Origin of the sequence: Mammaliicoccus sp. H-M34 (assembly GCF_022386495.1) — a bacterium.
Taxonomy (GTDB): domain Bacteria; phylum Bacillota; class Bacilli; order Staphylococcales; family Staphylococcaceae; genus Mammaliicoccus; species Mammaliicoccus fleurettii.
Genome location: NZ_JAJNIK010000005.1, coordinates 57,672 through 157,489, shown reverse-complemented (window position 1 = coordinate 157,489; position 99,818 = coordinate 57,672). Strand labels below are relative to the sequence as shown.

At 32.2% G+C, this 99,818-nt stretch carries 96 protein-coding genes, 1 tRNA gene, 1 other RNA gene, 2 riboswitches and 1 other annotated feature (1 of these 101 only partly in view); of the genes, 38 read left to right on the top strand and 60 right to left on the bottom strand.

What is annotated here, in order from left to right; genetic code table 11:
• Positions 1–273 precede the first annotated feature (273 nt).
• The 9 genes from LQ608_RS08585 to treP form a co-directional block, all read right to left on the bottom strand.
• Positions 274–1,122, bottom strand: a complete 849-nt coding sequence (locus tag LQ608_RS08585; protein WP_239751294.1) for a patatin-like phospholipase family protein — start codon at positions 1,120–1,122, stop codon at positions 274–276.
• An 80-nt stretch (positions 1,123–1,202) separates the two neighbouring features.
• Positions 1,203–1,799 (bottom strand): recombination mediator RecR, encoded by a 597-nt coding sequence (recR, locus tag LQ608_RS08580; protein ID WP_078357248.1) that lies wholly within the window; start codon positions 1,797–1,799, stop codon positions 1,203–1,205.
• A 2-nt stretch (positions 1,800–1,801) separates the two neighbouring features.
• Positions 1,802–2,122: a YbaB/EbfC family nucleoid-associated protein gene (locus tag LQ608_RS08575; RefSeq protein WP_078357097.1), complete on the bottom strand. Its 321-nt coding sequence runs from the start codon at positions 2,120–2,122 to the stop codon at positions 1,802–1,804.
• A gap of 91 nt (positions 2,123–2,213) precedes the next feature.
• Positions 2,214–3,905 (bottom strand): DNA polymerase III subunit gamma/tau, encoded by a 1,692-nt coding sequence (gene dnaX / locus LQ608_RS08570; protein WP_239751292.1) that lies wholly within the window; start codon positions 3,903–3,905, stop codon positions 2,214–2,216.
• 73 nt (positions 3,906–3,978) lie between these two features.
• The gene (locus LQ608_RS08565; RefSeq protein ID WP_239751289.1) at positions 3,979–4,512 is read right to left on the bottom strand and encodes a GNAT family N-acetyltransferase; all 534 of its coding nucleotides are present in this window, start codon (positions 4,510–4,512) and stop codon (positions 3,979–3,981) included.
• A 91-nt stretch (positions 4,513–4,603) separates the two neighbouring features.
• Positions 4,604–4,872, bottom strand: an RNA gene (ffs, locus tag LQ608_RS08560) — signal recognition particle sRNA large type.
• A gap of 52 nt (positions 4,873–4,924) precedes the next feature.
• Positions 4,925–5,656, bottom strand: a complete 732-nt coding sequence (gene treR, locus LQ608_RS08555) for a trehalose operon repressor (protein ID WP_078357100.1) — start codon at positions 5,654–5,656, stop codon at positions 4,925–4,927.
• Between the two features lie 30 nt (positions 5,657–5,686).
• Entirely contained in the window at positions 5,687–7,330 is a 1,644-nt protein-coding gene (gene treC, locus LQ608_RS08550; protein ID WP_239734742.1) for an alpha,alpha-phosphotrehalase, read from the bottom strand.
• 22 nt (positions 7,331–7,352) lie between these two features.
• Entirely contained in the window at positions 7,353–8,789 is a 1,437-nt protein-coding gene (gene treP / locus LQ608_RS08545) for a PTS system trehalose-specific EIIBC component (RefSeq protein WP_239751287.1), read from the bottom strand.
• Positions 8,790–8,909: 120 nt separating this feature from the next.
• On the opposite strand from treP, the gene LQ608_RS08540 reads away from it, so the two are divergent.
• Positions 8,910–9,656, top strand: coding sequence for a serine hydrolase (locus LQ608_RS08540; RefSeq protein ID WP_239751284.1), 747 nt, complete (start codon positions 8,910–8,912; stop codon positions 9,654–9,656).
• On the opposite strand, the gene LQ608_RS08535 is transcribed toward LQ608_RS08540, so the two are convergent.
• The 6 genes from LQ608_RS08535 to gltB form a co-directional block, all read right to left on the bottom strand.
• A complete protein-coding gene (locus LQ608_RS08535; RefSeq protein WP_239751283.1) occupies positions 9,645–10,553 on the bottom strand; it encodes a C40 family peptidase in 909 nt (302 codons plus the stop codon). The two genes, LQ608_RS08540 and LQ608_RS08535, sit on opposite strands and share 12 nt — an antisense overlap.
• On the bottom strand, positions 10,550–11,650 hold the full coding sequence (locus tag LQ608_RS08530) for a dipeptide epimerase (RefSeq protein WP_239751280.1): 1,101 nt from the start codon (positions 11,648–11,650) through the stop codon (positions 10,550–10,552). Before LQ608_RS08530 ends, LQ608_RS08535 begins: the two co-directional genes overlap by 4 nt.
• Before the next feature lie 12 nt (positions 11,651–11,662).
• Positions 11,663–12,586 carry a S66 peptidase family protein gene (locus tag LQ608_RS08525; RefSeq protein ID WP_239751279.1) on the bottom strand — a complete coding sequence of 308 codons (924 nt, stop codon included), beginning with the start codon at positions 12,584–12,586 and terminating at the stop codon, positions 11,663–11,665.
• 132 nt (positions 12,587–12,718) lie between these two features.
• Positions 12,719–12,811 (bottom strand) — tRNA-Ser (locus LQ608_RS08520).
• A 60-nt stretch (positions 12,812–12,871) separates the two neighbouring features.
• Entirely contained in the window at positions 12,872–14,329 is a 1,458-nt protein-coding gene (locus LQ608_RS08515; RefSeq protein WP_239751277.1) for a glutamate synthase subunit beta, read from the bottom strand.
• Positions 14,330–14,344: 15 nt separating this feature from the next.
• Positions 14,345–18,838: a glutamate synthase large subunit gene (gene gltB / locus LQ608_RS08510; RefSeq protein WP_239751276.1), complete on the bottom strand. Its 4,494-nt coding sequence runs from the start codon at positions 18,836–18,838 to the stop codon at positions 14,345–14,347.
• Positions 18,839–18,979: 141 nt separating this feature from the next.
• Here gltB and gltC point away from each other — a divergent pair, with 141 nt between their 5' ends.
• From gltC to LQ608_RS08490, 4 genes are all read left to right on the top strand, one after another.
• The gene (gene gltC, locus LQ608_RS08505; protein WP_239751272.1) at positions 18,980–19,867 is read left to right on the top strand and encodes a glutamate biosynthesis transcriptional regulator GltC; all 888 of its coding nucleotides are present in this window, start codon (positions 18,980–18,982) and stop codon (positions 19,865–19,867) included.
• A gap of 17 nt (positions 19,868–19,884) precedes the next feature.
• Positions 19,885–20,496, top strand: a complete 612-nt coding sequence (locus LQ608_RS08500; protein ID WP_239751270.1) for a DNA-3-methyladenine glycosylase — start codon at positions 19,885–19,887, stop codon at positions 20,494–20,496.
• Between the two features lie 61 nt (positions 20,497–20,557).
• Entirely contained in the window at positions 20,558–21,676 is a 1,119-nt protein-coding gene (locus LQ608_RS08495; protein WP_239751268.1) for a YibE/F family protein, read from the top strand.
• Complete coding sequence (locus tag LQ608_RS08490; protein ID WP_239751266.1) at positions 21,673–22,428, top strand: YibE/F family protein; 756 nt, start codon at positions 21,673–21,675, stop codon at positions 22,426–22,428. The genes LQ608_RS08495 and LQ608_RS08490 overlap by 4 nt, the downstream gene beginning before the upstream one ends.
• A 65-nt stretch (positions 22,429–22,493) precedes the next feature.
• Here the strand turns inward: LQ608_RS08490 and LQ608_RS08485 are convergent, their stop codons facing one another.
• A complete protein-coding gene (locus LQ608_RS08485; protein ID WP_239751264.1) occupies positions 22,494–23,423 on the bottom strand; it encodes a VOC family protein in 930 nt (309 codons plus the stop codon).
• Between the two features lie 122 nt (positions 23,424–23,545).
• A complete protein-coding gene (locus LQ608_RS08480) occupies positions 23,546–24,304 on the bottom strand; it encodes a nucleotidyltransferase domain-containing protein (protein WP_239751262.1) in 759 nt (252 codons plus the stop codon).
• Positions 24,305–24,434: 130 nt separating this feature from the next.
• Between LQ608_RS08480 and LQ608_RS08475 the strand changes: the two genes are divergently transcribed.
• Positions 24,435–25,598 (top strand): MFS transporter, encoded by a 1,164-nt coding sequence (locus LQ608_RS08475; protein ID WP_239751261.1) that lies wholly within the window; start codon positions 24,435–24,437, stop codon positions 25,596–25,598.
• A gap of 56 nt (positions 25,599–25,654) precedes the next feature.
• On the opposite strand, the gene LQ608_RS08470 is transcribed toward LQ608_RS08475, so the two are convergent.
• Positions 25,655–26,725 carry an NAD/NADP-dependent octopine/nopaline dehydrogenase family protein gene (locus tag LQ608_RS08470; protein WP_078357115.1) on the bottom strand — a complete coding sequence of 357 codons (1,071 nt, stop codon included), beginning with the start codon at positions 26,723–26,725 and terminating at the stop codon, positions 25,655–25,657.
• 159 nt (positions 26,726–26,884) lie between these two features.
• Positions 26,885–28,087: an ornithine--oxo-acid transaminase gene (gene rocD / locus LQ608_RS08465; protein WP_239751260.1), complete on the bottom strand. Its 1,203-nt coding sequence runs from the start codon at positions 28,085–28,087 to the stop codon at positions 26,885–26,887.
• Positions 28,088–28,331: 244 nt separating this feature from the next.
• On the opposite strand from rocD, the gene LQ608_RS08460 reads away from it, so the two are divergent.
• On the top strand, positions 28,332–28,784 hold the full coding sequence (locus LQ608_RS08460; protein ID WP_239751259.1) for a GNAT family N-acetyltransferase: 453 nt from the start codon (positions 28,332–28,334) through the stop codon (positions 28,782–28,784).
• 17 nt (positions 28,785–28,801) lie between these two features.
• Here the strand turns inward: LQ608_RS08460 and LQ608_RS08455 are convergent, their stop codons facing one another.
• On the bottom strand, positions 28,802–29,116 hold the full coding sequence (locus tag LQ608_RS08455) for a DMT family transporter (protein ID WP_239751258.1): 315 nt from the start codon (positions 29,114–29,116) through the stop codon (positions 28,802–28,804).
• Between the two features lies 1 nt (position 29,117).
• A complete protein-coding gene (locus tag LQ608_RS08450) occupies positions 29,118–29,441 on the bottom strand; it encodes a DMT family transporter (protein ID WP_239751256.1) in 324 nt (107 codons plus the stop codon).
• A gap of 47 nt (positions 29,442–29,488) precedes the next feature.
• A riboswitch (guanidine-I (ykkC/yxkD leader) is annotated at positions 29,489–29,588 on the bottom strand.
• A gap of 138 nt (positions 29,589–29,726) precedes the next feature.
• Here LQ608_RS08450 and LQ608_RS08445 point away from each other — a divergent pair.
• Together LQ608_RS08445 and LQ608_RS08440 are read left to right on the top strand one after the other, a co-directional pair.
• Complete coding sequence (locus tag LQ608_RS08445) at positions 29,727–30,059, top strand: helix-turn-helix domain-containing protein (protein WP_239751255.1); 333 nt, start codon at positions 29,727–29,729, stop codon at positions 30,057–30,059.
• Between the two features lie 39 nt (positions 30,060–30,098).
• On the top strand, positions 30,099–30,578 hold the full coding sequence (locus LQ608_RS08440; RefSeq protein ID WP_239751253.1) for an SRPBCC family protein: 480 nt from the start codon (positions 30,099–30,101) through the stop codon (positions 30,576–30,578).
• Between the two features lie 168 nt (positions 30,579–30,746).
• On the opposite strand, the gene LQ608_RS08435 is transcribed toward LQ608_RS08440, so the two are convergent.
• The 3 genes from LQ608_RS08435 to LQ608_RS08425 all read right to left on the bottom strand — a co-directional run bounded on the left by LQ608_RS08435 (position 30,747) and on the right by LQ608_RS08425 (position 32,543).
• Positions 30,747–31,112: a hypothetical protein gene (locus LQ608_RS08435; RefSeq protein WP_239751250.1), complete on the bottom strand. Its 366-nt coding sequence runs from the start codon at positions 31,110–31,112 to the stop codon at positions 30,747–30,749.
• A gap of 11 nt (positions 31,113–31,123) precedes the next feature.
• Positions 31,124–31,489 (bottom strand): hypothetical protein, encoded by a 366-nt coding sequence (locus LQ608_RS08430; RefSeq protein ID WP_239751247.1) that lies wholly within the window; start codon positions 31,487–31,489, stop codon positions 31,124–31,126.
• Between the two features lie 76 nt (positions 31,490–31,565).
• Positions 31,566–32,543 carry a VOC family protein gene (locus tag LQ608_RS08425; protein ID WP_239751245.1) on the bottom strand — a complete coding sequence of 326 codons (978 nt, stop codon included), beginning with the start codon at positions 32,541–32,543 and terminating at the stop codon, positions 31,566–31,568.
• Positions 32,544–32,579: 36 nt separating this feature from the next.
• Between LQ608_RS08425 and LQ608_RS08420 the strand changes: the two genes are divergently transcribed.
• The 3 genes from LQ608_RS08420 (at position 32,580) to LQ608_RS08410 (ending at position 33,647) form a co-directional block, all read left to right on the top strand.
• Entirely contained in the window at positions 32,580–33,161 is a 582-nt protein-coding gene (locus tag LQ608_RS08420) for an alpha/beta hydrolase (protein ID WP_239751243.1), read from the top strand.
• Positions 33,162–33,278: 117 nt separating this feature from the next.
• Entirely contained in the window at positions 33,279–33,371 is a 93-nt protein-coding gene (locus LQ608_RS08415) for a type I toxin-antitoxin system Fst family toxin (protein ID WP_107509432.1), read from the top strand.
• 180 nt (positions 33,372–33,551) lie between these two features.
• Positions 33,552–33,647, top strand: a complete 96-nt coding sequence (locus LQ608_RS08410) for a type I toxin-antitoxin system Fst family toxin (protein WP_239751241.1) — start codon at positions 33,552–33,554, stop codon at positions 33,645–33,647.
• Positions 33,648–33,851: 204 nt separating this feature from the next.
• Here LQ608_RS08410 and LQ608_RS08405 read toward each other — a convergent pair whose 3' ends face one another.
• The 14 genes from LQ608_RS08405 to xpt all read right to left on the bottom strand — a co-directional run bounded on the left by LQ608_RS08405 (position 33,852) and on the right by xpt (position 47,248).
• A complete protein-coding gene (locus tag LQ608_RS08405; protein WP_239751239.1) occupies positions 33,852–34,481 on the bottom strand; it encodes a LysE family translocator in 630 nt (209 codons plus the stop codon).
• A 62-nt stretch (positions 34,482–34,543) separates the two neighbouring features.
• Complete coding sequence (locus LQ608_RS08400) at positions 34,544–35,149, bottom strand: FMN-binding negative transcriptional regulator (RefSeq protein ID WP_239751237.1); 606 nt, start codon at positions 35,147–35,149, stop codon at positions 34,544–34,546.
• Between the two features lie 12 nt (positions 35,150–35,161).
• Positions 35,162–35,668: a GNAT family N-acetyltransferase gene (locus tag LQ608_RS08395; protein WP_239751236.1), complete on the bottom strand. Its 507-nt coding sequence runs from the start codon at positions 35,666–35,668 to the stop codon at positions 35,162–35,164.
• A 14-nt stretch (positions 35,669–35,682) separates the two neighbouring features.
• Entirely contained in the window at positions 35,683–36,135 is a 453-nt protein-coding gene (locus LQ608_RS08390) for a MarR family winged helix-turn-helix transcriptional regulator (RefSeq protein ID WP_078357129.1), read from the bottom strand.
• 252 nt (positions 36,136–36,387) lie between these two features.
• Positions 36,388–37,026: an HD domain-containing protein gene (locus tag LQ608_RS08385; RefSeq protein WP_203154183.1), complete on the bottom strand. Its 639-nt coding sequence runs from the start codon at positions 37,024–37,026 to the stop codon at positions 36,388–36,390.
• A gap of 485 nt (positions 37,027–37,511) precedes the next feature.
• Complete coding sequence (locus tag LQ608_RS08380) at positions 37,512–37,877, bottom strand: hypothetical protein (protein WP_078357132.1); 366 nt, start codon at positions 37,875–37,877, stop codon at positions 37,512–37,514.
• Positions 37,878–37,879: 2 nt separating this feature from the next.
• Positions 37,880–38,419: an acyl-CoA thioesterase gene (locus tag LQ608_RS08375; protein WP_078357133.1), complete on the bottom strand. Its 540-nt coding sequence runs from the start codon at positions 38,417–38,419 to the stop codon at positions 37,880–37,882.
• A gap of 112 nt (positions 38,420–38,531) precedes the next feature.
• Complete coding sequence (locus LQ608_RS08370; RefSeq protein ID WP_239734756.1) at positions 38,532–39,419, bottom strand: LysR family transcriptional regulator; 888 nt, start codon at positions 39,417–39,419, stop codon at positions 38,532–38,534.
• Positions 39,420–39,770: 351 nt separating this feature from the next.
• Entirely contained in the window at positions 39,771–40,103 is a 333-nt protein-coding gene (locus LQ608_RS08365) for a hypothetical protein (RefSeq protein ID WP_119634667.1), read from the bottom strand.
• Positions 40,104–40,486: 383 nt separating this feature from the next.
• Positions 40,487–41,173, bottom strand: a complete 687-nt coding sequence (locus tag LQ608_RS08360; RefSeq protein WP_239751234.1) for a hypothetical protein — start codon at positions 41,171–41,173, stop codon at positions 40,487–40,489.
• Positions 41,174–42,334: 1,161 nt separating this feature from the next.
• Positions 42,335–43,879: a glutamine-hydrolyzing GMP synthase gene (gene guaA / locus LQ608_RS08355; RefSeq protein WP_078357137.1), complete on the bottom strand. Its 1,545-nt coding sequence runs from the start codon at positions 43,877–43,879 to the stop codon at positions 42,335–42,337.
• Between the two features lie 19 nt (positions 43,880–43,898).
• Entirely contained in the window at positions 43,899–45,368 is a 1,470-nt protein-coding gene (guaB, locus tag LQ608_RS08350; RefSeq protein ID WP_239751233.1) for an IMP dehydrogenase, read from the bottom strand.
• 34 nt (positions 45,369–45,402) lie between these two features.
• Positions 45,403–46,671 carry a nucleobase:cation symporter-2 family protein gene (locus LQ608_RS08345; RefSeq protein ID WP_239751231.1) on the bottom strand — a complete coding sequence of 423 codons (1,269 nt, stop codon included), beginning with the start codon at positions 46,669–46,671 and terminating at the stop codon, positions 45,403–45,405.
• 1 nt (position 46,672) lies between these two features.
• Complete coding sequence (xpt, locus tag LQ608_RS08340; protein WP_239751229.1) at positions 46,673–47,248, bottom strand: xanthine phosphoribosyltransferase; 576 nt, start codon at positions 47,246–47,248, stop codon at positions 46,673–46,675.
• A gap of 108 nt (positions 47,249–47,356) precedes the next feature.
• A riboswitch (purine riboswitch) is annotated at positions 47,357–47,459 on the bottom strand.
• Positions 47,460–47,712: 253 nt separating this feature from the next.
• On the opposite strand from xpt, the gene LQ608_RS08335 reads away from it, so the two are divergent.
• Together LQ608_RS08335 and LQ608_RS08330 are read left to right on the top strand one after the other, a co-directional pair.
• A complete protein-coding gene (locus LQ608_RS08335; RefSeq protein ID WP_239751227.1) occupies positions 47,713–49,485 on the top strand; it encodes a DUF2382 domain-containing protein in 1,773 nt (590 codons plus the stop codon).
• 134 nt (positions 49,486–49,619) lie between these two features.
• Positions 49,620–50,276, top strand: coding sequence for a GNAT family N-acetyltransferase (locus LQ608_RS08330; protein WP_239751225.1), 657 nt, complete (start codon positions 49,620–49,622; stop codon positions 50,274–50,276).
• Between the two features lie 438 nt (positions 50,277–50,714).
• Here LQ608_RS08330 and LQ608_RS08325 read toward each other — a convergent pair whose 3' ends face one another.
• Entirely contained in the window at positions 50,715–51,752 is a 1,038-nt protein-coding gene (locus LQ608_RS08325; RefSeq protein WP_239751223.1) for an NAD(P)H-dependent flavin oxidoreductase, read from the bottom strand.
• 101 nt (positions 51,753–51,853) lie between these two features.
• Here LQ608_RS08325 and LQ608_RS08320 point away from each other — a divergent pair, with 101 nt between their 5' ends.
• The 6 genes from LQ608_RS08320 (at position 51,854) to LQ608_RS08295 (ending at position 58,130) form a co-directional block, all read left to right on the top strand.
• Positions 51,854–52,513: a nitroreductase family protein gene (locus LQ608_RS08320; RefSeq protein ID WP_078357144.1), complete on the top strand. Its 660-nt coding sequence runs from the start codon at positions 51,854–51,856 to the stop codon at positions 52,511–52,513.
• Between the two features lie 197 nt (positions 52,514–52,710).
• Entirely contained in the window at positions 52,711–54,051 is a 1,341-nt protein-coding gene (locus LQ608_RS08315; protein WP_107509086.1) for a sodium-dependent transporter, read from the top strand.
• Between the two features lie 276 nt (positions 54,052–54,327).
• Positions 54,328–55,278 carry a hypothetical protein gene (locus LQ608_RS08310; RefSeq protein WP_239751221.1) on the top strand — a complete coding sequence of 317 codons (951 nt, stop codon included), beginning with the start codon at positions 54,328–54,330 and terminating at the stop codon, positions 55,276–55,278.
• Between the two features lie 159 nt (positions 55,279–55,437).
• Positions 55,438–56,259, top strand: coding sequence for a prolyl oligopeptidase family serine peptidase (locus LQ608_RS08305; RefSeq protein WP_239751217.1), 822 nt, complete (start codon positions 55,438–55,440; stop codon positions 56,257–56,259).
• A gap of 149 nt (positions 56,260–56,408) precedes the next feature.
• Positions 56,409–57,311 carry a type I pantothenate kinase gene (gene coaA, locus LQ608_RS08300; protein WP_239751216.1) on the top strand — a complete coding sequence of 301 codons (903 nt, stop codon included), beginning with the start codon at positions 56,409–56,411 and terminating at the stop codon, positions 57,309–57,311.
• Between the two features lie 24 nt (positions 57,312–57,335).
• A complete protein-coding gene (locus LQ608_RS08295) occupies positions 57,336–58,130 on the top strand; it encodes a hypothetical protein (protein ID WP_239751213.1) in 795 nt (264 codons plus the stop codon).
• Positions 58,131–58,311: 181 nt separating this feature from the next.
• Here LQ608_RS08295 and LQ608_RS08290 read toward each other — a convergent pair whose 3' ends face one another.
• The 9 genes from LQ608_RS08290 to LQ608_RS08250 all read right to left on the bottom strand — a co-directional run bounded on the left by LQ608_RS08290 (position 58,312) and on the right by LQ608_RS08250 (position 65,404).
• Positions 58,312–59,142 carry a DUF2785 domain-containing protein gene (locus tag LQ608_RS08290; RefSeq protein ID WP_239751211.1) on the bottom strand — a complete coding sequence of 277 codons (831 nt, stop codon included), beginning with the start codon at positions 59,140–59,142 and terminating at the stop codon, positions 58,312–58,314.
• An 876-nt stretch (positions 59,143–60,018) separates the two neighbouring features.
• Positions 60,019–60,309 carry a hypothetical protein gene (locus tag LQ608_RS08285; protein ID WP_239751209.1) on the bottom strand — a complete coding sequence of 97 codons (291 nt, stop codon included), beginning with the start codon at positions 60,307–60,309 and terminating at the stop codon, positions 60,019–60,021.
• A 157-nt stretch (positions 60,310–60,466) separates the two neighbouring features.
• Positions 60,467–60,709: a 30S ribosomal protein S18 gene (gene rpsR / locus LQ608_RS08280; protein WP_078357163.1), complete on the bottom strand. Its 243-nt coding sequence runs from the start codon at positions 60,707–60,709 to the stop codon at positions 60,467–60,469.
• A gap of 57 nt (positions 60,710–60,766) precedes the next feature.
• Complete coding sequence (gene ssb / locus LQ608_RS08275; protein ID WP_078357164.1) at positions 60,767–61,297, bottom strand: single-stranded DNA-binding protein; 531 nt, start codon at positions 61,295–61,297, stop codon at positions 60,767–60,769.
• A 29-nt stretch (positions 61,298–61,326) separates the two neighbouring features.
• Positions 61,327–61,620, bottom strand: a complete 294-nt coding sequence (gene rpsF, locus LQ608_RS08270) for a 30S ribosomal protein S6 (protein ID WP_078357165.1) — start codon at positions 61,618–61,620, stop codon at positions 61,327–61,329.
• A gap of 726 nt (positions 61,621–62,346) precedes the next feature.
• A complete protein-coding gene (ychF, locus tag LQ608_RS08265; protein ID WP_239751207.1) occupies positions 62,347–63,447 on the bottom strand; it encodes a redox-regulated ATPase YchF in 1,101 nt (366 codons plus the stop codon).
• A gap of 3 nt (positions 63,448–63,450) precedes the next feature.
• Positions 63,451–63,648 carry a DUF951 domain-containing protein gene (locus tag LQ608_RS08260; RefSeq protein WP_078357167.1) on the bottom strand — a complete coding sequence of 66 codons (198 nt, stop codon included), beginning with the start codon at positions 63,646–63,648 and terminating at the stop codon, positions 63,451–63,453.
• A 23-nt stretch (positions 63,649–63,671) separates the two neighbouring features.
• Positions 63,672–64,556, bottom strand: a complete 885-nt coding sequence (locus tag LQ608_RS08255; protein WP_239751205.1) for a mechanosensitive ion channel family protein — start codon at positions 64,554–64,556, stop codon at positions 63,672–63,674.
• A gap of 11 nt (positions 64,557–64,567) precedes the next feature.
• Positions 64,568–65,404, bottom strand: a complete 837-nt coding sequence (locus LQ608_RS08250; protein ID WP_239751204.1) for a ParB/RepB/Spo0J family partition protein — start codon at positions 65,402–65,404, stop codon at positions 64,568–64,570.
• A 182-nt stretch (positions 65,405–65,586) separates the two neighbouring features.
• Positions 65,587–65,899 (top strand) — a binding site (T-box leader).
• 71 nt (positions 65,900–65,970) lie between these two features.
• Here LQ608_RS08250 and LQ608_RS08245 point away from each other — a divergent pair.
• From LQ608_RS08245 to metE, 4 genes are read left to right on the top strand one after another with little or no spacing between them, the layout of a single operon-like run.
• Positions 65,971–67,077: an aminotransferase class I/II-fold pyridoxal phosphate-dependent enzyme gene (locus LQ608_RS08245; RefSeq protein ID WP_239751200.1), complete on the top strand. Its 1,107-nt coding sequence runs from the start codon at positions 65,971–65,973 to the stop codon at positions 67,075–67,077.
• Positions 67,074–68,246, top strand: a complete 1,173-nt coding sequence (gene metC, locus LQ608_RS08240; protein ID WP_107509097.1) for a cystathionine beta-lyase MetC — start codon at positions 67,074–67,076, stop codon at positions 68,244–68,246. The genes LQ608_RS08245 and metC overlap by 4 nt, the downstream gene beginning before the upstream one ends.
• Positions 68,203–70,041, top strand: coding sequence for a bifunctional homocysteine S-methyltransferase/methylenetetrahydrofolate reductase (locus LQ608_RS08235; RefSeq protein WP_239751198.1), 1,839 nt, complete (start codon positions 68,203–68,205; stop codon positions 70,039–70,041). Before metC ends, LQ608_RS08235 begins: the two co-directional genes overlap by 44 nt.
• On the top strand, positions 70,035–72,284 hold the full coding sequence (metE, locus tag LQ608_RS08230; RefSeq protein ID WP_239751308.1) for a 5-methyltetrahydropteroyltriglutamate--homocysteine S-methyltransferase: 2,250 nt from the start codon (positions 70,035–70,037) through the stop codon (positions 72,282–72,284). Before LQ608_RS08235 ends, metE begins: the two co-directional genes overlap by 7 nt.
• A 167-nt stretch (positions 72,285–72,451) precedes the next feature.
• Here the strand turns inward: metE and LQ608_RS08225 are convergent, their stop codons facing one another.
• The 11 genes from LQ608_RS08225 to rpmH form a co-directional block, all read right to left on the bottom strand.
• Positions 72,452–73,906: a carbon starvation CstA family protein gene (locus LQ608_RS08225; RefSeq protein WP_239751196.1), complete on the bottom strand. Its 1,455-nt coding sequence runs from the start codon at positions 73,904–73,906 to the stop codon at positions 72,452–72,454.
• A gap of 120 nt (positions 73,907–74,026) precedes the next feature.
• The gene (locus LQ608_RS08220) at positions 74,027–74,434 is read right to left on the bottom strand and encodes a hypothetical protein (protein WP_239751195.1); all 408 of its coding nucleotides are present in this window, start codon (positions 74,432–74,434) and stop codon (positions 74,027–74,029) included.
• Positions 74,434–75,597, bottom strand: a complete 1,164-nt coding sequence (locus LQ608_RS08215; protein ID WP_239751193.1) for an ABC transporter permease — start codon at positions 75,595–75,597, stop codon at positions 74,434–74,436. The genes LQ608_RS08220 and LQ608_RS08215 overlap by 1 nt, the downstream gene beginning before the upstream one ends.
• Positions 75,584–76,276, bottom strand: a complete 693-nt coding sequence (locus LQ608_RS08210) for an ABC transporter ATP-binding protein (protein WP_239751191.1) — start codon at positions 76,274–76,276, stop codon at positions 75,584–75,586. The genes LQ608_RS08215 and LQ608_RS08210 overlap by 14 nt, the downstream gene beginning before the upstream one ends.
• A 240-nt stretch (positions 76,277–76,516) precedes the next feature.
• On the bottom strand, positions 76,517–77,356 hold the full coding sequence (noc, locus tag LQ608_RS08205) for a nucleoid occlusion protein (protein WP_078357178.1): 840 nt from the start codon (positions 77,354–77,356) through the stop codon (positions 76,517–76,519).
• 40 nt (positions 77,357–77,396) lie between these two features.
• Entirely contained in the window at positions 77,397–78,113 is a 717-nt protein-coding gene (gene rsmG / locus LQ608_RS08200; RefSeq protein WP_239751190.1) for a 16S rRNA (guanine(527)-N(7))-methyltransferase RsmG, read from the bottom strand.
• Complete coding sequence (mnmG, locus tag LQ608_RS08195; protein ID WP_239751188.1) at positions 78,114–79,988, bottom strand: tRNA uridine-5-carboxymethylaminomethyl(34) synthesis enzyme MnmG; 1,875 nt, start codon at positions 79,986–79,988, stop codon at positions 78,114–78,116.
• A gap of 15 nt (positions 79,989–80,003) precedes the next feature.
• A complete protein-coding gene (mnmE, locus tag LQ608_RS08190) occupies positions 80,004–81,383 on the bottom strand; it encodes a tRNA uridine-5-carboxymethylaminomethyl(34) synthesis GTPase MnmE (RefSeq protein WP_239751186.1) in 1,380 nt (459 codons plus the stop codon).
• 113 nt (positions 81,384–81,496) lie between these two features.
• Positions 81,497–82,309, bottom strand: a complete 813-nt coding sequence (jag, locus tag LQ608_RS08185) for an RNA-binding cell elongation regulator Jag/EloR (protein ID WP_239751185.1) — start codon at positions 82,307–82,309, stop codon at positions 81,497–81,499.
• 29 nt (positions 82,310–82,338) lie between these two features.
• Entirely contained in the window at positions 82,339–82,683 is a 345-nt protein-coding gene (gene rnpA, locus LQ608_RS08180) for a ribonuclease P protein component (protein ID WP_078357183.1), read from the bottom strand.
• A 97-nt stretch (positions 82,684–82,780) separates the two neighbouring features.
• Entirely contained in the window at positions 82,781–82,918 is a 138-nt protein-coding gene (gene rpmH, locus LQ608_RS08175) for a 50S ribosomal protein L34 (RefSeq protein ID WP_016999186.1), read from the bottom strand.
• Between the two features lie 558 nt (positions 82,919–83,476).
• Here rpmH and dnaA point away from each other — a divergent pair.
• The 11 genes from dnaA to gyrA all read left to right on the top strand — a co-directional run bounded on the left by dnaA (position 83,477) and on the right by gyrA (position 96,027).
• Positions 83,477–84,817, top strand: coding sequence for a chromosomal replication initiator protein DnaA (gene dnaA, locus LQ608_RS08170; protein WP_078357184.1), 1,341 nt, complete (start codon positions 83,477–83,479; stop codon positions 84,815–84,817).
• Positions 84,818–84,983: 166 nt separating this feature from the next.
• Positions 84,984–86,117, top strand: a complete 1,134-nt coding sequence (gene dnaN / locus LQ608_RS08165) for a DNA polymerase III subunit beta (protein ID WP_078357185.1) — start codon at positions 84,984–84,986, stop codon at positions 86,115–86,117.
• 123 nt (positions 86,118–86,240) lie between these two features.
• Positions 86,241–86,480 carry a helix-turn-helix transcriptional regulator gene (locus LQ608_RS08160; protein ID WP_078357186.1) on the top strand — a complete coding sequence of 80 codons (240 nt, stop codon included), beginning with the start codon at positions 86,241–86,243 and terminating at the stop codon, positions 86,478–86,480.
• Positions 86,481–86,485: 5 nt separating this feature from the next.
• Positions 86,486–87,385, top strand: coding sequence for an ABC transporter ATP-binding protein (locus LQ608_RS08155; protein ID WP_239751183.1), 900 nt, complete (start codon positions 86,486–86,488; stop codon positions 87,383–87,385).
• Positions 87,378–88,622: an ABC transporter permease gene (locus tag LQ608_RS08150; protein WP_239751182.1), complete on the top strand. Its 1,245-nt coding sequence runs from the start codon at positions 87,378–87,380 to the stop codon at positions 88,620–88,622. Before LQ608_RS08155 ends, LQ608_RS08150 begins: the two co-directional genes overlap by 8 nt.
• A 126-nt stretch (positions 88,623–88,748) precedes the next feature.
• Entirely contained in the window at positions 88,749–89,480 is a 732-nt protein-coding gene (locus LQ608_RS08145) for a DsbA family protein (RefSeq protein ID WP_107509107.1), read from the top strand.
• A gap of 15 nt (positions 89,481–89,495) precedes the next feature.
• A complete protein-coding gene (locus LQ608_RS08140; RefSeq protein WP_275583059.1) occupies positions 89,496–89,909 on the top strand; it encodes a disulfide oxidoreductase in 414 nt (137 codons plus the stop codon).
• 192 nt (positions 89,910–90,101) lie between these two features.
• On the top strand, positions 90,102–90,332 hold the full coding sequence (gene yaaA, locus LQ608_RS08135; RefSeq protein ID WP_239701244.1) for a S4 domain-containing protein YaaA: 231 nt from the start codon (positions 90,102–90,104) through the stop codon (positions 90,330–90,332).
• 3 nt (positions 90,333–90,335) lie between these two features.
• On the top strand, positions 90,336–91,451 hold the full coding sequence (recF, locus tag LQ608_RS08130; protein WP_239751181.1) for a DNA replication/repair protein RecF: 1,116 nt from the start codon (positions 90,336–90,338) through the stop codon (positions 91,449–91,451).
• A gap of 22 nt (positions 91,452–91,473) precedes the next feature.
• Positions 91,474–93,396 carry a DNA topoisomerase (ATP-hydrolyzing) subunit B gene (gene gyrB, locus LQ608_RS08125; RefSeq protein ID WP_078357193.1) on the top strand — a complete coding sequence of 641 codons (1,923 nt, stop codon included), beginning with the start codon at positions 91,474–91,476 and terminating at the stop codon, positions 93,394–93,396.
• A 33-nt stretch (positions 93,397–93,429) separates the two neighbouring features.
• Positions 93,430–96,027 (top strand): DNA gyrase subunit A, encoded by a 2,598-nt coding sequence (gene gyrA / locus LQ608_RS08120; protein ID WP_239751178.1) that lies wholly within the window; start codon positions 93,430–93,432, stop codon positions 96,025–96,027.
• Between the two features lie 82 nt (positions 96,028–96,109).
• Here gyrA and LQ608_RS08115 read toward each other — a convergent pair whose 3' ends face one another.
• The gene (locus LQ608_RS08115) at positions 96,110–96,919 is read right to left on the bottom strand and encodes an NAD(P)H-hydrate dehydratase (protein ID WP_078357195.1); all 810 of its coding nucleotides are present in this window, start codon (positions 96,917–96,919) and stop codon (positions 96,110–96,112) included.
• 222 nt (positions 96,920–97,141) lie between these two features.
• Here LQ608_RS08115 and hutP point away from each other — a divergent pair, with 222 nt between their 5' ends.
• The 3 genes from hutP to LQ608_RS08100 all read left to right on the top strand — a co-directional run.
• Complete coding sequence (hutP, locus tag LQ608_RS08110) at positions 97,142–97,579, top strand: hut operon transcriptional regulator HutP (RefSeq protein WP_078357196.1); 438 nt, start codon at positions 97,142–97,144, stop codon at positions 97,577–97,579.
• 93 nt (positions 97,580–97,672) lie between these two features.
• Positions 97,673–99,157, top strand: a complete 1,485-nt coding sequence (gene hutH, locus LQ608_RS08105; protein WP_239751176.1) for a histidine ammonia-lyase — start codon at positions 97,673–97,675, stop codon at positions 99,155–99,157.
• Between the two features lie 24 nt (positions 99,158–99,181).
• Positions 99,182–99,818 carry the 5' end (the start) of a YjiH family protein gene (locus LQ608_RS08100; RefSeq protein ID WP_239751174.1) on the top strand. It continues 677 nt past the right edge of the window, so the window shows 637 of its 1,314 coding nt (coding positions 1–637); it begins with the start codon at positions 99,182–99,184; its stop codon lies beyond the right edge, outside the window.

The following is a 99,818-nucleotide window of genomic DNA, read 5'->3' as shown; positions in this document are numbered from 1 at the left end:
TTGGTTAAGCCAATCACTCTTTGAAGTACTATAAGTACTCAATTATTGGAATTAACGTTGACATATTGTCATTCAGTTTTCAATGTTCATTTCGTCTCACAAGAATCTATTATACACGCATCTAAATTCGAAGTCAACAACTTTTTAAAATTAATTTTCAAAGTGTTTTGATGTGTTATTTATCTCTCGCTCACAAGATATAACTATACACGCTAAATCTAGTGAACTCAAGCATAAAAATTACACCAAAACAACCATTGTTCTCAAATATGATTATTTCTCAACATATTCTTTTAAATTATCGTATATTCTTTCAGCATCTTTGTAGCCTTGTTTATATAAAGCGTCTAATTTCTTAGGATTTTTCTCAATTCTATCTACTGATAACGAATCTGAAGGTCTTATTACGAATAAATTCCCTTTTTCTTCTTCCTCTTCTATCCATTCTAATGTCTTATTGTAATGTTTATACCTAATGGCCATGAGATGATTCACTTTAGGATATGCTCTCAATCTAAAAACTCTAGAAAATCTACTTTGTTTTTTACGATAGCCTTTAGGTCTTGTAAGAATAAGAACGTTTTTCTTATAACCTTCCTCAATCGTTTTATTCAAAGGTATAGGATTTACAACTCCTCCATCTAATAAAGTATGTCCTTTGTATTGAACAGGATTTGCCATCATAGGTAATGAACTCGTTGCCTGTAATGCAGTTAAAATAGAATCTTTAGTTTCTTTCTTATCAAAATATACAGCTTCTCCTGTTTCACAGTCAGTTGTTACAATAACAAATTCTTCTTCAGCTTGATCAAACTTTTCAAAATCAAAGGGTTCTAAATAAGTAGGTATATAGTGATACACAAAATCCATTCCAAATAATTCTTTTCTCTTTACATAGTTGGAAAGAGAAATATATCGTTTATCCTTTATATACTTTGCTGTCACACGATGGTTACGTCTATATTGTCTAGATAAGTAACTTGCTGCCATTGAAGCTCCTGCTGAAACACCGATATTATATTCAAAATATAAATCTTTTTTAATAAAGAAGTCTAATACACCTGCTGTATACATACTTCTCATTCCGCCACCTTCTAATATTAACGCTGTGTCCTTTATCATATCTACACTCTTTTCTATACCTTTAGTTAAATGAAAGCAACCTGCTACATATTACATGTGAGCAGGTTGCATGTTTATTATTAAATTTCTGTTCTTCCAGTTATAGCTTTAGACAGTGTAACCTCATCAGCATATTCTAAATCGCCACCTACTGGCAATCCATGTGCAAGTCTAGTTGTTTTAATGCCGATTGGCTTAACAAGTCTAGATATATACATTGCTGTTGATTCACCTTCTATATTTGGATTCGTTGCTAATATAATTTCGGTAACTTCATCACTCTTTAGTCGTTCTAATAATGAAGGAATATTAATATCTTCTGGACCAATACCTTCCATTGGAGATATAGCTCCGTGCAATACATGATATAAACCTTTATACTCGCGCATCTTTTCCATTGCTATAACATCTTTAGAATCTTGGACAACACACACAACAGTACGATCTCTTTGCTTATCTTGGCAAATATGACAAGGTGATACATCTGTAATGTGTCCACAAGTTTCACAATAAGTTAGTTCTCGCTTTACATCTACAAGAGATTTAGCAAAAAGAACAACATCGTCTTCTTTCATATCTAATACATGAAAAGCTAATCGTTGAGCTGTCTTGGGACCTATCCCAGGCAACTTCATAAAGCTATCAATTAATTTAGATATTGGTTCTGGATAAAACATCATTACATCATTCCAGGAATGTTAAGACCTTTTGTATGTTTACCTAAACGATCTGCAGTTACATCGTCTGCTTTAGATAAAGCATCATTTGTTGCAGCTAATACTAAATCTTGTAGCATTTCTATATCTTCAGGATCTACAACGTCTTCTTTAATGATTACGTCTAAAATTTCTTTATGTCCAGAAACAACAACTGTAACCATTCCGCCACCAGCTGTTCCTTCAATTTTTTCTTCTTTTAGCTTTTCTTGTTCCTCAGCCATTTTCTTTTGCATTTTTTGCATTTGTTTCATCATTTGTTGCATATTTCCGCCACCGCGCATAATTTCGTCCTCCTAATATCTATTTTGTTCGTTATAGAAAATTAATTTTTGTCATATTTATTATACATACCTTTGGAGATGATGTCATGTATTACTCATCAGTAACACGTACTGTGTCCTCACCGAATAGTTCTTGTGCTTTTTTAACGACATCCGCTTCTTTAGTCTTTTCTTCCTTAACAGTATCATCTTGAGCAGGATTAGCTTTTTTAGATTGAATGTATTGTTGTCTAACTTGTAACCACTGTGAATTTGGTACGCCAACTACTTTGACAGTTTTATCTACTATTTCACAGACAATCGCTTCTATATGATTTCTTTTTTCATCATTTTTGTTAACTATCTCGCAATGTATATCTTCATCAAACTTTACCAGTACATGATCTTCACTAGCGGCGACAGGTTCCGAGTTCAACAATAAACTAACTAATGCTCTTTGTTCTTTCTCTTTAACCGATTCGATAACCGCTTGCCATTTTTCTTTTAGTAAATTCAAATCATCACGATTAGCATGATCAAGAACACGCTCTATTTGTCTAATTGAGAAGACATGTTTAGATTGCTTTCTACCTATGTTCTGTTTATTTTCAATTGGTTTCGCCTTTTGACTACCACCATTCTGAGAAAGTTGATGAACGTGTTCCTCAAGTTGTTTGATTTTATTCATTACTTCACTTGATGCTACTTGATTACTTTGACCATCTGTTGATGGTTGTTCTTTGTTATTACTTGTAATCAATTCTGTTAACTTAACAATGAGTATTTCTATATGAACATTTTGGTTAATTGCAAAACGCATTGAAACTAATGTGTCGTTAATGCAATCAATCATCTTGTACATTGTATTTAAATCAATATGATGAAGTGCATGTTGCTCGTCATCTTGATCAGTCGTTTTGGCTACAATTGCATCTCTAATGAAATAAATCATATCATTAACAAGTCTATTCACTTCTTTACCAGCAGCGATAAACTCATGATATCTCGTGAAAGCCTGTTTAATATCTTTAGCTACAATGTCGCTGAATAACGCGTTTAATGCTGCTTTATCTACACTACCTGTTACATTTAAAGCATGTTCAAGTGACAAATGTCCATCTCCAAATGCAATTGCTTGATCCATAATACTTAGTGCATCACGCATACCGCCTTCTGACACTTGTGCAATAAATGATAAAGCATCTTGTTCATAAGTAATATCTTGTTCGTCTGCAACAAATGCCAATCTACTTTCTATCTCTCCAGAATGAATCGCTTTAAAATCAAACCTTTGACATCTCGAAATAATTGTTGGTGGTATTTTGTGAGGCTCTGTCGTAGCAAGAATAAATATAGCATGACTTGGTGGTTCTTCAAGTGTCTTTAGAAGCGCATTAAAGGCACCAGTTGTTAACATATGCACTTCATCTATAATATACACTTTGAATTTAGATTCACTTGGTGCATATTTTACTTTATCTCTAATATTTCTAATTTCATCTACACCATTATTACTTGCAGCATCTATTTCAATTACATCTGAATTGGTTCCTTGTGTAATACCTTTACAAATTGCGCATTCATTACAAGGTTCACCATTTGTATTTTCTGTACAATTAATTGCTTTAGCAAAAATTTTAGCAATACTCGTTTTACCAGTTCCGCGTGGGCCATTAAATAAGTAAGCATGTGATTGCTTTTCTTTTTGGATTGCATTTCTTAATGTTTTTGTGACATGTTTTTGACCTACAACATCTGAAAATGACTGCGGCCTATACATTCTATACAAAGCTTGGTAGTTCAAAATGGCACCTCCAAAGTTTAATACGATATACCTTATATTATATCACGAATCGATACTGACTTCTTATTATAAATTACTGAAAATATTCAGGATAATGAACAGTACCTCTTATTTCTTTAGTTGGGTGGTCCCATAAATATTTGAACATGAAGTTCTCATCTGGCACTTCAAACGGAGCATAAATCTCAAAGTCCGAAGCAATATGATAGCCTAGCTTACGATAATATTCAGAATGACCGAGTACTACAACACCTATATAACCATTTTCATATGCTCTATATTCTAACGCCTCTATTAAAGCTTTGCCTATACCTTTATTTTGGTATTGTGGCAAAACTGAAACAGGTGCCAATGCTAATACAGTATTACTTTGTTCATCAGAATTTATTGTTACCTCTGACATCATTGCATGCCCTAATATTTTCCCTGACTCCGTTTTTGCTACTACTTCAAGTTCAGCGTTATAAGTTAGTGATTTTCGAATTTTTCCGATTAACTCAAATTCTTTTCCGTTTGATTGCGCTTCTGTTAAAAAAGATTGTTTCACAACTTCTTTAGCAAGTTCATATTCCGATTCCACAATAGTACCAATTAGTAATTGCGTCATGTATGATAATATCCTCCTGATATAAGAAAAAGGGCGACCGCGGTCACCCTTTTTGAATTTATATTTAATTTGATAATTTAAAATTTAAATACCGTGCACCTTTGCTTTGAACAAACATCACAAGCGTAACCTCAGTCGTTAGCTAAACCTCGGCAACCCTACGGCACATACAATGATCCACTTAATGCTGCTTCCTTCCGGACCTGACATGATTCATGGGTTTGTATTGCATAGGACCGACGTCTTCAGACACCACGTGCTGAGGGCAGACCTCACAATAATATGTCCGCAGCAAAGGAATTCAGTCCTGCATAAGCGGATTTCAAGTACAGGGAACCGCTACCTCCCCACTTAGCACGGCAATTTATATAGTACAACAAAACCTTTACTTTTGGCAAGAGAAAACTATTCTTTATATTCGAGTTTGATTAATCACTCTTCGAGAAAAATCTACAAATTTAAATTCCGTTGCAATATGTCTAGATATATTATACTGAAATCGTTCTGCATTATTAAGGTGTACAATCCCTCTAACTGTTGCTGTAAAAGGTGGATCTAAATGACCAAAATAAGCGATCTCTTTATCCGACATTCTCTCAAAAGTAATAGATTTATTTGAATAACTGATTTCCACATTCATTTCATTTTCTATATAACGATAAATTGATTGTGAAGCTACTTCTTTCGTTAGTTTAGGAATCACACTACATATAAAGTAATCTTCATCCATAATATGCACGTTGTTGTTCTTCTTTCTTGTTCTAATAACATGCCAAAGTTTATCCTGATCATTTAGTTCAAGAGCATGTTTTACAATTGGTACTTCTTCTGCACGTATTACTTCGAGAAGTTCGACTTCAGTTTCATAGTCTAAACCTAATCTTTGATTAATTTCTTGAAAACTTATCATTTCCGAAATTGGAAATTGAATGATGTCTTCATATATTACAACTGAACCTTTACCTCGTAATTTTTGTATATAGCCCTTTTCTTGTAATAAATTTAAAGCTTTCCTTACAGTTTCTCTAGAAGTTGAATATATTTTTGTTAATTCATTTTCTGAAGGTAGTTGCTGTAAATGAGCATATTCACCATTTATAATTTTTTCACAGATAGATTGGTAGATTTTCATATACTTGTTCATTGGGTTCACCTCTATACCTTCAAAAATTCCTTAACTTCCACTTACTTTAACTACAAATGCGTCATATGGTTGTAATGTGTTACCTTTTAAATCGTTATTTGCAATCATAATCTCGCCTTCTAAATCGATATCTGTTGGGATATCTACTTCTCGGTTAGAGTAATTTGCTATAACTATCCATACTTCATCATTCAAACGTCTTTTATATACAAATAAATCTGAATGCTCCATATAAAGTGGCTCTATTTCTCCATAAGTTATAATATCATGTTCATGGCGTATTTTGATTAATTTTTGATACGTGTAAAAGATTGAAGATTTATCTTCCAGCGCCGCTTCTACATTAATGTGTTTATAATTATTCGGAATACCAATCCATGGTGTTCCAGTTGTAAATCCAGCATTTTCTTGTTTATTCCACTGAATTGGCGTTCTAGAATTATCTCTAGACTTTTGTCCAATCACTTTCATAATCATTTCCTCATCTATGCCATTACTTTTTAAAAGTTTGTAAGCATTGAGAGACTCAACATCTCTATATTGATTAATGTCTGTAAACTTAGGATCCGTCATGCCAATTTCTTCACCTTGATATATATATGGTGTTCCTTGTAACATATGCAAAGATATTGCGAGCATTTTTCCAGATTTAACTCTATCTTCTTCTGTTGTATCATTTCCAAACCTTGTCACAACTCTTGGTTGATCATGGTTACACCAGAATATCGCATTCCATCCATTACCTTTAGCGATATTTACTTGCCAATCCATTAAAATACGTTTCAGTTCAAGAAAATCAAATTTCATGTCTGACCACTTTTCACCATTCTTATAATCTACTTTTAAATGATGAAAATTAAACACACTGCTTAATTCGTGTCGTTCAGGATTCGTATATTGAATACAATTATCAATTGTAGTTGAAGACATTTCACCAACCGTCATAATATCTTTATCACCAAAAGTCTGTTTATTCAGCTCTTGTAAATATTCGTGAACTTTTGGTCCATCAGTATAAAATTCTTTTCCAATTGCTTCTGAATTTTCGAATGCACCTTTAGATATTAAATTAATAACATCAAATCTAAATCCATCTATACCAAAATCAATCCAATAATTGATCATTTCGTATATTTCAGATTTAAGTTTGTCATTCTCCCAGTTTAAATCTGCTTGAGACACATCGAATAGTCTTAAATAATAACTTTCTGTTTGTTCATCATAAGTCCATGCATTGCCACCGAATTTTGATTCCCAATTCGTTGGCGGCTCGTCTTTCGTTCCTTCTTTCCAAATATAATAATCTCGATACGGATTATCTTTAGATTTACGAGACTCTACAAACCAATGATGAGCTGTAGATGTATGATTAATAACGATATCTAACATGATTTTAATACCTAGACTATGCGCTTCACTAAGTAACTCTTCAACATCTTCTTTAGTGCCAAAATCTGGATTAATTTGATAATAATCACTAATATCATAACCATTATCATTCATTGGTGATTCATAAATTGGTGTTAACCAAACATAATCAACACCTAAAGTTTGTAAATAAGGTAACTTTTCAATTATTCCTCTTAAATCACCTTGTCCATTTCCAGTCGTATCATTGAAAGATTTTGGATACACTTGATAAACGACAGACTTTTTCCAATCTGAAACTGCCATATTGGTAAACTCCTTTTATAAATTATTCTTTCACCATTTCTTTCGCTTTTTCATTTGCAAAGTTTGAAAGCACAACCGTTAGTATAGCTGGTAATACCATAGCTATCAATGTAGCAATACCGAACACTGCCCAATATTCTCTTTGAATTGAGATGATTGCAGGTACACCACCTACACCTACACTACCTAACACTTTATTAGCTCCAATAAATGCACCTAATAAACTTGAAGAAATAATTGCTGCAAAGAATGGATATTTAAGTGGTAAGTTGACACCAAACATCGCCGGTTCAGTTACACCTAGAAATGCTGAAATACCTGAAGTAACTGCTAAACCTTGTTCTTTACCCATTTTACGTTGTTTATATACTATCCAAGCTCCAAACGCTGCTGAACCTTGACAAATATTTGAAATGGCAACGATTGGCCATAAATATGTTCCTCCGAGTGGACTTCCCATCAGTTGGAAATCTACTGCTAAGAACATATGATGTAAACCAGTAATAACGAGTGGCGCATAGAACAATCCGTACACTGCTCCACCTAACCATCCTGCACTTTCAAAGATTGCTTTAATAGCATCTGTAATAAGTGTACCTAAACCTAAAGCTAATGGCCCAATTACAATAAATGCTAAGAAACCAGTGACTAATAGCGCTACAGGACCAACGACTAACATCTTGATTGAATCATGAACACGTTTTGTAAGGAATTTCTCTATCACTGACAATACCCAAGTTGCAAATAATATTGGTAATACTTGTCCTTGGTAATTCAACTGCTTAATTTCTAAACCGAATATATGCCATACAGGTATTTCACTTGATTTACCGCCACCCAAATCATATTGAGAAGCAAGTTGTGGATGTAACAAGATTAAACCTAATACTAAACCTAAAATCGGACTACCTCCAAATACACGCATAGCCGACCAACCAATTAAAGCTGGCAAGAAGATAAATGCGGTACTTGCGATAACATTAATGATGTTCGCAAAATCTGCTAACCATAGATATTGCTCAATGAGCGGTTTAGGACCAAATAAATCCTTTGCTGTTAACACATTATTTAAACCTAATAGTAAACCAGCTGTTACGATTGCTGGCAAGATAGGAATAAACACGTCACCTAATAATTTAATTAAACGTTGGAAAGGATTCATTTTTTGTTCTGACGCTTTCTTTACATCATCTTTCGAACTTTCTTCAACCCCTGTTTCTTCTTGAAAAACTTTATACGCCTCGTCAACAGTTCCCGGTCCAATTACAATTTGAAATTGGTTATTCGCTGAAAAAGACCCTTTCACTAAATCAATTTCGTCTAACGCTTCCTTGTTAACCTTACTTTCATCATTTAATACTAATCGTAAGCGTGTAACACAATGCGTTGCTGCGTTAACATTGTCCTGTCCACCTATAGCATCAATGATCTGTCTTATATCTTCTCTTTTCACAGCCATTGAACTCACTCCCCCTATATTTATTTAACTGAATTATAACTTGTATATACAAGCATGTAAAGGCTTACAATTAATATTATATTTATAATGTAGTATGATTGGATAAAGGAGGTTTTGTATATGTCTTTTTTAACAGATGAATTCATAGACCACGATGGGCTTTCACTAGAGTTCGCTAATGAAAGTTCTACGATTTTTACCAACCATCATCAAGAAGAAATATTTGAGTCCGCAAGTATAATCAAACTACCAATCATGATTTATATTTTTAATCATGCAACTAAAGAGGAACGACAAGAACAAATACAACTATCTAATATTGTTGGTGGGAGTGGTGTATTACAAAATATGAACACTCAGAATGTAAGCATAAATGACTTAATTTATTTAATGATTGTTGTGTCTGATAATACAGCTACAAACACTTTAATCAATCATTTTGGTTTACATCATATTAATTTATTTATAAATGAAACACTTCATTGCGAAAATACTGAACTAAATCGTTTTATGATGGATGAAAATGCGATTGCTGAAGGTATACAAAATATTACGACAGCTAATGACATGATTAAAATACTTCGCTATATTACGCAACACGATGACAAACAAGAAATGATGGACATTATGTACCACCAACATTTGAATGATAAAGTTTCTATTTATAAATCTTTCTATGAAGAATCACTTTCTTTTTATTCTAAAACAGGTGAATACGGGAACGTCGTAAACGATGTAGGTATTATCCAACATGAAGGTACACTCTATTATTATTGTTTTTTATCAAACACAAACAAACCCAAAAAGGCGATCGATTTCTCTCACCAATTCGGGTCATATATCATCCAATCTATTTTAAAAATCTAATAATCTTGCTGCTTTTACTAATATTTTTTGATAATAGCTTCCAGTTAATTTAACTATTTCAATACTTTTCGGTGTATGAGGCGCGTGAATCATCATATCATCACCCATGTATATACCAACGTGTGATAAGAAGCCCTTATCTTCTGGTTTACTAAAGAAAAGAAGGTCACCAGGTTCAAAAGCTTTCTGTTCAATAGAAACATCTTCCATTGCTTCATACTGTTCATCTGCATCTCGAGGTATATGGAAATTCTGACTTTTATACATTTGGTAGCAAAGTCCTGAACAATCATATCCATAACTAGACATGCCCCCCCATAAATATGGCAAGTCTAAAAAGAGTCTGGCATTTTCAATTACACCTTGCATTGTTCCTTTCAGAAAAGTGCCTTGCTCATCGCTTAAAATAATATCTTTTGAATGTATTAAACCTGTCCCTTCAGGGGTATCTACTTCAATATATTCATCATTATTATTTGTCACTGGCAACACCGTATTAAATGAAAGAATTTGTTTTGTTGTAAAATCTAAATTAAACAAAGTTGTTTTCGGTACTTTAACGCGTGCTTTTTGATGTGATTGATAATCCTTCATTTCACTTAGTTGGCTAGTTGGAATATTGCCAGGGTAGCCTTTTTTATGTTGTTTTGAAGCCTGCTCTGTACATATCACATAACTCCAGCCATCTTGTTCATCTATAACTTCAACCATTTCACCATACAATATTTGTGTATCTATTCTGCTGTCTTCTGTAAACGATAGCTTCTCTTTTAGACTGAGTTCTAGTAGCCATCTTTGAATATTAGCTGGGTACATTATGCCATCTCTATCAATATCTCTAGCTTTATCTGCACTTCTCCATATTGTCCCTACATTAACTCTGCAGTATTTTTTCATGAACTCACCTTCTTATATAAAGATTTTCTATCTATTCCTAAACCAAATCCTTCTGACGGTGACACTTTAGCTCCTTCATATACAATACCGCCTTCAATTTCTCTTTCAACTACCATTAAAGGCGCATCAAAATCAACTCGATTTACTTGTTTAGCAGCTAAACTAAAATGCAAAGCTGCAGTTACAGAAACATGCGTCTCCATCATACATCCAACCATACAATGTATATCTGCATTTTGTGCTATATCATGAATTTTTAGTGCTTCGTGTATGCCACCAGTCTTCATCAATTTAATATTCCACAAATTATTAGCACCTACTTCTACTAATCTTCGTGCATCATATGTACTAAACAAGCTTTCATCTACCATTAAAGGTATATTAAATGATTGTGTTAATTTACCAAGAAGTTCATATTCATAGCGGCCAACCGGTTGTTCAATACTTTCAATTTCTAAATCTGCTTCATCAAAATGTTTTAGTGCATATCGCGCACCTTGTTCATCCCAAGCTTGATTAGCATCAGCACTCAATATGACATTGTTAGGCAGAGAAGTTCTCAAAGCCTTCAGTCTATTCAAATCAGTTTCAACATTGTCTTTCCCTACTTTTATCTTCAAGTGATTAAAACCTTCTTCGACATATCTCAAACCGTCTTCAACCATTTCATTTGCTTCATTCAGACTAACTGTATAGCATGTTTCTAAATCTTTATTTCCTGGGTTATGATCCAAATACTTATATAAAGGTAATTCAGCTTCTTGAGCTAATAAATCATAAAGTGCAATATCAATTGCTGCTTTAGCACTTGTATTACCAACAATTATTTGTTGTATTTCATCTAACAAATCTTTCGTTAACTGTCTATTTATTAAAAGGGGTTTAAACACTTCTTCAATTGCCGCTTCAATTCCACCTTTTGTGTCACCTGTAATCACATATGTAGGTACAGCTTCCCCAACCCCTACTATATCTTCGTAATTTGTCTCTATAAAAACGTATATACTTTCTATTACTTCAACTGTTCTTAGAGCTGTTTTGAATGGTTTCTTTAAAGACGTCCCGTATCTATAATATTTTATATCTGTAATAAACATAATACTGCCCCTTTATTCTATATTTACACCTGATTCTATTTTTAATAATTTTTGATCCACGTCTAAAATTGCTTTCGTTCCAAATGGTATAGCGAAATGAGGTGTACAATGTCCAATATTCAAATCATATACTGCAGGTTTACCTAAACGCGTTATAAAAAAGTCCAAAACTTCATTCATTGTTAACGATTTTTTAGGATTTTTAGGTTCACTATCGGTAAATGGGCCAATTATAAACCCTATAGCATCGTCTAACTTTCCAGCCGACTTCAATTGTTGAAGAAAGCCATCAATTTTATACGGTTCTTCACCAATATCTTCTATAAATAAAATTTTCCCTTTTGTATCAATTTCATACGAAGTGCCTAAACCAGAAACTAATAACGATAAACAACCTCCAACAATATCACCTTCAACTCGTCCAGGTACGAGTGTATTAAATGTTAATTGATTAGTTGGATATGTTATATCTTTACCATCAAATAACTGTTCAAAACTCTTAATAGATGTCTCATTAAAAGTATCTCCAATATCAGAAGCAATCATTGGCCCTTGATATGTAGTCAAACCTGTTTGTTGTCTAATAGCATTATGCAAACAAGTTATATCACTGTATCCCCAAATAATTTTTGGATATTTCTTAACAAGCTCGTAATCAATTTGCTCCACAATTCTAGGTGTGCCGTATCCTCCACAAGCACAAATGATGCCCTTAACTTCATCATCTTTTAGCATGTCATGTAAACTTTGTAATCTTTCTTCATCTGTACCTGCTAAATGGCCATAAATGTGTTCAATATTATTCGCTAACTTAAATTTAACTTGGTACCTCTCTTCTAAACGTTTCAAGCCATTCTTTAAATGTTCTTGGTTCGGTGGACTCGCTAACGCTACAACACCTAACATATCTCCCCGTTTTAAACCCTTCGCCTTCATTCAGTCACGACCTTTATCAGAATATTCTTATATTATAGCAAAGTTGTAAAACATTTGTACAAAACAAAAAGCACTACCTACTAATGTAGGTAGTGCTTTTCTATATAATAGTCTTGGTTAATTTAAAAATAATGGCGGAGGAAGAGGGATTCGAACCCCCGCGAGCCGTTAAGCCCCTGTCGGTTTTCAAGACCGATCCCTTCAGCCGGACTTGGGTATTCCTCCAAATAAGACAATACTTATCTTATAACATGCCATCACTCATGTCAACAAAAACCGCAAAAATTAAATTGTAATTTTTTTCTTTAAGGCTTTATCTACAGATTTTGCGACTGCTCGACCTTCTTTTATTGCCCAAACTACTAAACTTTGACCTTTTCTTGCATCACCAGCGACAAATATTTTATCTTGATTCGTTCTAAAATCTTTTTCATTTGCGACTATTTTATTACGCTTTGTATTTAAATTAAATGAATGTGGTACTAAATGCTCAGTTCCTTCAAAACCTATTGATAATAATACTAAATCTGCTGGCCAATGACGTTCAGTTCCTTCTACAATAACCATACCATCTTCCGTTTCTTCTAATACTTGTGTATAAAGGCCACGGATATTATCATTCTCATCGACATCATAACGCATCGTTTGAATACCATAAGCTCTTGGTTCAAATCCAAATTTTTCACGGTACTCTTTATGAGCGTAGTCTAATTTGAATATTGGCATTGGTAATGGCCAAGACGTATTTTGCTCCATTTTGTCAGTCAATCTTACATATTTATTAAATTGAACTACTGATTTACAATCATCTCTTAATGCTGTTGCTACACAGTCTGCACCAGTATCACCCGCACCTATTACAATCACATTTTTACCTTTTGCTGTTATTGTCGGTTCTTCAATTTCTCCCATTTGTAATTGCGTTTGTTCTGTTAAATATTCCATTGCAAAATGAATACCAAAACTCATGCGTCCTTCTAATGGTAAATCTCGTCCTTTTTGTGAACCGGTGCAAACTACAATCGCATCATATTGTGCATCTAGTTCTTCTTTCGTGATGTCTTTCCCCACATTAACATCTGTCTTAAAGACGATACCTGCTTCTTCCATTAATTTAACACGACGCTCAATCACTTCTTTATCCAACTTCATACTTGGTATACCGTACATAAGCAAACCACCAGGACGATGATTTCGCTCATATACCGTCACATTATAACCTAATAAATTTAATTCTTCTGCTGCAGTTAAGCCTGCTGGACCACTGCCTATAATCGCAACTTTCTCTTCAAGACGTTGTTCTGGAAACTTAGGTTTAACAAGTCCCATATCATATGCTTCATCAATAATTGTGCGTTCAATTCCTTTAATGGCTACTGAATCATTATTAATAGCTAAGACACATGACGATTCACATGGTGCTGGACAGACACGACCAGTAAATTCGGGGAAGTTATTCGTTTCAGATAATCTTTCATATGCTTCTTTATAATCTTTTCGATAAACTAAGTCATTCCATTCAGGTATATAGTTACCGATTGGACAACCTATTGTATCTCTACCGAATGATGAGCCTGTCTGACAAAATGGTGTGCCGCAGTCCATACAACGGGCACCTTGTGTTGCAGCATCTTCTGTTGTAAAGCGTTGTTGGAATGGTTCATATCCATTTATTCTATCTTTTAATGACAACTCATCAAGTTGTTGCTTAGGATACTTCATAAAACCTTTAAATTCACCCATAATATGCCCTCCTTCTTAATATACAGAAGCCAGTTCTTCTTCATCACCTATAGATTTTCGATCATCAAAGAATGCATTTAAAAGTGCGTCTTCTTCGTTTTCTAATTTGTGTTGTGAAATCTTCTGCATCATGAGTTTATAGTCTTTAGGAATCACTTTTACTACTTTTTCAACAATTGTGTCGAATGATGCTAACACTGCTTTTGCTTTTTTACTATTTGTATATTTAACATGCTCTTCTAACATATGTTTTAAATTAGCTATTTCATCTACGTCTTTTAAAGTTTCAAATTCAAGTGTATCCAACGCGTTTCTTTTCTTGAATGCTTCAACATCTGTAGGCATTGCATAACACACGCCACCACTCATACCTTGACCAAAGTTACGTCCAACATCCCCTAGGATAACTACGCGTCCTCCAGTCATATATTCTAATCCGTGATCTCCAACACCTTCGACAACAACTTTTACACCACTGTTTCTAACACAGAAACGTTCTCCTGCTCGTCCGTTTATATAAGAAGTACCACTCGTTGCACCATAGAAACAAACATTACCAACAATGATATTATCTTCTCTATCTTCGTTCGGTGCTTTCAAGATTAATTTACCTCCAGATAAACCTTTACCAAAGTAGTCGTTTGCATCACCAGTATGATGTAAAGTCATACCTTTAGGTGTGAATGCGCCATAGCTTTGTCCAGCATGTTTAAATGTCTTAACATGTATCGTATCTTCTGGTAAGCCTGGTTCGCCGTGTACTTCTGTGATATAACTACCTGTGATAACACCAACATCTCGTTCTGTATTACGCACATTATAGCTTCCTACAAATTTTTCGCCGTGATCAATTGACGCTTTTGCATCTTGATATAACTTAGTTAAATCAAATCCTTCATCAAGATAATGATTTTGATTAGTTGAACGATATCTTTCACCTTCGTTTACGAACAACAATGTTTCTAAATCTAATTCTTTTGCTTTCGGATGAGCATAGTATCTCTTAGAAACTTCTAGTAAATCTGTTCTACCAACAAGATCATCCATTGTTTTTAATCCTAAAGAAGCAAGAATCTCTCTTATTTCCTCGGCAATAAAGTACATAAAGTTCACGATGTGATCCGCTTTACCCGTAAATAATTTACGTAAATCACCATTTTGAGTCGCTATACCTACTGGACATGTATCTTTATGACAAACTCTCATCATAATACACCCAAGAACAACTAATGGTGCACTTGCAAAAGCAAATTCTTCAGCACCTAGTGCACACGCTAAAGCTACGTCACGACCTGTCATTAATTTACCATCCGTTTCAAGCGTTACACGTGAGCGAAGCCCATTTAACATAAGGGTTTGATGCGTTTCTGATAAACCGATTTCCCACGGTAAACCAGCATGCTGAATACTCGTCTTAGGAGAAGCTCCAGTACCACCATCGTAGCCGCTTATAACAATTTTATCGGCATGCGCTTTTGCAACACCTGCTGCAATAGTACCAACGCCTGATTTTGAAACGAGTTTGACGCTAATATCTGATTTTCTATTAGCATTCTTCAAATCATGAATTAATTGCGCTAAGTCTTCAATAGAATAAATATCGTGATGCGGAGGTGGCGAGATTAAACCAACACCAGGTGTCGAGCCTCGAACTTCAGCTACCCATGGATAGACTTTTGTTCCAGGTAACTGGCCACCTTCACCAGGTTTTGCACCTTGTGCCACTTTAATTTGAATTTCTTTTGCGTGTTGTAAGTAATCACTCGTCACACCGAATCGACCGGAAGCTACTTGTTTGATTGCACTCATGTAGTTTGTTCCGTCTGGTTTAACAATAAAGCGTTCAGGGTTTTCTCCACCTTCTCCACTATTACTTCGTCCGCCAATTCTATTCATCGCTTCTGCTAAAGTTTGATGCGCTTCTTGAGAAATTGAACCGAAACTCATTGCACCTGTTTTGAATCTTGTAACAATTTGATCTGCTGACTCTACTTCTTTCAAATCAATTGCTTTTTCAGGTTTAAAATCAAGTAAATTTCTTAAATGACTCATGCGTTCATTATCAGCCGCTTCTGAATATTCTTTGAACATTTCAAAGTTATTTTCTCTACAAGCGTGTTGTAATAAATGAATTGTTTTCGGGTTAAATGCATGATGCTCTCCTTGCTGTCTCCATTGGAAAGTACTACCCGTATTTAAATGCTTAATGCGTTCTGATTGTCTTGCTTTATTTTCTTTATCAATCGTTTCTATAGATATACCAGACAATTTAGACGGTGTACCTGTGAAATATTGATTGATTACATCTTTACCTAAACCAATTGCTTCAAATATTTGAGCACCTTGGTAACTCTGCACAGTTGAAATACCCATCTTAGCCATAACTTTGATAACACCTGCAGATAACGTTTGACTATACGTATCGATATTCTGCTCAATCGTACCTTCAAGACGGCCCGCAGCAGTTAAATCTTCTATCGTATAATGTGCTAAATAAGGCACAACAGCGTTTGCTCCATAACCGATTAAAGTTGCTAAATGATGCACTTCTCTACATTCACCAGAGTATGCGACAATGCTTGTATCAAGACGTTGTCCGGTTCTTATCAAATATTGATGAATATGGCTCACTGCTAATAGCATTGGCATTGCAAATGATACCTCTTCATCTTCAACAGATTCATCTTCTAAAACAATAATTTCAGCGCCATCTTTTACAGCTTTGGAAACACTTTTGCCTAAGTCATCAAGCGCTTCTTTAAGCGATCCTGTATAAGTTGTCGGAATAACTGCTACACCAAAATTGCTTTCTTGAATTTTTTCAAGTTGTGCTTTTGACAATACTGGGTGGTTCAATTGAATTCTCTTTGTATTATCTTTACGTGGTTCTAACAAGTTACCTTCTTTTCCTAAATACACCAATTCACTTGTTACAATCTTTTCTCTATATGAATCAATAGGTGGATTCGTAACTTGCGCAAAATGTTGTTTAAAATAATTAAACAATGATTCAGGTCTTGTACTTAATACTGCAACAGGCGTATCAAATCCCATGGCTCCAATTGGGTCTTTTTTCTCGTTAACAAGCTCAGACATGTATTTGTTGATCTCTTCTTTTGTATATCCGAAACGACGTTGTAATTGGAATAATTTCTCCTGTTCTACATGTGAAGGTACAGCAACAATGTCATTTACATCTAATTCTTTATGACTAATCCATTCGTCATAAGGATATTCACTTGCGATACGTTGTTTTAACTCGTCATTTTCAATTACTTTATTCTCTTTAAAGTCTACTAGTAAGAGTTTCCCTGGATTCAATTGCCCTTTGTAGACAACATGCTCTTCATCTACATCAATTACGCCTACTTCAGATGAAAATATAATTTCATTAGTATCTGTGATCGTATAACGTCCAGGTCTCAATCCATTACGATCTGTTAAAGCACCTAATTTATCACCATCACAGAAGCTAATCATAGTTGGTCCATCCCATGGCTCCATCAAATAACTGTAATACTCGTAGAATGCTCTAATTTTCGGATCTTGCGTATCATTGTATAACCAAGGTTCAGGTATCAATAGCATTGCTGCTTGTTCTGGAGGAATACTTAAACTCAAGAACTCTAAAGCGTTATCGACTATAGCCGAGTCACTTCCTGATTCATCTAATACCGTACCAATTTTATCTTTGACATCCCCAAAAATAGTCTCAATTAATCTATCTTGACGAGCACGCATCCAATTAACATTACCTTTAATCGTGTTAATCTCACCATTATGCATTAATAATCTATTAGGATGTGCTCTCTTCCAACTCGGAAATGTATTTGTACTAAATCTAGAATGGACTGAACCAAATTTCGAAACATAAGATTCATCTAATAAATCAGTATATAAACCTTTAATTTGATCTGAACGCAACCAACCTTTATAAACAATTGTTCTTCTAGATAAACTTGCAAAATATAAATCTAAATCTTGTTCATCACCATATCGTTCAATCTGCTTACGTGCAATAAATAAAGAACGATCAAAGTGTTCGCTCGTTTTGTTTTCAACAAATACTTGTTGAATAAATGGCATTGTCTCCGCAACATGTTCTGCTAATACGGAAGAGTCTACCGGCACATCTCTATAAGTAATAATTTTTAATCCTTCTGCTTCAAAAAAAGCATTGAATTTCGCTTCGTGTTCACTACCTGCTATTTTCTTATCAGTGAAAAACATACCAACTGCATAATTTTCTTCTTCAGGTAAATTTAATTTTAATTTTTGTTTAAAATAGAGGTGAGGGACTTCAGTCATAATACCAGCACCATCGCCAGTAATACCATCTGCTCCAACTCCACCTCTATGATCTAACCTACATAGCATTTCAATTGATTTTAATACAATATCATGTGACCTTTTGTTGTCCATATTGGCGTAAAAACCAATTCCACAAGCATCATGCTCGTCCATTGAATCATATAGGCCAAGTTGTCTTCTATCTTTCTTAAATGACATACGACATCACCTCAACAGTAAATTTCAGAATCTTCAATAATTTATAGTTTATATCATACTTTATAAAGACTCATCTTAACAATATATAAAATAGATGAAATATATCTAAAAATTAGATAAAATAAAAGCGAGGTGTTAAAGATGGAGATAAAACAATTAATTTACTTTAGAGAAGTTGCAATCAGAGAGCATATTTCAGAAGCTGCATTAGAATTAGAAATCGCACAATCTGCTGTGAGTAGACAAATTGCTAATTTAGAAAAAGAACTTAACACAACGTTATTTTTAAGAGAAGGTAGAAATGTTAAACTAACAGACAGTGGCGAACTCCTTCTTTCACAAGCGAATCAAATTTTAAGTTTGATTGACGAAACGAAAGAGCTTTTCATACATCAAGAACAAACGGACAAACGTTCTATTAAACTCGCTTATACAGAAAGTTATGTTTCGCAAGCATTACCAGCGATCATTAAATCTTATGAACGCGACTTCAATTTAGAAATTAGACCAATGATGATGACACCTACTGAAATTGAAGAAGCCTTACTTTCACATCAAATAGATGTCGCATTATGTGAATTAACACCGAAACTATTAAACAATAAAAACACCATTAAACATACATTATTCGAAGAAACATACAATCTATATGTGCACAACAACAACGATTTATCTATGAATCCTAAACCGCCATTATCACAATTAAGCAATCAATACATTTATCATTTCAACACATTGCCCGACCAAATAGCACAATTAATACGTAAGCATGCATCACAGAAAGCATATCCAATTTCGAATTTCGCATTATTACGACAAACATTACTATCTGAAAAAGGTGTGCTTATCATTCCTGACTATTTAAGTAATGGAATAGAGAATGAACATCTCACTAAGATTGCTTTAACACATACAGAATTAAAAAGAACAATCAACGTTGTATATTTAGAGAACAATCAAAATAACCAATTAAAAACTTTCATAGAACACACACGTTCATTATTACAAAGACAAGCAATTTATCATTAAGGAGGCATAATCTTAAAATGGACTTTATCAATAGATCAACAGAAGAAATTGCTACTGACTTACTTGGCGTCAGAATTATCCATGAAACTAAAGATACCACTTATACAGGTTACATTGTTGAAACAGAAGCATATATTGGTAAACACGACCAAGCTGCACACTCTTTTAACGGAAAGCGTACTAAAAGTGTACAATCACTTTATCGTGAAGGCGGCACAATTTATGCCCACTCCATGCATAAACAACTGCTCATTAACTTCGTGACACAAGTTGAAGGAGAACCTCAAGGTGTCTTAATAAGAGCTATTGAACCTGAATACGGAATTGAACAAATGGAAATCAATCGTAATGGTAGAACAAGTATTGAATTAACAAATGGTCCCGGAAAGTTCACACAAGCTATGAATATTTCTAAATCATTAGATGGTACTAAACTTAATGCTGGATGTCTTAAAATAGACACTACTAATCGTAAATTCCCTAAAAGTGTCGACCTATCTGCTAGAATCGGTGTGCCAAATAAAGGGGAATGGACAGATAAACCTTTACGATTTACAGTAGCTGGACATCCATATATATCAAAAGCAAGAAAGCGTGATTCTATACCTTGCAAAGACACATGGAAATAATTAATGTATTAATATAGAAGAAAGTATATTCAAATCAAATGAAAAACGATGGTGTAATTACATGAATTTACAACTCAAATCACAATTTAAAAAGCCATTTAACATAACAATTGTTGTCTTCATACTATTAATAATTGGTGCTTATATATTCACACAAAACAATGCACATTTTTATAAGACACCTGTTGGACAAATTACGAACATTACAAACAAGACTGCTGAACAGACTATTGATCAAAACAAAAATAAAGATACGCTACATAAAGAAAAAATTCATTTAAAAATCATGAATGGGAAACATAAAGGAGATAAAATTGAAATCTCCCATAAATACACAAATTCTTTAACTGATTCTGAAAAATATCATAAAAAAGACCAAGTTCTACTATCTTATAAAGGTAAAGAAGATACGGCAATTATTAAAGGGTTAAAAAGAGATGGATCTGTAACACTCATGACTGGTTTGTTTCTATTAACATTACTATTAGTCGGTAGAAAATCTGGTTTATATTCGATTATTTCACTTGTCATCAACGTTACCGTACTATTATTTATGATCGATTATTTTATGAAACATAATAACCATCACTTCTTTATATTGATGACCATAACCGTTATCTTTTCAACGGTCGTTTCATTATTGCTTGTTAGTGGACTTAAACGAAGAACTTTCGTTGCAATCATTTCAACGCTATTCGGCACATTCTTAAGTATTGGAATAGCCCAATTAATAATGATGTTAACAAATAGTGATGGCATTAAATATGAAACGATGAGCTTTTTGACGATACAACCGACACAAATCTTTCTAGCATCGGTATTAATCGGTTCACTTGGTGCTGTAATGGATGTTGCGATTACTTTAACGAGTTCTTTATATGAAATTAAAAAGCAACATCCTAACATCCCCCTTAAACAATTAAGGCAGTCTGGCATCAATATTGGCAAAGATATTATGGGTACAATGACGAACATATTATTCTTTGCCTACTTATCAGGAAGTATCCCAATGGTTATTCTCTATTTCAAAAATAGCAACACGATAACTTATACTCTCTCCATGAACTGGTCCTTAGAAATAACGAGAGCACTCATGGGTGGTATAGGTATTGTTATCACGATACCTATAACAATATTTGTTGCGATGTTATTTTTACAGAGAGAGGAGGCTAACCGATGACAACATTCATCTTAGCTATCATCTTACTTCTACTTATGATTATAGTAGGTGGGAAAACAGGATTCCGATCATTTATAACATTGTTTTTAAACTTAATTACGTTATTTATCGCTTTACTATTAATCATTTATAAAGTACCAATATTCATCGTGTTATTTATTTTCTGCTTAGTTATAGCATGTATTAATTTATTTTATATCAATGAATATAATACAAAGACGATAGCAGCTTTCTTTGCAACAATACTATCTACACTTATATTAATAGGATTAATCTATTTCATTGTTGATATTTCAATGTTGCAAGGATTTACAGAAGAAGAACAAGACGAAACTTATATATTCTCAATGAACGTTGGGATAAACTATGCACAACTTATGGTATTCACAATAGTATTAGCTGTAATAGCCGCAGTTATTGATTTAACCATATCCATTAGTTCACCCATGTATGAACTGTATGATGCACATCCTAAAATTTCACATGATCAACTATTTAGGTCAGGATTAACAATTGGCAGAGATATCCTTTCAACAACAACTAATACAATTTATTTTGCATTTATCGGCGGACAAATTACATTATTTTTCTGGTTTGGTAAATTGAATTACACATTCGGTGAAATCATCAACGCTAAAATATTTGCAGCAGAAATCATCACAATACTGTTAGGTGGAATAGCTGTCAGTATCGCGATACCTATAACATCATTTATTACCGTGCAATTAATAAAGAGACTACAAAGACAGTAATCAGGATTTATAGTAATAAAAAAACTGTCACCAAAATTCAAAATTTGGTGACAGTTTTTCTATTTTTAAATAGGATCTAAATTACCTTCAATTTCTGCTCTTCTTGGTTCAAGGAAAACTGGTAAGTCTAATTGTTGGCCTAGTTGTTCAACGTCATTATAAGGCAAGCCTGGTCCTTCTGTAGCAAATTCAATTAATATATGTGAATGTCTATAATATAAACTCTTAAAGAAGTCTCTATCTACAATTCCAGAATGCACAACTTCTTTTTCATCTAACAATTCTTTCACTTTATTTAATTCATCTTCATCAGCTACTGATAAAGCGAGGTGATGGACACTACCTTTACCAGGTCTTTCTCTCTTACCTTTTTCTTCTTTTAATACGATATCACTATATAAGCCATCTAAATCAATCGAATATAATAATTCACTTTCAGAATCTACTAATTCAAAATTTAAATCATTTTCCAAAAAGTTCTTCATTTCAGAAACGTCTTCAATTTTAAATTCAACAGGTCCCATGCCCATAATTTGATGTTCTTTCGGTACATCCGTATATCTATTATTTTGCCAAGCTTTTGGAACTTTGCGATCATCATTAGGTAATAATACCATTTCCAAACCTTCATGATCTCTAAAATGTAATGCCATCATACCGTTATATATACCGATAACATCATGATCAACACCTAACTCTTCAAAACGACTCTTCCAATAACTCAAACTTTCTTCATTTGGAACTAACAGGCCAATTCTTGAAATTGAATTTGTACCTTTATACGTTTGACCCATAGGTTTAATTTCAAAAAATGTTAAAGAAGTACCAGGTGTTCCAACCTCATCACCATAGAACAAATGATACATCGAAGGATCATCTTGATTCACTGACTTTAAATACATACGCAAACCTAATTTATTCACATAAAAATCTTTATTTAACTTAGCATCTTTCGTTAACATTGAAATATGATGATGACCTAAAATTTCTACCATAGCAGTACCTCCTATATATTTAACTACATTATACCCGCTAAAGAATAATCATTACAAAAATTAAACTCACAGACGACAATATAGACACCAGTCATAGTGACTTCTCTATGACTGGTGTCTTGTTATGCATATTTTTTATATAAATATTCGAATATTTTTTCGAAACCTTCTATCCAATATTCCTCTACAATATCTTTAATCTCCATTTTGTATAACTTCATAAATTCTGAAACAGCTTCTCGATGATTTTTTGAATTATTCAAGTCATTTATAGCATTCAATTTATTATATATTTCAATTGGAAGATGATGAGCAGCTTTTTTTCCTAATAATGATTTTTGAGGATAGTGTTTGTATAACAACACTTTAATTGCATGATTCATCGCATTATCAATCATTTGAGTCGTCCATAAATTCTGACCTCTATTCACTATGTGATCGTATTGAAATATAAACCAACAACTGTCTAGTGCAGAATCTTGAAACATTTCCTTCGTTAAAATCAAATCTTGTTTAACATAGTTTTCAAGTATTTTTTTAGAATCATACAGCACTTTTATATCGTCTGTTAGGGGATATTTATTTTCATGCACTATGTAGCAATCAACATGTAACATGTTTTCATATACACCTACTATTTGTGGGCATATTATTTCTACAAGCTCTTTGTAAAGTAACTTTTGGTATTGTTCAAGAGAATCAATGATGTCACTATACACATCTTCAACATATACCTCTTTTTCTAGCATTACATATAAATCTAAATCTGAGTATGCATCATTTTCTCCCCTTGCAATTGAACCTTTTAAAAATATTGCCACTACTCCTTCTATATTTTTCATTTTTGGTAATATATTATCCACAGCAACTTCATATCTCATTATCTACACCTAATTTCCTTAAAATTCAGATTATTTCAATATAACATAATTGCAATTGAATATTAAGTGCATATTTTTCGAAATATTAAATTTTTAGCGTTATGATAAAGTTCATGAGGAGAGATAAGATATGACGAGTGAACAGAAGAAGCGATCTATTTCATTATTATTAGCAGGGTTTATTATTTTTTCTAGCCTATATGTTACACAGCCTATATTTAACGGTCTTAGTCACTATTTCAATGTTCCGTTATCTGATGTTAGTTTAACATTGTCTGTTTCTACGTTTATGCTTGGACTCGGTTTAATAATCGCACCAATGCTCAATAACATTGAAAAGAAACGTATGATGTCTATTTCTGTTTTATTAGTAAGCTTACTATCTATAGCTAGTGTATTCATTACAAACTTCTATTTGTTCCTCGTAATTCGTGGTCTTATGGGTCTAGCCTTAAGCGGTGTTCCTTCAATTGCTATGGCGTACATAGCGGATGAAGTACATAAAGATCGTGTGCGCAAAGTCATGGGATTATATGTAGCTGGTACGACTTTTGGTGGTATGTCAGGTCGTGTTGTAGTGGGCATTTTAACAGACTTAGTGAATTGGCAAATTGCCATTGCGTCACTTAGTATAATCAATTTAATTCTTGCGATATTAATGGTGATATTACTACCCGCTTCAACTGTCCAAACGCCAAATTGGGTGTCACCTAAGCAACATTTAATAAAATACAGTCAATTATTAAGAGAACCTGCAGTTTTAAAAGCAATGTCGTTAGCATTTTTATTAATGGGTACTTTCGTAACAGTATACAGCTATATTACCGTTCGCTTTGAAAGAGCCCCTTTTTCATTAAGTGAATCTACCATTGCATTTATATTCATTCTATATTTAATTGGTACATATAGCTCGATCAACTTTGGAAAACTCAGCACTAAACTTGGTATAAAAAAAGCATATAGATTAGCGATAACTATTATGATTATAGGAATAGCACTCACTTTTATCACGTACTTACCTATAGATATTATTGGATTAGCAGCTATGACATTTGGCTTCTTCGGCGCACATTCTATACAAAGTAGTTATATCGCGACACTTACAGACTCCAGTAAATCACATGCATCAACATTATATTTATTAGGCTATTATGTTGGATCTAGCTTATTGACCATACTTGGTGGACATATTTTCGTGAAATTTGACTGGTTAGGTATTGGTTTATTATCACTCGTGCTCACACTAACAGCAGTTGTCATTAGTAAATCATTATTTAAGAATGTCGTTAATTAATAGTCGTATGAAAGTAATAAATTAAGCCTGGGAAAGAGCTCCCAGGCTTAATTGTGCTATTCTAGTCCTAATTTTTCTAATCCTAATTCTTCTACTGTTAGCCCTTCTGTGAAGAAATCTCTTTCTAAAATGGTTGATGCTATTACAATGATGGCATCTATATTTGGTGTTGGTACACCTATTACTTTACCTAGACTTGACCAAAGTACTAAACCAAATGCAATGTCCTCTGTTAAATATCTATTCTCTACTTCGTTTGGACCATTAATTTGTGAAAATACTGGACTTGTATTGAATAATTTATTAAGTGGTTTTTCTTCATCATCTTTTGATAAGTAGCCTCGTTCTATACGAGCGCCTTTTGCTGTATTTAACTCGAACCCTAACTTTCTACCTAATGAAAGTCTTTCTAATTCTACAGCATGTAATAGTTTAACTGTATGTGGTGTGATACCTTCTTTATATAATGAGAAACTATCTGCATAATCTATTCTCCCTACGTTTAAAAGTGTCGGTCCAGGATGTACTTCTGGATTACCATTTTCTAAGTTAGTCTTCCATAGACTTTCTTCTTTAACGACGTAAGGATAGATTTTTTTAATAAGCTTAAAGCTTTCTGTTAAATAGCTTTTATCATATGTTGAATAGTGTACCTTCTTAACATTAAGTGATAAGTTTACTTCTGCTTTATCGTAATCGACTCGTGTCCCATAAGTTAATGTATTCAACTCTGCAAATTTTGGCATCACATCAATATGTTTATGTTCCAAAACATTGATGAATCGTATAGAACCCATTGCTGCAGCTATATTAAATAGAATAAGCTGTTTTTCTGTTATAAATGGCGCCATCGTTTTAGCGTAGTGTTCGATGAATGATGAAGGGATGATCATTTGAATAACTTCTGCATCTTTCAATACATATTCCATATCATCACTGACATCTGTGAATTTTACGAAGTTCTTTTCACCTTCATTATTAAAATCAAACCCTCCTCTTTCAATTGCTTTATCGAATTTATGGATAGATTGATTTCGGCAATATAATTTCACCTCATGTCCTTTTGAAATCATATCTAAAGCAGCTGTAACTGCACCATTACCAGACCCTACTATTGCTATTTTCATGTTATCCTTCCCTTCTTTAAATGATGTAATTTGCCTTTGATTTATATATACCCAGGAAATTTTAACATAAAAGAAGCGTTCATCGTAGCACCTCAGAAAAAATGATTAGAGGCTAAGACAATTCATTTGTCCTAGCCTCTAATTACAATTGATATTTAGTTAATTTGTTTGTTTCGCTTTTTCTTCTATTGTTTGAGTGATCACACTAATAATTGTATTGATATCATCTTCCTCAATTACAAGAGGTGGCGCTAAACGTATAATGTTACCTTGAGTTTCTTTACACAAAACGCCTTGCTCATTGATACTTGATACAATAGATTGTGCATTCTCATTTAATTCAATACCGATAAACAACCCACGTCCTCTCACTTCTTTTATAATTGAACTGTCTATATTTTGTAATCCGCTTAATAATTTTTTGCCTAGTTGTTCTGAACGTTCTGGCAGAGATTCATCTATAAGTACATCTAAAGATGCAATCGATACCGCACATGCTAATGGATTACCTCCAAACGTCGAACCATGTGTTCCTGGTGTAAGTACTTGCATAACATCATCGTTAGCTACAACAGCAGAAATAGGATATAATCCACCACCTAAAGCTTTACCTAATAAATACATATCTGGCTCTACTTCTTCCCATTCCATTGCAAACATTTTACCGGTTCTACCTAATCCAACTTGAATTTCATCTGCAATGAGTAATACATTGTGTTGTTCACATAATGCTTTAACATCTTTAATGAAATTTTTAGGTGGTATATTTACGCCACCTTCACCTTGAATGGGCTCCAAAATGATTGCAGTTGTTTGAGGAGTAATGAGTGACTCTATTTGTTCTACATTTCCAAATTCACTGTAATTAATATTACCTGCTAATACACCAAATCCTTTTTTATAACTTTCATTTGATGACAGAGATAATGAACCAATCGTTCTACCATGGAAATTGCCTTCCATTGCTATAATCTCTGCATCATCTGCGTTAATACCTTTAACATCTTGTCCCCATTTTGTAGCGACTTTAATTGCTGTTTCTACTGCTTCAGTACCGGTATTCATCGGTAAAACTTTATTTTTGTTCGCTAATTTACAAATTTTCTCTTCCCAAACACCTAAATTATCACTATACAATGCTCTAGAAGTCATCGTAATTTTTTGGCTTTGATCAAGAAATGCTTGTATGATTTTAGGATGACTATGACCTTGGTTAAGTACAGAAAAACCAGATACGCAATCTATATATGTATTTCCATCAGAGTCTTTAACGTGTGCACCTTGTCCTTCAGTCAAAACAATATTTAAAGGACTATAATTATTCGGGCTATACTTTTCTGTTAGTTCAATAAACTGATTCATTTAGTACCCACCTTTTATAATAAATATACTTAAATTCGTATTAATATTCATTATCATACATTTATTTTGTATATAAGTCAAAATAAAAAGAGAAGATTTTCACTTCTCTTTTAAGGAATTTATTCAGATGATAGTCTTATAGCCATTACTAAAATTTGCTTTTACCATGGCAATTAAACATAATATATTAATATAAACCGTTCAAAAAATAATTGTCACGATTTCAAAGTAAAGGAGCAATATTATGATTATTAGACAAGCGACAATTTCTGATTTAAATCAATTAGTAGAATTAAGAAAAGCTCAATTAATAGATGAAGGATCCAATCCAACACCTAATATTGATCACGATTTAGAACGCTTTTTTACTGATGCATTAACTGATAAATCTCTATATCAATTACTTGGAGTTGAAAACGACACAATCATCGCTAGTGGAGCAATTGTTTATTATCCATTCCCTCCGTCATTTACTAATCCATCTGGCGAAAGAGCTTATGTTACAAATATTTATACTCATCCTGATTATAGAGGTCGTGGTATTGCACAAACAATCATTAAAACACTCATTAAAAATGTAGAATCTAGAAACATTAAGAAAGTTTTCTTAGCTGCTTCAACATTAGGCAAACCCGTCTATAAAAAACTTGGATTTGAAGAAGCACCTGAATGGATGGAAATCAATTATGATTTATAAAAAAGATTAAGCCTAATTTAACTAATTAATTTTAACCCTATTGTACTTGCTAATATAAGACCAATAAAAAACATTCTCTTTAAATCTTTAGATTCACCATAATAAACAATTCCTAATAAAGCTCCACCCACTGCTCCAATACCTGTCCATACTGCATAACTCGTACTCATCGGTATTGTATGCATTGCTATTGATAAACAAACAAAACTCAATGAGAAGAATAATACTAATCCTAATAAAGATGAAATATTATTACGTTTTGCATATATATTTATAAATAAGACACCTAGCATTTCAAAAAGTCCTGCCATTACTAACACTATCCATGCCATTTTATGCTACCTCCTCATCATTTGTTACAAGTTTCAATCCAACCACACCAATAATTAATGTCACTATTAATATCACTTTACCTAGAACTAAAGGTTCACCAAAGAATGCGAAATCTGCAATTGTAACGCCTGTTGCACCTAGTCCTACATAAACTGCATAAGAAGTCCCAACAGGTAATTGTTTAGACGCATTAATTAACAAATAAAAACTTACTACAATTGCTATAACCGTTAAACACCATTCAAACGCATTAGTAGCATGTGTAAGACCAACTACCCAACCTACTTCAAAAAGTGCGCCAACCATAATTTTTAACCAATTCATTATTACTTCCTCCTTAAATAAAAAAGCCTAGGAAACTTATTAAATAAGTCTCCCAGGCTTTTATCCTTCCGTGTCACAAGTACATACTCGTGGCTTTCTCTCGGTCCAGGCTAACATTACTGTTACGGAACCCTAGAAAGCTTTTATTAGATTAATTCGAATTATAGCAAATACATAATTTTAGGTCAACAAAGTATAATTCGTATCACTTAATTACAAATCACAACTTAAATCATATATAATAGAATTAATATATTATGAGCTAAAGCAATTGAGGTGAATGCATTGAATCAAACAGGATATCGTATCAAACAAAGAAGAGAAGAACTTGGATTTAGCACGTATAAATTAGCCAAACTTATGAATGTAAATCAATCAACTATTTCCAGATATGAAACCGGGCAAACGGCCAAATTGACACCAACAGTAGTTGAAAAATTAGCTATCGCACTCTCTACTACACCAGCATATATTATGGGATGGGTAAACGTTCCAGAAGCGTATGAAGACGAAGAAGATTCTCAAATAATAAATGAATCCATTCAACTCCTAAGAGCATTAAACAAAAAGAAAAAAAGAGAAGTTTATGAGTACATTCAAGAAATTTCCAAACAATAGAGGATTCTATACTCTATAAATTTTAAGGAGGCAATACGTATGAACGTAAACTATCAAACAGACGAAACACATGCTCATCAAACAATAACAACTGATATCCATTCACATAAATCACATATCTTCAAACTATTAGGTACAACCACAGGAATACAACAATGGTTTCCAGAACTGTCATTTGAAGAAGAAAAAGAAGGCAGTCGTTTAGCTTTCGATTTAGGAAACAATCAATATGAGTATTTTGATATTACGAACTACGAATCAGACAGCCGCATAGCATATAATTGGGATCAAGGACATGTAGACTTCACACTAGAAGAAAACGGAGACACTACAACTCTAACATTCAAAGAATCATTACCTTACACATTTCAAACCATAGCCAATGACTTTACAGGATGGTATTTCCAAATACAAAGCGTTAAAAAATTAGCAGAAACAGGACAACCACTATCAAAATCAGACTTTGATTTCGAATCAAAAACTAAAGAAATTGAACGTTCATTAAAAATTGACGAATAATGAGCTAAAAGTAGTTTACCGAAATGAATAATAAAACCCAATGAAGTTTTAGGGACATAATTCTGAGAAATGTCCGTAAGAGGTGCTGTTAGGGACATAATTACGAGTAATGTCCGTAAGAGCAACTAAAAAGAAGCTGACAGTCCTTAGCTGTCAGCTTCTTTAACATTAAAGTGATTCCAATAAACTAATATATTTTTTCTTTTGTTTATTGGGAACGTAAAATTCATATTTCCCTTTTTTATACCGAAATTCGTATTTAGATATTTGCATCTTATCCTGTAATGTTTCGATGTCAACTTGCTTTTCTTCTAATAAATCAGTAATTCTTTGGTTATAAAAATCTTTTCGAATTCTTAAGTTCATCATAATAAAATGAAATATAAACAATGGTACAACTGCAATTTCTAAATACATACCCTTTGCAATTAAATAATATAAGATGCAAATAATAAATATCCCTATAATTTCTAAAATATATCTTGTTGGATTATATTGATAATTTTCTATTAATGCTCTTCTTAAAGTTCTCATTTTACATCCTTCTAATTATTATAATTTTCAAGAATTTTTAAATATTTTTTCTTTCTAGATGACGAAACAAAAAACTCATAAGTATTTTCATTTTCAGTTACTTCATATTTTGTTAAACCAGTTATTTCGTATAATTTTTCTTTAGAGATATTTTTCTTACGAATATGGCTATTTAACTTTTCATTTAATACTTCCCTTGTAACAAATACATTAAAGTGAATAAAATTTAATAAGACCATCACAACACCAAATAAAATTATTTGTACGATATCAGACTTTAAAATTAATAATGCTATCCAAACTATTAGACAAGGTATTATGAATGAAAATATAAATTGCTTTGGTCTTAACTTTATATTTTCTGTAATTGTGTTCATTAACATCACCTCGTAACAAAATATTAGTTTATATTATTAATTATACAGACTAAAATTATTATTTTTCAACACTCTATTATAGCCCCGTACTCCCTTTTTGTAATTGTCTTTCGATAAATGTTCGTTTCGATTCTAAGTGTTCTGGTAAGTATAGCGGGATGTCTTGAAATTGCTTTTCTTCAAATGTTATTGCTTCCATATTGAGCTTTAATGTCGCTACTTCGAATAAGAGCTGATTAGGGTCTTGATAATATATGGATTTAAAGAAGCCCCTATTTTTTATAGGTGAGTGTATCATATTTAGTTTATCTAATGATACTGCGATATCATCTAATGTACTTTCCGCTTCTGCTGATATTGCTACGTGATGTATAGCTCCAAATCCTTGTTCTTCTAATGGATTAAATGTGTCGTAAATCAAATGTACTTCATGGTACATTTCACGATTGTTGTTATGCAGTATATTTACAGTCAAACCTGTATCAAAGAATGCTGTTTGACCATATGTCTTCCAATTGAATAAGTCTTGGAAGTGTTGTTTACTTGCTTCTGGATATCTCACTCTAGCGTGCACGGAATCTAAGGCTAATATTTGATGTTCAAAGGGCACAACACTATTTTCATCTCGGTTGAATAAGCTAATGTCTTCATGATCAGCTATTACGATTAAGCCAAGTGGTGTTTGATCTGGTCCTTCAAATCGAATTAGACTGCGGTCAGTATAACTTTCAATACCGTAGTGACAAACTTCAAACTGATCAAATCGCTGTTCCCAATATTGTAATGACTCTACTGATGGTACTTTAAATAACAATCGATCAAATGCATTTGCTCCGAATTGATTATCTTTACCTTCTTTCATTTCAAACAATGTCACTTCAGTTCCAGGTCGACCATATTTATCTGCAAAGAAAATATGATACATTTCATAGTTCTCTTGATTAACAGTCTTCATTAGTAAATTCAGACCTAGTATATTACGGTAGAAGTTAAATGATTGTTCTGCATCGTGATTAATAATAGATACATGGTGTATAATTGAATCATGATTCATTAACAACAGCCCTTTCAAATTTATGGAGGAGATAGAATGGAATATTTCTTACAAGAAAACCCAAACTCTGATACTTTAATTGTACTTTTTCATGGTACCGGAGGCAATCAATACCAACTTCTACCGTTTTCAGGTGCGTTATTCCCTGAAGCTAACATATTAAGTCTGCAAGGCAATGTTGGAGAAGGAACAGAAAGACGATTTTTCGCACCATTAAATCATAATACTTTAGATCGAAATGATTTTAGCAAACATACTGAAGACTTTGTAGACTTTTGGCATTCATTTATTAAAGAACATAACTATCAACATATTATATTCTTTGGTTATTCAAATGGTGCAAATTTCATCATTGGTCTACTTGAACAAGGCATTACAAATATTGACCGTGTCTTATTACTTCATCCATCTAATTTAGAATATAAAATCACTGAAAGATATGAACATACATCTATTATCATAACAAGTGGTTCAAACGATTATTTAACTGTACCAGGTAAAATTAAAGCACTAGCCGATGAACTTAGACCATTATTTAAAGAAGTTCAATTTGAGCTTTTAGACGGTGGCCACGAATTAGATGAACCAGAAATCGAAAAATTAAAAACAATCCTTTAGTCATTATTGATTTATAAAATGACCAAATTTATCTTATCAAAAGTGCATTTACAGATGATATAATAATGAAGTCGCCTTATCTTCCGGCGGTATTTTCGACGGAAGGAGGTGTAGCCAGTGGAACTACTTTTTGTTAGTATAATTGCACCTGTTGTTTCAGGATGCATAATTGCGGGTTTTACGTTTTGGCTAAACAGCCGCAATAAATAATAAGGCGACATAGCCCATCAAAAAGAACCCCCAACCTATTCCAGTAGGTTGGGGGTTCGGTGTTCCAATGGAACTACTTTTTGTTAAACATATTATAACATCATAGTTTAGAAAAATGCAAAAAGGATCACCTAGTTAAATTTGTTTAACATATTAGCACAATTTATTCAGTGTATGCTTATGTTCGAAACTCTTGTTCACATTATGACCACAGTCATCGATGATTGTATTGTCACTCTATTTGCGCATTGGCTACGCAATCGAGATGATAAGTAAAATAGACGACTAGCCAACACAAAAAATCCCCTCACTACTCGCAATAGCGAGGGGATTAATGCATATATGCACGAAACTCTTGTTAAAGAGATTATAACATCATAGTCTAGAGGAATACAAAGTAAATACTATAATAATCGTCCAGCTTTATTTAAGTGTGTCATTACAATTAATTATATCCAGTTCGGTTAATATAATTAAATTTTAATTTTTATTCGTAGTCAATAAGCTCAAACCTAATATGATAAAGATTGTCCCTGTAATTTTATTTAATATAATTTCAACAATTAAATTTTCTCTTAATTTTTCAGTTACTTTACTAGAAAATAATGATATACATAAGCCCCACAATGTACTAATAAGCACAAAGATTAGTCCTAAAATAAGAAATGGCAATGGTCCATAGATATTATCAGTAGAAATAAATTGTGGTATAAAAGAGATGTAAAACAGAGCAACTTTAGGATTTGTAACATTTGTAATTACACCTTGTGAGAACAATTTTTTTGGTGATATATAAGCCATGTTAAAAGTGTTGAACCTGGATTCTTTTTTTATTATCATTTGTACGCCTAAAAATAATAAATAAAATGCGCCCACAATCTTAACAATAGTAAATATTAAAACAGAGGTTTTTAATAAAGTTGATAAACCTATGGCAGCTAAAATTGTATGCACTACTGTTCCAGAAGAAATACCCAACACAGAATAAACGCCTGCGACTTTACCTTGAGATATACTTCTACTTAAAATGTAGAATGTATCAATTCCAGGTGTTAAACATATAACGACCGCAGTAATCAAAAATAATTGAAAAGAAATAATATCAAACATTCAATCCCACCTTCTGCTCAAACTTTTATAAAATATTGATTTTCACTTTAAAACTTATACTGTTATTCTCGATTCATTATCTTTGCTATTGCAATATCTAAATGGTCCCCAGATTCTTTAAGTTTACTTATTATATTATTTTTGTCTTGTTCGGTACGTGTTTGACTTAATTTATATGCAGCTTGTATTTCCTTAACTTCAATTTCAAATCCTATAATTCCATTGATTTGTTTAAGCGTGTTTTCAGACATATTGTCCCAAGTAGCTCCGTTGTCTCTATGTCCTTCATATTTATTTAACAAATAGGTTAAATCTTCAATAAGTTCGCTTTCACTTAAAAGTCTACTATCCCCATATACATGAACACTTTGATAATTCCATGTTGGGACATCTTCTTTTTCATACCAAGTAGACGAAATATATGCATGAGGTCCTTGAAATATAATTAAAACATTTGATGCTTTATTTAATAATCTCCATTGATCGTTATTCTTAGCTAAATGACCAGTAACATATATCTCTCCGTTTTTTTCATGAATATTAATTGGTACATGCGTCGCTATAGGTTTATCCCCATCGTTTGTTATGATCGTTACAAATTGATGTTCTAGCATAAATGATTTGATTTCTTGAATATCATTTTCTTTATAATGTTTTGGAATATACATAGTAAAGCCCCCTTATAAATGTTTAATCATGATATAGTCTATTTGTTTTTCATTCCCCATATAAAAAGCATGTTCATCTATTTTTTGAAATTTAAATTTTTCATAGAATGCAATAGCATTATAGTTCTTCTCCCATACACCTAGCCAAATATGATCGCATGATAATTCTTTAGCTACCTCAATTGATTTATCATATAGTTGCTTACCTAATCCAAGTTTTTGAAATTGGTTTAGAACATAAATACGTTCAATTTCTAAATTATTTCCTTCAATAAATTCCGTTTGAGCGTCTTGAATATTTAATTTTAAGTATCCTGCTAACGAATTTTGATAAAATATAAAATAAAAAAATGAATTTGAATTTTGAAATTCTTTTATTAATCTTTCTTTAGTGAAAGTGTGTAGTAAATAATTGTCAATGTTCTCTTTTTTATTTTGTTCTCTAAATGTTTCATCAAATGTTTGGTATGATATACTTTGCAATTGTTCTAAATCTTCTATGACACATTTTCTTATCATTTTTTCACCATCCTTTAATATTGTCTTTTGTTACCTTTTTTAACACTTAACCAATCCTCAGATATATTGTTTTTCACTCGGTCTAAAGCTCTCGTTAGATCATTAATTTCTTCTTCAGTAAAACCTTTTAATGCTACTGAATTAGAGTGATTGTTTTCCCTTATTATAAACGGATAAAGTTCTTCACCTTTTTTAGTCGGGAATAACATTTTACTCTTTTTACTTTGATGGTGATTTTTTTTGAAAATTAATTCATTTTTTTCAAGTTTATTTATTGCTCTTGATGCTGTAGTGCGGTCAATTCTCAACATTTCAGCCAATTTTTCTTGTATGATACCTGGATTTTCACAGATTCTGACTAAATATACAAATTGCCCTTTTGTAAGACTGATTTCTTTGAATTCTATGTTGCTTATAGAGTCTAATGATCTAGAAATAATACCTATATCTCTTAATATGTCTTTCATTATCTGACCCCTTTTATTTTTGTTGCAAATGCAACTATTTTATTTAATAATGTAACATATATTAATTATATTTCAAGGATCTATTACTTATAAATTAAGTTGTAATGACTAAGAGTGAAGTAAAATAAATTCTAAAATACTTTGGGACACAAATCCCTTTATCAAAAAAATCACCCAATCTGGAAGATTGAGTGATTTTTTGTTTATGATTTTTAGTACAAAGCAATTAATAAGTAAATAAATAATAAATTATTAGCTATCCCATTTTGAACGTAATATACATGAACAGAAGTTATTTTGTGGGTATTCTGGTTCAAAATACTTTATAACGTCTGATTTGATATTGCCAAATGTCGTTTCTGGTTTATGTTTGAAACCATCGTAAAATGCTTGTATTACGTCATGTTTAAAATTGCCTCTAGGGAATTTTGTAGCGACTGCTTTACGTAATTGATCAGAATATTGATTCCAATTATCGCCCATAACATCCATACCAACACCATGATAAAGTAGAGCAACATTATTTTCCTTATGCTCTGCAATACCTAAAGTCGTGTGTAAAGCTATAGAATCCCATGCTAATTGCAAATCACTTTTATCATAATTATAATTTTGTAAAAATTGTCTAACAGCATTTGCTCCATCAACTTCAAATCTTAAATCATCGCTGCCATAAGTTTCAGTTAAGCCTAAATCGTGAAATAGCGCTGTGATATAGAGCAATTCTTTATCGTATTTTAGTTGATCTTGGATTCCTTTTGTTTCTCCAAATAAATAAACTCTATTAGAGTGATTCCAAATTAATTCATTTCCATATTCTCTTACAATCTCTTGTGCATCTTGAATAATTTTACTATCTGGGACTTTAATTTCATCTAAACTTTTAATCAATTAAAAAACCCCCTTCTCAAATTATAATACATTTAATATATTCCTCTTAATTTAAAAAGTAAACTTATTTGAGAAGGAGTCAAAGTTGAGATTTTTTACCATAAAAAATACATTGGATTATCACACTCAAATTTTAGCGATACCTTTTCAGGTGGGTAAGTTCGCTTTTGGATATTTCAAATAAACTCATATCAATAAATAACATAGATAAATTAAACATCAGTATAATCTTTAATTTTAAAGTCAGAAAATGTTGAATCATAATCTAAGACATATTTAGATTTGATGCTTTTGCCATCATTGTCTTTCTTTTTCAATCTGATTTACAGTATCTGAACTACTCTTAATATAGCTATGTTTTTCTCTACTTTATTAATGTTTTCCCTCTTATAATTCATAGGTTATAGCCCAGGAAATATTGACCTCTTTATAAATTAAATGAACTTTTTACAATATGACGATATTATAAAAAGCTCCAGGTTTTATTATTTTATAATTGTGTTCTCAAAGACAAGTCTAGGTTTAGCACCTAATATTAATAAGAATATTTGAGCGTATTTTACATCTTGATGATGTTTAAAGATATTCATCAAAATATCAATATTTTCATCTTCAGTAATTTTTTTTACTTCGTCAGTATAAATTTGTAATACTGAATCTTTAATAAACGGTGGTCGTGATTCAATTTTATCAATACCATTTATCAATTCACCTAAATATTGATAGTGGATTTGTAATTGTCTCGTTAAACTGACAACATGCTCTAAGTTTTCAAAGAATCGAGGATAGTTTTTTTCTAATGATACAATGTCATTTTGAACTTTATAAATTTCATTTGTACTTGCAAACATAATTAGTAACTCCCTTCTTTAATTCTTTCCCAAGGTTTTTCTAAACCTATTATTTTTGTTAATTCTTGGCTATGCTCTCTTCTTTGTCTTCTCATGTTTGCACGTTTACTTCCTGATTCAAATAAAAATAATTCTTCTTTCGTTTCTGGTACTATAGCTGGAACTCTTATAGGTCTCTTATCACCATCTAATGCTACGAATGTTAAAAATGCAGTTGCCGCAATTTTTCTTTCTCCTGTTAACATATCTTCAGCTATAACTTTACAGAAAATTTCCATCGATTTATTCCCTGTGTATGACACGAATGACTCAATACAAACTGAATCTGTTTGTCTAATTGGTACTAAGAAATCAATAGAATCCGTAGAAGCTGTTACGCATTCTTTTACTCTTGCATGTCTTCTAGCTGATAACGTTGCATTGTTATCTAACTTTTTCATTAATACGCCTCCGAACAACGTATTATAATTATTCAAATCATTGACTAGTACTTGATCTGTACTGACTACTCTGCTCTCGTTGGGGTGTTTAAAATGTATCATATATATTTCCTTCCTTGTATCTCGTATAACTACATCTTAATCCCCTAAATACATTTATAAAAATCGTTAATTTTTATATAAACTATAAAAATAATCTATGTAAACGCATTACTCATTCATTTAAAAGTAATCTGTCTTGTAAAAATTCAAGCAATTTCTTTGTAATATGGTTTTGATAACCTTCTTTTTTCCAAATAATCGCCAATTCCCAACCGATATTCAAGTTGCTAATGCTGACACTTTTCAAGTCTTCATTCAGCAAATCTGTAATACTAGAAGGTAAAATACAAATACCTAAATCAGATAAGATCATCTGCTCAATAAAAGTCCACTGCGTACTCTCAGATATAATATTCGGAATAAAGCCCGACATTCTACAGCATTGCTTAATACGATCATTTAAATAATAATCAGAATTAAAAAGAATGAAACTCTCATTTGAAAGTTCACTAAGATCCACAGACTTTTGATCGGCTATATAATGATTTTTATTAACTACAACTTTCAACTCTTCACTGAAAAAGAAGAACGAATTAAACAAATTATTATCAGTAGGAAGCACAGTAATACCTATGTCTAAATCATCCCTTAAAATCTCATCCTCGATTCTTTTACTACCATCTTCCAAAATATGAAACGTCACATTAGGATATAATTGATGGAATTCAGAAATCAGCTTAGTAAACTTATTCACATTCATAATCGTAGGAATACCAATTCTCACATGACCTTCTTCAATTTCTAATAAATTATTCAATTCAACAGGAATATTCTCATACATCTTCAAGAAATCCTTACAAATTTTATAAAAGACTTTTCCAGCATCCGTTAATACGATTTGTCTCTTAGAACGATCAAACAACGCAACATTTAATTCCTCTTCTAATAACTTAATTGAATTACTAATAGTAGGTTGTGTAATGTATAAATTCTCTGAGGCTTTCGTCATACTCTTGAACTTTGCAACTTCTATAAAATATTGCATTTGTTTTATCTCCACGATAAATCCCCCAATAATTATTAATCTTCTTTACATTATTACACAAAACGAGGCTGAGACAAATTTATGTCTCAACCTCGTTTTTGTAATCAAACCAGCTTATATAGTTATCCTTATCAGCAATTTTGTTGAAATCTGCTTTTAACACATCTCTTATCAGCAATTTTACAGGAAACTGCTTTTAACATTACTCTTATCAGCAATTTTGTTGAAATCTGCTTTTAACACATCTCTTATCAGCAATTTTGTTGAAATCTGCTTTTAACACTACCCTTATCAGCAATTTTACTGAAATCTGCTTTTAACACATCTCTTATCAGCACTTCAAAATTATTTGAAGTATATAATTCATTAATATATATCTTTTTGTTTTATAATCCGTGTATGATTTTCATCTACAACCTCTATATCGTAGTAGGCTCTAATAGTTAATTCTAAATTATTCCATCTTTTTTCTTCTTTTGTTTTTCCTATATTAGATATTTTTGTCATGACCCAACTTACAATAGACGTAGAACCATAGGAGAATGCATCTACAATATTTTTATATCCTTTTAAATGTTCCGATTGTGCCATCTCAATTATTCTTTTATTAATTGGAGAAACTACAATAATTTCCTCCATATCATCTTTTATAACACTTTCTAATTCGTCTATGTTCTTAATTCCGGATACTTTATTCAATAGAATGCGCCTCCTTTAATATACTTTTGTGCAAATTTATTTTTATATACTCAATCAAATAAATCATTATCATATAATAAGTTTATATAACATTTCCATTTTTTTCAATATTATCAAACACAAAAACAACCCTCTAACTATAGCAGCTAGAGGGTTGTCTTAATTTTATATATTATTCCCACTCGATCATGAATTATTTTTTTATATAATTCACACTTTCCCAAAACATTTATTTAATAGCATTTATTAGAGGGTATTCAGTCTAATTCGTTTCAGACGCTTGCCCTTTTTATCATTTACTTTCCCTTTTTTTGCCCTTTAAATAATCATTCGATACAGATACTACTTTTTGGGTACTAACTCATATTATATTGCCTTGTTATTTATCTTATAACCTTTTTTTCTTCTTCATCAAACATCGGAAATAATATGCTCTTACATTTTTGAACAGAATATTTAATATTATTTATATCTTTATTTATATCTGATTTATATTGTTCTAACAAATCTACCTGTTTAGTCTTAATTACTTTAGCATTTATTCCATACCATTTTGTCATTCCATCTTCCTCGATAACTGGATCCACTATCAAATTCACTCCTTCATGAGTGAAAATATGTCTGTCATTTACTGTGAATTTATTTATAGTATTTATGTTGGGCAATTCCAATTCGTTATGCTTATCTTTTTTGATTGTATTCTTGTAAAAATTAGTATAATCCCATGCCTTCTGTCCTTCAAATTTTATCTCCTCGTTATGGTAAAGATATATTTTCACAATTAATTTATTCATTATGTCATCAAGAGTCGAAAGTAATCTTATACAATAATTCACATGATAAGTAGTGTCCAATAATATTTTAAATGTCTCTTCTTTTGATAATTTATATTCATTGAAGCTATTATCAAAATATTCATAAGCTTTTATAGCATGAAACAAATTACCGTCGAACAAATTTATTATATTGTATAGCTCATAGAGTGTTTCATTATTTCTTTTTATCATTTCCTCTGCCATGAAATTAAATGAATACAAAAATTGCTCATCTGATTCTTTATAAGTCCCCATAAATACCCCTCTTTTCAATTTTTCTTGAATTATATACTAAAGAATCATATTTATCTATATTCATTTATATACCTAATAATCAACACACATTCATTGTTATAATTTATTTAAAAAATATAAATCCACATATTTATTGATGAAATACTAATGCTTGGTTTTATTTATTCTATTTTCAGTTTGGTTATCAATCATCGTTATCACTTTCTTTTGCAAAAAGTAAGCCCTGTACTTAATTGTACAAGGCTTCTTTTTTATGCTTTGAATAAATAACTTTTTTCTTTCCTTACTTCCTCCAGCGCCTCATCAAGATTAATGACTTCGCCTGTCTCTATATTGATTTGGAAGCGGTCTTTATCCAACACTTTGAATATATCATCTAGATCGTGCATATCACGTGAAACGTTCTTTATCAAAAAAGGGAATAAAATCACTAGTACTGGAACTACTAAAGGGTAAGAAATTGACTACTATTACAAGTGCTACAACACGTATAGGAGAAGATGTTATACTTGATATATTGATATTATAAACAATAAGAAAGATGCACCTGATAGCTTTCAAAACGCAGTAAAAATTAATTAATTTATTGGAGCTTTTTTATGTATAAAAAAACAAATCTATTCATCGTATTTCTCATTTTATTATTATCTATAATAACGACGTTCTTGGATCAAAAGACATCTTTTTTTAATAATTTAACGTCTTTGCTATTTTTACAGTTTGTTTTCTCTATTTTAGTAAATATATTTTTACTAAAATACATCTTTGACATTGAAGTTATTAGGCGATTATTAGATAAAATAAATATTCTTTTCCAGTACTTTATTTATATAATACTTTTATTTCTGGCTATGTTTTTGATAATTTCTTTTGATTTCACAGATGTTAATTTATTAGGGTTAATATTTAGCTTATTATTTATGTTTGTATTTAGCTTTTTAACACAATTATTAATTTCCGAAACAATATCTAAATTATATATTAGAAACAATACTTCTGTTTACTTTAGCGCACTGGCAATGTTTATATTATTTATACTTCTAATCATTCCAAATTACATTCAATGATTTCATTGTTATTATAAACATTTGCATTATAAGAACCTAAACACAAAAAAACCCTCTAACTATAGCAGCTAGAGGGTTGTCTTAATTTTATATATTATTCCCACTCAATTGTACTTGGGGGCTTAGATGTAATGTCATAGACTACTCTATTTACGTGATCTACTTCATTTACGATACGGCTTGATACTTTTTGTAAGACTTCCCAATCGATTCTTGCAAAGTCACTTGTCATGCCGTCTATTGATGTTACTGCGCGTACGCCGACTGTGTAGTCATATGTACGATAGTCTCCCATAACACCTACTGAACGGATGTCAGGTAATACTGTGAAGTATTGCCATATATCTCTTTCTAGACCTTCTTCACGTACAACTTCTCTAAGAATTGCATCAGATTCTCTCACGATTTCTAATTTATCTTCTGTGATTTCACCTAACACACGGATACCTAATCCTGGACCTGGGAATGGTTGACGCCATACAAGGTGTTCTGGTATTCCTAATTCTATTCCTAGTGCACGTACTTCGTCTTTAAATAATGTATTAATTGGTTCGATTAATTGGAACTGCATATCTTCTGGTAATCCACCTACGTTATGGTGTGATTTAATTGTTTGTGCAGTTTTTGTTCCTGATTCGATAATATCTGTATATAATGTTCCTTGAGCTAGGAAGTCTACACCTTCTAACTTAGATGCTTCGTCATCAAATACATATACGAATTCATTACCAATGATTTTACGTTTTTTCTCTGGATCTGATACACCTGTTAATTTATTCATAAAGCGCTCTTTAGCATCTACTCTGATGATATTCATATTAAATCCTTCACCAAAGTTTTCCATTACCATGTCGCCTTCTCCTTTTCTAAGAAGTCCATGGTCTACGAAAATACATGTTAATTGATCACCAATTGCTTTATGAAGTAATACTGCTACGACTGATGAATCAACTCCACCACTCATCGCACACAATACTTTACGATCTCCAACTTGTTTTCTAATTTTTTCTACTTCGATATCAACAAAGTTTTCCATCGACCAGTTACCTGTACATTCACATACACGACGAATAAAGTTTCTTAATAAGTCGTTACCAAATTCAGTATGACGTACTTCTGGATGGAATTGTACACCGTATAATTTTCTTGATTTATCTTCAATTGCTGCATTTTGACAACTTGGGCTATCTGCAATGATTTCAAAGTTCTCAGGTATATCAATAACTTTATCACTGTGACTCATCCAAACTGTTTGACTGTTAGGTAAACTAAAGAATAAATCATCATCTGATTTAACGTTTAACGTTGCTTTACCGTATTCACGTTCATTCGCTCTTTCTACAGATCCACCTAATAATTTTGTCATTAACTGCATACCATAACAAATACCTAATACTGGGATGCCAAGCTCAAAAATTTCAGGATTAACTGTAAATGATCCTTCTTCATAAACTGAATTAGGTCCACCTGAAAGGATAATACCTTTAGGATTCATTTTTTTAATTTCTTCGATTGAGATTTCATGGTCGTGTAATTCACTATAGACGCCCATCTCTCTTATACGACGCGTAATCAATTGATTATATTGACTACCAAAGTCCAATACAAGAATTAACTCTTGTTCAAAAGCCATTTCCATAATTGTTGTTCTCCTTTAATTAAAATGAGTAGTTTGGTGCTTCTTTAGTAATTTGAACATCATGCGGATGTGATTCTTTAAGTCCTGCGCCAGTCATTCTAATAAACTGAGCATCTTCTCTTAATGCTTCTAAATTAGCTGAACCTGTATAACCCATACCACTCTTAATACCGCCAGTTAATTGATAGATTGTATCTTGTAGAGGTCCTTTAAAGTCGATTCTACCTTCAATACCTTCTGGAACGAATTTTTTAGCTGTAGTGTCTTCTTGGAAGTAACGGTCTTTTGAACCTTGTTCCATTGCACCTAGTGAGCCCATACCACGATATACTTTGTATTGACGTCCTTGGAAGATTTCAGTTTGTCCAGGGCTTTCTTCTGTACCAGCAAGTAAACTACCTAACATTACAGCGTTACCACCAGCTGCTAATGCTTTAGCGATGTCTCCTGAGAACTTGATACCACCATCAGCAATAATTGCTTTACCATGTTTACGAGCTTCAGTTGCACAATCGTAAATAGCAGTAATTTGAGGTACACCAACACCAGCAACAACACGCGTTGTACAAATTGAACCAGGTCCAATACCAACTTTAACTACATCTGCTCCTGCTTCAAATAATGCTCTTGTACCTTCTTGTGTTGCAACATTACCTGCGATGATTGTTACGTCTGGATATGATTGACTAATTTCTTTAACTACATTTAATACACCTTTAGAATGACCATGAGCAGTATCTATAACAAGTGCATCTGCACCCGCTTCTACTAATTTTTGAGCACGGATTGGCGTATCTTTTGCAATACCTAATGCAGCGGCAACAAGAAGACGTCCTTCTTTATCTTTCGCAGCATATGGGAATTCAATTACTTTTTCAATATCTTTAATCGTAATTAAGCCTTTAAGCTTACCTTCGTTAGATACTAATGGAAGTTTTTCAATTTTATATTTTTGTAAAATTTCTTCAGCTTCATCTAAAGTTGTTCCAACTGGAGATGTCACTAAATCTTCTTTAGTCATAACATCTGAAATTTTGATGGAGAAGTTCTCGATAAATCTTAAATCACGGTTCGTAATAATACCTACAAGTTCCATATCTTCTTCGTTATTAACAATAGGTACACCAGAAATACGATATTTACTCATTAATGCTTCTGCTGCATATACTTGTTCGTCAGGTGTTAAGAAGAATGGGTTTGTAATAACACCATTTTCAGAACGTTTAACTTTTTGCACTTCGTCTGCTTGATGTTCTATAGACATGTTTTTATGAATAACACCTAAGCCACCTTGTCTAGCCATAGCAATCGCCATTTTAGCTTCAGTAACTGTATCCATTCCAGCTGAGATAATAGGAATATTCAACTGAATATTCTTAGACAATGAAACGCTTAAGTCTACATCACTCGGTAATACTTCTGATTTTGCTGGTACTAATAATACGTCATCGAACGTTAAACCTTCTTTTTGAAATTTGTTTTCCCACATGAATAGAACCTCCACTTATTTATTTTCATATTTATTATTTCACATTTTCAATGTTTTGTTGATTGTTTAATCCATTAAAACACAAATTCAATATAATAGCTGAGAAAGTACCAAGTACTATACCGTTTTGAGTTAACCATGCATATTGTTCTCCAAATGTTTCAAGCGCTTGTGGTACAGCAGTAATTCCGGCACCTATTCCTACAGATACAGCAATTACGAGTAAATTGTTTTGTTTGTTAAAGTCTATGCCTCCAAGCATTTTAACGCCGTAAGCCATAACCATTCCAAACATCGCAATCATTGCGCCACCTAATACAGGGAAAGGAATCATACTTGCTAAAGCACCAAGCTTTGGTATCGATCCACATACAATTAAAAGTGCAACCATCATATACATGATCTGATTCTTTTTAGCTCCCGATAATGATACGAGTCCGACATTTTGAGAGTAAGCTGTATATGGAAATGCATTAAATATTGCTCCAATCATAATAGCAATTCCTTCAGCTCTATAACCTTTTGATAAACCTTTTCTAGTGATTGGTTGCTTCGTAATTTCACTCAGTGCGTGATACACACCTGTTGATTCAATAAGACTCACAATTGCTACAATTACAAAAACAATCGTAGTGCCAAATTCGAATTCAAAGCCACTAAATCTAAATGGTCTTGGTAACTCTAACCAATTTGATGTTTTTAAACTTGATGTATCTAATAATCCATAAAATGAAGCAACTATCGTACCAATCAGTAAACCTAATAGTATGGCAATAGATTTTATAAACCCTTTTGATAATCGTTGTATAATTAAAATAATGACTAGTGTGAAAACACCTAGGAATATATTTTTAGCATCTCCATAATTTTTCTCACCTTCTCCTCCAGCTAAATAGTTCATAGCTACTGGCATTAAAGTGATACCGATTATTGTCACTACACTACCTGTAACAACTGGTGGAAATAATTTTACTAAATATGAGAAAAATGGAGAAATTAAGACAACAATAATACCCGATAAGAATATTGAACCATACAAGACACCAATACCATGTGTATTACCAACTAGAATCATTGGTGCAACAGCAGTAAATGTGCATCCCAAGACTACCGGTAGTCCAATACCTATTCCTTTATAAACTTGTAAAAATGTTGCCACACCACACATAAAGATATCAATAGAAACTAAATATGCAACTTCTTCTGGTGTGAACTTAAGAGCAGAACCTACAATAATAGGTACCATTATGGCACCGGCATACATAGCGAGTAAATGTTGAATACTTAATATAAAATTTTTCATTTTATTCGCCTACCAACTTGACTTCATTTCCTAATAAAGAAGCAACTTGGCAAAGTGATAACACTTCTAATCCTTCAGATTCTAATTTTTCTCTACCTGGTTGGAAACTTTTTTCAATAACAATTCCTATTCCTGATGTTGTAGCATTAGCAGCTTTTACTAAACGATGTAAACCTAATGATGCTTCACCGTTCGCTAAAAAGTCATCGATAATTAATACGTGATCATCTTCATTTAAAAATTGTTTCGAAATAACCACTGTACTTGTTGTATTTTTTGTAAATGAGTGGATATCTGTGTGATAAAACTCAGACGTCATTGTAGATGGTTTTGCTTTTTTAGCAAATAAACACGGAACATCTAAATGTAAAGAAGCCATAATTGCTGGTGCGATACCAGAAGCCTCAATAGTAAGTACTTTCGTAATTTTCTTATCTTTAAAGTGTTCAGTAATGACTTGACCAACTTCGTACATTAACTTTGCATCAATTTGGTGATTTAAAAATGAATCAACTTTAAGAATCTTCTCGTCGATTACCACACCGTCTTCTTTAACTCTATCTTGTAGTGTCCTCACACTACTCGCCTCCTCATTTAGATTAAAAAAAACACACCTTAATCCTAAAAAATAGGTAAGATGAGTAAAAAATAATATAAAACCACACCATTTTAGATAGTCTGATTCCAATGTTATTCATTTACTCATAGTCGTGTCATTTAAGGCAACACGGTAGAAACTTCTAAAGCCATATCCTTCAGATTATATGAGTTTTTAGTAATAAATTATTCATTGATAATAACAAAGTATCAGTATTTTTACAATAGGCAAAACCTTATAATCACGCGATTTAAACAGTATTTAAATAAACTGAATTGTTTAAATAATTAGAAAGTTGGTTTATTTTTGTTTGATTCCTTTCTACAAGGGTATTTGAGAATTATATTGTATTTATATAAACAATATTTATTAAGTTTTAAGCGCAAGAGAATAATCACTATTTATCAGATTTTTACACATTACAAATTTATGGAGGTTTTAGTATGGGTAAAATAGAAAAGTTTAATAACGAAAGTGATTTATTGCAACGTATTGATGAATTAAAGCAAGAAGGCGCAGGAGAAAGTGATTTACAAGTTATCTCTGAAGATAAATTAGAAGATAACTCTTTAGATTACACAGATGTTAAAGTTAAAAGCTCAAGAGGATCATTTAGTGATAAGATTACGGCATTATTCTCTGGTGAAAGTTCTGAAGAAAGAGTTTTATCAAGTGTACATGTTCCAGAAGAGCGATTAGATGAGTACAAAGCAGATTTAAATAACGGCAAGATCTTGTTATATATTGATAATGATAATTTAGATGATAGTAAAAACTATGATTCAGAACACCCTAAAGGTTCTCAATCAGGAAATGAACATTATGACAATACAAAACCATTTTCAAATGAAGGTAATGAAGAAAGTGGCGTTTCTAAAGGAACAGCTGCTGGTGCAGGCGTAGGAGCAGGTGCTGCTGGTGCTGCTGCAGCTAGTTCATCTAAGAATGATAATGATACTTCTCATGATCAAAACGAATTTGGCAACGCTGATAAAGAAAATGAGTTTAACCGTAGTGACGACGTTTCTAATAATGATGTTTCTCGTAATTCAAATGAAGACAATGATACAAATGGCGTTTCTAAAGGAACAGTTGCCGGTGCAGGATTAGGAGCTGGTGCTGCTGGTGCTGCTGCAGCTAGTTCATCTAAGAACGATAATGACACTTCTCAAAATCAAAACGAATTTGGCAATGCTGAAAGAGAAAATGAATTTAACCGAAATGACGACGTTTCTAATAATGATTTAACTCATAATACAACAGGAAAAACGGATTCACCTTCATTTGATAATGAAGCAGAAACAGATAGATCAACTGACACTAATCGCTATGGCAATAGTATTGATAAGGAAGAAGTTGCACATGATGATGTAGACAATTCTAATTTTGCTGATAATAATGATGACACTTCCACTTCAGCAAACTTAGCAGGTGCATCAGGACTTGGTGCTGCTGGTTATGCAAACAAACAGTCTGATGAACAAGAAACACAAGTAAACGATGAAGATAATCGTAAAGTATACTCTAGTGATAACGAAAGAGATTTAGAAGCATTAAATAATAGAGAAAAAACAAATACCACTTATCGCGAAACGGATAATGTTAAAGACCAACAAGATCTTTCAAGAAATAATGATTCATCATTCTCAAGAGTTCACGATGATGATGTGGAAGCAGAACGTTCAACATTAAATTATGATAAGCCAAATGAAAGTGTTGAGCCACCTGCATCAAACGTAGATACAACACGTGAATCTAATTTCTCAACTAGTCAAAATGAAAGAGATACTAACATTAATGCATCTAATCAATCATTTAATGATGGTACTCGAAATGACAAAGATGAAGAATCTGTTCAATTACATGAAGAACGTTTAAATGTAGATAAAGAAAACGTTGAAACTGGTGAGGCATCAGTTGATAAACGCGTAGTTGAAGAACAAGAAGAATTTGATGTACCAGTTGAACGCGAAGAAGTTACAATTGAACGTCGACCAGTTAATGAGAAAGTTGACGAAGACTTCAACGCACAAGGAGACGACTCAGTACGTGTTCCATTACACGAAGAACGCGTAAATGTTGATAAAGAGAATGTTGTATCTGAAGAAATAGTTATTAAGAAAAATAAAGTTCAAGATACAGAGCATGTATCTGAAAAAGTAAGACGTGAAGAAGCAGATATAAACAATCCAACAGACGATAATAATAGACGATAAACTTAATACTTAAGAGGCTGAGACAATTAATTGTCTCAGCCTCTTATTTTTTATTATCATCACAGTTGAATTCTACCTCTATTAATATCTTATGTTATAATATTAGAAAATATTGATTTGAGGGGTTCATAACTATGAATTTTGAAGTTGTAACATCTATCGATGATCCATTATTTAAAAAGTCTTTAGAAATGTACGAAGATATTTTCAAAGCTGAAGTAAGAGAAGATCGTCACGTCTTTATTCACTCATTAACATCTGACTATATTAAAAAGCATTATATATTTTTAGTTGGTTTAATTGATGATACAGTTGTTAGTTTATCTACAGGACACTATGAACCTACTACCAACTCAGCTTTTATCATTTATTTAATGACACACCCTGAATACCGTAATCAACGTGTCGGTGCACAAACTCTAGAAAAAACTGAAGAAGCACTACATAAACATGCTCAGAGTGTTCATGGAAGAGACGCTAACATGATTATGTTAGAATCATTTGGAGCAGATTCATACGATGATCAAAGTAAAAAAGATCTTGCCATTTTAAGAAATAATTTCTTTAATAGACATGGTTATGAAATTCAACAAGATATACCCTATATACAACCAAATCCACAAAAATCTTTACCACCAACACCTATAGACTTATACATTAAACAATACTTACCACTTCAAAAAGATGTAATCTCACCAAGTATTCGTTCATGTTATATTAATAAATATATTCATGGAAATGAAAATGATAGAGAATTTGTATATGAACTATTGGATTCAATGGAATTATAATAATTAAACAAGAGGCTTAAATCATTAATGATTTAAGCCTCTTATCACGTTCTATTCTAAATACTGCCCAATCGCACGAAGACTTCAGAGATATCGTGCGTTTTACTCCAAATCTATCTTAATCGCACGAAGACTTCAGAGATATCGTGCGTTTTACTCCAAATCTACCTTAATCGCACGAAGACTCCAGAGATATCGTGCGTTTTACTCTAAATCTACCTTAATCGCACGAAGACTCCAGAGATATCGTGCGTTTTACTTTAAATCTACCTTAATCGCACGAAGACTTCAGAGATATCGTGCGTTTTACTCCAAATCCACCTTAATCGCACGAAGACTCCAGAGATATCGTGCGTTTTACTCCAAATCCACCTTAATCGCACGAAGACTTCAGAGATATCGTGCGTTTTACTTTAAATTCTCCCACTGGCCATAACCTTATTCTATATTATATCTCTTCATTAGCTCAGCTACTGTTTCATCTTTTGCGCCTTCTGGATGCGTGCCACACCAAAGATTCATATAGTCTGGATTTTCTAATTTTTTAGACTGCCCTCTCATTGGTTGTGTTAATTTATTTTGAATTGGATATGAGCAGATGCTTTCTTTAAATTGTTCCATATACTTTATATAAGTATTGTTTATACCATTTGCATAACGACCACTAAAGGTATTCGTCAAAGTTATTTCTTCAGACTTTGCTTTTAAAATACTTTCTTTATGAACATTTGGCGCACCACTTTCTTTAGTAGTTAAGAATGCAGTTCCAAGTTGTACGGCTGCCGCTCCTTTTTCAATATAATATTTAGCCTGCTCAGGTGTTGTAATTCCTCCTGCTACTACTAGCGGCAAATTCACTTTGTTGTATGTTTGATTAAATAATTCTTCCAACGTTAATCGGACATGAGGGAGTTCTTGTTTAAACGAACCTCTATGACCACCCGCTTCACTTCCTTGTAATACTATTGCGTCTACACCTATATCTTCTAGAGCTTTTACTTCTTCTAAATTCGTTCCTGTACCTATCACTATTATTTGATGCTGATGTAATTTTTGAACAATATGTTGTGAAGGTTTCCCAAAAGTAAAACTAACAATTTCTACACCTTTCTCAATAATTATGTCTATCATTTCATCAAAATTATCCTCTATTGAAACTTCATTAACTCGTTCGTAGTTTAATTTTTCCGCAATAGGTTTCAACAGATTATTCATATTATCTATTTTTTCTTGATTTATTTCAGGAAATTCTGGCACGAATAAATTTACACCAAGTGGATTTTGTGTCATTTCCCTAATTTGATCAATATCTTTGGCAAGTGTTTCCGGTGTCATATAGCCTGCACCAATTTGTCCAAGCCCTCCTTCATTGCTAACAGCAGCAACTAAATTAGGTGTCGTCACTCCACCAGCCATTCCTGCTAAAAATATTGGTTTAGTTATTTGTAAACGCGACAATACTGTATTCGTTTCCATTTTCAAAACCTCCAAAATAAATTTTGAACCGTAAGCTAATTATTTTGTTTTTCCTAATAATTAGTGCATTATAATGACATCATACTAAAAGGAGAACTAAAATGACACACTCAAAACTTTCATTAACTGAAATTATAAATAAAAGAAAATCAGTTAAAGAATTCGATCCAAACTTTAAAATCCCTAGAGAAGAAATGACAGAAATGATAGAACTTGCAACTAAAGCACCATCTTCAATTAATCTTCAACCTTGGCGCTTCGTTGTAATTGATTCTGAAGAAACGAAACAAAAATTAGACCACCTTGTACAATTCAACCAAAGACAATTACACTCTTCAAGTGCAATTATTCTTGTTCTTGCAGATTTGAAACACGCTGAATATGTAAGTGACATTTATGAGAAAAATGTTGAACTTGGTTATATGGATGAAAACTCTAAAGATTACTTCATTGAAACTATTTCTAATTTAATTAGTAGTGCTGATGAAAGTTACTTTAATGCTCAAGGATTAATGGATGCTAACTTAGCTTCAATGCAATTAATGTTGATCGCTACAGACCATGGCTATGATACAAATCCAATTGGTGGTTTCGATAAAACAGCTGTACTAGAAGCTTTAAACATTGATACTTCAAGATATGTTCCAGCACACTTAATCGCTATTGGTAAAGGGGTTAAAGCACCTCATGACTCAAGTAGATTACCTGTAGAAAGCGTACTTGCTTGGAATGACGAAAGTAACGGTACTATCGGTCAATAAATTAATTCGTCAAATTTTAATTAAGACACCTACTGTCAATTTAATGTTTTGGGGCTGAGATAATTAATTGTTTCAGCCTCATTTTTCATATTGCATTCGGCACCATAATCGTGTAGAATTCATGTCTATGAGTTTTATTTTTTTACTTAAAAGCTTTACCGCTTTAAAGTATTCATATAGTAAGGGAAGGAATTAAAATGAAAAATTTATCGCAATGGTCATCAAATATTGGGTTTATTTTAGCCAGTGCCGGTTCTGCAATTGGACTAGGTGCAGTTTGGAAGTTTCCATATATGGCTGGTACTTATGGTGGTGGCGCATTTTTATTAATATTTATTATATTTACACTGCTCGTTGGCTTACCTTTACTTTTAAGTGAATTTGTTTTGGGACGCTATGGTAGAACATATTCAACCAATATCTTCAAAAAAGTATCTGGGAAATCATCATTTAATTTAATAGGATGGCTCGGGAATTTAACAGTATTCGTATTGTTTTCATTCTATAGTGTTATTGGTGGTTGGATTATTCTATATATTATACGTACATTATTAGATAGCTTTGGATTAACACAATCCCATGATTACGGTAATATTTTTACTGATTACATCTCTAACCCATTATACTCGTTAGCTAGTCAATTCGCTTTTATACTCTTTACTGTCGTTATTGTAAGTAAAGGTGTCGAAAAAGGGATTGAAAAAGCATCAAAAATAATGATGCCACTGTTATTTATATCTTTTGTCATCATTATTATTAGATCAGTAACATTAGACGGTGCAGTTGAAGGTATTCAATATTTCCTACAACCAAAAATTTCAGATTTAAGCTCTGAAGGTATACTTTACGCATTAGGACAATCATTCTTCGCTTTATCACTTGGTACATGTGGAATGATGACTTACGCTTCTTATTTAAATCGCAAGACCAATATCGTAAAAAGTGCTAGCGCCATTGTATGGATGAACATTGCAGTATCTATAGCAGCAGGTTTAGCAATATTCCCTGCAATATTTGCTTTCGGTTTAGAACCAAATCAAGGACCAGGATTATTGTTTATTGTTCTTCCTCAAGTATTTGATCAAATGTTTATAGGACAATTATTCTATCTGCTATTTTTAATATTATTCTTGTTTGCAGCAATTACATCTTCAATTTCATTATTAGAATTGAATATATCTAACATTACTAAAAATAATAACGATAATAGAAAAAAATGGTCATATATTATTGGTAGCTTAGTATTTGTATTCGGTATCCCTTCTGCATTATCAAACGGTGTGTTACAAAACTTCACATTTGGTGTTGGAACATTCTTTGATAATATGGATTACCTAGTCGCAAACGTATTAATGCCTATCGGTGCATTAGGTGTTACAATCTTTGTCGGACATATCTTTAATAAAGAGACAATTTTGAAAGAACTTAATATGAGTGATACTAAAAAAGGCAGAATATTCGTCAACGTTTGGTATTTCTTAGTTAAATTTGTTCTTCCAATCATTATCATCGCAGTATTTATTGGGCAATTATTATAAATTATTAAAATAGTGAGGTTGGAACAAAAATACCCATTCTCAAATAAAGAGAGCTAATCCATCATTTTCAGATTAGCTCTCTTTATTTATAAAATTTTCAGATTTCATAAATAATGACATATTTCTTATTTGTATATAATACTTTCTATAATTAATACAACAAATACTTGAACTTTATCTTAATTACATGTAATGTAATAAGGGAAGTGTGACGGTTGTCTGCCCACAGACAACCCTACCTATAAAACTACTGTCAAACAAAGGATGATTTATACCATGTTAACTAAAGAATTCTCAGCTAAGGTCGGTCTTAGTGAAAAGCAAGTCAGAAAAATCGTACAACACTTAGAAGATAGAGGATATCAACTTTCTAAGACAGAATACCGTGGAAGAGAAGCAACTGACTTCCAAGAAGAAGATATTGAACTATTCCAAGAAATAGCTGAAAAGGTCAAAGAAACAAACAGTTATGATCAGGCTTTCGAAACACTTGAACAAGAAAAAGACTTCTTACAAGTTCTAGTTAAAGACGAGCCAGCCAATCAAACACCTGAGCTACAACATTTAATCGAAGAATTAAGATTAGAAGTTCAACATATGCGTAGAGAAAGACAAATGTTAGGAGAAATGTTACAACAAGTACATATCCAACAACAAAAATTGGAACAAACGTTAGCTTTACAAGCTCCTGAACAAACTTCACAAGCTACAGAAACGAAAGTTGGAGCAAGTACAACAGAAAAGGCTAACAGTGCTGAAGAAGTAACAGCAGATAAAGCTACTAAAGAAACTGCTGATAGCAAAGAAGATACTAAATTAAACGAAGATACACCTAATACTGAACTTAAAGAACAAGAGAAACCAACTGTGGCTAAATCAGAAGATAAAGCATCAGCTGTTAAAACTGAGCCTACAACTACTTCAGACAAGAAAGAAGTAGAAAAAGAAGAAGTTAAAGTAGAAAATAAAGAAGTTACTGCTGATAAAAATCAAACTCCAAATGATATTGCTAAAAAAGACATTACTAATAACGATGTTCCTAAAGAAGATAAAGCAGAATCAACAGTTGCTCAAGATACAGTAAATAAAGAAGCTGCAAATGATGCTACTAAAGAAGAAAAAGAAGAAACTACATCTTCTCAAGTTGTAACTAATTTAGAAAATAATGAACAAACTGAAGAAGAACCAAAGAAAAAAGGATTCTTCCAAAGATTATTCAATATTTAATACAATAAAAGGGAGTTTGGACATTATTGTTCAAACTCCCTTTTTGTTAAGTTTTTGTAAATTTCCACTATATAATTGTTAAATGCAACTTTACTTTGTTATATTGAAATTTATATTAACTCGTTTAATTAACATTAACAATTGGGAGTGTTTCACATTATGGAAACATTAAATTACGAAGATATTAATACTAAAGCGTTATGGAAACATAACAATCAAGTTGTAAAAATTATAAAAGAAGATTTAGATTTTTACATCAAATTAAACCTTAAAGAAAACAACGATAAATTAGTTGTATTTTCAAATGGCGCATATGACCCTGCTAAAAGTAATCCACCTGTTTTTATGAGAAGTAAATGGCATGAAGACTTTAATGCAAATTGCTTGTATATAGACGATCGAACGATTCATAATACGCAATTAAGATTAGGTTGGGGTGTAGGTACTAAAGAACGTCATTATCTAAGGGACTATTCTGAGATTGCCAAAACAATTACAGACCAACTCAATATAGAGAATAACAAAGTCGTATATTGCGGTTCATCTGCAGGTGGATTTATGTCGATGTATCTTGCTACTTTACACAAAGAATCTACTGCAGTTGTAAATAACCCACAATGTTATGTTGATCGATATGACAAAACAAATGTCGAGAAACTATATAAAAACATATTCCCTGATTATTCAAGAGACTACATAAAAAAACAATTTGCAGTTAGAATATCTATTACAAGTCTTTTCAGAATTCAAAAGTACGTACCAAAGATTTACTATATACAAAACAGATTATGTCAGACAGATATGAATAGACACTACACGCCATTCTGTAGTTTCCTAGATAAATATAATATCAATAGTACCAATATTAAATTTATCCTCTATAACAATAAAAAAATGGGTCACAACCCTATATCTCGAGAGTCCACAGTAGATTTTGTTAATCAAGTATTAGAAGACAGAATAGCAATGTCAGGTTTTTAAGTAAAAGCTCTTAGGAATATATCCTGAGGGCTTTTTTTATGCTTTTGAAAAGATTTTTAAAAATTAATAAAGCACTTTCATTAACTTTTATGTTACCCTATACGAGTACTGTAAAAAACTGATAAACTCTTATAGCAAAGGAACTCATTATGAAATTCACAAAAGAAGAATGGCGAAATACAAATTTTAAATTAGATATGGATACGAGTCATTTAAATTTAGAAGAAATCATCAGTCTAAATGATTACTTAACAAACTCTGAAATTAACGAAGTTTATTTGCCACTCATTAACTTTTTAACTAACAAAGTTAAATTCCATAAAGATTATTCATCGGATATAAACAACAAATTACAGAACAGAAATGATACTACACCATTTATCATTGGTATTTCAGGTGGTGTTTCTGTAGGAAAAAGTACAGTATCAAGACTGCTCTTAAACCTACTTCAAGAGTACAATACAGACTGGAAAGTCGATCTTATCACTACAGATGGTTATATTATGCCTAAACAAGAATTGATTGATAAAGATTTACTTTCTAAAAAAGGCTTCCCTGAAAGTTATGATACTAAAACATTAATCAGTCACTTAAAACAAATAAAAAACAATGAAAGAAATATACCAACTTACACATATTCTCATATCACTTATGATCGACTTAAAGATCAATATCACAACATAGATTGTCCTGACATCCTTATCATAGAAGGCGTGAACATATTCCAAGTAAGCCCACATGAAGAAGAACTTGTAAGTGATTATATCGACTACAAAATATATTTAGACACAACAATAGAAAATATGAAAAAATGGTATATCAATCGCTTCTTACTCTTGCAAGAAGAAGCCTTCCAGAAGCCAGACTCACATTTCTATAAATATCGAGACATCCCGCAAGACGAAGCCATCACGATAGCAAAAGACCTTTGGGACAATATAAACGAAGTCAATCTGATAAAAAATATTTTACCAACCAAAAACAGATCAGACCTAGTACTCTATAAAAACCACGATCACGTAATTGAGCAGTTGAAGTTTAATAAATTTTAGATGAGAAAATCTAGAGGTATTATAATGAAAATTTATCCTTCAAACCAAACATTAGAAATTTGGAGTCAAAATTATTTTACTGATTTTGACTTATTTTTTGTAAACAATATTCCTTTTAAGAATGAACACGCATCCATTACTTCTAAAGATTCTTTCAAAGAATCTAGTTCATTTGATATTAAGACAAATAATCTATATGAATTTTGGAACTTAAATGAATATAACTATGTTATCCAATCAACAAAAGGATGGTTTGAACAATTAGAATGTGAAATACAAGAATATATAATAAAAGAACAATGTAGAGTAAATAATCCGCTTTTTTTCAAAACCAATCTCATTACTTTAAATAATTGGTATCAACTTAGTAAGCCCTTTAAAGTTCAATTTTTTAATGACCGAATTGAAGAATATCAAGATAATGTAGTGCCATTACATCTAAAGGTAACATTACCAGATTATCTCAATTCAATTGTTAATACATTTCCTCTTCATCAAGGTTCCAATTGTCTTTCAACAGTTCTTTATGCTATTACTGAAGACCTCGATATATTGGACCAATGGATAAAAGAAGATTCTTTTTTAAATACACTTAATATATTAGGCTATACTAAATCATCGGAACCAAGCAAAAAAGGTGACATCATTGTCTACTCTAATAATAAATCTATAATCCATGCATCCTATCAGGTTGAAGATGAACTTTTCATCAATAAAAATGGGCAAACGATTTTTAATCCATATAAATTAATCACCATTGCTGACTTAGAAAAAAATTGGGGGATGTATAACAAGCATGTCTATCGCCAACAACCTTGATTTTTATCTTTACATAGTCTGAAACTGCATTTAAATAGTGGTTCATATCTACAGAATGCATTTGAGGTTAACTCTTACTTACAGTTACCTCTTTTTTTATAAATTCAGACACAAATAACCCTCTAGCCTGATTGCTAGAGGGTTTTACATATATTTTTAGCTTTTTATTAACCTACTTCTACTATATATCTTTAAAATAAGTTTTAAGAAAAAGTTCTTCAAGTTTCGATTCAATTGTTAATTGTGTTTTTTTACATTGATTTTTAAACTTTAATCTAAAATACAAAGTTTCATATATGTCAGTTATATTCTTTATAATTCTATAATATTTTACCCCTTCAGAATCTATTTGATTTAATTTAACTTGTATGTCATTTATCCAGTTAATTAGGTCTATATCAGATAACCCTTTTTCTAATAAAGATTCAATTATGAATACTTGTCTCTCATCTTCATTATCAATATATGGTAGAGAATCCTTCGTTAATTTGAAGAGATTATTACTAATTAAATTCATAATAGTAGTGTTATGTGTATTTAAATAAAAGTCAGATTCTATACAAATAGAAATTAAGTCTGATCCATGTGCAATGCTATGTGCCCACCCTTTATTAAGTATATAACCTCTAATATCTTGCTCTTTTTCATAATAAAAAATCGCTGCATTAAAAATTTTATTGTAAATACCTTTTTCAAAATGTTTATTTTTTATATCATTTTCTACTATAGAGGCAAGTATTAAAGAGCTAAAGCTTCTTAAAAATACACTATCAGAATCGTTATTCCCTAAATCTATATTTAAATTTTTTAAACTTATATACAATATTTTCTCAACCTGAATATCAGTTAATTTATTATTTAAAATCAATAAACAAATAGTTTCTGTAGTCTTTTCACGAATATCAGAGTCTACATTACCTATATTGCTCATTAATTCAGTTAACATCGAATCTGGAATATTCTCATGAATTAAATTATTTTCAAATAAATTTAATACTTCTTTTATATTCATTCCCATCCCACCTGACAAAGTAATTATATATTAGTATAAATCAAATAGGAATTAAATTACAATTTCATTTATAAATGTTTGTTTTGTTATACATTATATATTATTATTCTTTGCTATAGGCTAATTTTAGACACACTCACATATATTCAAAACCTTTTAATATCAATAGTTATAAAGGGTTAGTCTAAAAATTGTAAGATTTAATATTTACCTTTGACCTGCTAAAATGATTCGTTAAGTCAGCTTGGGACATCATTAGTAATGTGATTTTATATCTCCCTTAAAATCTGTTCAAAGTTATCAAACAATATTATATGATTAAATTGAGTATGGATTGTATTGTTGAGATAATATAATTTGCGTTAAATAATGAATACACTTAAGAACAAATAGTAAACAGTTAAGGAATATTAAACATTTCTGAATTTAGCTATACTATAATAAACTTGTATTCAAAATATAATCTTTAGTAGTATTTATAGATAAGTTTAAAGTATTTTTAAGTTTTATAGCATTATTTATTTTTGTTTCTAGTATTTTTTCTAATCCTGTTAATACTGAAATGAAAAGTGGAGATTATTATCAAGATTTAGGAGTTAAAATTTTAAATGGAAATTATAATAATTAGTTTATATATATTATTCGGCCTTAGTTGCTTTGCTTTAGTTCTCATATCAATATTGACTATATTTAAAATTCTAAAATTATATGAAATGAACATAAATTATCGATTGATATGGATTGTTACTTTGAGTATTCTCTTTATCTCTTTGATCATTTTAATATTATTAGGATATTTAGTTTAAATGTAAATATTATATAAAAATAACCCTCTGGCCTGAGTGCTAGAGGGTTTTGTTATATGTTATTGCCCGTTTATTCCTCTTTTTTAAAGTCTTTTCTTAAACGTTCTTTGGTCGCTTCTACACGTTTTTCTTTTGCTTTATCATCTTTATTCCGTTTCTCATACATTTCGGCGTCTACATTCCAACGTTCCGATAATGATTTGTTTTTCTGATACGCAATTTCGTTGTCTATGCGTATACGTTCATTCATTGTTAAAGGTTTCCCCTTACCTTCTCGTATGCCTTTAAGTACTGTCGCTCTTGTTTCTGCTCTATACTTTTCAAGTCCTGCGTCGACTTCTGCTTTTGTTCTTTTAGTCATTAAGCAACAACTCCATTTTGTTGAATTTATTTATATATACCCTTTCAAAAGCATTTTGTACCTATATAGTAACATTTACTATGTGTATTCTCCCTAATTTCAGACACAAAAAAACCCTCTAGCCTGATTGCTAGAGGGTTTTGCTATACGTTATATATTATTGTTCTTCTTTAACGTATGGTAATAAAGCCATGTGACGTGAACGTTTAATAGCTATAGTAAGCAAACGTTGGTATTTCGCTGAAGTACCAGTTACACGACGTGGTAAAATTTTACCTCTTTCTGAGATAAACTTTTTAAGTAAATCAGTATCTTTGTAGTCGATATGTGTAATACCGTTTGCTGTGAAATAACAAACTTTTTTACGACGACGACCACCTCTTCTTGGTCCACCTGCCATGATTGTGTTCCTCCCTTCTTTTTAAATTTTTTTATTTATATTCGTTTCAATCAACTATTAGAACGGCAAATCATCATCACTGATATCAATTGGTCCATTAGCATTCGCAAATGGGTTACTTGATTGTTGATTATTGTTTGACTGTTGATTTGAAGGTGCTTTTTGTCCTTGTTGTTGGTTACCACCAAAGTCTTGTCCATAATTTTGGAACTCGTTATTATTTTGGTTATATGATTGGTTATCATTACCAGATTGACGTTGATTTGCGCCTTTAGGTTCAAGGAATTGAACACTGTCACAAACAACTTCAGTTACATAAACACGACGACCTTCTTGGTTCTCGTAGCTACGAGATTGTAGACGACCTTCAACACCTGCAAGACTACCTTTAGATAAGTAATTGTTTACATTCTCTGCGGGACGTCTAAATACAACACAGTTGATAAAGTCAGCTTCTCTTTCACCTTGCTGATTCGTAAAAGTACGATTGATAGCTAAGGTAAAAGTAGCAACTTGAACGCCTGAGGGTGTTACTCTGTATTCCGGATCTTTAGTTAATCGACCGACTAATACAACACGATTAATCATTTAATCTCCCCCATATCTTAAAAGTTAAATTATTTTTCTTCTTCACGTACAACGATGTGACGAATGATATCATCAGTGATTTTCGCTAAACGATCGAATTCGCTGATTGATTCGTCATTTTCAGACTTAACTCTAACGATATTGTAGAAACCTTCAGTGAAGTCTTGGATTTCATAAGCTAAACGACGTTTACCCCAATCCTTTTCTTCGACGATTTCTGAACCGTTTGAAGCTAAGATTCCTTTAAAACGTTCAACGACAGCTTTTCTAGCTTCGTCTTCGATATTTGGACGTACTACGTACATTACTTCATATGTTCTCATCAATTTACACCTCCTTGTGGTCTATGCGGCCTAATAACTTAGTATTAAGCAAGGAATAATTTTCATTACTCACAATCAAGAATTATAGCATAGAGTATTACTTTTTACAATGTTTTTTAGTCAATACTGTAACTATTAAGTAGTGACTTTATCATTTAAAATATAAATGGTTTTAACACGCCTTCTGAGTACATGCTTTTAGAGGGTCAGTAAAAGCAGAAATCCAATTAAATCGCACGAAGACTTCAGGGATATCGTGCGATTCAAGCAAAATCCAACCAAAACGCACGAAGACTTCAGAGATATCGTGCGATTCAAGCGAAATTCAGTCAAAACGCACGAAGACTTCAGAGATATCGTGCGATTCAAACGAAATCCAACCAAAACGCACGAAGACTTCAGAGATATCGTGCGATTCAAACGAAATCCAACCAAAACGCACGAAGACTTCAGAGATATCGTGCGATTCAAACGAAATCCAACCAAAACGCACGAAGACTTCAGAGATATCGTGCGATTCAAGCAAAATCCAACCAAATCGCACGAAGACTTCAGAGATATCGTGCGATTCAAGCAAAATTCAATCAAATCGCACGAAGACTACAAACTTATCGTGCGATTTTCCTACCTATCTAGTTCCTACCTTCATATCCAACTAGCAAATACAACGGCAAAAGAGGCCGAGACACAAATGTCTCAGCCTCTTTAAATTTCTATCTATTACTCTTACACATTAAATCTAAAGTGTACAACGTCTCCGTCTTTCATTAGATAGTCTTTTCCTTCTAATCTTACTTTACCCGCTTCTTTTGCACCGTTCATACCATTATTATTCAATAAATCATCATAGCTTACTGTTTCTGCTCTAATGAAGCCTCTTTCGAAGTCTGTATGGATGATTCCGGCACATTGTGGTGCTGTCATGCCTTCTATAAATGTCCATGCTCTTACTTCTTGTTCTCCTGCTGTAAAGTATGTTGCTAGTCCTAACAGGTTATATGATGCGCGGATTAATTTGTCTAATCCTGCTTCTTCTACGCCTAAATCTTCTAAGAACATTTCACGGTCTTCATCGTCTAATGTTGCTAATTCTTCTTCGATTTTAGCTGAAATAACGATTACTTCTGATCCTTCGTTTTTTGCGTATTCTTCTATTTTTTGTACATATTCATTGTCTTCTGGACTTGCTACTTCATCTTCTGCTACGTTTGCTACGTATAACATTGGTTTTGATGTTAATAAGCTTAAATGTTTCACGATTGATTTTTCATCTGATGAGAATTCTAAGCTTCTTACTGGTTCATTGTTTTCTAATGTTTCTTTTATTTTTGCTAATACTTTTTCTTCTGCTACTGCATCTTTATCTTTCTGTCTAGCCATTTTTGCTACTCTATCATAGCGTTTTTCTACTGATTCTAAATCTGCTAACACTAATTCCATATTAATTACTTCAATATCATCTATTGGATCTACTTTACCAGATACGTGTGTTACATTTTCGTCTTCGAATGCACGTACAACTTGGCAAATTGCATCTACTTCACGGATATGTGATAAGAATTTATTCCCTAATCCTTCACCTTTAGATGCGCCTTTTACGATACCTGCTATATCTGTAAATTCGAAAGCTGTTGGAACTGTCTTCTTAGGTTTAACTAATTTTGTTAATTCTTGTAAACGATGATCTGGTACTTCTACGATTCCTACGTTTGGATCGATTGTTGCGAATGGATAGTTCGCTGCTAATGCTCCTGCTTTAGTAATTGCGTTAAATAGTGTTGATTTACCTACGTTAGGTAATCCTACTATGCCAGCTGTTAATGCCATATGTTATTCACCTTGTCCTTTTTCGATTATTTTTTTGATTTTTTTATTAAATTCTTGTCTAGGTAGCATAATGCTACGAGAACATTCTTCACATTTAATTCTAACATCTGCACCAAGTCTTATGATTTTAAATTTATTATAACCACATGCATGCTGCTTCTTCATTTCAACGATATCATTTAAATTATACGATTTAATCATATTACAGCCTCCCGATTAGATGATTATTGAATGTTATTAGGATTATAAGAAACCATAGTTGGTATTGGTGCTTGAATACCTTCTTTATCAAAGAACGATTTGATTTCTCTTCTTAATATTCTTGCACCTGTCGCATGTTCGTTAGGTTCTGTTTCGCCTGCGATTTTTATCGTTGCTTCTCCTGCTGTAACATTTTCTACACCTAAAATTTCAGGGTCTTTAATGAAAATTTGATATTTTTCTTTTAGTGTAGGTAAAAATTCATATAATTTGCTTTCTAATTCATCTAAGTCTTCTTTTATGGATACAGGTACTTCCACAATAGCCATACCATTATGAATTGAAAAGTTTACAATCTCATTCATTGTACCATTTGGAAGAATCGTTAAATCTCCTGCAAATGATAAAATTCTCGTAGATCTCATCCCTATTGATTGTACAGTACCTTCAGCAACAGTTGTACCCGTAGTATTAATTTTTACATAGTCTCCAACATCAAATTGATTCTCAAAAATAATAAAGAACCCAGTTATGACATCTTTAACTAAAGTTTGAGCACCAAAACCAATTGCTAAACCTGCAACTCCAGCACCTGCAATAATGCTTTCAACTCTTATTCCTACATTGCTTAATATTGTCGTAGCAACAATGAACCACACAACATATGAAATAATGTTTTGTAGTAGGTTTACCATTGTTTTAGCACGCTTGTTAGACTTCCCTACCCTCTTAGTTCCGTATTTCGTAGTAAAGAATTTCTCGACTAATTTATGAAGTATCTTAATTATAATAAACGCTAATATAATATAAAATATCCCGATGAAAATTTGTTCTATCCATTTTTGCCAATTATCTGGATCCATAAAAGGATCGATTAGTTTATGAATGACGCTCATAATTTTATTCATTTTCACACCTCTTATTCTTCTAACAATAATTCCATAATTCTTTTGTATTCTGCTTCAGAATTAAATTCAAGTGAAATTTTACCTGCTTTTTTTGTCTTTGAAATATCAATGTTCGTTCCATATTTCTCTTTCAACTGATATTCATGTTTAACTAAAAAGCTTGGTTTATTTTGTTTTGATTGTTTTGGTTTCTCTTGACCGTTAGCATTCAAAAACTTTATATATTCTTCTAATGCTCTAACGCTCATATTTTCTTTAATCACTTTTTTAGCAACTTGATTGATTTGATGCTTTTTCTCTATTCCAAGCAAAGTTCTGCCATGTGCACTTGATAATTTTTCTTCGTTGATTAAACTTTTCACACTAGAAGGTAGATTCAGTAATCTTAAGACATTAGCAATATAAGATCTTGATTTACCTAATCTATCTGCTACGTCTTGTTGCTTTAAATTTAGTTCTGCCATCATTGTGGCATAACTCTTTGCTTCTTCTAATGGTTTAAGATTCTCACGTTGAAGATTCTCAATTATAGCGAGTTCTAACATTTCTTCATCAGTTAGCACTTTAATAATTGCTGGGACTGTGTCTTTCTCAGCTAATTGACTTGCTCTGAATCTTCTTTCACCAACCACAATGTCATATCCTTTAATTGTTTCTCTTACTACTATTGGTTGTAATACACCATGTTGTGAAATAGACTGCGTTAAATCTTTTAAAGCTTCTTCATCAAAATAATCTCTAGGTTGATATGGATTTCTTCTTAATTTGTCTAAAGGAATCTCAACAATTTTATCATGACTAAAGTTATAAGAAATCTTTTCAACAAGTTCGTGATTTCTTTCTTTCATTTCATCACCACGTTATATATTCTAATTTGTTTCACGTAAAACATCCAAATTAGATTATAACAATTTTGAAGATGATATGCACAAAAGAATAATTGACCGATAAATTAAAATATTCAGAAAAGTTGTTGACAAAAAAATATGCCCATAGTATTGTGTAATATATCAACAACGAAATATTAATTAAAAGCACGATAAAAAGGAAAGTAAATCTTAAACTGCAATTATCAGAGAGTTCCCATTTGCTGAAAGGGAATATTGAAAGAAAGATTGAAAATGGCCTTGGAGTGGTGACATCGATATTGAGGTGTCAACGGGATCGCCCGTTATAGCGATACAGTATTAAAGTCTCTTTAGTGTTGATGGCGTACTGGAATTTGTTCATATTTTTACTGCCATTATATACTCTTTTACAAGAGACCACGTACTTATAGAGGTAGTGTCAGTAATGTCATTACGAACAAAGGTGGTACCGCGAGCTAAGCTTTCGTCCTTTACATCCGATTAATATCGGGTTTAAAGGACGGAAGCTTTTTTTATTTTTAAATACATTAGGGAGGAAGGCTATTATGAAATCTACTCAACTCGCTCAAATTTCATTAACTAAAGATCATACAGGTGCAACCACAAATCCTATATATCTTTCAACAGCCTATCAACATGAAAAATTAGGATGTTCAACTGGCTTCGATTATACGAGGACTAAAAATCCTACTCGCTCACAATTCGAAGAAGCATTTGCCAAATTAGAAGGTGGAAAGTACGCATTTGCAACTTCTAGTGGTATGGCAAGTATTCAATTAATATGTAACTTATTTAAACCAAATGATGAAATTCTCGTTTCATATGATTTATATGGTGGCACATTTAGAATCTTTGAATTTTATGAAAAACAATACAACATTAAATTTAAGTACATCGATTTTTCAAATATTGAAGAGGTCAATGCATCTATCAATGAGCATACGAGAGCTTTCTTTATAGAACCCGTATCAAATCCATTAATGTTCACAGTCGACTTAGAACCATTGTATGCAATAGCGAAGTCTAAAAATATTTTAACAATTATTGATAATACATTCTTAACACCTTACTTTTCTACACCATTAAAAGATGGAGCTGACATTGTATTACATTCTGCTACAAAATACATAAGTGGTCATAATGATGTATTAGCAGGCATTGTAACCGTATCAGACGATTATTTAGGTGAACTACTTGCTCAATTCCACAATATGATTGGTGCAACACTATCACCTTTTGACAGTTATTTATTACTAAGAGGTTTAAAAACATTACACATACGACTTGATCGCGCTACCGAAAATGCCCAAAAATTAGCCGCTTCTTTTCAGTCAATTGAAAGCATTGATGAAGTACTTTATTCAGGGCAAACAGGCATGTTAAGCATTAGATTAAACAAAGCTTACAGTGTTGATCGTTTTTTACAAAATATTGATTTATGTATATTTGCCGAAAGTCTTGGTGGCACTGAAACATTCATTACTTTCCCATATACACAAACGCATGTAGACATGGCCGATGAAGAAAAAGATAAACGTGGTATCGATGAATATCTACTTCGTCTATCAATCGGAATTGAAGACTATGAAGATATTTACACAGATATACTTCAAGCTCTTAAAAAATCAAAGAAAGAAGGGGTGTCATTATGAGTTATTCAAAAGAAACGTCATTAATATTAGACTCCACTAGAGGTAATGAACATTTATCAAGCAACCAACCATTATATTATTCATCAACATATCACCAACAAACATTAGGTGGTAATACTGAATTTGATTACGCAAGAAGTGGTAATCCTAACAGAAAGTTACTCGAAGAAAAGTTAGCCGATCTAGAAGGCGGTAATTATGGATTTGCATTCAGTTCTGGGATAGCTGCAGTAACAGCTGTATTCCTTACATTAGAACCTGGAGATCACGTTATACTTCCTGATGATGTATACGGAGGTACTTTCAGATTAACAGAACAAATACTAAAAAAATTCAAAATCGAATTTACAACTGTCGATCAAACAGACTTACAACAAGTAGAAGATGCTGTACAGGATAATACAAAGCTTATCTATGTAGAAACACCTTCTAACCCACTATTTAAAGTAACTGATATTGATGGTGTTGGACAAATTGCTCGTAGAAATGAAGCACTTTTAGCCGTAGATAATACATTCATGACACCACTAGGACAGTCTCCATTGAAACTTGGAGCAGATATTGTCATTCATTCTGCAACGAAATTCTTAGGAGGTCATAGTGACCTGATTGCTGGCGCTGTAATCGTAAATGATCCCCAACTTAAAAATGATATTTACTTAATTCAAAATGGAACTGGATCAGGATTAAGCGTCTATGATTCATGGACACTTGCTAAGCATTTAAAAACATTACCTATTAGATTTAAACAATCTGTTAGCAATACTGAACAAATTTATAGATATTTAATTGAAAATGAAGCAATTGAAACTGTTTACTATCCAATAACAAATGACACACATTTAAGACAAGCTAAAAATGGTGGTGCCGTACTAGGATTCAGACTTAAAGATGAATCAAAAGCACAAGCATTTGTTGACCATCTAAATATACCTTTAGTTTCTGTAAGTTTAGGTGGTGTTGAAACCATTCTTTCTCACCCAGCTACAATGAGTCACGCAGCTATACCTGAAAGCATTAGAGCTGAACGTGGTATTACAAACGGCTTATTTAGACTATCAGTAGGATTGGAAGATGTCAGAGAATTGATTACAGATATCGATTGGGCATTAAAGGAGGCTATATATGAATCTGAAAGAAGCATTGAAGAACCGCATTTTAGTGGCTGACGGTGCAATTGGAACAATCTTTTACTCAGAAGGATTAGACACTTGCCCAGAAAGTTATAACCTTACTCATCCTAAAAAAGTAGAACAAATACACCGCTCATATATAGAAGCAGGTGCTGATATCATTCAAACGAACACTTACGGTGCTAATTTCGAAAAGCTAAAAGACTTCAATTTAGAGCATCGTGTTAAAGATATACATCGTGAAGCTGTTCAAATCGCTAAAAAAGCAAGCAATAAAGATACATTTATATTAGGTACTGTAGGTGGCTTTCGTAACATAAAAAAGAGTGACTTATCTATAGAAGCTATTCAGTATCATACAGAAATTCAAATTGAAACACTTGTAAATGAAGGTGTAGATGGCATTCTATTTGAAACTTACTATGATTTAGAAGAGCTGCTTACCGTCTTAAAAAATGCAAAAGCGAAATATGACATTCCGATTATTGCTCAACTTACAGCAAGTAATACTAATTATTTAAGAAATGGTACACCTATACCTGACGCATTAGAGGCATTACTAAGAGAAGGCGCAGATGTTGTTGGTTTAAACTGTCACCACGGACCTTATCATATGATAAAGACGTATAAACATATTGAAATTCCTAATAGTGCATATCTTTCTTGTTATCCTAATGCGAGTTTGCTGGATTTAGAAGACAATGACTTGAAATACAATAACAATTCGGAATACTTTTCTGACGCAGCTAAAGAACTTGTCAATCAAGGTGTCAGATTAATAGGTGGTTGCTGTGGTACAACACCAGAACATATTAAAAAAATCAAAAATGTCGTTAAAGATTTAAAACCTATCAAGCAAAAAAATGTTATTCCAATAGAGACAAAACAGTATAAAAAGCAAAATAAAAATGAACCTAGCATTAAAGAACTCGTTCAACAAAGACCGACTGTTATTGTTGAACTTGATACACCAAAACATTTAGATACGAATAAATTTTTCGATGGTATACAAGCTCTAGAAGACGCGGGTGTTGAAGCTGTAACACTTGCTGACAACTCACTAGCAAGCGTTAGAATTTCTAACATAGCAGCAGCTAGCATTATAAAGCAACAATATAAAATTAGACCCCTCGTACACTTAGCATGTCGAGATAGAAATTTAATTGGTCTTCAGTCACATCTGATGGGACTTTCGTTACTAGGTATTAATGATATTTTAACTATTACAGGTGATCCATCAAAAGTTGGTAATTTCCCTGGTGCAACAAGTGTATTCGATGTAAATTCTAGTGGATTAGCTGAAATGATTACCCAATTTAATCAAGGTATTAACGCAGATGGAGACACATTAAGAAGTAATACTAATTTCTCTGTAGCAGGCGCTTTTAATCCAAATGTAAGACGTCTTGAACCAGCCGTTAAAAGATTAGAAAAAAAGATAGAGTCTGGAATGGAATACTTCATTACACAACCTATCTATGAACCTGAAAGAGTTAAAGAAATATATGAAGCAACAAAACATATAGATGCACCAATCTTTATTGGCATCATGCCAATTACAAACTATAATAACGCCCTATTTTTACACAATGAAGTTCCCGGTATTAAATTATCAGAAACTGTTCTCAACGCTTTTGAAAAAGTTAAAGACGATCGAGACGCAACCCGTAAGCTCAGTATTAATTTGAGCAAGCAATTGATTGATGCGATACACCAATATTTTAATGGTCTGTACATCGTTACACCATTTTTAAAATATGATTTATCCGTTGAATTAGCAAATTATTCAAAATCAAAAACTGAAACACAAACCAAGGAGGCAATATTATGACAATTAAAACAGCAAATTTAGGATTTCCAAGACTAGGTAAAAAAAGAGAATGGAAGAAAGCCATTGAAAGCTACTGGGCTAAGAAAATAGATAAAGCTGAATTAGATCAAACACTGCAAGATCTACATAAAGAAATTTTAACAATTCAAAAAGAACATCATGTCGATCAAATTCCTGCTGGTGATTTCTCATTATATGACCATGTACTTGATACATCATTATTATTTAATATCATTCCAGAGCGTTTCCAAGGACGTCCTGTTGATGATGAATTATTATTTGATATTGCAAGAGGTAATAAAGAACACGTTGCAAGTGCACTTATCAAATGGTTTAACACAAACTATCACTATATCGTACCTGAATGGGATAACGTTACGCCTAAAGTAAATAACAATGTGTTACTAGAAAAATTCAACTTTTCTAAAGAAACGGGTGTAACATCTCATCCAGTAATCGTAGGACCTGTGACTTATGTAGCTTTATCAAAAGGCGGAGACCAAAGTTTTGAGGAAAAAGTTAGAACACTGTTACCATTATATAAAGAAGTATTCGAAAGTTTAACTGAAGCTGGTGCAGAATATATCCAAGTAGATGAACCAATTTTAGTAACTGACGAAGCTAAAGAACTTCAAGATATTACTAAAGAAGCATATGAATTCTTTAATAAAGAAGTTCCATCTACAAACTTAGTATTACAAACATACTTCGAACGAGTTGATTTAAACTTTGTAGGACAATTGCCTGTCTATGGTCTTGGTTTAGATTTCGTTCATGATAATGGATTTAACTTACAACAAATTAAAGATGGTTTATTCCCTAAAGAAAAGGCACTATTTGCTGGTATTGTTGATGGTAGAAATGTTTGGGCAACTAACATTGAAGCTAAAAAAGAACTGATTGCCTCTTTACAACCATATACAAATGAATTAGTTATTCAGCCTTCTTCTTCATTATTACATGTACCAGTTACTTTAGAAGAAGAAACATTAGATGATTCAGTCCGAGAAGGTTTAAGCTTTGCCACTGAGAAATTAGACGAACTATATGCTTTAAAACAATTATTTAATGAAAATGATGACACTTTATACAATGAATTAAAAACTCAATTTGAACGATTTGAAAGTCAGTCATTCAAACAACTTGAATATGATTATGATTCCGTGAAATCAGAACGTACAACGCCATTTAAAGAGAGAAAAGTTTTACAAGATGAAGTATTAAACTTACCTGATTTACCAACAACGACGATAGGTTCATTCCCTCAATCAAGAGAAGTAAGAAAATATCGTGCAGATTGGAAAAACAATAGAATTTCAGACGAAAAATATGAAGAATTTGTACAAAATGAAATTAAGCGTTGGATTGATATTCAAGAAGATATTGGTTTAGATGTATTAGTACATGGTGAATTCGAACGTAATGACATGGTAGAATTCTTCGGTGAAAAATTAAATGGATTCTTAGTAACTAAGTTCGGTTGGGTTCAATCATACGGTTCTCGTGCTGTTAAACCACCAATCATCTATGGTGATGTTAAATGGACAGCTCCACTAACAGTTAAAGAAACACTATATGCTCAAAGATTAACTGACAAACCTGTTAAAGGTATGCTTACAGGTCCAGTTACAATCTTAAACTGGTCATTCGAACGTGTTGATATTCCTCGTAGCGAAGTTCAAGATCAAATCGCTTTAGCTATAAACGAAGAAGTATTAGCACTTGAAGAATCAGGCATTAAAGTGATTCAAGTAGACGAACCAGCATTGCGCGAAGGCTTACCTTTACGTTCAGAATATCATGAAGATTACTTAGATAAAGCTGTTCGTTCATTCAGATTATCAACATCTTCAGTCCAAGATTCAACACAAATTCATACGCATATGTGTTACTCTCAATTTGGACAAATCATCCATGCAATCAAATCACTTGATGCTGATGTTATTTCAATTGAAACATCAAGAAGCCATGGCGATTTAATCCAAGACTTTGAAGATATCACATACGATTTAGGAATTGGTTTAGGTGTATATGACATTCATAGTCCACGTATACCTACAGAAGAAGAAATTACTGTAGCAATCGATAGAGCACTTAAAGAAATTGACCGTTCTCTATTCTGGGTAAACCCTGACTGCGGATTGAAAACAAGACAAGAAGATGAAGTTAAACAAGCTTTAACTGTACTAGTAAAATCAGTAGAAAAATTACGTAAAGATAGCACAGTAAAACAACCAAATTAAACGAACTGCCAACACACGGTTCAGTTATATTAGCCATTAGTTCCAAATCTAATAACACTGCCATATAATATTTTTGAGCGAGTACTATATGGCAGACTTCCTTCCCTATATTAAATATATAAAATAAGAACCTTTCGGTGGAGACCGAAAGGTTCTTATTTTGATGTTTAGTATTTTGAAACTGTTGCAGATCCAATTTGATGATCGATTTCAATCGCATTTTCACTGTTTTTACGATATAAATAATAGAAATACATACTCCATAAAATTGTAAGACCTATTGATAACCAATAGCTTAGAGATAAATCCATTCCAAAACCAATCGGCTGACTTAAAATATAAGTAAATATATTCCATGTCATAAATATTGCAGGAATCAATGCTACGTAGAAATTCTTTTTAGATAACAATAGATACATTGCACCTATCCACAGTGCTATTGTAGCTGTAGTTTGGTTTGCCCAAGAGAAGTATCTCCATAAGATTGTAAAGTCTACTGTTGTTAAAATGAAACTAATAATAAACATTGGTATTGCTATAGCAAATCGTTTCCACATTTTCTTTTGACCAAATTTAAAGTAATCCGCAAGAATCATTCTAGCACTTCTAAATGACGTATCACCACTCGTAATTGGTAATACAATAACACCAAGAATTGCTAATGTACCAAACACTGAGCCTAGTAACATTGTAGATGCTTCACTAACTACAAGAGCCGCTTCACCTTTAGCTAATACTTCTTGAAGTCCACCATAACCACCGAATAAACTCATTGCCGCAGCAGCCCAAATCATAGCGATAATACCTTCAGCAATCATCATGCCATAAAATATTTTACGGCCATTCTTTTCATTATTTGTCGTTCTAGAAATAATTGGCGATTGTGTCGCATGGAAACCAGATAAAGCACCACACGTGATAGTAAAGAATAATAATGGGAATATTGGTGCAGAATCAGGATGCATATTCTTTAAAGTTAATTCTGGAATCTCTGCTCCTGTCATCAATAATCTCACGAAAATACCTACTGCTGAAATCATGAGAATTAAACCAAATATCGGATATACCTTACCAATAATTTTATCAATCGGTAAAATTGTAGATAAGAAGTAATATAAGAAAATAACAAAAATAATAATACCTAAAGCAATTTTTCCATCCATTAGTGAATGTAGAAGTAATGCTGGACTAGTAACAAACACCGTACCAGTCAATAAAAGTAGTAATAACGTAAACACATTAACCAAATGTTTCATCACATTACCTAAGAATTTACCAGCTAATTCAGGTAAGTGAGCCCCTTTGTTACGAATTGAAATCATACCCGTTAAATAATCGTGTACAGCACCAGCAAATATAGAACCTAATACAATCCATAAAAAAGCAACCGGACCATATAAAGCACCCATAATTGGCCCAAAAATAGGTCCAACACCAGCGATATTCAATAATTGAATCAATGAATTCTTATTCGTCGTCATTGGAACATAATCAATATTATCCCTTTGATCATGAGCCGGTGTCGGACGTTCATCCTTAACACCAAACATCTTTTCGATATACTTACCATATGTAAAATAACCTACAATCAATAACACTATTGAAACTAAAAATGTAATCATTGAAATCCCCCTTTGTAAGTGCAAGCGTTTACATAATTATAAATGAGTTTTTTAGGAAATACAATGCTACATGTGTAATGATTTCGTACTTGTAAATAAATAAAAAAACAAGATTTATTTTTAAAATTCTCCTTTTTTAATCTTATTTATTACTTTTATTATTAAAACAACAAAAGAAGATAATAGAAATGTTTGAATAAACATGCCAAAATATGTTGTTATTTTAATATTTTTACTAAATTCAAATACTGATGTACTTGATTGAATGGTATTATTTTCAATAACTTGCATTGGTGTTATCGTTATTAATATATATTCCAAAATTGCATATATGATTGAACCTATTAATATATATAACCAAAATAATTTTTTCCCATATGCCACTCTACCTATTAATATCGCCAGTAACAAAGACGGTATTATTTCTATGAAAAGCATGTGTTGAAAAATATTAAAATCACTCATAAATATTATGCTTAAGACTAATTCAGATACAAAGATAAATATAATTATAAAATTTATTTTCATTATTTTAGACCTTCGACTATATTTTTATTTGCAGCAACCATAGCAGGAATAATACTAAATAGTACGCCAAAAATGGCTGTAGCTAAAAATGTTATGATAATTTGTAAAATGGTTAAACTAGCTACAAAACCTAGCACATTCATTATAAAGATAAATATAAGTGATAGAACTATGCCTATTACACCACCTATAGTAGAAAGCAGCGTACCTTCTATAATATACGATAATTGAATATCACTCTTTTTAGCTCCTAGAGAGCGCCGAATTGCTATTTCTTTAGACCGTTCACTAATGGATGAAAGCATTGCATTCATTACTCCAAATCCTGCCACAAATATTGAAATACTTGAAAGCATTGCAATAAAGTTCAATATTGTTTCTGATTGTGCTTTTGTTTCTTCATAAACACCTTTATTGTCTGTATATGTATAACTTCCCTTTTTCTTATATGTTCCATACCTATCTAGAAAAGCTAATGCTTTATTTATATCTGTTTGATTCTGTGTAAATATCATCATTTCATCATAATGTATTTTGTTTTGCATAATATCTTTCTTCGTTTGTTCCGAAACAATTAACGAAGGTACTATTTCATTTATAGTTGATGCTTTATAAATTGTACTTATTTTATAGTTTTTATTTTTAATTTTTATATTGCTATTAATAAATTTTTCTATATTATTTTGGCGTGTTAGATTTATTAACGCCTTATCACTTATTGCTACTTCATTTGATTTATCGTTTAGTATTCCTAGCTTCTTTCCTTTTATAACCTCTGGAAAATTCACTTCATTTTTCTTTAAATCTTCTAATGTTCTGTAGCTAAGAATTTGTTTAGCATCATTCAAAAATACATTCACATTTATTCCGTATGAACTTGATACTAGTTGGGCTTTGTTCTTAATTAACTTTTCTATTGAATTTTTGTCATCTTCAGTAAATCCTGTCGGTTCTATTAGATTTTCTCCTACAAAATTAAGTGTAGTTTGATTTTGATCTATATGAAGATTGTCTGATAAAGACTGATTTGTAAATTCACTACTTGCTTGTACAAATAGAACAACAAAACTAGCAATTGCTATAGCTATAGCTGTTAAAATACTTTGTCGCTTGTTCCTTAATAGCAATTTGAATACATCTTTATACAAGTTAATTGTTTTCATCGCACACCTCTTGCTCTGAATAAAGTAACCCATCTTTCATAACGTATTTCTTATTTGATAATTGAGCTACTGTCGGGTCGTGTGTCACTAATATAATGGTCATACCTTCTTGATGAATATCCCTCAAGATATTTAATATTAAATTACGGTTCTTTTCATCAAGAGACCCCGTAGGCTCATCAGCGATAATGAGGTTAGGCTTATTTGCTAAAGCCCTAATTATCGCAACTCTTTGCTTTTGTCCACCAGATAAGTTACAAGCATATTCGTTTATTTGTTGCTCTAAGTTTAGCTTTTTGATCAAATATTGAATGTACTCTTTATTAATTTTTTGATCTGAATATAAAAATGGTAAGTAAATATTTTCTAACATTGTATATTCATCTATTAAATTAAAACTTTGAAAGATAAAACCAATTTTCTGATTTCTTAATTTAGATTGTTGCAGATCACTTGTTTTATCGATTGCTTTTTCTTCTAATAAATATTCTCCAGAATAGTCTGCATCTAACAAACCTATAATATTTAGTAAAGTAGACTTACCTGAACCTGATTTTCCAACTATTGAAACAAAGTCACCTTTATAAACATCTAATGAAATACCTTTCAAAATATTTAAGGGTTTTTTACCTACAATATAATTTTTTGTTATGTGATTTAACTTTATTACGCGCTTCAAATTAGACCCCTCATCACAAATCAATATATTAACCTTTTTATATTTGACAATATTTTACTTCTATAAAAAACATTTTGTCAAGTTTTATTTTATAAAAATAATGTTATATATAATTTAATATTATTTTTTAAATGTTAGGTTCCTCAAATACTGTAAATAAATATTGTGATTTATTGTCACACAAATTACTTTTAAAATAAAAAAGAGGTTGAGACAATTAATTTGTCTCAACCTCTTTCTTTATTTTCTTTTATACACTTTAATCGTAATTTCGTAAAAGTCTTTATGTTCTTCATCGATTCGTTTTACTTTAATACCTTCTTTTTCAACATTTTTAATGCTTTGTCCGAGTGTATCAAGTGCTTCTGTAATATCTTGTTCGAATTGAAATTGTTTTGCTTTTACTTTTTCAGATCCTCGTATTTTTTTAACACGATCTTCTGTTTGTTTTACGTTTAAATTTTGTGATTGAATTGCTGTTAAGACATCTTGTTGACCATCGTCATCTAAACCTAACATTGCTCTTGCATGTCTTTCAGTTATTTCACCTTTTTGTAATGAAATTATGATTGGTTCTGATAATTTAAGCAATCTTAATTTATTCGCTATGAATGATTGACTTTTTCCCATGCTTGCGGCTAAATCTTGTTGTGTTATACCTTCTAGATCAAGCAATTTTTTATATGCTTCCGCTTCTTCTATAGCAGATAAATTTTCTCGTTGAATATTTTCAATCAATGCAACTGCTGCTGTTTCTTTATCGTTTAACGGTTTAATGATTACTTCAGTCTCAGGTAAATCGTTATGTTTTATTGCACGAAATCTTCGCTCTCCAGCAATGATTTCATACATACCTTCTTCAATTGGACGAACTACAATAGGCTGTAATAATCCATGTTCTCTTATAGATTGTGCCAATTCTTTAATTTTTGATTCATCAAATACTTTTCTCGGTTGGTAACGGTTTGGCACAATTCTTTCTGTTGAAATTATCGCTACATTACCTTCAGCTCTAGCTTCTTCTATATGTTCTAATTCTTTGTCTTTAAGTCCAAATAATTTAGAAAAAGGCTTTTTCATCTCAATATACCTACTTTCGTTCATACATATTTCCCAGGAATTATTTTGTTATAGGTTCTTTGTTTGGTGTTCCTGGTTTTCTTGGATATTTCTTAGGTGTTTGTCTTAATTTATCTATCGTAATAATTTGTCTCATACTTTCTTCTAAAGGTAAAGTGAAGTCATATACTTTATTCACTTGACCACCTAGGACAGAAATAGCAAATTGTGCATCTTCTAACTCTTCATTGCCTTGCGCACCTTTTAGAGCTACAAATTGGCCACCCTTTTTAACTAAAGGTATGCAAAGTTCACTTAGTACTGATAATCTTGCGACTGCACGAGCTGTTACAAGATCAAAACTTTCACGATAATTACTTTTTCCAAATGTTTCAGCTCTATCATGAACAAAGTTTACTTTGTCTAAGTCCAAGGCAGCTGCTAATTCATTTAAAAATTTAATTCGTTTATTTAATGAATCTACTATTGTAATTTGCAAATGCGGATAAATTATTTTTAATGGAATGCTTGGAAATCCTGCTCCTGCACCTACATCACATACAGACTCAATTTTATTGAAATCTATATAAAAGCTAGGTGAAACAGAATCAAAAAAGTGCTTCAAATAGACTTCTTCTTTTTCAGTCACTGCTGTTAAATTAATTTTTTCATTCCACTCTACTAGCGTTTCAAAATAAATTTCAAATTGTTTTAATTGTTTATCTGTAATTTCTATACCTGATTCTTTTAATGAATTAATAAATGTTTGTTCGTTCATCTATTTCACCTTCTGAATTTTACCTTGTTCAATATAAACAAGCAATATTGAAATGTCTGCAGGATTAACACCTGAAATACGTGAAGCTTGTGCAATATCTAATGGGTTTACTTCTTTAAGTTTTTGACGTGCTTCAGTAGCTAAACTGTTAATTGCATCATAATCTATATTTTCAGGTATTTTTTTATCTTCCATACGTTTCATTTTTTCAACTTGTGCTAATGATTTTTGGATGTAACCTTCGTATTTAGTTTGAATTTCAACTTGTTCTTGAACATCTGCACTTACTGGAGATTCTTCTTCTAAGATTTCCATAATAGCATCATAGTCCATTTCTGGTCTACGTAGTAAATCTAATGCTAAAATACCATCTTTAAGTGCTGCGCCTCCACGACTTTCAATAACACTTTGTGTGTGTTGATTCGGTTTAATACGAATACCTTTTAATCTGTCTTGTTCTCCGCTGATCGCATCACGTTTTTGGTTAAATTTAGCATAACGTTCTTCAGAAATCATGCCTAATTCATAACCAATATCCGTTAGTCTTAAATCTGCATTGTCATGTCTTAATAATAGACGGTGTTCAGCACGTGAAGTTAATAAACGATAAGGCTCATTTGTACCTTTCGTCACTAAATCATCAATTAATACACCAATATATGCATCTGAACGACGTAAAACAACATCCTCTTTACCTTGTACTTTACCTGCAGCATTAATACCAGCCATTAATCCTTGACCAGCCGCTTCTTCATAACCTGAAGTACCATTAATTTGGCCTGCAGTGAATAGATTAGTTACAAGTTTCGTTTCTAATGTTGGCCATAATTGAGTTGGAACAATTGCATCATATTCAATTGCGTATCCTGCACGCATCATATCTGCTTTTTCAAGACCTGGGATTGTCTCTAACATTTTACGTTGAACGTCTTCCGGTAAGCTTGTAGATAAGCCTTGTACATAAACTTCTTGAGTTTGGCGTCCTTCTGGTTCTAAGAACAATTGATGTCTTGGTTTATCGTTAAATCTTACGAATTTGTCTTCAATTGATGGACAATATCTTGGACCAGTTCCTTTAATCATACCTGAGTACATTGCAGATAAATGTAAATTATCATCAATAACTTTATGTGTATGTTCATTAGTATAAGTTAACCAACAAGGTAATTGATCTAAAATATATTCTGTCGTTTCATAACTAAATGCTCGTCCGACATCATCACCTGGTTGAATTTCAGTCTTGCTGTAATCTATAGTATTTCCATTTACACGTGGTGGTGTTCCAGTTTTGAAACGAACTATTTCAAAGCCTAATTCTTTCAAATGATCAGCTAATTTTAGTGATGGCATTTGATGATTTGGACCACTTGAATATTTTAAATTTCCTAAAATGATTTCGCCACGTAAGAACGTACCTGTAGTTAATACAACTGCATCAGCTTCATAAGTTGATCCAATAACCATTTCTACGCCTTTAATTTTATTATCTTCTATAATTAAACGTTCTACCATACCTTGCATAATATCAAGGTTAGGTTCGTCTTCTATCACACGTTTCATTTCTTGTTGATATAACACTTTATCAGCTTGTGCACGCAATGCTCTAACAGCTGGACCTTTACCAGTGTTTAACATACGCATTTGAATATGTGTTCTATCAATTGTCTTAGCCATTTGACCACCAAGTGCATCGATTTCTCTCACTACTATACCTTTAGCTGGTCCACCTACTGATGGGTTACATGGCATAAATGCTACACTATCTAAGTTGATTGTAAGCATAAGTGTTTTTGCGCCACGTCTAGCTGAAGCTAATCCTGCTTCTACCCCAGCATGCCCTGCTCCGACAACAATAACGTCATATTTTTGTGTCAAAATTTTTCCTCCTTTTTATTTTCCTAAACAGAATTGACTAAATAGTTGATCGATTAGCGAATCACTCGCCTCTTCACCTATTACTTCTCCTAGCAATTCCCAAGTTTTAATTAAATCAATTTGTACGATATCTATAGGTACGCCATCTTCAGCTGACTGAATTGCATCATTAATTGAACTTTTCGCATCTTTTAAAAGTGCAATGTGCCTAGAATTAGAAACATATGTCATATCTTGAGACTGAACTTGTCCACCAAAGAATAATTCTGAAATTTTTTGTTCAAGTTCTTCTATTCCTTGTTGTTCTATCATCGATGTTTGTACTAAAGGATGGTCACCTATCATGTCTTTTAATTGATCCATGTCTAAGTTTTGTTCTAAGTCCATTTTATTTATTATAACAATAACATCTTCATCTTTAATGACATCAAATAATTGATAATCATTTTCTGTTAATGCTTCATTGTAATTAAGTACAAATAAAATTAAATCTGCTTCTGATAATGCTTTTCTAGATCTTTCGACACCGATTTTTTCTACTATATCTTCAGTTTCACGAATACCAGCTGTGTCTACAAGTCTTAGCGGTACACCGCGAACATTAACATATTCTTCTAATACATCACGTGTAGTTCCTGCAACTTCAGTCACGATAGCTTTATTATCTTGAATTAAGTTATTAAGCATCGAACTTTTACCTACATTAGGCTTCCCTACTATTACTGTAGATAGACCTTCACGCATGATTTTTCCTTGTTGGCCAGTTCTTAATAATTGATCAATTTCATTCTCAATATGCCTAGATTCCTTTAAAAGGAATTGCGCAGTTGCTTCTTCGACATCATCATACTCTGGATAGTCTATATTTACTTCCACTTGTGCAAGGATTTCTAAAATAGATTGTCTTAGACCTTTAATTAGACTACTTAGACGCCCTTCCATCTGCCCTAAGGCTACCTTCGATGCGCGTTCCGTCTTAGATCTTATGAAATCCATGACCGCTTCTGCTTGTGATAAATCAATACGTCCGTGTAAAAATGCTCTCTTTGTGAATTCACCTGGTTCAGCCATTCTTGCACCATTTGATAAAGTTAATTCGAGTACACGATTAACAGTTACAAGACCACCATGACAGTTAATTTCAACGATATCTTCTCTTGTAAAAGTCTTGGGTGCTTTCATTACGGCTACCATTACTTCTTCAACAACTTCTTCTGAATCAGGATCAATAATATGACCATAATTTATTGTATGCGATGCTACTTCATTGAGTTGTTTCTTTCCTTTATAAATACGATCAGCAATATTTAAGGCATCCGGGCCACTTAATCGTACTATTGCTATTGCACCTTCACCCATAGGCGTTGAGATACTTGTAATTGTATCTAATTCCATGTTTTTCTCCTCCACCATTAGTAACTATTCTATTGATTGTAAATGGTTTTGTTCTATTTTTCGAATATATTGTTCGAAAAAATGCGGAGCGAGATCACTCACTCCGACTATTATCATTTATTCTTAATGACTAAATATCGATGTGGTTCTCTTCCTTCAGAGTACGTTTCGATATTTTCAATCTTACTAACTTCTTGATGCATTATTTTTCGTTCGAAATTTGGCATCGGCTCTAATTTAACGGGTTTCTTTGTCTGGATAGCCTTTTTAGCCATATTAATTGCCAACTGTTCTAAAGTTTCTTTACGCTTTTCTCTATAAGATTCTATATCTAATATAAGCGTATAATAACCTTTCACAAATTGATGCATATAATTTTGTCCTACAATTTGAAGCGCATTTAAAATTTGTCCACGCTTACCTATTATATAAGCAGCATTATTTGAAGTCATATTAATATAAATTGTATGAGACTTAACTTCATACGAACCATCTACATCAATATTCATTTCTCTTACTATTTTAAGTACATATTCTAATGTATCTTGTGCTACTTCATTTAATGAATCTTTTTTCTGATTACTGTGTTCATGTATATCTTCTTCTGACTGAATATCATTTTGAACATCATCTTTACGCTCTTGAACCGTTTCTTCTTGCTGAGTATGAACATTATTTGATGATTCATCAACCTCTTCAAGTTGTTGATGACGATTTTTTAATGCTTCAATTGATTTAAACTGTTTAAGTTCTGGATCAATTACAGTTAATTCAATTTGTGCATCCTGTTTCATAAATCCAAAAATACCTTTTTTACCTTCTTTAATAACATCAATTCTTACTTGTTGTTCTTGAACATCCAAATCTTCTAAACCTTGTTGTAGTGCTTGTTCTACTGATTGTCCTTCATAGCGTGATTTAAGCATCCTGCAACCTCCTAGTAATATTTCAATACTTAAGGAATACGTTTATTAAAAACTTTAGCAATCTTCAATACATGCTCTAAACTCTTCTGTGTTTCAAGTACATCTAAATCTACAGCTTGGTTTCGAGCGATAACAATGATGTCTTTAGGAATAATATTTTCTTTATGATTCTTAAAACATTCTCTAATAGACCTTTTTATTCTATTTCTAGTAACAGCATTTCCTAATTTCTTTGAAACACTTATGCCTAATCTGAAATGTTCATTATCATTTTCTGCTGTATAAATTACAAACTGTCTATTAGCAACTGACTTACCTTTTTTATAAATTCTTTGAAAATCATTATTTCTCTTAATACGATAAGCCTTTTCCACAAACATCCACTCCACAATACATCACTTAATTATTGTTCATTATACAAAACAATTACATCAATTAAAACAAAAAAAAGACCACTGCTCTTCAGTGATCTTAAGCTGATAATACTTTTCTACCTTTACGACGACGGCGAGCTAATACTTTACGACCGTTTTTAGAACTCATGCGTGCACGGAAACCGTGTACTTTACTGTGTTTACGCTTATTTGGTTGATACGTACGTTTTACCATTTAAGAGCACCTCCATTATTTATTCGTTAGTATCTAATTTATAGTTAGATAATTGTTTGTATGATATTCATTTATATATATCAGATCAGAAGATTAGTTTCAAAATTATTTATACCATACATGTGATTTGTCACAATTTCAATAACTACTAAACTATAACAAAACAGTTTTTAAAAATCAAGAAGAAATTTATCGTAATCAAAAAATCGAGTTATCCACTTATTCACAATGCATCACAAACATTTTGTGGATAATCATATAACTATTTTTTCTTATTCACAGCATAATATTATCTTTCTGCACATATTCACATGTATTTGACAACTTGTTTTGTTTAAAAGTATAATTGTGTGGATAAGTTATACAAAGTATTGATACTACTATGATTACTACATGAAAATATTAGTGTAAAGATTGTGGACAAGAGAATTATAAAGTTGAGTTATCCACCGTTTGTGTGTAAGTTGTGGATAATTATTCACACCTTGTGGTTTTCTTTATCAACAGTCTTATTTTATGTGTATAACTCAATAAATTTAAATTAGAAAGAGGACTTTTATGAATTCAAAAGAAGAAATCTGGGAGCAAGTGTTATCCATTGCTGAAGATCAAATCGCTTCTGCTGGTTATAATACTTGGTTCAAAGGCACTTACTTACATCAAATAGATAGTAATCGTGCAATAATCGTTGCACAAAGTCCTTTTGTTGCTGAGTGGTTAACCAATAAATATCATGAACATGTCATTAATTTCATCTATGATGTCATTGGCGACAAAGTTCAAGTTAAATTTATTTCAGAAGAAGATTTGCAAAGTGAAGATTTCGCTGTGCAACCGAAAAAATCAAAAGAAATCGAAGAGCATGAAGAAGTAATAAACAGCCAACTTAATAGTAACAACACGTTTGATACATTTGTTATTGGACCTGGTAACCAGTTTCCACACGCTGCTTCATTAGCTGTTGCTGAAGAACCAGCCAATGCTTATAATCCTCTGTTTATATATGGTGGTGTTGGTTTAGGTAAGACACATTTAATGCATGCGATTGGTCACTACGTACTTGAACAGAATCCAAATGCAAATGTACTATATACATCTAGTGAAAAATTTACAAATGAATTTATTAAGTCTATAAGAAAAAATGATACTGAAAGCTTTAGAGACAAGTATCGTAATATAGATGTTCTACTAATAGACGATATTCAATTCATTCAAAAGAAAGAACAAACACAAGAAGAATTTTTCCACACATTTAATGATTTACACCAAAATAAAAAGCAAATTGTTATCTCAAGTGATCGTCCACCTAAAGAAATTCCTACTTTAGAAGATCGTTTAAGAACACGCTTTGAATGGGGTTTAATTGTAGATATTACACCGCCTGATTTTGAAACACGAATGGCTATTCTACAAAAGAAAATTGAAGAAGAAAACTTAGATTTACCGGTAGAGGCTCTGACTTATATCGCAAATTCAATTCAATCTAATATTCGTGAATTAGAAGGTGCTTTAACAAGAGTTTTAGCCTATTCTAAGCTTAGAAATAAACCAATTAATACTGATTTAGTAGCAGAAGCACTTAAAGATATTATTTCTACACCTAGATCAACAAAAATTACTATTCAAGACATTCAGCAAATAGTTGGTAAAATGTATAATATCCGTATAGAAGACTTTGCTGCCAAAAAACGTACAAAATCTATTGCATATCCTAGACAAATTGCGATGTATCTTTCTCGCGAACTTACAGATTTCTCATTACCAAAAATTGGTGAAGAATTTGGTGGTCGAGATCATACAACAGTAATTCATGCACATGAAAAGATTAAAAAAGATTTAGTAAACAATCCAGAACTCAAATCTGATTTAGAACAACTAGAAAAACAAATCCGTGGATAATGTGGATAAGTTGTGCACAGCCATACACAGTTTATTAACATGTGAATAACTTTTGTATCACGTTTTTAAACCACTTATCCACCAATCCACAGCCCCTATGACTATTACTATGATTTTAAAAGATATATAATTAAATATATAACGACTGGAAGGAGTTTTATAAGTTATGAAATTTACTATTCAACGAGATTACTTTCTTAATCAATTGAATGACACATTAAAAGCAATTTCACCAAGAACAACATTACCAATACTTACAGGTATAAAAATCGATGCTACCGATAGAGGCATCATATTAACAGGATCAGACTCTGAGATATCGATAGAAATAACAATAAATCAAAATATTGATGGTGAAAAAATTGTAGATATTGAAGAAAAAGGTTCTGTAGTACTTCCAGGACGTTTCTTTGTAGATATCGTTAAAAAATTACCAGGTAAAACAGTTAATCTATCAACAAACGATCAATTCAAGACACTTATCACTTCAGGACATTCAGAATTTAACGTTAGTGGTTTAGATCCAGATCAATATCCTTTATTACCACAAGTATCCGAAGATGATGCAATCAAATTACCAATCAAGGTATTAAAAAATATAATCGCGCAAACAAACTTTGCAGTGTCCACGTCAGAAACACGCCCAGTGTTAACAGGTGTAAACTGGTTGATACAAAACAATGAATTAACCTGTACTGCAACAGATTCACACAGACTTGCATTAAGAAAATTAAAACTTGAAGATGAAGAAATAGAAGATAAAAATGTTATTATTCCAGGTAAAGCTTTATCTGAATTAAATAAAATAGTTTCGGATTCTGAAGAAGATATCAATATATTCTTTGCAAGCAACCAAGTTTTATTCAAAGTAGGTCATATAAACTTTATTTCACGTTTACTTGAAGGCAATTATCCAGATACGACAAGATTATTCCCTGAAAACTATGAAACTAAATTAACTTTGGATAATAGTGAGTTCTATCACGCTATTGATCGTGCATCATTATTAGCACGTGAAGGTGGAAATAATGTTATTAAATTATCAACTGATGTAGATAAATTAGAATTATCATCAACTTCACCAGAAATTGGTACTGTAAAAGAAGATGTGTCTACAGATAACGTTGAAGGTGAATCGTTAAAGATTTCGTTCAACTCTAAATATATGATGGATGCATTAAAAGCAATTGATAATGATGAAGTACAAGTAGAATTTTTTGGAACGATGAGACCATTTATTCTTAAACCAAAAGATGATGAAACATTAATTCAACTAATTTTACCGATTAGAACATACTAATAATTTTTAAGAAACTCGCTGTATTTAGTGAGTTTCTTATTTTTTTGTCGTTAATTGTCAAGTGAACTTGACATAGTGTACGAATTCTTTTATTGTAAAGTTAACTTGACAGGAAGTGATGAATTGAAAAATAAAGTTTATGAATATCGAACGAGTAGAAAAATGACTCAAAGTGAATTATCTCGATTGGTCAATGTGTCGAGACAAACGATTAATTCTATTGAGCGTTATAAATTTAATCCGACATTAGTATTAGCACATAAGCTTTCTCAAGTATTTGAAATTTCCATTGATGAATTATTTATTTTTGAAAATGATGAAAATATAGACATTTCAGAAATAAAATCCAACAAAAAGGAGTAAAAGTTATGACATTACTAATTAAAAATGTTTCTAAAAAATTTAATGACTTTGTAGCTGTACATGATGTTAATTTGGAAGTTCCAAAAGGGACAATGTATGGATTTTTAGGTGGAAATGGTGCAGGTAAAACAACTACTTTCCGTATGATTCTAGGTTTATTACCTAAAACAACTGGTGTCGTTTCTTTTGATGACAAACCGATTGATTATTCTATGACTAATACAGTTGGTTATTTGCCTGAAGAAAGGGGTCTACACCCGAAACTTAAAGTTTGGGAACAAGTGCAATATTTAGCAGAATTAAAAGGTATGAGAAAAAAAGACATCGAAAAAGAGCTAGATTATTGGTTAAAAAGATTTGATGCATTTGAAAATAAAGAAAAAAAGATCGAAGCATTATCAAAAGGTAATCAGCAAAAAGTTCAATTAATCGCAGCTATTATTCATAAGCCAGAATTACTAATTCTTGATGAACCATTTAGTGGTCTAGATCCTGTAAATGTTGAATTACTTAAGTCGGCAGTTAAAGATCTTAAAGACCAAGGTACAACGATTATATTTAGTTCTCACAGAATGGAGCATGTTGAAGAACTTTGTGATTACATTTGTATTATGAGTAAAGGGAAAGCGATTGTCTCAGGTTCTATAGACAAAGTTAAAGATGATTTCGGAAAGAAAGATATTTTCATTGAAGGTGCTCATAATTTTGAATTTTTAAAAGAATTTGAAGGTGTCGAAGATTTCAAAGAGACTAAAAAAGGCGTTAAAATCACAATTTCTGATGAATCATACGCAGAAAATATATATCAAAGTGTTACAAAATTAGGATATCTTAAACGATTCCAAGTTGCTGAACCATCACTAAACGATATATTTATTGCTAAGGTGGGTGAGAAACATGAATAAATTTTGGACAACATTTAATTTAACGTATATGCAAAAAGTGAAAAGTAAATCTTTTATCATAATGACAGCGATTTTTATGATTTTTGTATTTGCATTAAGTAATGTCGATAAAATTATTGATTTCTTCGACAACGATAGTAAAACAGTAGCGATTCAATCAGATAACGACATGATTTATAAAGTATTGGAGAAACAATATAAACAAAATGATGATATTGAAAAAGTCGAAAAAGTAACTCTTGAAAAAGGTAAGAAGGGCGTTAAAGATGAAAAGTATAAACGTCTTATTGAAGTTAAGGTAAAAGGTGAAAAAGTAGACGGTAAGATTTACGAAAAAGGTAAAGTTAGTGAAAGCGAAAAAATGACTTTGCAATCAACACTTAGCCAAATGCAATCATCATTAACAGCTCAAAAATTAAATTTATCAGAAGATGATTTAAAAACATTGAATACACCTAGTGATGTAAAAACAGAAGAAATTAAATCTGACAAAGATAAACAATCGAGTGATATTAACCCGAAAGTTCAAGCGTTAAATTCAGCTGTTGTTTATATCATCATCTTCTTATCATTCTTTATAACTATAAATTACGCTAACCAAATAGGTTCAGAAATTGCGACTGAGAAGACTACTCGCGTAATTGAAATGATTGTAACGAGTGTGAAGCCTTCAGTACACGTTACAGCTAAGATATTAGCTATTATATCTGTCGCATTCACTCAAATATTCTTTATTGTTCTCGCAATCGTAATTAGTATCTTTGCATTTGATTTAAAAGGTCTATTCGAGTCAGCTGGTGTTGAATATGGTCCTGAGACAACTAGAATCATCGTATATGGAGCTATTTTCTTAATTTTAGGGGTAATATCCTATATTTCATTAGCGGCTATTCTAGGGGCATTAACGAGCCGTATAGAAGATCTTGCTCAATCTATGATGCCTGTTACATTTATATCATTAGGCGCTTTCTATATTGCGATATTCAGCATATCTAATCCTGATACAATGCTTGTTAAAATAACGAGCTTCATTCCAATGCTATCGCCAATGGTAATGTTGCTAAGAACAACTTCTGAAAGCACACCTGAATGGCACTTAATTTTAGGAATTGTGATTTCAATCGTTACTTGTATTATTTTACTTTTATTCGCAGCTAGAACTTATCGAGGCAGTGTACTAACGTATGAAAAAGGTATTATTAAAAATCTAAAGAATGCATTAAATATCACTAAATAACTTTAAAAACCTTATAAAAAGCCAATTTGTCACAAAACCTTAATGAATTTTTAGTGAATAATATAGAATTTCTTTGTATGATAGTATAAAATTTATATTATCAACATAAGAGATTGAGGGGTAAATATGGCGAATAAAAATAGTAATAGTAATATTATGTTTCTGATGATAGCAATACTTGTAGTGGTAGTAGGTATTGTATTACTAGTTGTGTTTGGTGGAAGCGGCAGTGACAATAAAGAAGAAAGTCTATTTGATAGAACTGTTAAAGCAACAGATTTATCAAAAGATACAAAAGATAATCCAACACAGAAAAAAGATAAAGCTAAAGTTCAAATTATTGAATTTGGAGACTTTAAATGTCCAGCTTGTAAAGCATTCGAAACAAACTATATGGATCAAATAGAAAAAGACTATATCGATAAAGATAAAGTAGAATATAGATTCGTTAATGCACCATTTCATGGTGAAGGTTCAGAATTAGGAGGTGCTTCAGCACACGCTGTGTATAAAGTAGCACCAGATGCATATTGGGATTATCATAGAGCATTATTTGAAGCTCAACCAGATGATCATAATGCTGAAACTGATGACGAATGGTTAGATTTGAAGGTAGTTAAAAAAGCAGTAGATGGTTTAGATATTGATCAAAGTAAAAAAGATCAAATCATGAAACTAGTAGAAGATAGAAATTCAGAACCGTATAAACAAATGAAAAATGATTCAGACTTAACAAATAAATATGATGTAGATATCACGCCTACAGTTGTCATAGATGGTAAAGTGTTGTCAGACCCAATGGATTATGACAAAGTATCTAAAGCAATCGATCAAGCAATCGAAAAGAAAAATAAATAAAAATAGGTGATCTATTTGAAGCAGCAATATGCACTATTTATTTCCTGGGTCATAGCTTTATTAGCTATGTTAGGTAGTTTATATTTCAGTGAAATACAAGGATTTATACCATGTACGCTTTGTTGGTATCAAAGAATATGTATGTATCCTTTAGTCATTATTTTAGGAATCGGATCGTTCCAAAACGATTATAGCGTTAAGAAAATAGCACTTCCATTTTCAATAATTGGACTATTAATTTCAACATGGCACTACTTAGAACAAAAAGTACCTGGCTTTGCTGAAATTAAACCATGTACGCAAGGTGTTCCGTGTTCATCAGAATATATAAATATATTTGGATTCATAACAATACCGTTTTTAGCAGGAATAGCATTCTTATTAATCAGCTTGTTATTAATATTCTCTAAAAAAGATAAAGAAATTTAATGACGTAAGTCTAGACAAATTTCCATTATCAAAAATATCCCAATCCGTTAAAATTTAATTTCGGATCGGGATATTTTTTTAGTTTGAATATAAATTTTTTGAAGATTTATTTATCTTAAAATGAATTGTACATAAAACATGATTTTTTAGTAAAAAAAAGGTATAATATAGAGATGACTAATTAAGATTGGAGTGAAGATAGTGGTACAAGATATCTCAGTTGAAGACGATATAACTTTAGGTCAATTCCTAAAAAATGAAGGCGTCATTGGAACGGGTGGTCAAGCTAAATGGTTCCTCCAAGATGAAGAAGTATTAATAAATGGTGAACGTGAGATTCGTCGTGGAAAAAAATTACATGATGGTGACTTAATTGAAATTCCTTCAGAGGGCAAATTTCGTATTAACCATCAAAGTGAATAAATTATGATACTACAAAAGCTTACTTTAACTAATTACAGAAATTATGATAAATGCACACTTCAATTTAATCCAAATGTGAATATTTTGATTGGTGAGAACGCTCAAGGTAAGACGAATTTATTAGAATCTATTTATACTTTGGCATTAGCTAAAAGTCATAGGACTTCAAATGACAAAGAACTCATACAGTTTGGTGAAGAGTATGGTAAAATAGAAGGTGAACTAAGTTATCGCCATGGATCGATGCCTATTTCTTTAATCATTACGAAAAAAGGCAAAAAGGCGAAAGTCAATCATCTAGAACAGAGTCGTTTAACGCAATATATTGGCCATTTAAATGTGGTATTGTTCGCACCAGAAGATTTAAATATTGTAAAGGGTAGCCCGCAAATCAGACGACGTTTTATTGATATGGAACTCGGTCAGATGTCTGCGGTCTATTTAAATCATTTATCTAATTATCAGAGATTACTTAAACAAAAAAATCATTACCTCAAAATGTTACAAATTGGGAGAATGAAAGATCGAACAATGTTAGAAGTATTCAACGATCAATTTTCAGAAGCGGCAGCAAATGTGACTTTGAAACGTGCGCACTTTATTAGTGAATTAGAAAAGATTGCAGAAGTGATTCATCAAGGTATAACGAGTGATAAGGAAAGTTTAATGGTTCAATACGAACCTAACATTAAGCTTGCTGAAACACATCACAATGTAGCTGATTTAAAGAATGCTTTTTGTGAGTTGCTTAATGAATCTATGGATAAAGAGATTGAGCGTGGAAGTGCAAGGTTTGGACCGCATAGAGACGACATTAGTTTTCATGTTAATGATATGAATGTACAGATTTATGGTTCACAAGGACAGCAACGTACAACAGCATTATCTATAAAGCTTGCAGAGATTGAGTTAATTAATCAAGTTGTTGGAGAATATCCAATTTTATTATTAGATGATGTGTTGAGTGAACTTGATGATAAACGACAAACCCATTTATTAAGTACAATTCAAGAAAAGGTTCAAACTTTTGTTACGACAACATCTGTTGATGGAATTGAACATGAGATTATGAAAGATGCCAAGGTATTTAATGTATCTAAAGGCAACATTATTGAGTAGATGAAAGTGAAGGTGGAAATACGTGTCAGAACAAAATAACGGTACAAGTTATGGTGCAGATCAGATACAAGTATTAGAAGGTTTAGAGGCAGTCCGTAAACGCCCTGGTATGTATATTGGTTCTACAGCTGCAAGAGGTTTACATCATCTAGTTTGGGAAATTGTTGATAATAGTATTGACGAAGCTTTAGCTGGGTATGCAGATCATGTAGAACTCGTGATTGAAAAAGATAATTGGATTAAAGTAACGGATAACGGTAGAGGAATACCTGTAGATATTCAAGAGAAAATGGGTCGTCCTGCTGTAGAAGTTATATTAACCGTTCTACATGCTGGTGGTAAATTTGGCGGTGGCGGATACAAAGTATCTGGTGGTCTACATGGTGTAGGTTCATCTGTCGTAAACGCACTATCTTCTGAACTAGAAGTTTACGTTCACCTTAATAATAAAATATATCATCAAGCATACGAAAGAGGCGTACCAGCATTTGATTTAAAAGTCATTGGCGAAACAGAACATACAGGTACGACTATTCGTTTTAAAGCAGACAGTGAAATCTTCACTGAAACAACTGAATACGACTATGAAACATTACAAAAGCGTATACGTGAATTAGCATTTTTAAATAAAGGTATTCAAATTTCATTGAAAGATGAAAGAGATGAAGAGAATATTCAAGAAGATTCTTACCATTACGAAGGTGGTATTAAATCTTACGTTGAAATGTTAAATAAATCTAAAGATGTATTATATGATGAGCCAATTTATATTCACGATTCAAAAGAAGATGTAGAAGTTGAAATTGCAATTCAATATAACGGTGGTTTTGCTACAACATTACTTACGTATGCCAATAACATTCATACTTATGAAGGTGGTACACATGAGGATGGATTTAAACGTGCTTTAACACGTGTGATTAATAGCTACGGACTGAAGAACAAACTTCTTAAAGAAAACGAAGAAAAGCTTTCTGGTGAAGACGTGCGTGAAGGTATGACAGCTGTTGTATCTATCAAACATAGTGATCCTCAGTTCGAAGGTCAAACTAAGACTAAATTAGGTAATTCAGAAGTACGTCAAATTGTTGATAAACTTTTCTCTGAACTATTTGAAAGGTTCTTATTAGAAAATCCAAACGTAGCAAGAATTATTGTTGATAAAGGTGTTATGGCATCTAGAGCTCGTCTTGCTGCTAAGAAAGCAAGAGAAGTAACGAGACGTAAATCAGCTTTAGAAGTTTCAAGTTTACCCGGTAAACTTGCTGACTGTTCAAGTAAGAAGCCTGACGAATGTGAATTATATATCGTTGAGGGTGACTCTGCTGGTGGGTCTGCGAAATTAGGTAGAGACTCTAGAACACAAGCCATCTTACCTTTACGTGGTAAAATTTTGAATGTTGAAAAAGCACGCTTAGATAGAATTCTAGGCAACAATGAAATCCGTGCAATGATTACGGGTCTTGGTACAGGTATTGGTGGAGAATTTGATATTAGTAAAGCTAGATATCATAAACTAGTTATTATGACAGATGCTGACGTTGATGGTGCTCATATTAGAACGTTATTATTAACATTCTTCTATAGATTTATGAGACCACTTATTGAAGCGGGATATGTGTATATTGCACAACCACCTTTATATAAAGTCGAACAAGGTAAGAAAAAATATTACGTATTTAACGATAGAGAATTAGATAAATTAAAAGAAGAACTTAGCTCAACACCAAAATTATCTATAGCACGTTATAAAGGTCTTGGAGAGATGAATGCTGATCAATTGTGGGATACAACAATGAATCCTGAACATCGTTCAATGCTTCAAGTAACACTAACTGATGCGATAGAAGCTGACGAAACTTTTGAAATGCTTATGGGAGATGTTGTTGAGTTTCGTCGTCAATTTATTGAAGAAAATGCCGAATACGCAACGTTAGATATATAAAGCATCATTTACGATTTAAGGAGGATATGATTAATGGCTGAAATACCACAATCAAGAGTTAGTGAACGTAACATCAGTAAAGAAATGAAAGAATCATTTTTAGATTATGCAATGAGCGTAATTGTATCTCGTGCTTTACCAGATGTTAGAGACGGTTTGAAACCAGTTCATAGACGTATTTTATATGGTATGAATGATCAAGGTATGACTTCAGATAAACCATACAAAAAATCTGCACGTATTGTTGGTGACGTAATGGGTAAGTATCACCCTCATGGTGACTCATCTATTTATGAAGCAATGGTACGTATGGCACAAGACTTTAGTTATAGATATCCATTAGTAGATGGCCAAGGTAACTTTGGTTCTATGGATGGTGATGGTGCTGCTGCAATGCGTTATACAGAAGCACGTATGTCTAAAATTACAGGCGAATTATTGAGAGATATAAACAAAGATACAATTGATTTTCAAGATAACTATGATGGTAATGAAAGAGAGCCAGTAGTCTTACCTGCAAGATTTCCTAACTTATTAGTAAATGGTACTTCAGGTATAGCTGTTGGTATGGCTACAAACATTCCACCACATAACTTAAATGAGGTCATTGACGGAGTATTGGCATTAAGTCATAATCCAGAAATTACAACGAATGAGTTAATGGATATCGTTCAAGGACCTGATTTTCCAACTTCTGGTTTAATTATGGGAAGAAGCGGAATTAGACGTGCTTATGAAACAGGTCGTGGTTCCATCATAATGAGAGCTCGTTCTGAAATAGAAGTTATGAAGAACGGTAAAGAGCGTATCGTAGTAAGTGAAATTCCTTACCAAGTTAACAAAGCAAGATTAATTGAAAAAATTGCCGAGTTAGCACGTGATAAGAAAATCGAAGGTATTACAGACTTAAGAGATGAAACAAGCTTAAAAGTCGGCGTTCGTATCGTTATTGAAGTAAGAAAAGATGCTAATGCGAATGTTATTTTAAATAATTTATATAAACAAACGCCATTACAAACTTCATTTGGTGTAAATATGATTGCTTTAGTAAACGGTAAGCCTAAATTATTAGGATTACGTCCAGTACTATTCCACTATTTAGAACATCAAAAAGAAGTCGTAACAAGACGTACTAAATATAACCTTAAAAAAGCACAAGATAGAGCACATATTCTTGAAGGTTTAAGAATTGCGTTAGACCATATCGATGAAATCATTGCATTAATTCGTGAGTCACAAAGTGATTCAGAAGCTATGGATGGATTACAAAATCGCTTTAATTTATCAGAAAGACAAGCACAAGCGATATTAGATATGCGTTTACGCCGATTAACTGGATTAGAACGTGGCAAAATCGAAAATGAATATCAAGAGTTACTTAAACTGATTGAAGAGTTAATAGAGATTCTTAAAGATGAAGAAAAGTTACTTGAAATCATTAGAGAAGAAATTATTGAAATAAGAGATAAATATGGCGACAAACGTCGTACTGAAATTACTGCAGCCGGTCTTGATCAAATTGAAGATGAAGACTTAATTCCAGAAGAACAAATTGTAATTTCATTAAGTCATAATAACTATATTAAACGATTACCAGTTTCTACATATCGCTCTCAAAATAGAGGTGGTCGTGGTGTACAAGGTATGAATACTATAGAAGACGACTTTGTTAGTCAGTTAGTAACATTAAGTACGCACGATAATGTCTTATTCTTTACGAATAAAGGCCGTGTATACAAACTTAAAGGCTATGAAATTCCAGAGATGTCTAGACAGTCTAAAGGGTTACCAATTGTGAATGCTTTAGAAATAGATAAAGATGAAATGATTAGTACAATGATAGCAGTCAAAGATCTATCAAGTGAAGAAGACTTCTTAGTATTTGCTACTAAACATGGTACTGTTAAACGATCTAAACTATCTAATTTCTCTCGTATAAATAAAAATGGTAAAATCGCAATCAACTTTAAAGAAGGCGATGAACTTATAGCGGTTAGACTGACGGACGGTACTAAAGAAATTATTATTGGTACTAAACATGCTTCATTAATTAGATTTGATGAAACTAAGTTACGTCCATTAGGTAGAACAGCAGCGGGTGTAAGAGGTATTTCATTAAGAGATGGTGACGAAGTAATAGGACTAGACATCACAGATGAAGAACAACAAGATGAAATCCTGATAGTAACTGAAAAAGGTTACGGTAAACGTACATCAGCAGACCAATACCGTATCTCTAATAGAGGTGGTAAAGGTATTAAGACTGCTACCTTAAATGAGAAAAATGGTGATCTCGTATGTATCACAACAGTTGCAGGTGATGAAGACTTGATGATCGTTACAAACTCAGGCGTAATCATAAGACTTCATGTCTCAGATATTTCTCAAAACGGACGAAGCGCTCAAGGTGTTAGATTAATCCGTTTAGGCGATAACCAACACGTTGCAACAGTTGCAAAAGTTGAACCAGACGAAGAAGAAATAGCAGAAACTCCAGTAGAAGGTGTATCAGAAGAAACGGTAGATACAGAAGTTATTGAAGAAGAGAATGAAGGTAAAGAAGATTTAAGAGAAGACTTCATTGAACGAGTAAATGAAGATATCGAAGAACAAGATAATGACGAAGAATAATATATAATAATGATAAGAGGCTGAGACAATTAACTTGTCTCAGCCTCTTTTTGCATTTAAATATAGAATTTATGGTCTGTTTCTAAGACTCAAATGATTTCATAGCATATGGGATTTCATCTATAAGTTTGGATGGTGGGACGATATACATGTCTTTAGCTAATTTTTCACCGATATAGCTGTGTATATAACATGCATTTATAACCGCTTCTTCTAAATCGAATTGTCCTACGAAACTTGTGATCATGCCTGCTAATGTATCTCCCATTCCACCTGTAGCCATAGCTGGGGTACCAATTGATAATTTATATTCATGGTCTTTAAAGAACAACTCTGTACCATGCTTTTTTAATACTACAGTCGCATTTAAAGCTTCGACTGCTTCTTTATTTTTTTCATATGTTTGTTCTTCTATAGGAATATTGCTCAGTCTTTCCCATTCTTTTTGATGAGGAGTGAAGATAATTTCACATTCTGGTAAAGTATGCTTTAATTTACTCAAAATTGTAATAGCATCTCCATCAATAATTAAAGTTTGGTGTGGCTGAATATTTTGGAATAGAAATGTTAATGTATTATTCCCTTTAAAATCTAAACCGAGTCCTGGACCAATTAAAATACAGTCCGATAGTTCGATTAATTTAGATAGCTTTTTTAAATCAGTTATATCTGAAACCATTGCTTCAGGACAACGTGAATGTAAAGCAGCAAAGTTTGATGAATGTGTGGAAACAGTGATAAGACCACTACCACTAAATACACAAGCTCTTGCAGCTAACATGATTGCGCCACCTAAATTAGCGTTACCACCGATTAATAATATCCTACCATAATCCCCTTTGTGAGACTCTTGTTCTCTTTTTGGAATTGTGACAGATGAAATTGTCTTCATATTAACCCACCTTCAAATAATTGTACGACTTATTATGCCACTTAAAGTTGAAATTGAACAGTGTAATTTCTAAAACATTACAAAGAAATCACTTTAACAAGCTAATATATTAATCAATCACTGAATTACGGATGTATTAAAAACTATTGTCATAAAAATTTTGAAAGCGTATACTAAATGTAAATATAGACATTAGATATTAGACGAGATAGGAGCTTCCACATGACTGAACAGATATCGATTGGAAAGTACGCTACATTATTAACTATTACAGATGAGCAGACTGCTAAACAGCTGATGCCTCAGTGTAAAGAAATGCAATTTTTAGTAGGCAAAATTGGAACAATGTCGTTGAACAAAATTATTGCATCGGTTGAAACAGCGGCTAGAAGAGAAGGTATTATTTCAGAAAGTCATTATAGAGAAACTCATGCTTTATATCATGCAATTTTAGAAGCAGTTAATGGTATAACGAGAGGTGAATTATCTATAGGTGAAATCATGCGAACAGTTGGCTTAAGATTTGCTATTGTACGTGGTTATCCATATAAAGATGTTGGAGAAGGTGAATGGATAGCAGTTAGCTTATACGGTACAATTGGTGCACCTATCAAAGGTAAAGAACATGAAACAATCGGATTAGGTATAAATCATATATAGACATAGAAACACCTACTAGACATTAGCTATAAGAAAGGTGCAACAAATGGTTATTTGTTGTATTTTTTTGTGTCCTGAAAAGGAGTGTTTTAAATGGCTTTAGTACTAAATGGTAAAGATTTAACAATTCAAGATATTAAAGAATTTTTAAAAGAAAATGGTCAAATTACGATTTCAGAAGAAGCATTAGTAAATGTTAGAAAAAGTCGTGAAACAGTTGAAAGAATCATTAAAAATAAAGAAACGATTTATGGTATCACAACTGGATTTGGATTGTTTAGTGATGTATTAATAGAAAAAGAAAAATATAACGATTTACAAGTAAACTTAATTCGTTCACATTCATGTGGTATTGGTAAAGCATTTCCTAACGATGTGTCATTAGTCATGATGGTCTTAAGACTAAACACAATGTTAAAGGGACATTCTGGTGTTACAGAATCACTCGTGGAATTACTTGTAGAATTTATCAATCGAAGAATTATACCTGTTATACCAGAGCAAGGTTCACTAGGTGCTTCTGGAGATTTAGCACCGTTATCTCACTTAGCATTGGCATTGATTGGTGAAGGAGATGTTCAATACGAAGATGTAACGCGTAATGCTAAAGAAGTGTTACATGAAGTTGGATTAGAACCTCATTCATTACAAGCTAAAGAAGGATTAGCACTTATTAATGGGACACAAGCAATGACATCACAAGGGGTAATTGCTTATATAGAAGCAGAAAATATTGCTTACAATGCTGAATGGATTTCTTCATTAACACATCAAGCACTTAACGGTATTGTAGATGCTTATGATGAACATGTGCATATTGTGAGAAATTTTGAAGAACAAGTTGAAGTAGCCGAAAGAATGAGAGACTGGTTGGAAGGATCTAAGTTAACAACCCGTCAAGGTGAAGTTCGCGTCCAAGATGCTTATACATTAAGATGTATTCCACAAATTCATGGGGCAAGCTTCCAAGTACTTAATTACGTAAAAGAAAAATTAGAACTAGAAATGAATGCAGCTAATGACAATCCTCTTATCTTTGATAATGATGATGAAACACTTGTCATTTCAGGTGGTAACTTCCATGGTCAACCAATTGCATTTGCAGTCGATTTCTTAAAAATTGGTGTTGCAGAGTTAGCTAATGTATCAGAAAGAAGACTTGAGAGACTTGTAAACCCACAGTTGAATGGTGGTCTACCAGCTTTCTTAAGTCCAGAACCAGGATTACAAAGTGGCGCGATGATTATGCAATATGCAGCTGCTTCATTAGTATCAGAAAATAAAACGTTAGCTCATCCAGCAAGTGTAGATTCAATTCCTTCTTCAGCAAATCAAGAAGATCATGTTTCTATGGGGACTATTGGAGCAAGACACGCTTATCAAATCATTCAGAATGTAAGAAGAGTGATTTCTATAGAGTGCATCATTGCATTACAAGCTGTAGAAATCAAAGGTGTGGATAAATTATCACCTAAGACAAAAGCGAAATACGACGAACTAAGAGCAGTCGTTCCTTCCATCACACACGATAGAGTATTCCATCATGATATAGAAAAAGTTTGTGAATATTTAAGATAATTATTGAACAAACAAAGGGGTGTTATGGTGAATAATCAGGAATTAGACAACAAAGGTAAGGATATGTGGAGATTTTATGTATTTAGCTTATTAGGAATTGTGTTGTTCTTTATACCGATGGAGATTGGTGGACAGAGTACAATTTTAGTCGATCATATACATCTAGGTATACGTGGTTTACTTGGAGATTTTATGGCTTATTATGCACTCATCATTATTTTAATAGGTGCGATATTACCAATTGTACGTATGGACTTTAAGAAATCTATAACTGACTTTATATTAGTATTGTTTAAAGTTATGGGAGCAGTAATTGGGTGTATGTATGTCTTTAAGGTAGGACCGCAATTACTCTTTAAACCGGATTATGGGCCGTTTCTTTTTGATAAATTAATGTTACCACTTAGTGTACTTATACCTGTTGGTGCAATTGCTTTATCATTCTTAGTTGGTTATGGATTATTAGAATTTATCGGTGTATTGATGCAACCAATTATGAGACCAATATTTAAGACGCCTGGTAAGTCTGCCGTCGATGCAGTTGCTTCATTTGTAGGAAGTTATTCTTTAGGATTACTCATTACAAATAGAGTTTATAAAGACGGAATGTATAACAAAAAAGAAGCGGTTATTATTGCAACTGGATTTTCAACTGTATCGG

Bases quoted from the DNA above. Each gene is read 5' to 3' on its own strand.
- LQ608_RS08420 (WP_239751243.1), top strand. From the start codon at position 32,580: ATGGAATATTTCTTACAAGAAAACCCAAACTCTGATACTTTAATTGTA.
- LQ608_RS08430 (WP_239751247.1), bottom strand. From the start codon at position 31,489: ATGAACACAATTACAGAAAATATAAAGTTAAGACCAAAGCAATTTATA.
- LQ608_RS08475 (WP_239751261.1), top strand. From the start codon at position 24,435: ATGACGAGTGAACAGAAGAAGCGATCTATTTCATTATTATTAGCAGGG.
- LQ608_RS08220 (WP_239751195.1), bottom strand. From the start codon at position 74,434: ATGAAAATAAATTTTATAATTATATTTATCTTTGTATCTGAATTAGTC.
- LQ608_RS08245 (WP_239751200.1), top strand. From the start codon at position 65,971: ATGAAATCTACTCAACTCGCTCAAATTTCATTAACTAAAGATCATACA.
- LQ608_RS08565 (WP_239751289.1), bottom strand. From the start codon at position 4,512: ATGACGCAATTACTAATTGGTACTATTGTGGAATCGGAATATGAACTT.
- LQ608_RS08150 (WP_239751182.1), top strand. From the start codon at position 87,378: ATGAATAAATTTTGGACAACATTTAATTTAACGTATATGCAAAAAGTG.
- treC (WP_239734742.1), bottom strand. From the start codon at position 7,330: ATGGCAGTTTCAGATTGGAAAAAGTCTGTCGTTTATCAAGTGTATCCA.
- rpsR (WP_078357163.1), bottom strand. From the start codon at position 60,709: ATGGCAGGTGGACCAAGAAGAGGTGGTCGTCGTCGTAAAAAAGTTTGT.
- LQ608_RS08325 (WP_239751223.1), bottom strand. From the start codon at position 51,752: ATGGAAACGAATACAGTATTGTCGCGTTTACAAATAACTAAACCAATA.
- LQ608_RS08435 (WP_239751250.1), bottom strand. From the start codon at position 31,112: ATGAGAACTTTAAGAAGAGCATTAATAGAAAATTATCAATATAATCCA.
- ssb (WP_078357164.1), bottom strand. From the start codon at position 61,297: ATGATTAATCGTGTTGTATTAGTCGGTCGATTAACTAAAGATCCGGAA.
- dnaN (WP_078357185.1), top strand. From the start codon at position 84,984: ATGAAATTTACTATTCAACGAGATTACTTTCTTAATCAATTGAATGAC.
- dnaA (WP_078357184.1), top strand. From the start codon at position 83,477: ATGAATTCAAAAGAAGAAATCTGGGAGCAAGTGTTATCCATTGCTGAA.
- LQ608_RS08450 (WP_239751256.1), bottom strand. From the start codon at position 29,441: ATGAATTGGTTAAAAATTATGGTTGGCGCACTTTTTGAAGTAGGTTGG.
- LQ608_RS08345 (WP_239751231.1), bottom strand. From the start codon at position 46,671: ATGAAAAATTTTATATTAAGTATTCAACATTTACTCGCTATGTATGCC.
- hutP (WP_078357196.1), top strand. From the start codon at position 97,142: ATGACTGAACAGATATCGATTGGAAAGTACGCTACATTATTAACTATT.
- LQ608_RS08535 (WP_239751283.1), bottom strand. From the start codon at position 10,553: ATGAAAAAATACTGCAGAGTTAATGTAGGGACAATATGGAGAAGTGCA.
- LQ608_RS08255 (WP_239751205.1), bottom strand. From the start codon at position 64,556: ATGAATAAAATTATGAGCGTCATTCATAAACTAATCGATCCTTTTATG.
- LQ608_RS08225 (WP_239751196.1), bottom strand. From the start codon at position 73,906: ATGATTACATTTTTAGTTTCAATAGTGTTATTGATTGTAGGTTATTTT.
- gyrA (WP_239751178.1), top strand. From the start codon at position 93,430: ATGGCTGAAATACCACAATCAAGAGTTAGTGAACGTAACATCAGTAAA.
- treP (WP_239751287.1), bottom strand. From the start codon at position 8,789: ATGGCTGTGAAAAGAGAAGATATAAGACAGATCATTGATGCTATAGGT.
- LQ608_RS08395 (WP_239751236.1), bottom strand. From the start codon at position 35,668: ATGATAAGAAAATGTGTCATAGAAGATTTAGAACAATTGCAAAGTATA.
- LQ608_RS08490 (WP_239751266.1), top strand. From the start codon at position 21,673: ATGACAACATTCATCTTAGCTATCATCTTACTTCTACTTATGATTATA.
- LQ608_RS08455 (WP_239751258.1), bottom strand. From the start codon at position 29,116: ATGGCATGGATAGTGTTAGTAATGGCAGGACTTTTTGAAATGCTAGGT.
- LQ608_RS08290 (WP_239751211.1), bottom strand. From the start codon at position 59,142: ATGAATATAAAAGAAGTATTAAATTTATTTGAAAATAATTTAATTCAT.
- LQ608_RS08515 (WP_239751277.1), bottom strand. From the start codon at position 14,329: ATGGGTGAATTTAAAGGTTTTATGAAGTATCCTAAGCAACAACTTGAT.
- LQ608_RS08485 (WP_239751264.1), bottom strand. From the start codon at position 23,423: ATGGTAGAAATTTTAGGTCATCATCATATTTCAATGTTAACGAAAGAT.
- LQ608_RS08440 (WP_239751253.1), top strand. From the start codon at position 30,099: ATGAACGTAAACTATCAAACAGACGAAACACATGCTCATCAAACAATA.
- LQ608_RS08235 (WP_239751198.1), top strand. From the start codon at position 68,203: ATGAATCTGAAAGAAGCATTGAAGAACCGCATTTTAGTGGCTGACGGT.
- LQ608_RS08335 (WP_239751227.1), top strand. From the start codon at position 47,713: ATGGGTAAAATAGAAAAGTTTAATAACGAAAGTGATTTATTGCAACGT.
- LQ608_RS08360 (WP_239751234.1), bottom strand. From the start codon at position 41,173: ATGGGGACTTATAAAGAATCAGATGAGCAATTTTTGTATTCATTTAAT.
- guaB (WP_239751233.1), bottom strand. From the start codon at position 45,368: ATGTGGGAAAACAAATTTCAAAAAGAAGGTTTAACGTTCGATGACGTA.
- LQ608_RS08295 (WP_239751213.1), top strand. From the start codon at position 57,336: ATGAAAATTTATCCTTCAAACCAAACATTAGAAATTTGGAGTCAAAAT.
- LQ608_RS08155 (WP_239751183.1), top strand. From the start codon at position 86,486: ATGACATTACTAATTAAAAATGTTTCTAAAAAATTTAATGACTTTGTA.
- LQ608_RS08315 (WP_107509086.1), top strand. From the start codon at position 52,711: ATGAAAAATTTATCGCAATGGTCATCAAATATTGGGTTTATTTTAGCC.
- gltC (WP_239751272.1), top strand. From the start codon at position 18,980: ATGGAGATAAAACAATTAATTTACTTTAGAGAAGTTGCAATCAGAGAG.
- rpsF (WP_078357165.1), bottom strand. From the start codon at position 61,620: ATGAGAACATATGAAGTAATGTACGTAGTACGTCCAAATATCGAAGAC.
- rocD (WP_239751260.1), bottom strand. From the start codon at position 28,087: ATGAATCAGTTTATTGAACTAACAGAAAAGTATAGCCCGAATAATTAT.
- LQ608_RS08470 (WP_078357115.1), bottom strand. From the start codon at position 26,725: ATGAAAATAGCAATAGTAGGGTCTGGTAATGGTGCAGTTACAGCTGCT.
- LQ608_RS08305 (WP_239751217.1), top strand. From the start codon at position 55,438: ATGGAAACATTAAATTACGAAGATATTAATACTAAAGCGTTATGGAAA.
- LQ608_RS08320 (WP_078357144.1), top strand. From the start codon at position 51,854: ATGACACACTCAAAACTTTCATTAACTGAAATTATAAATAAAAGAAAA.
- LQ608_RS08115 (WP_078357195.1), bottom strand. From the start codon at position 96,919: ATGAAGACAATTTCATCTGTCACAATTCCAAAAAGAGAACAAGAGTCT.
- LQ608_RS08575 (WP_078357097.1), bottom strand. From the start codon at position 2,122: ATGCGCGGTGGCGGAAATATGCAACAAATGATGAAACAAATGCAAAAA.
- LQ608_RS08525 (WP_239751279.1), bottom strand. From the start codon at position 12,586: ATGAAGGCGAAGGGTTTAAAACGGGGAGATATGTTAGGTGTTGTAGCG.
- LQ608_RS08530 (WP_239751280.1), bottom strand. From the start codon at position 11,650: ATGTTTATTACAGATATAAAATATTATAGATACGGGACGTCTTTAAAG.
- guaA (WP_078357137.1), bottom strand. From the start codon at position 43,879: ATGGAAATGGCTTTTGAACAAGAGTTAATTCTTGTATTGGACTTTGGT.
- LQ608_RS08390 (WP_078357129.1), bottom strand. From the start codon at position 36,135: ATGAAAGACATATTAAGAGATATAGGTATTATTTCTAGATCATTAGAC.
- LQ608_RS08380 (WP_078357132.1), bottom strand. From the start codon at position 37,877: ATGTTTGCAAGTACAAATGAAATTTATAAAGTTCAAAATGACATTGTA.
- LQ608_RS08480 (WP_239751262.1), bottom strand. From the start codon at position 24,304: ATGAGATATGAAGTTGCTGTGGATAATATATTACCAAAAATGAAAAAT.
- LQ608_RS08310 (WP_239751221.1), top strand. From the start codon at position 54,328: ATGTTAACTAAAGAATTCTCAGCTAAGGTCGGTCTTAGTGAAAAGCAA.
- LQ608_RS08495 (WP_239751268.1), top strand. From the start codon at position 20,558: ATGAATTTACAACTCAAATCACAATTTAAAAAGCCATTTAACATAACA.
- LQ608_RS08400 (WP_239751237.1), bottom strand. From the start codon at position 35,149: ATGTATATTCCAAAACATTATAAAGAAAATGATATTCAAGAAATCAAA.
- LQ608_RS08145 (WP_107509107.1), top strand. From the start codon at position 88,749: ATGGCGAATAAAAATAGTAATAGTAATATTATGTTTCTGATGATAGCA.
- recF (WP_239751181.1), top strand. From the start codon at position 90,336: ATGATACTACAAAAGCTTACTTTAACTAATTACAGAAATTATGATAAA.
- recR (WP_078357248.1), bottom strand. From the start codon at position 1,799: ATGTTTTATCCAGAACCAATATCTAAATTAATTGATAGCTTTATGAAG.
- LQ608_RS08285 (WP_239751209.1), bottom strand. From the start codon at position 60,309: ATGACTAAAAGAACAAAAGCAGAAGTCGACGCAGGACTTGAAAAGTAT.
- LQ608_RS08425 (WP_239751245.1), bottom strand. From the start codon at position 32,543: ATGAATCATGATTCAATTATACACCATGTATCTATTATTAATCACGAT.
- metC (WP_107509097.1), top strand. From the start codon at position 67,074: ATGAGTTATTCAAAAGAAACGTCATTAATATTAGACTCCACTAGAGGT.
- ychF (WP_239751207.1), bottom strand. From the start codon at position 63,447: ATGGCATTAACAGCTGGCATAGTAGGATTACCTAACGTAGGTAAATCA.
- LQ608_RS08215 (WP_239751193.1), bottom strand. From the start codon at position 75,597: ATGAAAACAATTAACTTGTATAAAGATGTATTCAAATTGCTATTAAGG.
- LQ608_RS08260 (WP_078357167.1), bottom strand. From the start codon at position 63,648: ATGATTAAATCGTATAATTTAAATGATATCGTTGAAATGAAGAAGCAG.
- LQ608_RS08540 (WP_239751284.1), top strand. From the start codon at position 8,910: ATGTCTTTTTTAACAGATGAATTCATAGACCACGATGGGCTTTCACTA.
- noc (WP_078357178.1), bottom strand. From the start codon at position 77,356: ATGAAAAAGCCTTTTTCTAAATTATTTGGACTTAAAGACAAAGAATTA.
- hutH (WP_239751176.1), top strand. From the start codon at position 97,673: ATGGCTTTAGTACTAAATGGTAAAGATTTAACAATTCAAGATATTAAA.
- mnmE (WP_239751186.1), bottom strand. From the start codon at position 81,383: ATGGAATTAGATACAATTACAAGTATCTCAACGCCTATGGGTGAAGGT.
- LQ608_RS08250 (WP_239751204.1), bottom strand. From the start codon at position 65,404: ATGAAAGAAAGAAATCACGAACTTGTTGAAAAGATTTCTTATAACTTT.
- LQ608_RS08585 (WP_239751294.1), bottom strand. From the start codon at position 1,122: ATGATAAAGGACACAGCGTTAATATTAGAAGGTGGCGGAATGAGAAGT.
- LQ608_RS08460 (WP_239751259.1), top strand. From the start codon at position 28,332: ATGATTATTAGACAAGCGACAATTTCTGATTTAAATCAATTAGTAGAA.
- LQ608_RS08500 (WP_239751270.1), top strand. From the start codon at position 19,885: ATGGACTTTATCAATAGATCAACAGAAGAAATTGCTACTGACTTACTT.
- treR (WP_078357100.1), bottom strand. From the start codon at position 5,656: ATGAACAAGTATATGAAAATCTACCAATCTATCTGTGAAAAAATTATA.
- gltB (WP_239751276.1), bottom strand. From the start codon at position 18,838: ATGTCATTTAAGAAAGATAGAAGACAACTTGGCCTATATGATTCAATG.
- LQ608_RS08405 (WP_239751239.1), bottom strand. From the start codon at position 34,481: ATGTTTGATATTATTTCTTTTCAATTATTTTTGATTACTGCGGTCGTT.
- rpmH (WP_016999186.1), bottom strand. From the start codon at position 82,918: ATGGTAAAACGTACGTATCAACCAAATAAGCGTAAACACAGTAAAGTA.
- rsmG (WP_239751190.1), bottom strand. From the start codon at position 78,113: ATGAACGAACAAACATTTATTAATTCATTAAAAGAATCAGGTATAGAA.
- jag (WP_239751185.1), bottom strand. From the start codon at position 82,309: ATGCTTAAATCACGCTATGAAGGACAATCAGTAGAACAAGCACTACAA.
- LQ608_RS08330 (WP_239751225.1), top strand. From the start codon at position 49,620: ATGAATTTTGAAGTTGTAACATCTATCGATGATCCATTATTTAAAAAG.
- LQ608_RS08375 (WP_078357133.1), bottom strand. From the start codon at position 38,419: ATGATACATTTTAAACACCCCAACGAGAGCAGAGTAGTCAGTACAGAT.
- coaA (WP_239751216.1), top strand. From the start codon at position 56,409: ATGAAATTCACAAAAGAAGAATGGCGAAATACAAATTTTAAATTAGAT.
- LQ608_RS08410 (WP_239751241.1), top strand. From the start codon at position 33,552: ATGTTCGAAACTCTTGTTCACATTATGACCACAGTCATCGATGATTGT.